Source organism: Pseudomonas parakoreensis (assembly GCF_021602155.1).
Taxonomy (GTDB): Bacteria; Pseudomonadota; Gammaproteobacteria; order Pseudomonadales; family Pseudomonadaceae; genus Aquipseudomonas; species Aquipseudomonas parakoreensis.
On the sequence record NZ_BQHY01000011.1, the window covers coordinates 1 to 115,343 of the forward strand.

The following is a 115,343-nucleotide window of genomic DNA, read 5'->3' on the forward strand; positions in this document are numbered from 1 at the left end:
GAAATTCAAGCATGAAGCTGGCATTGACCGGTGTCCTGTAGGAGCTGCCGCAGGCTGCGATCTTTTGCCTTGGCCTTTGAAGATCAGAATCAAAAGATCGCAGCCTGCGGCAGCTCCTACAGGGATCGGGGTGTTTTTGAGTTTTGTGGACACCACGAAAACCTGTGAGAGCTTGCCTGCAAGCGATGGCGGCGGGTCAGTCACTATCCATGCTAAATGGCAGACCGTATTCGCGAGCAAGCTCGCTCCCACAGTCATCTCGATTGTGATCGGAATTTATGAACGATACAGATCCAGTGTGGGAGCGAGCCTGCTCGCGAAAGCGGTAGATCAGGCAGCAAAAAAAACGGCACCTTACGGTGCCGTTTGCTTTCACACATCAACCATCACTTGCGCGCATCCGCCCACGATTTCAGCAGTTCGTTGTAGCTCACGGTCTCGCCCTTCGGCTTCTCGTTGGCCAGTTTCGGTTTTGGTGCGCCCGGCTGGTCGAACCAGTATTGCGCGTCGCGTTCCGGGTTCATTTTCGGGGCGCACGTGGCTTGCGCCTTGGAGCGTTCGAGGCGGGTCATGATTGCGTCCTGATCCTTGGCCAGGCCATCCAGCGCCTGTTGCGGGGTTTTCTCGCCGCTGGCCGCTTCGGCGATGTGGCTCCACCACAGCTGCGCCAGACGCGGATAGTCAGGCACGTTGGTCCCGGTCGGGGTCCATTGCACGCGGGCCGGGCTGCGGTAGAACTCGACCAGGCCGCCGAGTTTAGGCGCCAGATCGGTCATCGCCTGCGAGTTGATGTCCGACTCGCGAATCGGCGTCAGGCCGACGATGGTTTTCTTCAGCGACACGGTTTTCGAGGTGACGAACTGCGCGTACAGCCACGCCGCCAGCTTCTGTTTCTCAGGCGTGGATTTCATGAACGTCCACGAACCCACATCCTGATAGCCGAGCTTCATGCCCTCTTCCCAATACGGCCCGCGCGGCGACGGCGCCATGCGCCATTTCGGCGTGCCGTCGGCGTTGACCACCGGCAGGCCCGGTTTGGTCATGTCGGCGGTGAACGCGGTGTACCAGAAGATCTGCTGGGCGATATTGCCTTGTGACGGCACCGGGCCGGACTCGGAGAACGTCATGCCCGCCGCTTCCGGTGGCGCGTAGGCCTTGAGCCAGTCGACGTATTTCTGCGTGGCGAACACTGCCGCCGGGCCGTTGGTGTCGCCGCCGCGGGTCACGCTGGAGCCGACCGGATGGCAGTCCTCGACGCGAATTCCCCATTCGTCCACCGGCAGACCGTTGGGCAAGCCTTTGTCGCCGCCACCGGCCATGGAGAACCAGGCATCGGTAAAGCGCCAGCCCAGCGACGGGTCTTTCTTGCCGTAATCCATGTGGCCGTACACACGCTTGCCGTCGATTTCCTTGACGTCTTCGCTGAAGAATTTGGCGATGTCTTCATAGGCCGACCAGTTCACCGGCACGCCCAATTCGTAACCGTACTTTTCCTTGAACTTGGCTTTCAGATCGGCGCGTTCGAACCAGTCGGCGCGGAACCAGTACAGGTTGGCGAACTGCTGGTCGGGCAGTTGATAGATCTTGCCGTCCGGCGCGGTGGTGAACGAGATACCGATGAAGTCCTTGATGTCGAGGGTCGGTGAGGTGAAGTTCTTGCCTTCGTTGGCCATCAGGTCAGTGATCGACTCGGTCTTGCCGTAGCGAAAGTGCGTACCGATCAAATCCGAGTCGTTGACCCAACCGTCGTAGATGTTCTTGTCCGACTGCATCACCGTCTGCATTTTTTCCACCACGTCGCCTTCTTGCAACAGGTCGTGGGTGAGTTTGATCCCGGTGATTTCGCTGAACGCCTTGGCCAGCACCTTGGACTCGTATTCGTGGGTGGTCAGGGTCTCGGAAACCACTTTGATTTCCATGCCGCGGAACGGCTCGGCGGCCTTGATGAACCACTTCAATTCTTCGAGCTGCTGATCCGCCGTCAGGGTCGACGGTTTGAATTCGCTGCCGATCCACTTTTTCGCAGCGTCTTCGTAGGCATCGGCCCAGGCCGAAGCGCTCAAACCGCTGAGTGCGAGCATGGCTGCCAATGAAATGCTATGTCGCAGCTTATTGTTTTTATCGAACATAGAGACCTCCAGTTAGAGTTTCGGAGCACGATTGCCGAGCGACTCGACTAGCCCCAGCGCATCACAACCAACAGCCACACCAGAGACAGCGCGGACGCCACCCAGATGCTCCAGTCGGTGACGCCGATTACCAGCAGATGCAGGTAGGCGCTGCCGAGAAGACCGATGAACAAGCGATCGCCACGGGTGGTGGCAATCGGCAGAAAACCGCGGCGCAGGATGCTCGGCGAGCGCAGTTCCCAAGTGGTCATGCCCACCAGCAACAGGCCGATGGCGATAAAGAACCCCGCCGTGGGGGTGGTCCAGCTCATCCATTCCATCATGCGTTCCTCAGACCCGACCCAGGGCAAAGCCCTTGGCCACGTGGTTGCGAACAAACCAGATCACCAGCATGCCCGGCAGGATGGTCAACACCCCCGCCGCCGCCAGCACGCCCCAGTCGATACCCGAAGCCGAGACCGTGCGGGTCATCACCGCGGCAATCGGCTTGGCATTCACCGAGGTCAGCGTGCGCGCCAGCAGCAGTTCGACCCAGGAAAACATGAAGCAGAAGAACGCCGTGACGCCGATGCCGGAGCCGATCAGCGGGATGAAAATCTTCACGAAGAACTTGGGAAAGCTGTAGCCGTCGATGTACGCGGTTTCGTCGATTTCCTTGGGCACGCCAGACATGAAGCCCTCCAGAATCCACACCGCCAGCGGCACGTTGAACAGGCAATGCGCCAAGGCCACGGCGATGTGCGTGTCGAACAGCCCGATCGACGAATACAACTGAAAGAACGGCAGCAAAAACACCGCCGGCGGCGCCATGCGGTTGGTCAGCAACCAGAAGAACAAGTGCTTGTCGCCGAGGAAGCGATAGCGCGAAAACGCGTACGCCGCCGGCAACGCCACACTCAGCGAGATCACCGTGTTGAGGCTGACGTAATACAGCGAATTGAGATAACCGGTGTACCAGCTCGGGTCGGTGAAAATCACCTTGTAGTTGTGCCAGGTGAAATCCTGCGGAAACAGGGTCAATCCGCCGAGGATTTCGGTGTTGCTCTTGAACGACATGTTCAGCAGCCAGTAGATCGGCACCAGCAGGAACAGGATGTACACCAGCAACGGAATCAGCTTTCTTTTGTGCATGGCCGGGCCCTCAGCGATTGGCGTCGGAATGGGTCATGGCGGTGTAGAACAGCCACGAGACCAGCAGGATGATCAGGAAATACACCAGCGAAAACGCCGCTGCCGGGCCCAGATCGAATTGGCCGACCGCCATCTGCGTCAAGGTCTGACTGAGGAAGGTCGTGGCATTCCCCGGCCCGCCGCCGGTGAGCACGAACGGCTCGGTGTAGATCATGAAACTGTCCATGAAGCGCAGCATTACTGCGATCAGCAGCACGCTTTTCAGCTTGGGCAACTGGATGTGCCTGAACACCGCCCAGGCCGAGGCGCGGTCGATGCGCGCCGCCTGGTAGTACACATCAGGAATCGCCCGCAACCCGGAGAAACACAGCAGCGCCACCAGCGAAGTCCAGTGCCAGACGTCCATCACCAGCACCGTGACCCAGGCGTCCATGGTGTTGGCCGCGTAGTTGTAGCTGATGCCCAGCGCATTCAGGCTCGAGCCGAGCAGACCGATGTCGGCGCGACCGAAGATCTGCCAGATGGTGCCGACCACGTTCCACGGGATCAGCAGCGGAATCGCCAGGATGATCAGCACCACTGACGACCAGCGACCCTTGGTCGGCATGGTCAGGGCGACGGCGATGCCCAGCGGAATTTCAATCAACAGCACGCAGGCCGAGTAGATGAACTGGCGCAGCAACGAGTCATGCAGACGCGGATCGAGCAGCACCTGCTTGTACCAATCGGCACCGACGAAGTAGCGGCTGGACTGATCGAAGATGTCCTGCACCGAGTAGTTGACCACGGTCATCATCGGGATCACCGCACTGAACGCCACCAGCAGGAACACCGGCAACACCAGCCACCAGGCCCTGTTGTTCTGCACCTTGTTCATGGCTGCACCTCGGTAGAGTCGGTGTCTTCAAGAAGAAATTCGTCGGCGTAGACCATCAGCCACTGCGCCGGAAAACTGATGTACGCGGTGCCCTGCGGCACCGGTTTGTCTTCGGCCAGACGCACCTTCAACGGCGCGCCGTCGAGGTCGAGGGTGAGGATCTTGTAGGTGCCCAAGTCTTCGACATGGACCACCCGCGCCTGCATCGCCTCGTCAAACGGCTCGTCCCACACATGAATGAACTCGGGGCGAATGCCGACCTTCAGATTTTTCCACTGGCCGTGTTCGATATGCCGCTGCAAGGCGTCGGACAACGGCAGGTGCGTGGAGGCGAAACCGACCCCGCCCGGCTGCGGCTGCACCTCGATCAGGTTCATCCCCGGGCTGCCGATGAAGTAGCCGACAAAGGTGTGGCTCGGCCGCTCGAACAATTCCCGCGGGGTGCCGAACTGCACGATCTGGCCGCCGTACATCACCGCGATCTTGTCGGCGAAGGTCGAGGCCTCCAGTTGATCGTGGGTGACGTAGACCATGGTGATGTTGAACTGCTCGTGGATCTGCTTGAGCTTGCGTCGCAGCTTCCACTTCAGGTGCGGGTCGATCACCGTCAGCGGCTCGTCGAAGAGGATCGCCGAGACGTCGTCGCGCACCAGGCCACGGCCCATGGAGACTTTCTGCTTTTCGTCGGCGGTGAGGTTGCGGGCCTTCTTGCTCAGCAGGTTTTGCAGGTCGAGGACTTCGGCGATTTCCTGCACCTTGCTGTGCACTTTCGCCTCGGCCATGCCCTGATTTCTCAGGGGAAAGGCCAGGTTATCGAACACGGTCATGGTGTCGTAGACCACCGGGAACTGGAACACCTGGGCGATGTTGCGCTTCTCCGGGGTCAGGTCATTGACCGCTTTGCCATCGAACAACACATGCCCTTGCGAGGGGCTGAGCAGGCCGGAAATGATGTTGAGCAAGGTCGACTTGCCGCAACCCGAAGGGCCGAGCAAGGCATAGGCGCCGCCCTGCTCCCAAATATGGTCCATTTCGCGGATTGCGTAATCGTCAGGCCCGCTCGGCTGCTTGCTGTAGCTGTGGGCCAGGTGCTGCAAACGGATTTCGGCCATCAGGCAACCCTCGCGACACGCCGGCCCGGTGCCTGCACCAGACGGCCCTGCGCATCGAACACGAACAGTTTGTGGGTCGGGATGTAAATGCGGATCGGCGCATCGACGTCGTATTCGTGCACCCCGGGCAGGTGCAGTACCAGCAGGAAATGTTCGTTGCGCACGTGCAGGAAGGTTTCCGAACCGCTGATCTCCGCCACCTCGACGGTAACCGCCAGTTCCAGATCGTCATCGTTGCTCGGCACCAGCGAAATATGGCTGGGGCGCACGCCGAAGCGGAACTCGCCCTCGCCCACCGGCCGTAGATCGACGTTCAACGGGAAGTGCACGAAGTTGGCAAAGCTGACTTCGTTGCCGGCAATGCGCCCGGGCATCAGGTTGATCGGCGGTTCGGAGAACAACTCCGCTGCCAGCACGGTTTGCGGCTGGTGATACACCGAAGTCGACGGGCCGCTCTGGATCACCCGACCTTCGTGAAGAATGGTCGTGGAGCCGCCCAAGGCCAACGCTTCGTTGGGCTCGGTGGTGGCGTAGATCGCGATGGTGTGGCGGGCCTTGAACAGCTCGCGCATCTCTTGGCGCAGTTCTTCGCGCAGCTTGTAGTCGAGGTTGACCAGCGGCTCGTCGAACAGGATCAGTTCAGCATCCTTGACCAGCGCCCGGGCCATCGCCGTGCGCTGCTGCTGACCGCCGGACAGCTCCAGCGGATGGCGCTGCAGGAACTTCTCGATGCGCAGCATCCGTGCGGTTTCCTGCACCTTGCTGTGGATGATGTCCTTGGCGACACCGGCCTGACGCAACGGCGAGGCGATGTTCTCGAACACGGTCATGGTCGGGTAATTGATGAACTGCTGATAGACCATCGACACGTTGCGCAGGCGCACCGGGCGCTGGGTGACGTCGACGCCGTTCATCAGGACGCGGCCGCTGTCGGGCTTGTCCAGACCGGCCATCAAACGCATCAGGCTGGTCTTGCCGGACAGCGTGCGGCCGAGCAGAACGTTGAAGGATCCGGGTTCGAAGGTCAGGCAGGCATCGTCGATCCAGGTCTGGCCCTCGACGGTACGGCTGACGTGCTCCAGGGTGAGTGACATGGCTCGGCCTTTTTTATTATTGGAGTCAAGCGACCTGTGCAGCAGAGCGACATTCGTGCCAGAAATGGCAAGTGGTTGATTTGTCGTGAAAAGTGCCGAAAACGTGGGGAACGGGCGTTCATTGCTGAACACATTTGAACAGTTGGGCGATTGACAATGAACAATTGTGAACAACACTCTATGAACTGTTCACGCACCCCTGTAGGAGCTGCCGAAGGCTGCGATCTTTTGACTTTTGTTTTCAAGAATAAGATCAAAAGATCGCAGCCTGCGGCAGCTCCTACAGGGGAATTGTGTGGGTCATAACAATAATAAAAACGCTGCATCAGAGGCCCACCGCCATGGCCGCACCTGCCCCGCCGCTGTCCCACGACGCGATCGTCCAGACCTCCTGGCAGCGTTGCCGCGCCTTCGGCCTCGACCATCAAAGTGCCCCGGCCTTCGACCAACTGCCTGCCGCCGGCATTGCGCAATTGCTCGACCGTCACCACTCACTGGTGCAAACCACGCATCAGGAAGTCCTGCCGTACTACGAGAACATCCTGAGCAACTCCAACTGCCTGATCATGCTCGCTGACCACCACGGCCAGGTGCTGACATCTTGGGGCACTCAGCGCTTTATCGAGCCGAACCTGGCCCGGGGTTTTCGCGCCGGAGCGAGCTGGATGGAACGCTGCAGCGGCACCAATGCCATCGGCACCGCGCTGGCCTGCGAGCAAGCGGTGCACATCGAGCACGATGAACACTTTCTGAAAGCCAACCGCTTCATGACCGGTTCTGCCGCGCCGATATTCGATGCCGAGCGCAAGATCATCGCCGTGCTCGACGTGTCCAGCGACAGTTACCTGCCGCCCTCGCACACGCTGGGCATGGTCAAGATGATGAGCCAGACCGTGGAGAACCGGTTGATCCTCAACCTGTTCCATGGCCAGCACTTTCAGCTGACCTTCAACACCGGGTTGAACAACCTCGACAGTCAATGGGCCGGTTTGCTGATTTTCGATGAGAGCGGTCAAGTGCTGTCGGCCAATCGCCGCGCGGACAATCTGCTTGGCGTGCGCCTGTCGCGGGTCAGCGTCGAAAGCCTGTTCAACGTGTCGCTGCTGGAGCTGCTGAATCAGCCCGACGGCTTGCCGTTTGCCTTGCAGACCTCGGGGCGCAACCGTTTCCAGTGCCTGTTGAAGCGACCGCAACAGGCGCCGATTCAGCCTCGGGTATTTGCCGAACCGAAAACGGCGCCGATCAAAGCGCCAGGCGTGATCAGCCTCAATTCCCTGCACTTTGGCGACAGCCGCGTCGAGAAAGCCGTGCGCCAGGCCGAACGGCTGCTGGAAAAAGACATCCCGCTGCTGATCCACGGTGAAACCGGAGTCGGCAAGGAAGTCTTCGTCAAAGCGCTGCACCAAGCCAGCTCCCGCAGCAAACAGGCATTCATCGCCGTCAACTGCGCGGCGATCCCCGCCGAACTGGTGGAGTCGGAACTGTTCGGCTACGAAAAAGGCGCGTTCACCGGCGCCAACCAGAAAGGCAGCATCGGCCTGATCCGCAAAGCCGATAAGGGCACGCTGTTCCTCGACGAGATCGGTGACATGCCGCTGCCGACTCAGGCGCGGTTGTTGCGGGTGTTGCAGGAGCGCTGTGTGCAACCGGTGGGCAGCAGCGAGTTGTTCCCGGTGGATCTGCGGATCATCTCGGCGACCAACCGCTCTTTGCGCGAACAAGTGCAATTGGGGCGGTTTCGTGAGGACTTGTACTACCGAATTGGCGGTTTGACACTGGAACTGCCGCCGCTCAGAGAGCGCGGTGATAAAGAGGCGCTGTTCAAACGCCTGTGGGAGCAGCATCGCGAACCGACACAATGGGCCGGGCTCAGCCGCGAAGTGCTGGAGCTGTTCGGCCGGCATCCGTGGCCGGGCAATCTGCGTCAGGTCAGCAGCGTTATGCAAGTGGCGCTGGCGATGGCCGAGGAGCAACCGGTGCGGCCGGAGCATTTGCCGGATGATTTTTTTGTCGATCTGGAGATGGAGCCGGTGGAAACGGCAGCGCCGTTGGGGCTGGACTTGAATGACGCTGAAGCATTGAACCGCGAATTGAAGGCGGCCGGGGGGAATATTTCGCACCTGGCGCGGCGGTTGGGGGTGAGCCGGAATACGCTGTACAAGCGGTTGCGGCAGGCTGAATGACTGGTTGCCTGGGCGGACCCCATCGCTGGCAAGCCAGCTCCCACAGGGTTTCGGGTTGTACGCAACACTCGTGAACAACAAACAACTTGTGGGAGCTGGCTTGCCAGCGATGGCGTCAGCCCGGTAACCACAAGACCCAAAGCCCAAAAAACAAAAACCCGCACAAGGCGGGTTTTGTTTTAACGCGGATCAGGCAATCAGTCAGCCAGACGCCAGGTCGTGCCGCCCTTGCCGTCTTCCAGCACCACGCCCATGGCGGTGAGCTGGTCGCGGATGCGGTCGGATTCGGCCCAGTCCTTGCCGGCGCGTGCCGCCAGACGTGCAGCAATCAGCGCGTCGACTTCAGCGGCATCGACACGCCCTTCGGCACCCGCCTGCAGGAAGTCATCGGCTTCCAGCTGCAACACCCCCAGCACGCTCGCCAGTTCTTTCAGACGGGCCGCCAGACCGGCCGCCGCGTCGAGATCGCTCTCGCGCAGACGGTTGATCTCGCGCACCATCTCGAACAGCACCGCGCAGGCTTCCGGCGTGCCGAAGTCGTCGTTCATCACCGTGGTGAAACGCTCGACGAAGGCTTCGCCGCCGGCCGGAGCAACGCTCGGCAGGCCTTTCAACGCGTGGTAGAAACGCTCGAGTGCGCCCTTGGCGTCCTTGAGGTTGTCTTCCGAGTAGTTGATCGCGCTGCGGTAGTGGCTCGACACCAGCAGGTAACGCACGACTTCCGGGTGGTACTTGTCGAGCACGTCGCGAATGGTGAAGAAGTTGTTCAAGGACTTGGACATCTTCTCGCCATTGATGCGGATCATGCCGCAGTGCATCCACGCATTGGCGTAGGTCTTGCCGGTGGCTGCTTCGCTCTGGGCGATTTCGTTTTCATGGTGCGGGAACTCCAGGTCGCTGCCGCCGCCATGAATGTCGAAGGTCTCACCGAGGCAGCAGGTGGACATTACCGAGCACTCGATGTGCCAGCCCGGACGCCCGGCGCCCCACGGTGATTCCCAGCTCGGCTCGCCCGGCTTGGCGGCCTTCCACAGCACGAAGTCCAGCGGGTCTTCTTTCGACTCGTCGACTTCGATCCGTGCACCGATGCGCAGGTCTTCGATCTTCTTGCGCGACAGCTTGCCGTAGCCCATGAATTTGGCGACGCGGTAATACACGTCGCCATTGCCCGGGGCGTAAGCGAAGCCTTTGTCGATCAGGGTCTGGATCATCGCGTGCATGCCCGGAATGTGATCCGTGGCGCGCGGCTCCATGTCCGGTTTCTTGATGTTCAGGCGTGCTTCGTCTTCGTGCATCGCGGCGATCATGCGTTCGGTCAGCGCTTCGAACGACTCACCGTTCTCGCGGGCACGATTGATGATCTTGTCGTCGATGTCGGTGATGTTGCGCACGTAGGTCAGGTCGTAACCGCTGAACCGCAGCCAGCGGGTCACCAGGTCGAACGCGACCATGCTGCGGCCGTGGCCGAGGTGGCAGTAGTCGTACACGGTCATGCCGCACACGTACATGCGCACCTTGTTGCCATCCAGCGGCTTGAAGACTTCTTTGCTCTTGGTGAGCGTGTTGTAGATCGTCAGCACTTTATATTTCCTTGACGCGAATCACTGGCCCCACGAATCACGCAGGGTCACGGTACGGTTGAATACCGGCTGACCTGGTTCCGAGTCCTTGATGTCGGCAACGAAGTAGCCTTCGCGCTCGAACTGGAAACGGTCCTCCGGCTGTGCGTTGCCAAGCGATGGCTCAGCACGACAACCGGTCAGCACTTGCAGTGAGTCAGGGTTGATGTTGTCGAGGAAACTCGCGCTGTCTTCGGCCTTCTCCGGGTTCGGAGAACGGAACAGGCGATCGTACAGGCGCACTTCGCACTCGATGCTGGCAGCCGCCGGCACCCAGTGGATCACGCCCTTGACCTTGCGGCCTTCAGGGTTCTTGCCGAGGGTGTCCGGGTCGTAAGAGCAACGCAGTTCGACGATGTTGCCGTCGGCGTCCTTGATCGCTTCGTCGGCACGAATCACGTAGCTGCCGCGCAGACGCACTTCGCCGTTCGGCTCCAGGCGCTTGTAGCCCTTTGGCGGTTCTTCCATGAAGTCATCGCGGTCGATGTAGATTTCACGGGCGAACGGCAGCTGGCGCACGCCGAGTTCTTCTTTCTGCGGATGACGCAGCAGTTCGAGGTTTTCGACCTGAGCTTCCGGGTAGTTGGTGATCACGACTTTCAGCGGGCGCAGCACGCACATGGCGCGCGGGGCGTTCGCGTCCAGGTCCTGACGGATGCTGAATTCGAGCATGCCGAAGTCGACCACGCCATCGGAACGGTTGGTGCCGATCATGTCGCAGAAGTTGCGGATCGACGCCGGCGTGTAGCCACGGCGACGGAAGCCCGACAAGGTCGACATGCGCGGGTCGTCCCAGCCATTGACGTGTTTTTCATCGACCAGTTGCTTGAGCTTGCGCTTGCTGGTGATGGTGTAGTTCAGGTTCAGGCGGCTGAACTCGTACTGGCGCGGGTTGGCCGGCACCGGCAGGTTCTCCAGGAACCACTCGTACAGCGGACGATGGCTTTCGAATTCCAGGGTGCAGATCGAGTGGGTGATGCCTTCGATGGCGTCCGACTGACCGTGGGTGAAGTCATAGTTCGGGTAGATGCACCACTTGTCACCGGTCTGATGATGATGGGCGTGACGAATGCGGTACATGATCGGGTCGCGCAGGTTCATGTTCGGCGAGGCCATGTCGATCTTCGCGCGCAACACGCGGGCGCCGTCCGGGAACTCACCGGCACGCATGCGCGCAAACCAGTCGAGGTTCTCTTCCACCGATCGGTCGCGGAACGGGCTGTTCTTGCCCGGCTCGGTCAGGCTGCCGCGGTATTCCTTGGCCTGCTCCGGCGTCAGATCGTCGACGTAGGCCTTGCCGGCCTTGATCAGCTCCACCGCCCAGTCGTGCAACTGGTCGAAATACTGCGAGGCGTAGCGCACTTCGCCGGACCACTCGAAGCCCAGCCACTTGACGTCGGATTCGATCGCGTCGATGTATTCCTGGTCTTCCTTGGCCGGGTTGGTGTCGTCGAAACGCAGGTGCGTGACGCCGCCGAACTCCTGGGCCAGGCCGAAGTTCACGCAGATCGACTTGGCGTGGCCGATGTGCAGGTAGCCGTTGGGCTCAGGCGGAAAACGGGTGACGATCTGGGTGTGCTTGCCCGAGTCCAGGTCTGCCTGGATGATCGGCCGCAGGAAATTGACCGGCACGGCAGGGCCGGACTTGGCATTCGAGGTAGGGTCGACAGTGGGCTTGCTCATAGGATCCTTGACTTACATGTGCGCGGCCACAAACGGGGCCAGACAAAACAAAGCCGCTATCATAGCCGATGCTGTCAAGGGGCTGACAGAGCGCGGCCTATAAAGGCGTGCATTTAATCGACGGGTTTTGGAAAAACAGCCTCGAAATTCGCGCCTGTCACGCTAAACTGCGCACCTTGGCCCATGGGCTGAACCGGTAACGGGCCGAAATGTCCCATTACCCACGAATTCCTTATAAAGAGTAGCGATCATGACTCAAGTCAAACTGACCACCAACTACGGCGACATCGTCATCGAACTGGACGCGGAAAAAGCGCCGATCACCGCTGCCAACTTCATCGAATACGTTAAGAAAGGTCACTACGAGAACGTGGTGTTCCACCGCGTGATCAAGGGCTTCATGATCCAGGGCGGCGGTTTCGAGCCTGGCATGCAGGAAAAGAAAGACAAGAGCCCAAGCATTCAGAACGAAGCTGACAACGGTCTGAAGAACGAGAAGTACACCGTTGCCATGGCCCGCACCATGGACCCGCATTCGGCCTCGGCGCAGTTCTTCATCAACGCCACCAACAACAGCTTCCTCAACCACACCGCCAAGACCGCTCAGGGCTGGGGTTATGCCGTATTCGGTAAAGTGGTTGCCGGTACCGACGTCGTCGACAAGATCGAAGGCGTTGCCACCACTTCCAAGGCCGGTCACCAGGACGTGCCGAAAGACGACGTGATCATCGAGAAAGCCGAGATCATCGAAGCGTGATATTGCTGATTTCAGATTTGCATCTGGAAGAGGAGCGCCCGGACATCACCCGGGCGTTTCTGGATTTGCTCGCCGGACGCGCCCGCTCGGCGAGTGCGTTGTACATCCTCGGCGACTTCTTCGAAGCGTGGATTGGCGACGACGCCATGACGCCCTTCCAGCGTTCCATCTGCCAGGCCCTGCGCCAATTGAGCGACAGCGGCACGGCAATCTTTCTGATGCACGGCAATCGCGACTTCCTGCTCGGCAAGGCTTTCTGCAAAGCAGCCGGCTGTACGCTGTTGAAGGATCCGAGTGTCGTGCAGTTCTACGGCGAACCGGTGTTATTGATGCACGGCGACAGCCTGTGCACCCGCGATGAAGCCTACATGAAGCTGCGGCGCTACCTGCGTAACCCGATCACCCTGTTCATCCTGCGCCACCTGCCACTGAGCACCCGCCACAAACTGGCGCGCAAGCTGCGCAGCGAAAGCCGTGCGCAGACGCGGATGAAGGCCAACGACATTGTCGATGTCACGCCGGACGAAGTTCCGCGGATCATGCAGCAATACGGGGTGAAAACCCTGATTCACGGCCATACCCATCGCCCGGCAATCCACAAGCTGCAGCTCGGCGAGCAGGCGGCGAAGCGGATTGTGCTGGGGGATTGGGATCGTCAGGGTTGGGCGTTGCAGGTGGATGAGTACGGGTTTGCCCTGGCGCCGTTCGACTTTGCCCCGCCGCCGGCCCTGCCTGCTCCCGCAATCTAACAGCCAAGATCAAAAGATCGCAGCCTGCGGCAGCTCCTACATTGGAATGCGTTTCCCTGTAGGAGCTGCCGCAGGCTGCGATCTTTTAGCAATCACCGCACAATCAATGTCCGGACGCGGCCGGCCCTGCTTTTGCGGCAAACGGCGGCTTCGCCAGCCACACAATCAGAATCAGCCCCATGAACCCCCAGCCCAGCAACGTGAAGTAATCCACGGTGGAGAGCATGTACGCCTGGCTGGTGAGGATCTGATCCATCTGCGCGTACGCCGATTGGCTCGCGCCACCTAAATGATTCAACGTCTCGCGGGTCGCCGGTTCGAAGGTACTGATGCTTTCGCTCATGTACGCATGATGCTGATCGGCGCGGCGGATCCAGATCCACGTGGTCAACGATGCCGCAAAGCTGCCGCCCAAGGTGCGCAGGAACGTCGCCAGACCGGCGCCGTCGGCGATCTGGCTCGGCGGCAGGTCGGACATCAGAATGCTCAGGGTCGGCATGAAGAACAGCGCCACGCCAATCCCCATGAACAGCTGCACCAGGGCGATGTGCTGGAAGTCCACCTCGTTGGTGAACTCGGCGCGCATGAAGCAGCTCAAGCCAATCGCGAGGAACGCCAGACCGGCCAGCAGGCGCAGGTCGAACTTGTTCGCGTACTTGCCGACAAACGGCGACAACAGCACCGGCAGAATGCCGATCGGCGCCACCGCCAGACCGGCCCAGGTCGCGGTGTAGCCCATCTGGGTTTGCAGCCACTGCGGCAGGATCAGGTTGATGCCGAAGAACCCGGCGTATCCAAGGACCAGCACCAGCGTACCGATGCGGAAGTTGCGATGGGCGAACAGGCGCAGGTTGACCACCGGGTGCTGGTCGGTCATTTCCCAGATGACGAACACCGCCAGGGCGATCAGCGAAATCGCCGCACCGATGATGATGAAGTTCGATTCGAACCAGTCCAGGTCATTGCCCTTGTCGAGGATGACCTGCAACGCGCCGACGCCGATGATCAGCGTGATCAGACCGACGTAGTCCATCGGCTGCCGACTGGTTTCCACCGGACGCTTGGCCAGCTGCGAACGCACCACCATCACCGCAAAGATGCCGATCGGTACGTTGATGAAGAAGATCCACGGCCAGCTGTAGCTGTCCGTGATCCAGCCACCCAGAATAGGCCCGGCAATCGGCGCGACCACCGTGACCATCGCCAGCAATGCCAGAGCCATGCCGCGCCTCGCAGGCGGATACACGGCAATCAACAGCGTCTGCGTCATCGGGTACAGCGGGCCGGCCACCAGGCCTTGCAGCACGCGAAAGCCGATCAGTTCCGGCATCGAGGTTGAGATACCGCAGAGAAACGAGGCCAGCACGAACAGAATGGTGGCCCAGAGAAACAGCTTCACCTCGCCGAAACGGCGGCTGAGCCAACCGGTCAGCGGCAGCGCGATGGCGTTGCTTACGGCAAACGAGGTGATCACCCAGGTGCCCTGCTCCGAACTCACCCCGAGGTTGCCGGAGATCGTCGGCAGCGCCACGTTGGCGATGGTGGTGTCGAGCACTTGCATGAACGTCGCCAGCGACAGGCCGATGGTGCTGAGCAACAGGCTGGGCGGCGTGAAAGAGGCGTTATTGCTCATTGTGAATCCTATGAAACCGGGTTGACGCTGCGTCTGTTAAAGAAGCAGTTGCCCATAAGGAACAGGCTCTTGTGATGAGGAAGTTCATCTGTGGTGAGGGGATTTATCCCCGATGGGTCGCGAAGCGGCCCGTCCTTAGATTCAGAAAAGCCGGGCCTGCTGCGCAGTCCATCGGGGATAAATCCCCTCACCACAGTAAATCTCATCACCTTGAGAACCTGTTCCCACAGGGGAAAGATTCAGCGTTGCGCGGTTTTGCTGACCGCAGCGCTGTTGTCGTGGATCAGCTGCGCAATCATCGCGTCGGCCTCAGCCAGTTGGCGGTCGTAGACGTTGGTGCTGAACGAGGCCTTTTGCGGCGGTTGCTGGGCCAGCACCGGGCCGCTCTGGTCGTGCAGGTTCACTTCAACGTTGGTCGACAGACCGACGCGCAATGGATGCCTGGCCAGTTCTTCGGCGTTGATATGAATCCGCACCGGCACACGCTGCACGATCTTGATCCAGTTACCAGTGGCGTTCTGCGCCGGCAACAGAGCGAACGCGCTGCCGGTACCGGCGCCGAGGCTGTCGACGGTGCCGCTGTACTTCACGCTGCTGCCATAGATGTCGGACTCGATGTCCACCGGTTGGCCGATGCGCATGTCACGCAGTTGGGTTTCCTTGAAGTTGGCGTCGATCCACAGTTGATCCAGCGGAATCACCGCCATCAGCGCGGTGCCAGGCTGTACGCGCTGACCGAGTTGCACGGTGCGCTTGGCGACGTAACCGGTGACTGGCGCGATCAAGGTGCTGCGGGCGTTGGTCAGGTACGCCTGACGCAGATCGGCAGCGGCCGACATCACGTCCGGGTGCGACGAAACCACGGTGTCATCGACCAGCGCGCTGGTGGTTTTCAGTTGCTGCTTGGCGTTGGCCAGAGCGTTTTGCGCCGAGGTCAGGTCGTCGCGGGCGTGGGACAGTTCTTCCTGGGAAATCGCCCCGCCAGCAGCGAGGTTTTTCCGGCGGTTGTAGTTGTCCTGAGCTTTCTGTACTTCGGCCTGTTGCGCGTTGACCTGGGCTTTCATGCCGTCAACGTTGCTGTACAGGCCGCGCACCTGACGCACGGTGCGCGCGAGTTTTGCCTGGGCACTTTGCAGGCCGACTTCGGCGTCGTTCGGGTCGAAGTTGACCAGCACCTGACCTTCGTGAACCAGATCACCGTCGTCGGCGCCGATGCTGACCACGGTGCCGGTGACCAGCGGCGTGATCTCCACGACGTTGCCGTTGACGTAGGCGTCGTCGGTGCTTTCGTTGAAGCGCCCGATGAATTCGTGATACGCCCAGACGCCGGCACCGGCGAGCAGGACCACGACGGCCAGCACCAGCAGCATGAATTTGCGCTTGCGTGGATTGCCAGTGTCGGGCGTGTTGGCTTGAGTTTGGGTGTTTTCGGCAGTGGCCATGACAAATACCTGAATTAGTTGTGCGACGTGGCTGGGGTGGCGTTGGCTGCGGTCAGGGTGTCGCCCTGAAAGCCGCCGCCCAGCGCTTGCATCAGTTGAATCGACAGGTCGATCTGCTCGGCATTGAGGTTGGCCAGCTGACGCTGGGCCTGCAGCAATTGCTGCTCGATGCTGAGCACGTCCAGGTAGTTGCCGATGCCGGAAACGTAACGCTGGACGACGGTGTTGTAAGAATCCTGGGCAATCTCGGTAGCGTGTTGTTGCGCGCCGATCTGCCGGCCGATGTCACGCAACTGGTTGATCGTGTCGCTGACATCACCGAGGGCTTTCACCAGGCTTTTGTTGTACTGCGCCACCGCCAGATCGTAATCGGCGTCACGCGCATCGAGGTTGGCGCGCAGGCGCCCGCCGTCGAAGATCGGCACCGAAATGGTCGGGGCGATGCTAAAGAAACGACTGGCCGACCCGAACATGGCGTCACCCAACAAGGATTCGGCACCGGCCGAGGCCGTGAGGTTCAAGTTGGGATAGAAGCGGGTTTTCGCCGAGTCGATGTCCTTGCTCGCGGCCTCAACGCGCCAGCGCGCAGCGACCAGATCCGGACGCCGACCGAGCAGTTCCGCCGGCAGCACCGACGGCACCGCCACGGCGCTGGCTTGCAGGACTTTCGGCCGAGCAATCTCATTGCCGCGATCCGGACCTTTGCCGAGCAGCACGGCCAGGGCGATTTTCGCGCTGTTCAAGCGTTTTTCGGCGTCGATCAGGCTGGCTTCGGAGCTGGCCTCAAGGCTTTGGGTTTGCTGGAACTGGTACTGGCTGTCGATACCGGCACTCAAGCGGCGCTGACTCAAATCGAGCATTTGTTTGGTGCGCTTGAGGTCGTCGTTGGCCAGGTCGTAGACAATGTGCGCCTGACCCAGATCGCTGTAGGCCCGGGCCACGTCGGCGGCGAGGGTCAACTGCGCAGCCTGACGATCGACCTCGGCGGCGCGGGCCTGACCGAGTGCAGCTTCCCAGGCATCACGCTGGCCGCCCCACAGGTCGAAGTTGTAGTTGAAGCCGGCGCTGACGTTACGCACCGTCGCGTAGGCATCGCCCTGCCCGCGCGGGTCCTGATCCTTGGCCAGGCGCGAACGGCTGATGCCGGCACTGGCGTCGAGGGTCGGATAGCGTTCGGCATCGGCGGCATACGCGGCGGCGCTGGCCTGATGGGCGCGGGCTTCGGCGATCTGCATGTCCGGGCTGTCGTGCAGGGCTTCGCGGATCAGACCGTCGAGTTGCGGGTCGCCAAGGCTGGTCCACCAGTCGCTTTTCGGCCACGCGGCCGGTGACAGGGTCACGCCGTTGAGGGATTGGCTGGCGTTGAGGCTTTTCGCATCGAGGTTTTGGCCTTGAGTGTCGAGGCCGCTGTAGTTGGCGCAACCGGCGAGGATCATCGCCGACAGCAGCAGGGTCAGGCTGCTGCGCAAGGTTTTACCGCTCATTATGTTCACCTAAGCGCTGGATAGTGATCGGGTCACCGGCTGCCAGCAGGATTTTCTTGAGGATGTATTCCAGGGTTTTCAGCTCTTCGCGAGAGATGGCGCCGGCCAGTTCATTCATCGCATCGGCGCCGATATAGGGCAGGCGATCGGCCAGTTGCTGGCCCTGCTCGGTGAGCTTGAGCTGCACCTGACGGCGATCGCCTTCGCTGCGTTGGCGAACCAGGAAGCCTTTCTGCTCCAGACGATCGAGCATGCGCGTCATCGAACCGCTGTCCAGCGACAGGTGCCGGCACAGCTCGGCCGGCGTGTCGACGCCGTACTGGGCCATGATGATCAACACCTTGAACTGCGCGGCGGTGATGCCGTGGGGTTCCATGTGGGTGTCGATGATCCGGTCCTTGAGCAACGCGGCGCGGCCCAGCAACAGGCCGAGATGGCAATGTTTGAATTCGTCCGGGGTGAAATGCTTCATGTGCTCACCTAATAACTGCCTAGGCAGTGAATGTATGTCGAGATGTTACTGCCTAGGCAGCGAATGTCAACGCAATAGTTAGGTTGCTTTGTAATTAGTTGACCAACGGACTGGGTTTTTGTGTTGCACAGGCGCACGCCTTCGCGAGCAGACTCGCTCCCACAGGATCTCCGCGCGACGCAAATTTTGCGTCTGATGGAAATCCCCTGTGGGAGCGAGCCTGCTCGCGAAGGCCGCGCCTCGGTTCAAATAAACAGGTGCGCTCTAGAAATCGCGCTTGTAGAAAATATCCAGCGAACTCGCCACGCCACTGGCCGCTTCGACATAGACCTTCTTGCTCAGCTTGTAGCGCAGCGCAATGGTGTTGGCCGGCTCGAACACGCCAACGCCATAACGCAGACTGAGTTTCTCGGAGATATTGCCGCTGGCGACCACACTGGTGGTGTTGCCGCTGCCCTGGGTATCGAGCTGAAAATCCTGAATCCCCAGGTCCTTGGCCAGACTGCTGGTGACCCCGGAACTGCCCATCAAGCCCAGACCCAACGCCGCTTGCGCGAGCATGTTGTTGTCTTCGCCGTTGGTGCTCAACGGCCGCCCGAGCACCAGATACGACAACGCCTGTTCCTGGCTCATCGCCGGTTCGGAGAAGATCTGCGTAGTCGGTTGCTCGGCACTGCCGCTCAGGCGAATACCGGCGATCACGTCGTCGGTCTGGCGAATCGCTTCGATGTCCAGATACGGCTGATCGATCGGGCCGGCGAACAGCAGCCGCGCACGGCGCACGTTCAGGCGCTGGCCGTAAGCACGGTAACGGCCGTCGTTGAGCCACAGCTCGCCACGGGTGTCCATGTTGTCGCCGATGTGCACGTGACCTTGCAGGTTGGCGGTCAGGCCGAACCCGGCGAAGCTCAGTTTGTCTTCGCCGACCACCACGTCAATGTCCATTTTCATCGCCAGCGGCGGTTTGCCCTCTTCGGTCTGTGCCCCGACGATGATCGTGTCATCGGAGACTTTCACCGTCGATGGCGGCAGTTCGCGCACAGTGATTTCGCCTCTGGGCACCTGAACCTTGCCGGCAATTTTCAGCTCGTCGCCGGCCATGGAAATCTTCAGGTCCGGCGCCACTTCCAGTTTGGCGTAAGGCTCGACGGTCACCGGCAGTTGCGTGCCCTTGAGCGCGACATCGACCATCAGCGCCTGCCCCCAGGCAACGTTACCGTTCAGGTTGCCCTGCCCGCTTTTGCCGCTTTTCCAGCCACCATCGAGGCGCACCGATTCGCCGGCAATCACCGCTTGCAGTTGCAGGTCCTTGAGTTCCATCGGCAGCTCGGCACCGGACACTTCGCCGTCGCTGAGTTTCACCGTGCCGTTGACCAGCGGCGCCAGCCGACCGCCGGAAATCGTGCCGCTGCCGTTGAGGCGTCCGGTGAGTTTTTCGACCATCGGCACAAACGGCCGCGCCACCGACAGGTCCAGTCCGCTCAGGCGGAAAGAGCCGCTCAACGGTTTGTTTTTCGGCAGCGGATTGAGCTGCGCCTGCACCATCAACTCGCCGAGTTTGCCGCCGACGAAGTTGAGTTCGGTGTCCACCCGCTTGGGTGTGAGTTTGCTGGTGAGCTTCAGGGTCTGGTACGGGAAGTCCAGCCACTGATCCTTTTCTTTCATGCGCAAAGTGCCGCCGCTGGCGTCGATGCTGACCACGCCATTGGGGCCGCTGGCCGGCAGATCCAATTGCAGATCGGCGTTGAGCCTGCCTTGCCAGGCAAAGTCTTTCGGCAACCACTGCGCGAGGCTTTCGATCGGGAACTGCTTGAGGTGGTAACGCAGTTTCGGCTCCGGCAGCAGGCGCTGATCCTCGCCGCACAGGCTGGCATTACCGGACATCCAGCAATGCGCGCCGAAGTTGATCTTGCCGTCGGCGAGGCGTTCGAGTCTGGCCGGGCTCTGCAGTTTCCAGTCCTGGCCGCCGGCCTGAATGTCGCCGCTGGCCAGACGTCCGCGCCAGTTGCCCTGGTCCAGATTGCCGTCCAGACCGAGGGCCAGTTTCAGCTTCGGCCCGAGCAGGTCGAGGTTGAGTTTCTGCTGCTTGATGTCGCCTTGGGCGCTGGCGGTCAACACACCGAGGTTGGTGTCACCGGCTTGCATACCGCTGCCTTTGAGATCGATCTTCGCCCGTTGCGCACTGTCGAGCGTGGCATCGAGATTGAGGCTTTGCAGACGATTGTCCTGAAACGCCAGTTGCGAACCCTGCAAGCCGAGCTTGCCTTGCGGTGCCTTCAGCGTACCGGCGACATTGACCTGACCAGTGATCTGCCCGCGCAGTTGCGGCCAGAGCTGGGCCAGACGCGCCAGCTTGATGTCGATCTGGCCGCTGAGTTTCTGTTGCAGGCTGCCCTTGCCGCTGATGCTGTTGTCGCCGAGGCGGATTTGCAGGGCATTGAGGTTCCACTGTTCACCGGCGCCGTCAGCCTTGGCTTGCAGCACCGCCGGTTGCCCGCGCAGCTTGCCTTTGAGGTCGAGGTCGGCAGTCAGGCTCAGGCGCTCGTTCTTCATCTCGCCTTTACTGTTCAGCGGCCCGGCCAAGGTGCCAGGCAGTTCCGCGACCCAGTACGCCGGGTTCAGCGCCGAGAGCTCCAGCGCGGTGTCCCAGGCGATGCCGTCGGCGAACTGCACGTTCACATGCCCTTCAGCCTTGCCCTGCCCGGCTTCCATCTTCAGTTGCGGCAAGGCGATCTGTTTCAGGCTGCCGCTGAACGGACTGCTCAGGCTGAACGCCCCCGCCGGGCCATCGAGATCGGCGGCGAAGTTACCGAGGTACTGACCGTCGGTGTAGGAGACTTCGCCAGTGAAGCTGCGCAAGGCGACTTGGGGTTCATCGATTTCGTTATAGAGCCGATGCCACGGAAAGTCCTGCCAGTTGATGTTGGCTTGGGCGGTGAGACCTTTGCTCCAGTCGACGCTGCCGGTGAGTTTGAGGCTTTGCTTGTCGTTGGCCGTCAGGTCGAGGCCGGCGATCTGCGCGCCACGGGCGTCAACCTTGCCTTTAAGCAGCAGCGCCACCGGGCCCTTATCGGCGGGCAGCGTGGCGTTGCCGTCTAACAGGTAACCGTTTTTCAGGTCCCCGGCGGCGGTCAATACCAGTTGATTGAATTGCAGGGTGTCCGGCAGATCGGCGCTCGGCTTGAACGCGTCCGAGGTAATCCGCACCTTGGCCGGCGGGTTTTCCGCCAATGGCTGCAACTCGCCGCTCAACTGGCCGTCGAGGTAGCCATGACTGTCGGCGTGCAGGTTGAGGGTTTTCAGCAGATCGCCGTCAACCTTCAGCGCCAGCGTCCAGGGGCCGGTGCCCGGTGACGGCAAGGTCAGGTCGCCGGCAATGTTCAGCGGCCAGTTACCGGTCGGTTGCAGCAGACCGGAAAGGTTCAGGCTCAGGTCGTCGCGCTGCAGTTTCACGCTGTCGATCTGCAGACCCTTGGCGGTCCAGTGCGCCGCCAGTTGCAGGCCCTTGAGCTGTTCGCTGCCGTTGAACAGCAGGCTGCCTACTTGCACGTCGCCCAGTTCGATGGCCACCGGCAATTGCAGATCCGGCAGTTGAATCGGGCCGCTGTCGGTGGTTTCCTCACTCGGCGGGAATTGCAGAATCACCTGATCAGCCTTGAGCTGTTCGATGCACAGGGTCATGCGCGTCAGGCACAGCGGCGACCAGGCGAAAATCGGCTTGCTCAGTTCGACCCGGCTGCTGCCCTGCTGCCACAACAGATGATCGGCGCTCCATTGCCCGCCGAGGCGACCCTGGAAATTCTCCACGCTCAAACCCGGCACCAGGGTCAGCGCCCAACGGCTGCCTGCTTGCGTCCCGAATAGAGTGGCGATGCTCAATACAACCAACAGCACCAGCGCCAACAATGCCAGTGCCGCTATTTTCAAACCACGCTTCACAGCTCAGGCCCCATGGAAAAGTGCAGCCGGATGCCGCCGTCGTCGTCCAGCGCGTGGGCCAGGTCAAGGCGGATCGGCCCCACCGGCGAGACCCAGCGCACACCGATACCGACCCCGGTCTTGAGGTTCGGCAGTTCGAGTTTGTTGAAGGAATTGCCTTGGTCGACGAAGGTCGCGACCCGCCATTTCTCGGCAATTGAATATTGATATTCGACGCTGCCGGCCACCATGTAGCGCCCGCCGATGCGGTCGCCCTTGGCGTTTTCCGGGGACAGACTCTGGTAGTCGTAACCGCGCACGCTCTGATCGCCACCGGCGAAGAAACGTAGTGATGGCGGTACCGAGTTGTAACCGTTGGTGGCGCTGCCACCGACCTGCACCCGACCGAGAAAGCGGTGGTTGTCGAACACCGTGGTCAGGCCTTTGATCAACGCCGTGCCATATAAAAGGTTGTTGTCCGAACCGAGGCCTTCCTTCGCGACCTTGCTTTCAAAGGTCAGGCGATAGCCGTTATGCGGGTCGATGCGGTTGTCGCTTTTCAGGTACGAGTAACTGATGCCGGGCATCAACAGGGTGCTGAGGCCGGAGTCGTCGCCGAGTTCATATTCTTCGCGCTGCCATTTCAGCGAAATCACTCGCTGCCAGCCGCTGGGCAACTTGCTGTGCCATTCCGGGCCGAAGGTCAGCAGCTTGCTCAGGGTGTCGGAGCCGTCGATGTTTTCATATTGATAACCACCGGCCCAGCGCAGTTTGTCGGTCAGCGGCGGGTCGAGCGGGATGTCGTAGAACAGACCGACGTTTTGCCGTGGCGCCGACAGTTCGGCTTCCCAGCCGTAGCTGTCGCCCTGCGGGTTGACCCAGTGGCGGGTCCAGTTGGCCTTGATCCGTGGGCCGACGTCAGTCGAGTATCCGAGGCCCAGGCCCATGGTGCGTGGCTTGCGCGTGTCGAGTTTGACGTCCACCGGAATCACGTCGTTCTTCGCCGCGGTCGGCGCCGCATCGACGCGCACGCCTTCAAAATAGCCGCTCGATTGCAGGTCGCGGTTGAGTTCGGCGATCAACTCGGAGTCATACGGGTCGCCGGCCTTGAACGGCACCATGCGTTGCAGCAGGTCTTCGTCGAACGGCGTGTCGCCCTCGAAACTGACGCTGCCCAGCGCATAACGCGGGCCGCTGTCGTAGATCAATTCAACGTCGGCCACCCCGGCACGCGGGTCGACCAGGAGTTTCTGGCTGGTGAAATGGCCGCTGAAGAAACCGAAACGCGAGGCCTGGTTCTGGATCAGACGTTTGGCGTCTTCATAACGCCCATGGTTGAGCACGGCGCCGGACTTGAGCGTGTCACTGCTCGGCACACGAAAGGATTTGAGCGAGGCCGCGGGCCCGTCGACGCGGATAGTCACGTTGCGCAGACGAATCGGCTCGCCAGGATCGATGTTCAGCACCAGGCGCGGTTTATCACCGCCCTTCACATCGCTGTCGATCTGCGGCTGGTAATAACCCAAGGCTTGCGCGGCTTTGCGCGCCTGCTCCTCGGCCCCGCGACTGAAGCGCAGCAAGGCTTGTTCGTCACGATCGCCGAGGCTGCCGATATAGCCTTCTATATTGGCCTTGAGTTCGTCGTTGGACGGTTTGATCCGCACGTCCAATTCACTTTGCGCCAGCGCCGCGCAGCTGGTTAACAGCAGGAGCACGCCACTGGTAAATCTTCCTGGAAACTTCATAGGCGCGGATGCTATCACGGGCTTGGGAGCGTGATAGAACAGGAAATTTCCGAAGAAGTTCGATTGCTATGCTGTTGCAGTTTGTAACACCTGCGGATTGGCGTGGAAAAAAACGTGTTCACGCACCGGGCCGACGGCCACTTCGCCAATCTCCTCGTAACCCTGACGTTTGTAGAATTCCAGGTAACGCGGGTTGCCAGTGTCGAGCACCACGCCTTGCGAAGTGTCGTCCACCGCGCACCAGTTGTGCACCGCCGTCAGCAACTGCTCACCGAAATGTTTGCCTTGAAACTGCGGGTGGATTCCCAGCAGCGGCAACATGTGCACCGAATCGCTGGGCACGCACGCCGCCACCGCATCGTGATAGGCCAGATAACGCCGGGTGCAACGGAAGCCGGTGCTGAGCACCATGCGCAGGCGCCACGCCCAGCTCTCGGTGATCCCCAGACGCCGTTGCGGCGGCGCGATCAGGGCAATCCCGATCAGGCGGTCGTTGACCAGCAGGCCGATGGCTGGCAGGTCCTGCAGGAAATGCTGCTTGACCAGCTCACGCACCGTGGCCCGTACGCGCTGCTCGTAGCCCGGCCGCTCGGCCTCGAACAAGTAACCGAAGGTCGGTTCGTGGCGGTAGGCCTGATACAGCAGCGATCGGGCTTCGCGCGAGTAACCGCGGTCAAGCATGTGGATGTCGGCGATGGCAGTCTGGGTTTCAGGCATGACGGTGATTCTCCCCCGGGGCGCAGCGCAAATGACTGCGCTCTTGTTGGTACGAACCTGTTGCAGGTGGCGCAGTTCCCCACAGGTATAGACCAACTCGGGATCTTCATCGACCGGGCGGTCCTCTTCGCTGGCAAGCCAGCTCCCACAGTGCCTGCGTCGCACACAAAATATGTGAACACCATTGAACCTGTGGGAGCTGGCTTGCCAGCGATGGGGCCCCTACAGACAGCACACATCTGACAGAACACAGCGAATCTGCTTACCCCACACTGGCCCCCATCCCACATGTCAGCTAGCATCGCCCTTTTGCCAGGACTGCCGACCATGAAGATTGTTTCCTTCAACATCAACGGACTGCGCGCCCGTCCGCATCAGCTGGCAGCGCTGATCGAAAAGCATCAGCCGGACGTGATCGGCCTGCAGGAAACCAAGGTCCACGACGACCAGTTCCCGCTGGAAGAAGTGCGTGCGCTGGGTTATCACGTTTATTTCCACGGCCAGAAAGGCCATTACGGCGTTGCCCTGCTTTCGCGCAGTGAGCCGATCGCGATTCACAAAGGCTTCGCCAGCGATGAAGAAGACGCCCAGCGCCGCTTTATCTGGGGCACTTTCGCCGACGCCAATGGCGTGCCGGTAACCATCATGAACGGCTACTTCCCGCAGGGCGAAAGTCGCGACCACCCGACCAAATTCCCGGCCAAGCAACGCTTCTACAGTGACCTGCAAACCCTGCTGGAAAGCCAGTTCCACAACGAACAGCCGCTGGTGGTGATGGGCGATGTGAACATTTCCCCGGAGGACAGCGACATCGGCATTGGCCCGGACAACATGAAGCGCTGGCTGAAAACCGGCAAATGCAGCTTCCTGCCGGAAGAACGTGAATGGATGGCCCGCCTGAAAAACTGGGGCCTGACTGACAGCTTCCGCCACCTCAACCCGGACGTGACCGACATGTTCAGCTGGTTCGACTACCGCAGCCGCGGATTTGAGGATGAGCCCAAGCGTGGTCTGCGCATCGACGTGATTCTCGCCTCCCATGGCTTGCTGCCACGGGTCAAGGATGCGGGCGTGGACTACGAACTGCGCGGCATGGAGAAGCCGTCGGACCATGCGCCTATCTGGCTTGAGTTGAGCTGATTCACAACGCTTCTCCCTGTAGGAGTGAGCCTGTGGTGAGGGGATTTATCCCCGATGGGCTGCGAAGCAGCCCCAGTCGTCTCTAGTCGATCGAAATGAAGATCTTGGGTCGGCTTCGCCAACCATCGGGGATAAATCCCCTCACCACAGGCTCACTCCTACATTGGATCCCTGTCATGTTTTGGTCATGCGCCTGACTTAATCTCCCCGGCAATCCCCTTGGCCTGATTCGGTGCCGGCATGACCCTGCGTGTTCTGTTCGCTTTTCTGTCGAGTGCATGGCTGACGGTCAGTGCCGCCACCCTGCCCGTCCCCGAAAACGGCCCGGCATTGCGCATTCAGGGTTCCAACACCATCGGCGCCGATCTCGGCCCGGCGCTGGTCGAAGGTTTTCTGCAAGAGCAGGGTCTGCTGAAGATTCACCGTGAAAACCCCGACAACGCCAACGAACAACACATCGTCGCACAGACTGCGCAAGGCCAACGGGTGGTGATTGAAGTCGCCGCCCACGGTTCCAGCACCGGGTTCACCGCACTGAAAACCGCCAGCGCCGACCTCGCCGCCTCCTCACGCCCGATCAAGGACAGCGAACTGCTCAACCTGGAAGCGCTCGGCGACCTGAAAAGCGCTGAGGCCGAGCAAGTGATTGCCATCGATGGTCTGGCGATCATCCTTCACCCCGGCAACCCCCTGCAGCAACTGGACACCGAGCAACTGGCGCGGATCTTCAGCGGTGAGGTGAAAACCTGGGAAGACCTCGGCGGGCACGGCGGATCGATTCATTTATATGCGCGGGATGATCAGTCCGGCACTTACGACACGTTCAAGGAACTGGTGCTGGCTCGGCGCGGGAAACACCTGAGTTCCAGTGCGAAACGCTTCGAATCCAGCGAGCAATTGTCCGATGCGGTGAGCAACGATCCGCAAGGCATCGGTTTCATCGGCCTGCCGTATGTACGCCAGGCCAAAGCCGTGGCCATCGCTGACGGCGCATCGCAATCGATGTTGCCGCTCAACAGCCTGATTGCCACCGAGGACTATCCGCTGTCGCGGCGCCTGTTCTTTTATTTGCCACCCAGCAACCAGAATCCGTGGGCATCGGCATTGGTAGCGTTTGCGCAAAGCCCACAGGGCCAGAAGATTGTCGCGGCCACCGGTTTCATCAGCCAGACCGTGCACGCGATGACCGTCACCCCGAATGCGCTGATGCCCGAGGGCTATCAATCCCTCAGCCGTCACGCCCAGCGTCTGACGGTGAACTTCCGCTTCGAGGAAGGCAGCGCCAGCCTCGACAACAAGGCGCGGCAGGATCTGGCGCGGGTGCTCGACTATATAAAGCGCCACGCCAAGACCGAGCGCGCGGTGACGCTGGTGGGGTTTGGCGACGAGAAAGACGACCCGGCACGGGCCGACCTGCTGTCGAAACTGCGGGCGATGGCGGTGCGTCGCGAACTGGTGAAGAACGGCGTGGTGATGCGCGAAGTTCGTGGGTTTGGCGCGCTGATGCCGGTGGCGGCGAACAGTGCGGATGAAGGCAGGATCAAGAATCGGCGGGTTGAGGTTTGGGTGTACTGAATCTGATGTTGATGTGTTGAACCTGCTTACGTCATCGCTGGCAAGCCAGCTCCCACAGAGATTTCCAGTGAACACAAAGTTTGTGAACACCAAACAAACCTGTGGGAGCTGGCTTGCCAGCGATGAACGATGACGCGGTACTGGATCAGCGCTCGCTACGCAACATTTCCTTCGGCACGTACTTGCCGATCTCGAACTTGCCAATCGCCGCGCGGTGCACTTCGTCCGGGCCGTCGGCCAGGCGCAGGGTGCGTTGCATGGCGTACATGTAGGCCAGCGGGAAATCGTTCGAGACCCCCGCCCCGCCGTGGATCTGGATCGCCCGGTCGATCACCCGCAGCGCGACGTTTGGCGCGACAACCTTGATCTGCGCGATCTCGCTTCTGGCAACCTTGTTACCCACGGTGTCCATCATGTACGCCGCTTTCAGGGTCAGCAGGCGCGCCATGTCGATTTCCATCCGCGAATCGGCGATTTTGTCGACGTTACCGCCCAGACGCGCCAGCGGTTTGCCGAATGCAGTGCGACTCACCGAACGTTTGCACATCAATTCCAGGGCGCGCTCGGCCATGCCGATCGAACGCATGCAGTGGTGAATGCGGCCCGGGCCAAGGCGACCCTGAGCGATTTCGAAGCCTCTTCCCTCACCGAGCAGGACGTTTTCGTACGGCACGCGCACGTTGTCGAACAGCACCTCGGCGTGGCCGTGCGGTGCATCGTCGTAACCGAACACCGGCAGCGGACGGACGATTTTCACCCCGGGGGTGTCGACCGGTACGAGAATCATCGAGTGCTGGGCATGGCGCGGTGCGTCGGGGTTACTCAGGCCCATGAAGATCAGGATCTTGCAACGTGGATCGCAAGCGCCGGAGGTCCACCACTTCTTGCCGTTGATCACCCACTCGTCACCATCACGCACAGCGCGGGCGGCCATGTTGGTGGCGTCGGACGAGGCCACGTCCGGCTCGGTCATGGCGAACGCCGAGCGGATCTCGCCGCGCAGCAGCGGTTCGAGCCAGCGCTGTTTCTGTTCTTCGTTAGCGTAACGCACCAGCACTTCCATGTTGCCGGTGTCCGGCGCCGAGCAGTTGAACGGCTCCGGCCCGAGCAGCGAACGGCCCATGATCTCAGCCAGCGGTGCATATTCCAGGTTGGTCAGCCCGGCGCCAAGTTCCGACTCCGGCAGGAACAGGTTCCACAGACCTTCAGCCTTGGCCTTGGCTTTGAGTTCTTCCATGATCGCGGTCGGCTGCCAGCGATCGCCCTCGGCAACCTGGCGTTCGAACACGGCTTCGGCCGGGTAAACGTAAGTGTCCATGAACGCGGTCACGCGCTCACGCAGTTCTTGCACCTTGGGCGAATAAGCGAAATCCATGAGCAATTACCTTCTATGGGCAGAGGTTGTTCAGATCATGCAATCGATGCTAGAACAGCGCTGATAATTTACCTAGCCTATTCTCGGCGTGTATAAACATTCATCACCGATATATGATCCGCTGATCGTCAGCCCCTAGAACAAGAGAAGCCGCGTAATGAATCTGAGTAAGGTCGACCTCAACCTTTTCATCGTCTTCGACGCGATCTACACCGAAGCCAACCTGACCCGCGCCGGGCAGATTGTCGGCATCACCCAGCCGGCGGTGTCCAACGCGCTGGCGCGGTTGCGCGAAACCTTCAATGACCCGCTGTTCGTGCGCACCGCGCAGGGCATGGTGCCGACGCCGATGGCGCAGAACATCATCGGCCCGGTGCGCAACGCGCTGTCGCTGCTGCGGGTGTCGGTGCAGGAGAGCCGGATTTTCAACCCGGCGCAGGCGGTGAAGACTTACCGCATCAGCATGACCGACCTCACTGAGGCGGTGATTCTGCCGCCGCTGTTCCAGCGTTTGCGGCGTCTGGCGCCGACGGTGATCATCGAGAGCTTCCTGTCCAAACGCCGTGAGACCACCAAGGAACTGGCGGCCGGACGCCTGGATTTTGCCGTCGATGCGCCACTCAATACCGATCCGCAAGTGCGTCACGTCAAACTGATGGAAGACCGTTACGTCTGTGCGATGCGCAAGGGCCATCCGCTGGCGGGCAAGGAAAAACTCAGCCTCGACGATTACCTGTCGCTGACGCATATCCACATCTCCAGCCGCCGCAGCGGTCTGGGCTATGTCGATCTGTCCCTGGGGAAAATGGGCATTCAGCGCAAGATCGCCCTGCGCTCGCAGCATTATTTGATGGCATCGCAGGTCATGCAGCAGACCGATATGGTCATGACCGTGCCTGAGCGTTTTGCCCGGCGCAACGATTTGCATGCGTTCAACCTTCCAGTCAACGACGTGCCGCCGGTGGAGACTCACCTTTACTGGCATGAGAGCACCGACCAGGACCCAGCCAACCGTTGGATGCGCGAGCAGATCATTGAGTTGTGCCAGCAAGTGGCGGCGCAGGAGAAGAAGCTCGATAAGGTGTAAGGCTGGCTACCGCGTTTTCGTTCTTCGCGAGCAGGCTCGCTCCCACAGTTGATCGCGTTCCATCTGAAGAAACACGATCGAATGTGGGAGCGAGCCTGCTCGCGAAGAGGCCAGCACTGGCGCCACACACTTTGAACCTTGACGTAAACGTCAACTCGCCATTAGCTTAGCGCCAAGACCTTCTTTCGAGCGCTTTCATGAGCAGCCAGACCTACAGCATTTCCGACCTCGCCCGCGAGCTGGACATCACCACCCGGGCGATCCGCTTTTATGAAGAGCAAGGCCTGCTCAGCCCTGAGCGCCGTGGCCAGGAACGCATCTATTCACCGCGCGACAAGGTCAGTCTGAAGCTGATCCTGCGTGGCAAGCGCATTGGTTTCTCGCTCGCCGAATGCCGCGAATTGATCGAGCTCTACGACCCCTCCAGCGGTAACACCAAACAACTCAACAGCATGCTGGCGAAAATCAGCGAGCGCCGGGCACAGCTCGAACAGCAGTTACTCGACATCGAACAGATGAAGCTGGAACTCGACACCGCGGAAGAACGCTGCGTGCAGGCGTTGGAACAGACGCTCAAGGGCCAGCAATCAGTTCAGTAATCCAAATAAATCCCTTGTGGGAGCGAGCCTGCTCGCGAATGCACCAGGTCAATCACCAAAGATGTTGAATGACAGATCGCTCGCGAGCAGGCTCGCTCCCACAGGGGCATCTTCGAAGACTTCAGACAATTACAACAGGTCAATCCCATGTCCCTCCCCTCCCAAGTACGCCTGATCGAAGTCGGCCCGCGCGATGGTCTGCAGAACGAAGCCCAACCGATCAGCGTGGCTGACAAGGTACAACTGGTCGACGCCCTGAGCGCCGCCGGCCTCGGCTATATAGAAGTCGGCAGTTTTGTCTCGCCGAAATGGGTGCCGCAAATGGCCGGTTCGGCCGAGGTGTTCGCGCAGATCCAGCGCAAGCCCGGCGTCATCTACGGTGCACTGGCGCCCAATCTGCGCGGTTTTGAAGATGCGCTGGCGGCGGGTGTGAAAGAGGTTGCGGTATTCGCCGCCGCATCCGAGGCGTTCTCGCAGCGCAACATCAATTGCTCGATCAGCGAAAGCCTGGCGCGCTTTGCACCGATCATGGAAGCCGCGAAACAGCATAGCGTTACCGTGCGCGGTTACGTGTCCTGCGTGCTGGGTTGCCCTTATGAAGGCGAGGTCGCGCCGGAACAAGTGGCGATGGTTGCGCGTGAACTGTACGCGATGGGCTGCTACGAAGTGTCCCTCGGCGACACCATTGGCACCGGCACTGCCGGCGCCACGCGGCGGCTGTTCGAAGTGGTCTCGGCGCAAGTCCCACGGGAAAAACTGGCTGGACACTTCCACGACACCTACGGCCAGGCGATGGCCAACATCTATGCCAGCCTGCTGGAAGGCATTGCCGTGTTCGACAGCTCTATTGCCGGTCTCGGCGGCTGCCCGTACGCCAAAGGCGCGAGCGGTAACGTCGCCACCGAAGACGTGGTGTACCTGCTCAACGGCCTGGGTATCAAGACCGGTATCGACCTCGACGCCCTGATTGCGGCGGGTCAGCAGATCAGTGCGGTGCTCGGTCGCCCGAGCGGTTCGCGTGTGGCCAAGGCCCGTAACGCCCAGTGAGGGCGAAGGTGTTACCGCGGTGTCTGAAACGTGGGCATAGTCGAGTAACACGGAAACAAATTGTCTGGTTTTGCCTGAAGGAAAAATCCTTCAAAAATCTCAAGCCATTGATTTAAAAGGGTTTTAAAAAGTTGGCACGGCTTCTGCTATCTCTATGGCATAACAAGAATAAAAAGCAGCAAACCAATAAAAATAAGACGTACCGACTCTGACATAACAAAAACAACACGGCAGAGACGCAGCTAACAGATTTTTTTGGAGAAGGTGTGCTTTTCAGGGTGCTCTCAGGAGTGACCCGCAACCGGGCAGAGAACAATAAAACTACCTTCAGGTAGCGCCCGAATCGGTTGGATCGTTTAACGAGAAAGCAGATCAGCGCTCAAAAAAATACGTTTGCTCTTGACCCCGGATGGGGGTCGCCAAAAACAGCGGTAAAGGGCCACGGTTGCCAAAAACAACAACAGACCGCCCCTCAATAATAAAAAAGAGCACGCGACGACAAAATTAAAGGGGAGCTTCGGCTCCCCTTTGTGCTTTCTGCAATTCCCGAATTCCCGAACATCCCTGTGGGAGCTGGCTTGCCAGCGATAGCGTCAGGTCAGCCAGCATCAATGTTGAATGATCTACCGCAATCGCTGGCAAGCCAGCTCCCACAGGGGTGGTGGTTACCGTTCGATTGTTTTTAACTCCTCGATACTGATCTCACGCATCCGGAATTTCTGGATCTTGCCCGTCACCGTCATCGGAAACTCCTCCACAAACTTGAAATGACGCGGCGTCTTGAAGTGCGCGATGCGCTCCTTGCACCAGGTTTGCAGTTCCAGTTCGGAGGCATGGTGGCCGGGGTGGAATTTGATCCAGGCAACGATCTCCTCACCGTAACGCGAGCACGGGATGCCGATCACCTGTACGTCTGCCACCGCCGGGTGAGTGAAGAAAAACTCTTCCAGCTCACGCGGGTAAATGTTCTCGCCCCCGCGAATAATCATGTCTTTGTTACGCCCCGCGATATTCACGTAACCCTCATCGTTCATGCTCGCCAGGTCGCCGGTGTGCATCCAGCCCGCCTCATCGATGGCTTCGGCGGTGGCTTGCGGGTTGCTCCAGTAACCGAGCATCACGCTGTAACCACGGGTGCAGAGTTCGCCGATGGTGCCGCGCGGAACCAGGTTACCGGCCTCGTCGATGATTTTGCTTTCGAGTTGCGGCTGGGTGCGGCCGACGGTGGTCACGCGCAGTTCCAGTTCGTCCGATGGACCGGTCTGCAGGGAGACAGGGCTGGTTTCGGTCATGCCATAGGCGATCTGCACCTCGCTCATGTGCATTTCACTGATGACCCGGCGCATCACCTCGATCGGGCAAGTGGCGCCGGCCATGATCCCGGTGCGCAGGGTCGACAGATCGAACTCGGCGCGCTGCGGCTGATCAAGCATGGCGATGAACATGGTCGGCACGCCGTACAGCCCGGTGGCCTTTTCTTCGGCGACGGTTTGCAGGGTCAGTAGCGGATCGAACGCGTCATTGGGGTAAATCATCGTACTGGCGTGAGTGATGCAGCCGAGGTTGCCCATGACCATGCCGAAGCAGTGATACAGCGGCACCGGGATCACCAAGCGATCGGCGGCGGTCAGACCGATGCTCTCGCCGACCATGTAACCGTTGTTGAGGATGTTGTAGTGACTGAGGGTCGCGCCCTTGGGGAAACCGGTGGTGCCGGATGTGTACTGGATGTTGACGGGTTGGTCGAAGTGCAGGCTGTCGCTGCGTTCACGCAATTGTTCGGCAGAGACACTGGCGGCCAGATCTGCCAGTTGCGACCACGGGAGAAAACCCGAAGGCGGCTGTGCATCAAGGCTGATCAACCCGCGCAATTCCGGCAGGCGCTCGCTGCGCAGTTCGCCGATGGATTGCTCGGCCAGTTCCGGCAGCAAGCCTTGCAACATGCCGTGATAGTTGGAGCTCTTGAACGCTCCCGCACAGACCAGCCACTGACAACCGGATTGCTTGAGTACGTATTCGAGTTCGGAACTGCGATAAGCCGGATTGATGTTGACCAGGATCACGCCGATCTTCGCGGTGGCGAACTGAGTGATGCACCACTGCGCGCCATTCGGCGCCCAGATGCCGAGCCGGTCACCGGCCTGCAAACCCAACGCCAGCAGCGCTCTGGCATGCACGTTCACCGCGTCGGCCAGTTGCCGCCAGGTGTAACGCAGCTGCTGGTGGCGCACCACCAGCGCCTCGCCGTCCGGGTACTGCGCGACGGTTTCGTCGAACTTCTGCCCGATGGTCATCGCCAGCAAGGCTTTGCTCTGGGAACCACGGGTGTAGCTGCGCTGCGGGTTTGCACTGGGTTGATCCATGACGACCCCTATTGTCTTTATTAGTGGGTTTACTGGAGCTCACTTTTTTGCGGGTGGCCTTTGTGGCGAGGGGATTTATCACCGACGGTGTGCGAAACGCACCCTCAGCTTTTCCTGTCGAACCGCATTCACAGGTTTTGGGTCGGCTTCGCCAACCATCGGGGATGAATCCCCTCGCCACACAAGGTCGCGCCCATAAAAAAGCAGTCCGCTTTCAATCCTGAGGTGCCCCTACTCTCGCTCAAGTTGACGTTAACGTAAAGGGTGATTGACAGCCAACCAGCGCAGGCTTACGTTAACGTAAAGGTGAGAGCCGTTCGACTGCCCTCCCCACCCTACAAAAAAGCCAAAAGGTGACCCATGAGCTACCCATCCCTGAACTTCGCCCTCGGTGAAACCATCGACATGCTGCGCGATCAGGTTCAGTCCTTCGTCGCCGATCAGATCGCGCCACGTGCCGCGCAGATCGACCACGACAACCTGTTCCCGGCCGACCTGTGGCGCAAGTTCGGCGACATGGGCCTGCTGGGTATCACCGTACCGGAAGAGTACGGCGGTGCGGGCCTGGGCTATCTGGCGCACGTGGTGGCGATGGAAGAAATCAGCCGCGGTTCGGCCTCGGTGGCGCTGTCCTACGGCGCGCATTCCAACCTTTGCGTCAACCAGATCAACCGCAACGGCAACCACGAACAAAAAAGCAAATACCTGCCCAAGCTGATCAGCGGCGAACATGTCGGCGCCCTCGCCATGAGCGAGCCGAACGCCGGTTCCGACGTGGTCTCGATGAAACTGCGCGCCGATAAACGCGGCGACCGCTTCGTGCTCAACGGCAGCAAGACCTGGATCACCAACGGCCCCGACGCCAACACCTACGTGATCTACGCCAAGACCGACCTGGAAAAAGGCCCGCACGGCATCACTGCGTTCATCGTCGAACGCGACTGGAAAGGCTTCAGCCGCAGCAACAAGTTCGACAAGCTCGGCATGCGCGGTTCCAACACTTGCGAGCTGTTTTTCGATGACGTCGAAGTGCCGGAAGAAAACATCCTCGGCGTGCTCAACGGCGGCGTGAAAGTGCTGATGAGTGGCCTCGATTACGAGCGCGTCGTGCTGTCCGGCGGCCCGACCGGGATCATGCAGTCGTGCATGGACCTGATCGTGCCGTACATCCACGACCGCAAGCAGTTCGGTCAGAGCATCGGCGAATTCCAACTGATCCAGGGCAAAGTCGCCGACATGTACACCCAGCTCAACGCCAGCCGCGCCTACCTCTACGCCGTGGCCCAGGCCTGCGAGCGCAACGAAACCACGCGCAAGGACGCCGCCGGGGTGATCCTCTACACCGCCGAACGCGCGACGCAAATGGCCCTCGACGCGATCCAGATTCTCGGCGGCAACGGCTACATCAACGAATTCCCGGCCGGGCGCCTGTTGCGTGACGCCAAACTCTACGAAATCGGCGCTGGCACCAGTGAGATCCGGCGCATGCTGATCGGCCGCGAACTGTTCAACGAAACCCGCTAAACGGAGCTGTCCATGGCTATCCTGCATACCCAGCTCAACCCCCGTTCAGCGGAGTTCGCCGCCAACAGCGCGGCGATGCTCGAACAGGTCGACGCCCTGCACACCCTGCTCGCCCATGTGGCGCAGGGTGGCGGCGCGAAAGCCCAAGAACGCCACACCTCGCGCGGTAAACTGCTGCCGCGAGAGCGGATCAATCGCCTGCTGGACCCGGGCTCGCCGTTTCTGGAAATCAGCCAGCTCGCCGCACACGCGGTGTATGGCGAAGACGTTCCCGCCGCCGGCGTGATCGCCGGGATCGGCCGGGTCGAAGGCGTCGAGTGCATGATCGTCGCCAACGACGCGACGGTGAAAGGTGGCTCGTACTACCCGCTGACCGTGAAAAAACACCTGCGCGCGCAGACCATCGCCCAGCAGAACCGCTTGCCGTGCATCTATCTGGTGGACTCGGGCGGCGCCAACCTGCCGCGTCAGGACGAGGTGTTCCCGGATCGCGAGCACTTCGGCCGGATCTTCTTCAACCAGGCCAACATGAGCGCGATGGGCATTCCGCAGATCGCCGTGGTCATGGGCTCGTGCACCGCTGGCGGCGCCTATGTGCCGGCGATGGCGGACGAAGCGATCATGGTACGCAACCAGGCAACCATCTTCCTCGCCGGCCCGCCGCTGGTGAAAGCCGCGACCGGTGAAGTGGTCAGCGCTGAAGACCTCGGCGGTGCCGATGTGCACTGCAAGATTTCCGGGGTTGCCGACCATTACGCCGAGAGCGACGAACACGCCCTCGCCCTCGCTCGCCGCAGCGTCGCCAACCTCAACTGGCGCAAGCTCGGTGAAGTGCAGCAGCGCACGCCGATTGCGCCGCTGTACCCCAGCGATGAGTTGTACGGTGTGGTTTCCGCCGACGCCAAACAGCCGTTCGACGTGCGCGAAGTGATTGCGCGGCTGGTCGACGGCTCGGTGTTCGATGAATTCAAAGCCTTGTTCGGTACCACGCTGGTGTGCGGCTTCGCTCACCTGCACGGCTACCCGATCGCGATCCTCGCCAACAACGGCATTCTCTTTGCCGAAGCCGCGCAGAAAGGCGCGCACTTTATCGAACTGGCCTGCCAGCGCGGCATTCCGCTGCTGTTCCTGCAGAACATCACCGGCTTCATGGTCGGGCAGAAATACGAGGCCGGCGGCATCGCCAAGCACGGCGCGAAGCTGGTGACGGCGGTGGCCTGCGCCAACGTGCCGAAATTCACCGTGATCATCGGCGGCAGTTTCGGTGCCGGTAACTACGGCATGTGCGGGCGCGCTTACGATCCGCGTTTCCTGTGGATGTGGCCGAATGCGCGCATCGGCGTGATGGGTGCCGAGCAGGCCGCGGGCGTGCTGGTGCAGGTCAAACGCGAGCAGGCCGAACGCAGCGGCCAGGCCTTCAGTACGGAACAGGAAGCCGAGATCAAGCAACCGATTCTCGACCAGTACGAAGAGCAGGGTCACCCCTACTATTCCAGCGCACGGCTGTGGGACGACGGCGTCATCGACCCGGCGCAGACTCGTGACGTGCTGGCTCTGGCCTTGTCCGCGTCGCTGAACGCGCCTATCGAACCGAGCCGCTTCGGCGTGTTCCGGATGTGATGCTTTTTTTGTGGGAGCGAGCCTGCTCGCGAAGACGGTCTGTCAGCTCCGGATACTTCGACTGATACACCGCTTTCGCGAGCAGGCTCGCTCCCACAAGAACCGTGGAGACGGAAGAATATGAGCGACTTCAACACCCTCGAACTGCACAACGACCCACGGGGTTTCGCCACCCTGTGGCTCAATCGTGCGGAAAAGAACAACGCGTTCAACGCAGAGATGATCCGCGAACTGATTCTGGCGCTGGACAAGGTCGCCAGCGATGCCAGCCTGCGCTTCCTGCTGGTGCGCGGGCGTGGCAGGCACTTCAGCGCCGGCGCGGATCTGGCGTGGATGCAGCAATCAGCCGAGCTCGATTACCACACCAACCTCGACGACGCCCGCGAGCTGGCGGAACTGATGTACAACCTCGCCAAGCTGAAAATCCCGACCCTGGCCGTGGTGCAAGGGGCGGCGTTCGGCGGCGCGCTGGGTCTGATCAGTTGCTGCGACATGGCGATTGGCAGCGATGACGCGCAGTTCTGTCTGTCGGAAGTGCGCATCGGCCTGGCCCCGGCGGTGATCAGTCCGTTCGTGGTGCAGGCCATCGGCGAACGGGCTGCGCGTCGCTACGCCCTGACCGCTGAACGTTTCGGCGGACAGCGTGCGCGGGAAATCGGTTTGTTGTCCGAGAGCTACCCGGCCGCCGAGCTTGATCAAGCGGTCGAACAATGGATCGACAACCTGCTGCTCAACAGTCCCGCCGCGATGCGCGCCAGCAAGGATCTGCTGCGCGAAGTCGGTAACGGTGCGCTGACCCCGGCGTTGCGCCGTTACACCGAAAACGCCATCGCACGTATCCGCGTCAGCCCTGAAGGCCAGGAAGGCTTGCGCGCCTTTCTGCAAAAACGTCCGCCAAGCTGGCAGGCTGCAACCAACCCCAAGGAGCCGCGTTGATGAGCGCACCTGTTCTCACCACCCTGTTGGTGGCCAACCGTGGCGAAATCGCTTGCCGGGTCATGCGTACCGCCAAGGCGCTGGGCCTGACCACCGTCGCCGTGCATAGCGCCACCGACCGCGAAGCGCGGCACACCCGGGAAGCAGATATCCGCGTTGATCTCGGCGGCAGCAAAGCCGCTGACAGCTATCTGCAAATCGACAAACTGATCGCAGCAGCCAAAGCCAGCGGCGCGCAGGCGATTCATCCGGGTTATGGCTTTCTGTCGGAGAACGCTGGTTTCGCCCGTGCCATTGAACAGGCCGGGCTGATCTTCCTTGGCCCGCCCGCCTCGGCCATCGACGCGATGGGCAGCAAATCGGCGGCCAAGGCGTTGATGGAAACCGCCGGTGTGCCGCTGGTGCCGGGCTATCACGGCGAGGCGCAGGATCTCGATACCTTCCGCGATGCCTGCGCACGTATTGGCTATCCGGTGCTGCTCAAGGCCACGGCCGGTGGCGGTGGCAAAGGCATGAAAGTGGTCGAGGACGTCAGCCAATTGGCCGAAGCCCTGGCCTCGGCGCAGCGTGAGGCGCAGTCGTCATTCGGCGATTCGCGGATGCTGGTGGAGAAATACCTGCTCAAACCACGCCATGTGGAAATTCAGGTGTTCGCCGATCAGCATGGTCATTGCCTGTACCTCAACGAGCGTGATTGCTCGATTCAGCGCCGGCACCAAAAAGTCGTCGAAGAAGCCCCGGCTCCGGGCCTGACCCCGGAGCTGCGCCGCGCCATGGGCGAAGCGGCGGTGCGTTCGGCGCAGGCGATTGGTTACGTCGGCGCGGGGACCGTGGAGTTCCTGCTGGATGCGCGCGGCGAATTCTTCTTCATGGAGATGAACACGCGTTTGCAGGTCGAGCACCCGGTCACCGAAGCGATCACCGGACTCGATCTGGTAGCGTGGCAGATCCGTGTGGCTCGCGGCGAAGCGTTACCGATCACGCAGGATCAAGTGCCGCTCAATGGCCATGCGCTTGAAGTGCGCCTGTATGCCGAAGACCCGTCGAATGATTTCCTGCCCGCCACCGGTCGCCTGGATTTGTATCGTGAATCGGCTGCGGGACCAGGGCGTCGGGTCGATAGCGGTGTTGAGCAAGGCGATGAAATTTCGCCGTTCTACGACCCGATGCTCGGCAAGCTGATCGCCTGGGGCGAAGATCGCGAGCAGGCGCGGTTGCGGCTGTTGAGCATGCTCGACGAGTTCGCGATCGGCGGTTTGAAGACCAACATCAACTTCCTGCGGCGGATCATCGCGCATCCGGCATTTGCTGCTGCGGAGCTGGATACCGGGTTTATTCCGCGGTATCAGGAAACGCTGCTGCCTGCTGCGGGTGAACTGAGCGATGAATTCTGGCAGACCGCAGCACGGGCTTTCGCACAGGGTTTGCCGAGCGCTGTTCGGGAAGATGATCCGGGGTCGCCGTGGGCCTTGAACCGAGGTTTGCGTGCGGGTCTGCCGGCGGAAATCACTCTGCACTTGAGCTGCGAGGGTCAGAATCGGGCACTGACGCTGAATAGCGCCAGCAACGCTACGCTGTCCGATGAAGCGCTGGTGGTCGAGCGCGACGGCGTGCGCCGCACCTTGCGTGCCATTCGCCAGGGCGATTCGCTGTACCTGCAATGGGACGGCGAGTTACGGCGTATTCAGACGTATGACCCGATCAGCGCCGTCGACGCCAGCCACAGCCATCAGGGCGGTCTGACTGCGCCCATGAACGGCAGCATCGTGCGGGTGTTGGTGGAGGCCGGGCAATCGGTCGAGGCCGGCGCGCAACTGGTGGTGCTGGAGGCGATGAAGATGGAGCACAGCATTCGCGCGCCCCATGCTGGCGTGATCAAAGCGCTGTATTGCCAGGAAGGCGAAATGGTCAGTGAAGGCAGCGCTTTGGTTGAACTGGAAGCCGTGTAGCCAGAGGATCGATCCTGCGCCGAGCGAGGATCGATCTGGCTAGAAACGCGCTGTGGCCTGAACCACCACGCCAATGATTCGACACTCATCGGTGAACAAGGCTTTGGGCCAGGTCGGATTGAGCGGTACCAGATAACGCTGGCCGCCCTCTTCGTCCAGCTTGCGAAAGATCGCTTCAGCGCAGCCTTGCCACTGGGCGATCACCAGTTTGCCTGGCAGCGCTTCCACCTCCGGATCAACCAGAATCAGCATGCCCTCGGCAATGCTCTGGCCGGTCGGTGCGGTCATGGAATCCCCCGCCACCGTCAGCCAGAACGCCGCACCACGGGCGTGATAATCCGTCAGTTCGAAGCGCTGCTTGTCCTGCGTCGGAGCATAGGTTGTGGCTGCACTCTCGCGGATTTCGCACGAGGTGGACCAGTCACTGACCGGGTAGCGGAAGTACGGGTTGTACTTCTGTGCCAATGGCATTTCGTCATCCGCCGCTTCCTGCGGTTCACGGATCACCAGCACGACTTCGAGGAAGTCCATGCCCAGCGCCTGCAACACGCGGTTCATTTGGGTGATGCCCGGTTCGCGGCGTTTGTTCAGCCAATGGCCGATGCCGCCTTGGGACATGCCGACGCGCTCTCCGAGCTCTGTTTGAGTGATTTTGAGTTCACTCATCTTGGCCTTGACCAACTCAATCCATTTATCCATGTGCGGCACCTTACTTGCCCCGCCTTCGGCCGGCAAAACACATATTGTAGTATTTAAATTCTGGTCACAACTACGCATCGTACTATCCTGAAAGCACGGACTTTCAATCGAACAAGGAGTGACCCTTCACCATGAATATCAGCAGCAAAGACTTGCCCGATCTGCAAATGGACACCACGTTCACCTCCCCTCAAGGCAACGCGGCAGCGCAGCGAGCGCTGGACTATTACTTGAAACCAGCTGTGTCAGAACCCGAGGTCGATGAGCGTTTTTTTGATGTGAAACGCCATCTCAGCGGCGAGGAGGCGCTGGTGCATGCGTCGGATCTGCTGCGTTGCGCAGCGGCCACCGCCTTCAAGGCAGCCGAAAACCTGCAGGGCGCGAGCCGTGACCTGGCCTTTTCGGTGGTGCATATGGTGGATATGGCGCGAGCGATGGTCGACCATTCGATTGATGGCGAGCAGCTCTGACGAACACGGGAAGTGAGCGGACAGGAAAGAATTTTCCAATCGCGCAGATAAAAACGTTTGACTTGCAAATGATAATGATTATTATTGCAAGCAGCTGATCGCGAGATCAGTCGATGGACCAGAGACCTTAGGTCGGTCTTCTGGACTATCTCCTCATCAGGCTAATCACGGTTTTTGACCCGGCTTTTTGCCGGGTCTTTTTTTGCCCGTTTTTCGGGCTTATGGCTTCAGGCTAATGAAGTCGTTGGGTGCTGCAAATTCGATGGCGCGGATAATATCAAAAGAATATCGCTTGGCAAGCTTGGCCCGGCCAGATTGGCGCAAACCAATGACAATTAGCACTTGAGAATCAATCGCACAGTCTCTAAGCTGCTTGCGCGTCACGGAAGACGCCCCCCTACCGCAAGCCGCAATTTCCCTCGGTCTCAGCTCAGTCTTGCGTGTAAAGTAGCCGCCATAAAAATCATATTCAGGAATCGATTATGACAGTGGCCAAATCTTCGTTCGACATCAGCGCCAACTTCGACAGCGGCAACATCCAAGTCATCGACATCTCCAATCCGCTCAACCCGGTTCTGGCCATCCGCCCGGATACCCGCAGCGCGCATTTTCAGTGGTTCCACTTCAAGGCCAGCGGCCTGCATGTTCACCAAGAGCACTGGTTTCGCCTGGTCAACGCCAGCCAATCCTCCTACAACAAGGCCTGGACCGACTATCAGGCTGTCGCTTCCTACGACCACGTCAACTGGTTCCGCATTCCCACCAGTTTCGAAGGTGACAGCCTGCGCTTTTGCCTTGAAGCCGAACAAACCCACGCCTGGTTCGCCTACTTCGAACCCTACAGCCGCGGTCGTCATGACTGGTTGATCGAGCAGGCGCTGACCAAGGCCGGCACCGAACTGCTGGCCACCGGCAAGAGCGTCGAAGGGCGTGACATTCAGTTGCTGCGCAAGGGCAGCGGCGCCGAGAGCCAGCGCAAAATCTGGATTATCGCGCAACAGCACCCGGGCGAGCACATGGCCGAATGGTTCATGGAAGGCGTGATCGAGCGCCTGGAACGCCACGACGATCCGGTGCTGAACAGATTGCTGGCCAGCGCCGATTTATATCTGGTGCCGAACATGAACCCGGACGGCGCCTTCCACGGTCACCTGCGCACCAACGCCATGGGCCAGGATTTAAATCGCGCCTGGCAGAGCGCCAGTCAGGACGTCAGCCCCGAGGTACTTTTCGTACAACAGCAGATGGAAAAGTATGGCGTCGATCTGTTCCTGGACGTACACGGTGACGAGGAAATCCCCCACGTGTTCACTGCCGGTTGTGAAGGCAACCCGGGTTACAAACCGCGCATCGAGAAGCTCGAAGAGCATTTCCGCACGCACCTCAAGCACACCACCAAGGACTTCCAGACCCAGTACGGCTACACCCGCGACGAACCGGGCCAGGCCAACATGACGTTGGCCTGCAACGCGGTCGGTCAGAAATACGACTGCCTGTCGCTGACCCTGGAAATGCCGTTCAAGGATCACGACGATCATCCGAACAAAGAAACGGGCTGGTCGGGCAAACGCTCGAAACAATTGGGCAAAGACGTGCTGACCACCATCGCCGATATGGTCGACACCCTGCGCTGATCCCTCCCCGCTCCACCCAAAGATCGCAGCATTGTCTGCGATCTTTTTTTTGCGCGATCAAATGCCACGACCGGCAAGGTTGCAAATTAAAACCAGAATGCTTACTTTGATTCTGGTTTTAATTTGAAACCCAAAAAGGAATCAGGGCATGCAACCTCAACCGCTCAAAAGCAGCGTGGTGCTGCTGTTTGCCATTGCCTGTGGTCTGGCCGTGGGCAACGTGTATTACGCGCAACCGCTACTGGACGCCATGGCCGAGGCCTTCGCCATGTCACCGGCAAGCATCGGCATCGTCATTACCCTGACGCAGATCGGTTACGGCATCGGTCTGGTATTGCTGGTTCCCCTCGGCGATCGGCTCAACCGACGCCGACTGATCGTCACCCAGACCCTGCTCTCGGCAGTCGCCCTGCTGATGATTGCGCTGGCACCCAACAGTCTGTGGTTGCTGCTCGGCATGACGTTGACCGGTTTGCTCGCCGTGGTGACGCAAGTGCTGGTGGCCTACGCCGCGACATTGGCCATCCCGGCGCAACGCGGTCGCGTGGTCGGCGTGGTCACCAGCGGCATCGTCGTCGGTATTCTGCTCGCCCGTACCGTGGCCGGTGCCATGGCCGATCTGGCCGGCTGGCGGGCGATTTATCTGTTGTCGGCGGGGCTGACGCTGCTGATGGCCCTTCTACTGTTACGCGTCCTGCCCAGGCATGAGTCCGCGCGACCGTCCAGCGCTTACGGGCCGCTGATCGTCTCGGTGTTCCGCCTGTTCAAACAAGAGCCGGTGCTGCGACAACGGGCAATCCTCGCCCTGCTGACCTTCGCCAGCGCCATGGTCCTGTGGACGCCGATGGTACTGCCGTTGGCCGCCCCGCCGCTGTCGTTGTCCCACAGCGAAATCGGCCTGTTCGGACTGGCCGGCGCCGCCGGGGCACTGGCTGCAGCACGCGCCGGACATCTCGCCGATCGCGGTCTGGGCCAATGGGTCAGTGGTGTGTCGCTGCTGCTGATGCTCGCCTCGTGGCTGCCAATCGCCCTCACCCAGTCCTCGTTATGGGCGCTGTTGCTGGGGGTGATCACTCTGGATCTGGGCTTGCAGGCCGTACACGTCACCAGCCAGAGCATGATCTACAGCGTGCGCCCCGAAGCGCAAAGCCGCCTCACTGCCGGCTACATGCTGTTCTACTCGATTGGCAGCGCCGTGGGTTCAATCCTTTCCACGGCGACATACGCGTGGGCCGGCTGGAGCGGCGTGTGCCTGCTCGGCGCCGCTATCAATGCGCTGGCGCTGGGTTACTGGTGGCTGACCCTGAAAAGTGGCGCGCCGCAGCGGTGCGCCACACAGGCCGGTTAATCGCGCTCGCGACCACGCAACATGCTGTCGAGCACCTCGTCGCGGCGCACCCAACCGTGGAACAGCGCCGCCGCCAGGTGTAACAGCACGGTCAGGAACAACAGGTACGCCAGATAACCATGCGCCTTGCGCAACATGGCAAACACCTGCGCATCGGCCGGCAGGATCGACGGCAATTGCAAGGTATTGCTGAGCATCACCGGCTCCCCCGACGCACTGATCATCGCCCAACCGAGCACCGGTAGCACCAGCATCAAAGCGTACAACAACACATGCGACGCCTTGGCCGCCATCACTTGCCAACCCGGCAGATCCGCTGGCAGCGGGGGCTGTCGGGTGGAAAAGCGTACCAACAGACGTACCACTACCAGCAGCAGAATCGCAATCCCCAGCGGTTTATGCAGGTGAATCAGCCATTCATGCCGCTGTGAAACTGAAGTGACCATGCCGGCGCCAATGAACAACATGGCAATGATCATGACCGCCATCAGCCAGTGCAGGAGCCGCGCCAACAGCGCGAAATGAGTCGGTTGCGTGCTCATGGGCGAGCCTCCTGTTTGGCGGCGGGCAGTTGGCCGACTTCACTGGTACGCCGCAGGTAGGAATCGGCGTAACCGGCGGAACGCGCAGCGAGCAACGGGTCGTCGGAGCCTTCGATACCGGCGGGCAGCACCAGCGGATCATAATTGATGTCACGGCATTCACCGCTGAGCTGCGGCTGGGTCTTCTCCAGTACCAGCGTGCCGGCGTTGATCACCTTGCGGCCGTCGGGCCAGGTTTTGCTTGCATCGTTCACCGGGTCACCGGGATTGGCCAAGGTGATGTTCAACTGCCAGCGCAACGGCCCTTCGGCCAGTCGCTGCACCAAATCCTTTTCCAGAAAATCCGCGCCCTCCGGCGCTGTTGCTCCGGCGGCATCGCGCGCCAGTGGCGTGACGCTCCAGCGCACCGCCTGCTTCTGCCCACTGGCGCTGACCAGATAGAACGCATTCACGCTGTTGTAGGTTTCGGTGGCATAGCTGGCCGAGGGTTTGGCGGTCTTCACCCACGTCAGGAACGGCACGGCTTCCGGGTGCGCGGCGAAGAATGCCGGCACCTTCGACGGGTCCGGTTTGCCCGTGACCGGATCCGGCGACTGCGCCTGCTGCAATTGATAGAACGCCTCAGGCGTGCCGACCGGGAACACCGGCATGCTGTTCATCCCGGTGCGCCATTGCTGACCGTTGGCCTGGCTGAAACGCAGCGCCAGACTGCGGATCGGTACGCTGCTGTCCGGGGCGTAGGGATTGCCCGCCGGCAATGCGAAGCGCCCGACCACCGGAGTCTGCGCCTCGTTGAACACCTGCGCGACAGAAAACGCCCGCGCCTCGCCGCTGCTCTCAAAATGCCCGATCACGCACACGCCTTTGGCGTGGTTGCGACGGAACCCGGGATGCACGCCGTTGTTTTTCTCCAGCACATCGACCAGCGCCTTGGGCGTCAGACGTTGTGGGTCAAGGTTACCGTGGACGTAGGCAAACGCCCCGGCGACAGCCGCGACAACTATCGCGATGCCGCCAAGACGCAGCACCAGGCTTGCGCCACTCAAGGGCGGACGCTGCGGCCCGCCCGGGGGTGAGGTGCGATCAACCATGAAAGACTCCAGGGCCATCGGCCATAGGGAAAGGTGCTATGAGACGTTCGTCTCGCAGGGTTATTCCCTTTGAACTGTAGTTTCTTTCATCTGATCGCGAGCGACGTATTCAAACCACTAGCAGTCCAGTTCAAATCGAGGCGCACGCTTCTCCAGAAATGCCCGCATGCCTTCCCGTTGCCCCGGCGTGGCGAACAAGCCATGGAAGGAACGGCGCTCGAACACAATGCCCTCGCGTAAGCCCGATTCATCAACGCGGTCTACGGCCTCCCGCGCCGCACGCACCGCCGTGCGCGGAAAACCACTGATCTGTTGCGCGACGGCCAATGCTTGCGTCAACACCTCGGCGGAATCGGTCACCCGCGATACCAGACCGGCCTGCTCAGCTTGCGCGGCGCCAAGCGAGCGTCCGGTCAGAATCATGTCCATGGCTTTGGCACGACCAATCAAGCGGGTCAAGCGCTGGGTGCCGCCCATTCCAGGCATGACCCCAAGCCTGATTTCCGGCAATCCGAACTGCGCGGTGTCCGCCGCAATGATCACATCACACATCATGGCAAGCTCGCAGCCACCGCCGAATGCGTAACCGCTAACCGCTGCGACTTTCGGTGTGCGTAGCCGCGAAAAGGCCTCCCAATCGGCGAAATAGTCTTCGCGGATCATGTCAGCACAACTCTTGTCGTACATTTCACGAATATCCGCGCCCGCAGCGAAGTAGTCCTTCGTCCCAGTGATGACGAAACAGCCCACCTGCGGATCGCTGTCCAGCGACTTCAACGTCGCCAGCAACTCCTGCATCAGTGACGTGCTCAGCGCATTTCGGGCTTGGGGGCGGTTCAGTCGAATCAGGGCAACTCGCCCATGTCGTTCAATCAACAGGTTCATGACAATCTCTTCAAACAAGGGAAAATTTCAGTACGTCACAGGCGCGGTCGTCAGGAGTCCCAGAGGGCGCCGTAGGCCGCAATGCCTCGCGCCTCCATTTCCTCGACAACACGTTCAGTCAGTGTCTGATTGGAAATGCAGATCACCGCCTCGGCACCGGTTGCCTGGACGGCCGCGTAGGCCAACGCCACCAGATCCGGCTTACCCGATAGGTCGGTATCCCAGATATGCGCACCGGGTTGCGCCCGAAGAATTTCGTCCACCAGTTCATCGCCATAGGTCTTGCGCGGGCTGCGGGTTGACCAGATCAGGTGGATCGGCACTTGTTGTGCCAGCAGGTGCGGCAACACCGGACCGATGCCACTGCCGGTCGCGACATACACCACCGACTTGAACAGCGTTTCAATGTGGGCAACACCTGCGGTAGTGATGCCCTTGACCCAGACATGAGTCGATGGCTGATCAATCAAGCGCCCCGTCCAGTCGCCCGCGCGGGAAATGATCAAGCGAAAACCAGGCTGGCCCGGCGCAGGAATATTGGCAAATGAATGCCATTCCCACAGCGGATTGAGGCTGATGGCCGTGGACGATCCGGCGAACGGCGTCAGATGCTCGAACCCTGCAATCAGCACATGCGACGACGGCTTTACCTGTGTCATCGGCACCCTGCGCAGGCGCAGCCACGGCAGGACGATGCTGAAAGTCAGTAATAGCAGCATCCAGAACGAGGTCGAGTCGCCGAGCATCTGCAGCAGGCTCGCCTTCGGGTTCTGATCACGGGCGGCGATCAGTGTCATCACCCAGAACAGCCCGAGTGCCGTCCAGCCGCCAAAACGATGGGTTCGTTCAAACGCGTTATGGAACGTCGAGCGAATGCGCGGCAGTGCCATGATCACCATCAACAACAGCACGCCGAGCAGGCTGCCACTGACAGCCAACAGCGTCATCGAGACGGTACCCGGCCCCGCGAATCGATCCTGGAGCATCACCGCCATCAACAGCGCAAACCAGACGATCGCGGCAACCGCACCACCGCTGTGCAGACCACCAAAATGATAAACCTTGGCCAGCGAGCGCCGAATTGCCAGCGGCCAACTCGTCGGGACGCGGGTTGCGAGCCAGAACAGCAGATTGATCAGGTACTGCTGGCGAACCAGAATCGCCAATGACAGATTCGCCGTGACCCAGCCAGACAGCGTCGGCAATGCGAGACTGTCGCCTGTCCACCATTGCCCAGCGGTCAGACCATGGCCCAACGCTGCGACATTGACGATCAGCACCAGCGCAAACAAACGGTTGTAGTGGGAAAACACCGGCAGCGAGCCCAACCGCCGCCAAAGTGCCCGCCGGGGGGGCAAGACCAGGCCCGCATCCAGCCGACTCATTGCCCCGCCTCCTGAGCGTTGCTCTGCTGCAGTTGATGCGCCATGGCCCATTCGAGTAACAGACGCTTGTCGACTTTGCCTCGGGAAGTGAGCGGAATGTTGTCCACCGCCAGAATGAGAGTCGGCACGCAGTAATAGGCCAAGCGCTGTTCGCAGCAATGGCGGGCAGCGACGATGTCCGTGGTGCGCGGATAGACAAACGCCACCAGGTTGCGATTGTCGAGTTTCAACGTAACCGCCCGCTCGCAGCTCGGGGATGCCTCAAGCGCAGTGGAAACCGAGTCAAGTTCCACACGGAAACCGCGAATCTTGACCTGATCATCGATCCGTCCCAGGTGCTCCAACTCACCGTCCTGCGTCCAGCGGCCCAGGTCTCGGGTGCGGAACATCATGCGGCCTTCACCGAGAAAGGGGTCAGCGCGATAGCGTTCAGCGGTCAATTGCGGATTGCCCAGATAACCTGCCGTCACACAATCCCCGCCCGCCCACATTTCGCCCGGCTCACCGGGCGCGCATAACTGCCCTGCCTCATCCAGCACATACACGGTGTTGTTCGGCGTCGGCTTGCCAATGGTCAAGGCGCCTGGTTGCCGGTAGCGCTGCATGGTGTTGACGATGGTGGTTTCGGTCGGCCCGCAGGCGTTATAGAACTGGCAAAACGACGCCCAGCGATCTGCCAGAGGTTGCGGACAAGGCTCACCCGCCAGCGCCACCACCCTCACGCGGGTGCAACGTTCCGGCTCCAGCGTGGCAAGAATCGACGGCGTGGCGATCAGCACATCACACTGCTCGGCTGTCGCGGCGATGTTCTTGCCGCGAATCAGCAACGTTGCGCCATGGGCCAGACACCCGAAAATCTCCCAAGCCGCCATGTCGAAGGCAATGTTGAGGATTTGTCCGACCTTGCATCCCGGCTCTATACCGAGGTTGCCCGGGGCGGTCAGCAGAATATTGCAGACATTACGTTGCGTGACACGTACGCCATTGGGTACGCCGGTCGTGCCCGAGGTGAACAGCACGAAGCACAGCGAATCGGCCGAAATCTGTTGACCGGCGGGGTTGTGCTCATCAGCTTGCGATGACGGCGTCTTGATAAAGGTATCGAGGTGTATGCAGTGCTGCAGTGCCGTCAGCGGGATTGCGCACGCCAGCTCCGAGAGCGTCAGTACGATGCGCGTGCGGGCGACCTTCATGATGTGCTGCAACTGGTGCGTCGGTGTGATCCCCACATGCTGAGGAATGTAGGCAGCGCCGATTTTCAGTGTTGCCAGCATCCCCACCAGCATAGGAATCGAGCGCTCGACAAACAGCGCGACATGATCGCCAGCGGCCACCCCTTGCTCAAGCAGATGCCTGGCGAGGCGATTGGCCTGCCGGTTCAATTCGCCATAGGTGATTGTCTCGCCCCGACAGTGAGCCGCGATGCCCTCGGGCATGCGCACCGCTTGCGCCTCAATGGCGTGGTGAATCAGAGCAAATGCCGGTGTGGCTTTCGGGCCACACCCAAAACGTCGCCATGAACTATCAATTCCCGCACGGGATTGCGGCTGGTTGGAAATTGCGAAAGCTTGCATAAAAAAGGTCCCCCTTGATCTCATCGGGCGACAAAGCGCATTCGGCGAGGTTGCCTGCCTGCGCATGTCGAACCCGTTGAGCCGGGACATGCAACATTATTACGCTGACTACAAAACGCGACGAACTTTCCTACTCAATTAAGAAAAAAAACTTTCACGCAGATTCATGGAATAACCTGCAGCAAGCGGCGTCTTGCTAATCAATACCGCCGTTTCTACTCCAGGCATGCCGCTTTCCATGAACACACTCGACGAACACCTGCGTGAGTTGATTCCCCGTCTGAGGCGCTTCGCCCTGTCTCTGACGCACAATGGCGCCAGCGCCGACGATCTGGTGCAGGCCAGCCTTGAACGGGCCTTGTCCGGCTGGAGCAGCAAACGCGCCGAGGGTGACGTGCGTGCATGGCTGTTCGCAATCCTCTATCGGCAGTTTCTCGACGCCCATCGGCGCTCCCGTCGTTATGCGCGGATGCTCGAATTCTTCACCGGTCGCGATGACGCCGAGCCCTCGACCGAGCGCACGGTGATCGCCCAATCGACCCTGCAAGCCTTCGATCGCCTGCCTGCTGAACAGCGAGCCCTGCTGTTGATGGTTTCGGTGGAAGGCTTGAGCTACAAGGAAGTCGCGCAAATCCTTAACGTCCCCAGCGGCACAGTGATGTCGCGTCTGTCCCGCGCTCGTCAGGCCTTGCGCCAGCTCAGCGAAGGCGAAATCAGCAGCCCTTCCTTGCGGATACTCAAATGATCAGCATGCCCCCCAGCGAACGCGACCTGCACGCGTACGTCGATCATCAACTCAGCGAGGCCGATCGGCGCATCCTCGACACCTGGCTGGCCAATCATCCGGACACCGCCGCACAGGTTCGCGCCTGGCAGCAGGATGCCCAACAATTGCGCGCTGCGCTGGGCGGTGCGTTGCAGCAACCGACGAATCCGCAGTTGGATCCGGCGCAGATTCGCCAGCGTCTCAAGCGTCAATCACGGCGTCATCTGGCCAGCGCGGCAGTGTTGCTGATCGCGGTCGGCCTCGGTGGTTTCAGTGGCTGGCAGGCGCGGGAAATGACCCTCGCGCGCGCCTCTGTGCTGCCAATGACCGATGCCTTGCAGGCCTATCGACTGATTGCACAGCAGGGAATATTGCCGGCGGACTATAAAGTCGACAGTGACGGCGACATGCAGCATTGGCTCGATCGGTATTTCACTCAGGCCAGTCGCTTGCCGGATCTGAAATCCGCCGGCTTCGAACCGGTCAGCGGCCGTCTGCTCAGCACCGACGAAGGTCCGGCGGCGATGGTGATGTATGAGGATCGCAGCGGTCACAAGGTCAGTTTCTACGTGCGGCCACCGGGGCCGAAAAACACCTTCCTGCCACGCGGCAGCCGCAGCGACGGCGATCTGCAGGCCGATTACTGGTCCGGCGGCGGGTACAACTATGCGATGGTCAGCCCGACAGACTCGCCGGCGGCGCAGCAATTGAGACAATCACTGCAATTCTGAGAGCCCACAAATCCCCTGTGGGAGCGAGCTTGCTCGCGAATACGGTGTGCCATTCAACAATCATGGTGGCTGATCTACCGCTTTCGCGAGCAAGCTCGCTCCCACAGGGGGTCATCGCATGGGTCAGAAACCCACGTCCAGCACCACATTGTCCAGATACGTCCCCGCCGGCGGCGTGGTCTGGTCGGTGTAGATTTTCGCGTTGTAATTGAAGATCTGGCTCCCGGTGCCCAGACCATTTCCTGGATTGACCTCGGCGTCAGTGCTCGACCGGCGCGCACTGCCGACACTGCCCCAACGAGTAGTCCCGGCGCTTTTGAAGATGTCGTAGGCCAGATAATTGCTCCCGGAAATCATCCGCCGTCGACCGCCGACACTGACCGGGTTCTGCCCGTCGCTCAAACCGACGGTGTAGGCGCTGCCCTTGGTGCAGGCCAGATTGATCGTCTGCCCGGTCACCGGAGTAAAGGCGCTGATCACCGGCGCGCTGCCAAAGGCAATGTTTGGCGCGGTAATCGTGCAGTCGTTGGACACGGTCAGGTTCACCGTCAACGTCGCCGTACCGCTGTTGATGTCGCGCCCCAGGCAAATACTGCCGGCACCGATCCCGGAGCAGTAATTCCAGTTCCAGAAAATACTCAGGGTTTCCGTGTAGACCCCGGCGGCAACGTTGCTGCCAATGGTCGTGCTCAGGTACAGCGGCACGGTTTTCGGGGTGGTGCCGTTGAGCAGCCCCAAGGCGTCGATGATGCCATTGCGGGCGAAGTCGAAGGCGGTGCCACGGGTCACCGGGTAGCTGGTGCTGTTATTGGCGTAGATCGTGTAGCCGATGACATCGCCGGTTGGCCCGAGCAAGCCGCTCTGGGTCGAGGTAATGGTGGCGTAAAAGTGATCATTGCTGGTCAGCAGGGTCAGCAGCGAACCCGTACAACTCAACCCGGCGTTGAGCGTGGAACTGGGCTGCGTCGTGGTGCGCACGGCAATCGAACTGATCGAACCGAACGCCGCCGCAGTGGTACTGACCACCGAACACAAGGCCTGTGCCGCCCCAGGCAGCAACAGCGCCAGACACAGGCAAATCCGCGCCGCGCTCATTGACACACCAACGGGCCGATCAGCGGCACCTGGCTTTGCTGCATATCCACGTCGAATCGCGTCTTGCAGGTCTTGCCGTCTGCCAGCGTCACCAACAACGAGTTCTGTGCCTGCAGGTTTTCCAGGTAGACCAGGCCATCCCAGCCAACCACCGTGCGCGCCCCGCTTTGCTCGTGCAACACGCCCGCGCCCAATGGCAGTTCACGTTGCTGCGCGTCCACCAGCACGATACTCGCAGCGATCACCCGACTCAGTGGAAACTCCAGCAAATACCCGCTGCCCCGGCGCACGGCGATGCGCTGCTCGACGTTGGGGCTGCGCACGTTGGCGGGCAGGTTCAGCGGATCGATTTCATATTTGCCGCGGTAATAGGCGCTGCTCCAAGGCACCAGCAGATGGCCGTTCTTGTCGGTTTGCCCGACCTGCTGGTTTTCGTAGCGCACTGGAATGTCGGCAAAGCCGTCGGTACTGACCACCACAAACGCATCGTCGATACGATTGGCCGCGAACGCCTGGCGATCCATCCACACCAGCGAGCCACTGGCATCGGCCCAACGGGTTTCGGCGTCTGAAGTGCCGTAGACCCCGGCCTGCAATTGCACCGATTGCAGGCGCCAGGTCAGGTCGGCCTGACGATAATCGGGGCCATCACCCTCGGCGTAGCCCAGATTGAAACCGACCCCGCCCTCGGTCGGCACCGAACGACTGTAATTGACCCGCTGCTGACTCTGCCCGGTCTTGCTGCGCTCGCTGCTGATTGCCAGGCTGCCGCGCAGATCGAACGGAATCACCAGTTGCGCCTGCACCGCCCAGTGGCTGTCGCCGATCTCGCGGTTGGCCGAAAGGTAGAAACTGCTGTTGCGCCACAACGGCTTGCTCCAGCTCAGGTTGAGCAGGCGCGTGCGCGAATCGTCCGCCGCGCGCACGTCGAAATAGCCGGCACCGAGGCTGCCCCAACGGTCGAGGTTGACACTCAGGGTCGCCTGCTCGCTGCGCCGGCTGAGGCTGATGTAAGGCGTGTCGATCACACTCAGGTCGGCGTATTGGTCGCGGCGTTGCAAGCGTTGCCAGGAAAAACTGTAGCGCTGGCTGCTGTACTGATAACCGAGGCTGAACTGGTTGCCCCCCTCACCTTCGAAACGGCTCTGACTGATGGCGCTGTTGAGCACGCCGAAATTGCCCAGGCGCAGGTTGCCGCCGATGCCGCCGAGGGTCAGCGAATCCGCCGCTTCGGCATGGCTTTCCAGGGTAAAGCTGTCACTGACGCCGTAGCGCAGGCTGCCGGAGGTGACACCGGTGCCGTAGCTGAAGTCCTTCAAACCGTAATCGCGGCGCAACGTACCGGCAGCCACGGAAAAATCGCTCAGGCCTTTTTGCAGCAAACTGCTGGTGACATAGAACGGCACCGTCGTCGAGACCTGCCGCCCCAGCGCATCGGTGGTCACCACCACCGCCTCACCGGCGCCGTTGATGAACGGAATGTTGGTCAGGGTATACGGCCCCGGTTGCAGGTCGTTGCTGCTGGACTTGTAGCCGTTGATAAACAGATCTACCGAGGACGGCACCGCCGCTTCCCCAGCGAACTGCGGCAACGGATAGGTCACCAGATCCGGACGCACGGCAAAGTCCCGCGAGAACTGCACACCGCCCAGACGCACCGAGTTGCTCCAGGGCAAGGCGCCGCTGATCACGTCGCCGCCTTCGTAGGTGAGCATTCGCTCGTCATCCGAGTATCGCCAGGTGGTGTCGTAGCGCAGGTAGCCGTTGTCCAGCGTACTGAGCGAATCGCCGGACAAGGTGCGCCGGTACTGCCCGGTGTTGGACAGGGTGCCCCAGCCGTCGAACAGCCGCAGCTCGTTCCAGGCCGCCAGATAGGTGCCGGCGTCGTCGGTGTCATTGAGGTACAGGTCATAATTGAACAGCGCACCGAAACTGCTCAGCGCCGGAGTGCGCGGATAGTTCTCGCGATTGCCAATGAACTGGTCCGGCAGCCACTGCGGCGGAACATCCAGCAGCAGGCGCTGACCGACACTGTCGTACTCGCTGTGCAGTCCCGGCAGGCCGTCAAGATCGACTTCGTCAGCACTACCGTCAGGCAGTTTCATCCCGGTTTCGCGTAATGCGCTGGCCGGCAGAAACAGATGCCCGTCACGCTGCTGTACCGCCACCACCCGCCCGGTGTTCATCTGATTGACCACCAACTCCAGAAACAACTGTGCATCACTGACGGCCTCCATGCCGCTGGGAGGCGGCGGCAATTCGCCGGCCCCGCTGGGTTGCACGACCATCAGGCACCACGCGCCAGTCATCAGCCACAACGGACGCTGAATACGACGAGCCCATCCTGAGCTCATACACGCTTTACGTCCGTCAATGGACTGAGTCCTCCTGATGCCACTATTGCCAAAGCCAGTTATCTTTCTCTGGAATTTTGGCGACACGATGTAATCATTGTGGCGAGGGAGCTTGCTCCCGCTCGGCGGCGCAGCCGTCGTCAGAACTGTTTGAGCGGACTACCTGACACGGCTTGGGGGCTGCTTCGCAACCCAGCGGGAGCAAGCTCCCTCGCCACAAAAGTCCACTCGGCATGGCTCCTTTTTCAGCGCTCCGGCGCAATGCTCTGCACCTGCGCCCCGCCATTGACCCGCACCTGCAGCGCCGACTCGCTCGCCAAGGGGCCCGGTGCCGGCCAGCGCATCACCGCCCCCGGCAGCACGTAACCCAACAGGCCCTCGGCCAACGGCTTGTTTTGCCCGCCCTGTTTGATCGCCACGTCAGTCAGCCGCGCATGCACCGCGCCCTGATTACGCACTTCGACATACGGCCGGCCGCCGACCGCCACCGTGCGCCAGCTCAATTGCGGCAGCCCCACGCCTTTGGGATCGCGCGGCCGCGTGCTGTCCTCCTTGCTCCACAGCCCCGCGCCGTAGGCAAACAACGGCACCGAATAACGCATCTGGAAGCGAATCGCCGCCGCCGTTTTGCCGCCCTCGGCAGCCGGTGGCTGAGCGCCAGGTATTTCGTCGATGATGATCCGGTAAGCCAGTTCCTGTCCCGGCGGCACATCCTTGGTTCGGGTCAGGCGCACCAGTTGTTTCTGGCCCGGTTCGATCTTCGCCACCGGCGGGCTGCCGATCACGTCGCGCTGGTTCTGGTATTGCTCTTCAAAGCCGCTCTGGCTCCAGCCGAACACTCGGATCTGCAGGTTGGCGGTTTCCGTGCCGCGGTTCTCCAGCCACAACGCACTGGCCTGTTGATCGGCCTCCAGCACCGGATCGATCGGCCAGATCAGCACCGAACTGGCGGCCTGCGCATTGCCAGCCCCAAGCATCACCAGCGCCAGCATCACGCGCTGCGCAACCGAATGCCGTGAAGTCACTGCCCCCATGAACCTGCTCCTTGTCGGCCATTCAAACGTCGCCTCACCACGACAGTTGCACCTGCAACACGTCGCTGTACGTCCCCCCAGGCTGATTGCCCGGCAACTGCACCTGCCCGTAAATCGGCAGGCTGATGTTGTTCGCATCGCTGTAAGCCACCGCCACGCTCTGACTGATGCCCAGGCTCTGGCTGTAAGCCGCATCGCGAAACAGCGCGTACGCCACCCGCGCACTGCCGCTGTTGAGCTGCATATGCCGACCACTGCTGTTGTACTGGCCGCCATCGACGCTCATGTTCAGCGTCACGCCCGGTGTGCATTGCAACTGCACGCCACCGGTCAGCGCCACTTGCACCGTGCCGGTGCCCAGAGCCGAACTCGTACCGAAATTCAGCCCACCGTAATTCGAGACACCGCCCACCACCAGGCACCCCGGGGTGATGGTGGCGCTGACCTGAAAGCTCTGACTGGTGGCGGCCCCCAGCGGCAGCGGCACACTGCCCGCACAGAGCAGGAGCAGCGCAGCACAGCCCTGACGGCGCATGGCATCAGAACGTCAGTTCGACAGCGACGGTGTCGGTGTACGTCCCCGCCGGCAACCCGGCCTTGCCCACCGCCTGACCATAAATATTCACCGTCTGCGCCACGCCGGTGCTGGTCGCCAGGTTGATCGTGCCGTCAATCGGCAGCAGCTGCGAATGCCCGGCATCGGTATAGAAATCGTACGGCACGTAGTTGGCGACACCGTCGTACAACGCACGTGCACCGCCCGGCGATTGACCATCGTGGGCACCGGCGCGCACCTTGACCACCGGCGTGGTGCCGCTGGAGCAAAGAATCGACAGCGCCCCGCCGCCACCGCCCAACACCTGCCCGCTGGCAGTGGTAAACAGGCTGTTGGCAGTACCGAAGTTCAGTGCACCGAAGTTCAGCCCGGTGGAGCCACCGGCGCCATTGACCTGACAACTGCTGATCAGGGTCAGGCTGGCGGTGATCTGGCCGGTGACCGTGGTGGCGGCGTGGGCACTGGAAACCAGCGTCAGGCCGAGCAACGACAAACCTATCCTTGATGCAAACGTGCGCATGGTGTCCGTCCTCTACGGGTTACCAGTCGAGCGTCACCGTCAGCGTGTCGGTATAGACACCTGCCGGTACCGCGCGGGTATTCGCCACCACCGTGCCAAAGACCGGAATCGGTATCTGCGCACCGCTGGTGACAGCGAAATTGTGTTGTTGGCCGATGCTGTAGCGTTGGCTGCCGGAGGCATCCAGGAACAGTTGATAAGGCAGGGTCTGGCGTCCGTTGCTCAGGCGGCGGGTGGTGCCGTCGCCGTGGGTACCGCCATCGATGGTGACCGTGAAACCGGTGACCGAGGGATTGCAGGCCACATTCAGCTTGCCGCTGCTGTCGCCGTCGAGACTGGCCTTGATGGGCGAAGTCCAGGTCGGCCCCTGCTGACCGAAATCAAGGGTGCCCAGATTGCTCACCGGGATCGCCGGGGTGGCGCTGTTGGTGACTTCGCACCCGGCGATCAGGATCAGTCGCGCGTTGATCTGCCCACTGATCGCCGCCTGTGCGTCGTCAGCAAGCAACAGCAGCGTACCCGTGGCGATGACCATCCAGTGCTTGCCTGTCATTGCGTCCGTCCCTACTCCTTCAGGATGCTTGCGTCTCCCGCGTTCAGCATTGAACGCCCCTTCCCTGCGCAGCCCGCCTCCAGCGGATTGCCTGAAATCCTGCACTCACCAGGTCACGGTGACCTTCACCAGATCCGAATAACGCCCGACCTGTGGCACCTGGGCCAGACGCTCGATCCGCGCATACAGCGGCAGCTCCACGGTGCCGCTGTCCGGCACCCGACCGCTGACCGGTACGTCCACCACCAACGGCACACGGCGCGCCGCGTCCTGATACAGGTGGTACGGAATAGGCTTGCTCCCGGCCGCTCCCGCCATGTAGCGAACCTCACCGACGCCGCCGTGCAGGCCACCGTCGACACGCAGCTGATAGGGTGTGTCGGGGTTGCACTCCAGGCGTGGCAACCGGTGGTTGGTCAGCGCCGCGCCCAAGGACCCGGCCGGATCATCGAGGCGCGCGGTGCTGCCAAAATCCAGCACGCCCAGTTGTTCGATACCCGCCTCGCGCTGCTGGCCGATCAATTGGCAACCACGCATCACGTCAACGCGGACTTCAACCTGAAGATCCGCCGCATATACCGCGCTCCCAAGTACCCCGAGCAGGCCCACCACCACACGTGCAATCACGGTCCCATTCCTTGGCAGGGAACATTCGGATGACGTTACTGTGTTTCAGGTTAGCAACAGTCGACGAATCCGCCAGTCGATTGGATCCATGGATCTTCCGGGATAAGTTTCGAAAGGTTGGCAATACAACGAATTACACCGCTGCAAATAGCTGTACGTTCCGCACAATGTTGTTCAGTAATCGCCCATTGGCGACAAGCCGCCATGGAGCCTGACGCCGCCTCTGGTTACACTATGGCGCCGCGCTCCCGGGCGCCGGCCTGATGACTACGGAGTGACTGCACTGTGCCCTCTCGAGCGCCCAAACGATCGCCACTGACCCAACGCTGGTCGGCGCTGCGCCGTTGGTTCGCCAAAGGCCGGCCAGCCAGTGCCGGGCATGACGCCACTGCCCGCTCGATCCACGAATACTTCCGGCACAAGGCTCACAGCCAGGGTTACACCCTCAGCCACAGCCAGCAGCGGGTAATCGATTGCATGGCACAACAGGCCAGCCTGTTGTTCGGTGCCAGGCCGCAAACACCGCCGAGCCTGTACCTGCATGGTGCGGTCGGACGCGGCAAGAGCTGGCTGCTCGAAGGCTTTTTTCAGGCCCTGCCCACCACGCAGAAACAGCGCGTGCATTTCCATGAATTCTTCGCCCGATTGCATCAGGGCATGTTCGAGCATCGCGAACAGGACGATGCTCTCGGCGTCACCCTCGATGAACTGTTACACGACTGCCGGGTGCTGTGTTTCGACGAATTTCATGTGCATGACATCGGCGATGCCATGCTCATCACCCGGCTGTTCAAGGCCTTGTTTCAGCGCGGCATTGTGTTGCTGGTGACCTCCAATTATCCGCCGGAGGGCTTGCTGCCTAACCCGCTCTATCACGCGCGTTTCAAACCAGTGATCGACTTGATCAACGCACGCATGCACGTGATGGAGGTCGGCGGCCCCCACGATTACCGCAGTCAGGCGAGCAATCATGCGCACCAGATCTTCACTCAAGGCCATTATGTGTGGCCGGCCACAGCGACCCAGCGCCTGGCGCTGAATCTGCCGCCCGAGGATGCGCCAGCCATGGCTCTGCCGGTGGGCAGCCGCCACATTCAGGCGCGCCTGTGCGAGGCTCGCCGGGTGGCTTTCAGTTTCAACGATTTGTGCGAGCAACCGACGGCGGTGATGGATTACCTGGAACTGTGTCGGCGTTTCGACCAGTGGATCATCGACGACCTGCCGGAACTGGACGAACGCTCGATCGCCGCGCAACAGCGCTTCATCAACCTGATCGACGTGCTCTACGACCAGGACAAACACCTGACCCTGCTCAGCCGCTTGCCGCTGCGCGAGACCCTGAGCGGCAACGCCATCGATCTGGCCCGCACCCGCAGCCGTCTGGGGCAGTTGCAGGAAATCCACTGATCCCATTAATCACCACCGATTACCACTGTGGGAGCGAGCTTGCTCGCGAAAGCGGAGTGTCAGTGACGAATCACTGACTGACAGGACGCCTTCGCGAGCAAGCTCGCTCCCACAGTGGATCAGAGTGTTCTTCAGTGCAAATCCCGGCTTTGCCGTTATCATGTCGCCCATTCCGAGCGCCTGGCGCTTCTTCATTTGATAGTGAACCTGCACATGCACACCCTTGCTCAATTGCGCGCCGGCGAGTTGTCGGGCATTACCCGGCTGGACCTGTCCTGTGGCCTGACCGAGTTCCCCCGGGAAATTTTCGAGCTGGCCGATACGCTGGAGGTGCTCAACCTCAGCGGCAACGCCTTGAGCAGCCTGCCGGACGACCTGCATCGGCTGACCCGCATGCGCATTCTGTTCTGCTCGGACAACCACTTTACCGAGGTGCCGGAGTGCGTCGGCCAGTGTGCAGCGCTGACGATGATCGGCTTCAAGGCCAATCGCATCCGCCACGTGTCGGGCGCTGCATTGCCGCCGCTGCTGCGCTGGTTGATCCTGACCGACAACTGCATCGACACCCTGCCCAGCGAACTGGGCGAGCGCCCGTACCTGCAAAAATTGCTGCTGGCCGGCAATCGCCTGCAAGCGCTGCCGACGTCGATGAGCCAGTGCCACCGTCTGGAGCTGATCCGCATCGCGGCCAACCAGTTGCGTGAACTGCCGCAGTGGCTGCTGACCCTGCCGAGCCTGACCTGGCTGGCGTATGCCGGCAATCCGCTGGAAACCGAAGCCGACGCCGCCGCGCTGGAGGCCACGCCGCTGATCGACTGGTCGACGCTGCGTCTGCAACAGCGTTTGGGCGAAGGCGCTTCCGGGGTTATTTCCCGGGCACAGTGGCAACGTAGCGCAGACTCGTCGGTGCCGGTCGCGGTGAAGCTGTACAAAGGCGAGATGACCAGCGACGGTTCGCCGCTGCACGAGATGAACGCGTGCATCACCGCCGGCCTGCACCCGAACCTGATCCGCGTGGAAGGCCGTGTTCACGGGCACCCTGACGGGCAACACGGGCTGGTGATGCAACTGATCGACCCAAGCTTTCGCAATCTGGCGGCATTGCCGAGCCTGGCGAGCTGCTCGCGGGATGTGTATGCCGAAGATTGCCGCTTCAGTGCCGAAGTGGCGCTGAACATTGCCAAGGGCATCGCTTCGGCGGCCGAGCACTTGCATCAACAGGGCATCACCCACGGCGACCTCTACGGCCACAACATTCTGTTGAACGATCAGGGCGATTGCTTGCTGGGGGATTTTGGCGCGGCATCGTTCCATGCCACCACGGACAATCTGGAAACCCGGGCGCTGCAACGCATCGAAGTGCGGGCGTTCGGGGTTTTGCTGGGGGAATTGCTGGCGCGCATCGACTCAGGGCTGAGTGCCGAGCGGCGCGAGGTGCTGCAAGCGCTGGAACAGCGTTGCTGTCAGCCGGATGTGCTGACGCGGCCGGGGTTTGGCGAAGTGATCGAGGTGCTGGAAAAGCTGTGACTGACACAAATCCTGTGGCGAGGGAGCTTGCTCCCGCTGGACGGCAAAGCCGTCCCAAAAACAACGACTGCTGCGCAGCCGAGCGGGAGCAAGCTCCCTCGCCACAGCTTATCTTTGTAACAAATCAGCCCGCCAGACCGACAAACATGTCCTGCACGTCATCGTGGTTGTCGAGACCTTCCAGGAACGCTTCAACTTCGGCCATCTGCTCGGCGCTCAGGCCGCTGACCGGGTTCTTCGGCTGGTAGCCGAGTTTCGCCGACAACACCGTGAAACCTTGCTCAGGCAGGGCTTTCTGGACGGCATCGAGGTCAGTCGGATCGGTCAGGAACAGGGTCGCGCCCTCTTCACCCGGCTCAAAGTCCTGGGCACCGGCCTCGATCGCGGCCATTTCCGGGTCGGCGTCCGGGGTGTCCGGCGAAGCTTCGATCATGCCGACGTGGTTGAAGTCCCAGGCCACCGAACCGGATGCGCCCAGTTGGCCCTTGCGGAACGCCACGCGGATTTCCGCGACGGTGCGGTTGATGTTGTCGGTCACGCACTCGACGATCAACGGAACCTGATGCGGTGCGAAACCTTCGTACGTCACACGGTGGTATTGCACGGTTTCGCCCAGCAAGCCAGCGCCTTTCTTGATGGCACGGTCCAGGGTTTCCTTGGGCATCGAGGCTTTCTTGGCCTGTTCGACCACCAGACGCAGGTGTGCGTTGGTGGCGGTATCGGCACCGTTGCGGGCAGCGATGGTGATTTCTTTCACCAGTTTGCCGAAGATCTTGCCCTTGGCGTTGGCTGCCGCTTCTTTGTGTTTAACCTTCCACTGTGCGCCCATTACTCACTCTCTTGATCTGTGGCGCCGAGACATCTATTGGCCGACGCGTGGCGCCAAGTTTATACGGCCTAAAGTCGGCAATCGACCAAAAAAATTCTTTGTTGAATCGACATCTTCACCGCGACTTGTAGGGCGATTCTGAAAAGCCCACCAGCCACGACCATTAATGCTCGGGTTTTCGTACCCTCTGCCGTCCGTATTGCCCCACAGAGCCCGTATGAATGCTCAATGACCAGCAAAGCCCGTTTACCCTGACCCTGACCGACGGCCCACTGTGCCTGCCGGTCCTGCGTTTCAGTGGCAAGGAAGCACTCAATCAGCCGTTTCGTTTCGAGATTGAAGTGATCGCCCTGGCCCCGGCCTTGGCGCCGGGCAGCCTGCTGCGGCAACCGGCGTTCCTGTGTCTGGGCGACGCTCACAGCATTCACGGCCTGATCCACAGTGTCAGTTGTGAGCATCGCGCCAGCCACCGCATTGGCTACCGATTGACGCTGGTGCCGCACCTGCAACGTCTGGCACAGTCGCCGCAGCGTCGGGTCTTCGTGCAAGCGAGCGTGCCGGCGATCCTTGCGCAACTGCTCGAAGAGCATGAACTGCCAGCCGACAGTTACCGGATCGAAATGAGCGTCGGCCACTACCCACCACGGGAATTTTGCCTGCAATACGAGGAGAGCGACCTGGCCTTCCTTCACCGTCTGTGTGAGCAGGAAGGCATTCACTATCACTTCGAACATCGCCCGGACGGGCATGTGGTGGTATTTGCCGATGACAACCTGAGCCTGCCGCAAGAACCGCTGGCAGTGCCGTTTGCCGTGACCGACGACACGCCATCACCGCGCATCAGCACGCTGTTACAGCGCCATGACGCGACACCGGTCATGGCCGCGCCCGGCATTCGAAACCGGGGCCAGGCAGTCATCAGCGCCGACGCGGCCAACCACCCCGTACCTGCGCTCACACCGCTCAACCTGTCGAGCGAGCAGCGTCACACCGAACAACGCAGCCGGCGCCATCTGCAGCGTCAGCGCTGCCAGTCGCGCACGATTCGCGGGCGCAGCGATTGCAGCGCACTGCGCAGCGGACATCTGCTGCAGATCAGCGAGCATCCGATCAACGCGTTCAACGAGCAATGGCTGATCACCGAATTGCAGCATCAAGGCCAGCACCCCTCGATCCTCGATCCGACAACGGACGCGCATCGCTATCACAACGATTTCACCGCCCTGCCCTGGTCGACCGATTTTCGCCCGCCCTTGGCGCAGCCGCGCCTGAACATCGGCGGCTATCACCTGGCACGAGTGCTGGGTTCGCCTGGCCAGCCAGCGCCACTGGATGATCGCGGGCGCATCGGCGTCAGCCTGTGGCCGACGCAGACAGCCGAGTCTGCATGCCTGTGGCTGCCGATCGCGCTGACCGGCGCCGGCCGCCTCGCCCCCCACCAACTGCCCCGCGCCGGCAGTGAGGTGTGGGTGAGCTTCCTCGACAGCGACCCTGATCGACCGATCCTCTGCCTCGCCCATCCACGCCCGGCGCCACCGAACGAAACGCCACCCCCGCGCGACGACAGCCTGTTGCTCGACTGGCTGCTCCACGGGGCCGATCCGTAAGCACCGCAGACATTGGAATTGAGTACAGCTGCCGGAAAGTGGTTGGCCGGGAGGTTGCTATCACGAGCAGGCTAACTCCTGCAGTTGGATTGGGTGTGAGCAGTGGGAGGTTGGTCGGCTGTCAGGCCGCCATCGCTGGCAAGCCAGCTCCCACAGGTGGATTGGGTGTGTTCAGTTGGAGATTTGGTCGCTGTCAGGCCGTCTTCGCGAGCAGGCTCGCTCCCACAGTGGGAATGGGTGCTGGCAGCTGGAGACTGGTCGGCTGTCAGGCCGCCATCGCTGGCAAGCCAGCTCCCACAGGTGGATTGGGTGTGTTCAGTTGGAGATTTGGTCGGCTGTCAGGCCGTCTTCGCGAGCAGGCTCGCTCCCACAGTGGGAATGGGGTGTTGGTAGCTGGAGACTGGTTGGCTGTCGGGCCGCCTTCGCTGGCAAGCCAGCTCCCACAGGTGGATTGGGTGCGGTCTGTTGGAAATTGGTCGGCCCATAGGCCGCCTTCGCTGGCAGGCTCGTTTCCACAGAAAAGCAAAGCAGTCCAGGCTGACCGCATGCTTTTCACCACTCAACAGGATGAGCGTTAGCTCGGCTGCAGCGCTTGATCTTGCCGTGCCGGCCCCATCGGCAGGCTGAGTGGAGGGGTTTATCCGGGGGTGGGAGCGCAGCGACCGTTTGGCGTAGCCAAACGCATCGAGAGGAGGTGCAGCGAAGCAAACCGTAGGCGATGCCCCCGGATGAACCCCGTAACGAAGGAACCCGAGCCTAAGCGAGGGCCGCACGCCGGGGCCAAGCCTTTTGCTTACTTTTCGGCGTCTGGAAAAGTGAGTCGCTGTAAGAGCGAAACCATAAGAAGCCGTTACCGCAGAAACGGATATGTACTCGGTAACCCAAAAGAACGCAGCGCTCGCCAGCCCCCAATCACCCCTTGTCAGCCTTCCCCGCCGCCGCCGCAAACTTCGCCAACCGCACATCCAGATGCCGCGGCCGCCGCCCATGGTCCTCAGCCCGCTCCTTGCGCCGAATCGCATTACGCACCATCAACGACCCCAGATACCGAATCGGCTCCGGCGGAAAATACCCCAACGGCCCGTTCACCAAGGGCGAACGGGTCCACGGGTTATCGAGCCCCTGCACCAACGAGGCAAGAATCTGCCCGCCCATGTGACACGGCCCGACGCCACTGCCGGAATAACCAAAGCCATAGAACACATTGCCACTGGCACTCATCTGCCCAAAAAACGGCAACCCGGTCACCGAACGATCCGACGGCCCGTTCCAGGTCGCATCCACCTTGACCTCGGCAAACGCCGGAAAAAACGCCCCAAGGCTGCGCCTGAGCAAATCCGCATAGGGCGATGGCTGATCGAACACCGGCAGCATCCGCCCGCCAAACGCAAACGTGTTGCCACCCTTGCCAAGCATGATCCGGCCATCCGGGGTGTTGTGGTAGTAGTGCACGAAAATCCGCGAGTCGAGCACAGTAACGCCACTGGTCAAACCGATCTCCTGCAGCAGATCCGGGCGCGGTTCGGTGATCAGCATGTCGCTGGAAACGATCGCCACGCTGCGTTCGAATTGTGGGAACGCACGGGCCATCCACGCGTTCATCGCCAGCACCACGCGGTCGGCAATCACGCAACCATGGGCGGTGTGAATGCGTGCCGGGCGGCGCTCTTCCAGACCGGTCATCGCGGTGTTTTCGTGGATCTTCACGCCCAGTTGCAACGCCACCCGGCGCAAGCCGCGCACCAGTTTGCCCGGTTGCACACTGGCGGCTGCCGGCGAGAACCGGCCTTCCAGATGTTGGCTGGAACCGGCCATGCGCTGTACGTCGGCCACGGGACGCTGGGTGAACGAGTTGATGCCGTTACGCTCCAGCGCCGCGATCACGGCGTCGGTCGAACCGACCTGCGCCTTGTTGGTGGCGGTGTACAACGTGCCGTCGAGGCGGTAATCGGCATCGACGCCGTACTGTTCGCAGAATTCGCCGATGGCGTGGATGCTGCGCTCGGATTCCTTGACCAGGCGCACCGCCTCCTCGACACCGAACAGGCGCTCGAGGGTGAAATACTTGGCCGACCACGACAACGCGCAACCACCGTTGCGCCCACTGGCACCGGCGCCGCAGATGTCGGCTTCGATCATCAGCACGTCGAGTTCAGGGTTCTGCTGCTTGAGCATGATCGCCGTCCACAATCCGGTGTAGCCACCGCCAACGATGCACACGTCAGTGCGCACTTCGCCTTGCAGCGGCGGGCACGTCGGGGATGGGTCGGCCTGCAAGGCTTGTTCGAGCCAAAAAGGTCGCATGGGATTCTCCAGTCAGATGGCCACGACACAGCCTGCCGCGAGCACCGCAGCAGGCCGCGAGGCGAGGGTTTTCAGTTACGCAGGGGTTTGATGGTCAGCGGGCAATTGGGCACAGACGCGCGCGGTTCCATCACTCCGACCGGGCGGCTATTCCAGTGCGGAATCAGCACCAGCGCCGAAAACAAGGCGCAGCCGGCGAAGACGATGAACACCGTCACCGAATCGAAGTAACCCGGCAGCAATCCGCCGAGCACCGCGCCAACCGAGCCACAACCGTTGACGAAACCGGCCGCGGTGGCACCGGCCTTGGCCTTGCCGAAGTCAATCGCCGCCGCGCCGCTGATCATCGAATCCGGTCCATACAGGGTCAGGCCCATGACAAACAGCAGCGCCACCACCAACATCACGCTGCCGGTGTGCAACGCGCCCATGAACAACGCCAGGGTCACGGTCAGCGCCAGCAGACTGAGGACACAGGCCGGCATGCGCCGGGCGCCGAACAGCTTGTCCGAGGCCAGGCCGATCATGATCGGCCCGAGCAGACCGGCCAGTTCAAACGAGGTGGGAATGATCGCCGCGCCGACCTTGCCGACACTCGGCATCTGCTCGAAGACAATCACTGGCCCCCACAACAGAATCGCGTAACGCGCCGGTTTCAACATGAAATACGCCAGACCCAGCACCAGCACCGTGCGGTTGCGCAGGATTTCCTTCAACGGCTCCCAGACGCTGAGCTTGCTGTTGGCCTCGGTTTCTTCAGCGCTCAGTTCCGGCTCCGGCTCCACGGCCGGCAGGCCGACGTCTTCCGGTTTGTTGCGCTGAAAAATGAAGAACAGCAGCGCCACCGCCGCGACTACCGCGGCGCTGGATATGAACGCCGCGTGCCAGGTGCCGATCAGCGTATACGCCCACCAGCCGGCAAACGGCGAGGCCACCAGACCGCCAAACGCATAGCAGGAGCTCCACAATCCGAGCACCCGCCCGCGCTGCTGCGCCGGGAAGAAACTGCCGAGGTTCTTGCACAATCCCGACCAGCCGGTGGACTGCGCCAGGCCCTGAATCAGCATGCAAGTGGCGAAGATCGGTAGCGTGGCAAAACTGCCCATCACTAACGCCGCCGCAGCGGAAATCAACAGCCCGCCGAGCACCACGACCCTTGGGCCGAAGCGGTCGGCGAGCATGCCCCAGGTGAATTGGCCGATGGCGTAGGCCGCCAGATAGATCGCATCAAGGTTGGCCATGGCCATCTTGTCGAGCATGAAGGTCGGGTCTTCCGCGATGCCCAGTTTGGCCACGGAAAACGCTTTGCGGGTGAAGTAGAAGGCGGCGTACGCGAGCCAGGTGATAGCGAAAATCTGCATTCGCCAACGCGCAAGGGTGCCGATGTGCTTGTTCATTGTGGTTCTGACCTCAGGGTGTGAGTGTGCCGGCAGAATCGTTAAGTAAACGCCTGTGTTTTTTATTGTTGAGCACTGCGCCAGCGCCCCGTCCCTATGGCGATAGCGGTCAGATGAGTCCTGTTATTGCACGCACAGGCTCATCGCCAGCGTTGCTGCCCGAGCGGGCAGTCAGCGCTGGCGTGAGCGGATCAAAGCAATTACTGTTTAATAAATAAAATCGATTTATCGTATTTCACACATAAGCTCAGCTTGTTGATGGAGGCTATATGTCGGTGTCCCACGCCCAGCTCAAAGCCTTTCACGCCGTGGCTGTACACGGAAGCTTCACTAAAGCGGCCGAACGGCTTTTTCTGACGCAACCGGCGATTTCCGACCAAGTGCGCAAACTGGAAGAGCGCTTCGGTGTGTTGCTGTTTCATCGCAACAAGCGTTCGGTGCGCCTGACCGATCTGGGCGAGCGCCTGCTGGCGATCACCCAGCGGCTGTTCGTGATTGAGGCTGAAGCCCAGGAGCTGCTGCAGGAATCCCAGGCGCTGCAGACCGGCAGCTTGATTCTGGCGGTGGATGCCCCGGTACACGTGCTGCCGCTGATTGCGCGGTTCTGCGAGCGCTACCCGGGGATCAGCGTGAAGATCGAGACCGGCAACACCGATGAGTCGCTGTTTCGCCTGTTCAACTATCAGGCCGATCTGGCGCTGCTCGGGCGTGATGTCAGCGATGAACGTTTGCTGTGCGTGCCGCTGCGCAATGACCCGATGGTGGCGTTCGTTTCGCGCCATCATCCGTGGGCCGAGCGTGAGTCGATCTGCCTGGCGGATCTGGATGACACGCCGCTGGTGCTGCGCGAGCACGGCTCGGTGACCCGGCAGACCCTGGAAGAAGAAATGGCCGGCGCCGGGTTTCGCATCCGTCCGGCGATTCAGGTCGAAGGCCGGGAAGCGGCGCGCGAGGCGGTGGTGGTGGGAATTGGTGTGGGGGTTGTTTCGGCGGCGGAGTTCGGCGCGGATTCGCGGGTGTGTGCGTTGCCGATTACCGACTGCACCCGGCGTTTGACCGAAACCCTGGTGTGCTTGCGCGAGCAGAGTTCGCGGCGGGTGGTGGCAACGTTTCTTGATATGGTGCGCGAGAGCCTTGCTTAGACAGTGACGGCCTCATCGCTGGCAAGCCAGCTCCCACAGGTATGGCGTCGCACACAAATTTGGGGGCCAACACAAATTCTGTGGGAGCTGGCTTGCCAGCGATGAAGACACCACGGGGTATCAGGCCGGCGCCAGAGCGAAGAACGCCTGAATCAGGCGCAACTCCCGCCGCCGCTCCATGCAGCCGATCATGTGCCGGTTCACCAGCCCGTCCCCGACAATCGGAATCGCCATTACCCGCGGGTCATGACTGACCTCCACCGACGACACCACGCCCACCCCCAGTTCCGCCGCCACCGCTTCAGTTACCGCCTCACGGCTGTCGAGTTCCAGCAGCACCCTTGGATTGACCGCCGCCTGCGCACACGCCTGATCGAAGGTGCGCCGGGTGATCGAACTCGGCTCGCGCAACACCATGATCACCTGATCCAGCTCCTTGAGCCGCACCTCGCCGCTACGCTGCGCCCACGCATGCCCGGCGGGCACCAGCGCGCAGATCCGCGATTCGCTCAAGGCTTGCAGATGCAGGCCCTTGCGCGGTTCGACCTCGGTCAGCACCGCCACGTCCGCGTGTTCCGATAACAGCGCGGCGAGGGTTTCCTGGGCATTGCCCAGACGCAGATTCACCGTGATCCCCGGATACCGCGCGCGCAGGCTGGCAAGCATCGGCATGACCATGTGCGGACCGTCCGCCGCCACTTCCAGACGCCCGGTGAGCAACTGACGGTTGGCCTCGAGCAGGGTCTGCGCTTCTTCGGCCAGGCCGAACATGGCGCGAGTAATCGCCGCCAGTTTGGTGCCCTCCTCGGTCAGCTCGACCCGGCGCGCGGTGCGGCGCAACAAGGTGATCTGGTAATGCTCCTCCAGCGCCTTGATGTGCCCGGTCACCGCTGGCTGGCTGATGAACAGGCGCGCGGCGGCGCGGGTGAAGCTGCCTTCCCGGGCCACGGCGTCGAAAGCGCGCAGCTGGAACAGATTCATGGATAACCCTCACTGATGGCTGGCATAACAACAAACAATTTGATTGATGACTCGGCGAATTGCAACGTATGCCCCGTAGCTTCATCCCACAGCGCTATCGCGAGGACACACGAATGAGTACTGCCGCACCCATCCTGCTCACTCCCGGCCCGTTGACCACCTCGGCCCGCACCCGCCAGGCAATGCTGGTCGACTGGGGGTCATGGGATGACCGCTTCAATCAACTGACCGCCAGCCTCTGCGAGCAATTGCTGGCGATCCTCAACGGCGCCGCCACTCACCATTGCGTGCCATTGCAGGGCAGCGGCACCTTTGCCGTCGAAGCCGCCATCGGCACCCTGGTGCCACGTGACGGCAAGGTACTGGTGCTGATCAACGGCGCCTACGGCAAGCGTCTGGCGAAAATCTGCGAAGTGCTCGGCCGCTCGTTCAGCACCTTCGAATCCGCCGAAGACGAACCGACCACCGCAGCCGACGTCGACCGCCTGCTGCGCGCCGATGGCGACATCACCCATGTCGCGCTGATCCACTGCGAAACCAGCACCGGCATCCTCAACCCGCTGCCGGAAATCGCTGACGTCGTGCAGCAGCACGGCAAGCGCCTGATCATCGATGCCATGAGCTCGTTCGGTGCGCTGCCGGTGGACGCGCAAAACGTCCCGTTCGATGCGTTGATCGCCGCTTCTGGCAAGTGCCTGGAAGGCGTGCCGGGGATGGGTTTTGTGTTCGCTCGCAAGGAATCGCTGGCCGCAGCCGCTGGCAACTCGCACTCGCTGGCGATGGACCTGTATGACCAGCACACCTATATGCAGAAGACCGGTCAATGGCGCTTCACCCCGCCGACCCACGTGGTCGCGGCGCTGCACGAAGCGTTGCTGCAATACAACGAAGAAGGTGGCCTGCCCGCTCGCCATGCGCGCTACGCCGCCAACTGTCAGGCACTGATGGACGAGATGGGCAAACTCGGCCTGCGCAGCTTCCTGCCGGCGGCGATCCAGGCGCCGATCATCGCCACCTTCCATGCCCCGCGAGACCCGCGCTACCAGTTCAAGGACTTCTACGAACGGGTCAAGGCCAAGGGTTACATTCTCTACCCCGGCAAACTGACCCAAGTGGAAACCTTCCGCGTCGGCTGCATCGGCCACGTCAGCCCGGATGAAATGCGCCAGGCCGTGGCGGCGGTGGGTGAAGTGCTGCGCGAAATGGAAGTGCTGGAGATCTGAATCACCACGATACCTGTGGGAGCGGGCTTGCCCGCGATAGCGGTCTGACCATCAGCATAGATGTCGACTGAAAGGGCCCCATCGCGGGCAAGCCCGCTCCCACAGGATCGCCGAACCTTTTGAATTGCATTGCCAACACAGGATTCTTATTGCCATGAACTACGTAAACCCAAGCAAGCTGCAAGCCGCGATCCTCGACTGGGCCGGCACCGTGGTCGATTTCGGCTCGTTCGCGCCAACGCAGATCTTCGTCGAAGCCTTCGCCGAGTTCGACGTTCAGGTGTCCATCGACGAAGCCCGTGGCCCGATGGGCATGGGCAAATGGGACCACATCCGCACCCTGTGCGATCAACCGCAGGTCGCCGAGCGCTATCGCAAAGCATTCGGCCGCACCCCGACCGACGATGACGTGACCGCCATCTACAACCGCTTCATGCCGCTGCAGATCGAAAAGATCGCCGAACACTCGGCGCTGATTCCCGGCGCACTGGAAACTATCGCCCACCTGCGTCAGCAAGGGATCAAGATCGGTTCCTGCTCCGGTTACCCGAAACAGGTGATGGACAAGGTCGTGGCGCTGGCCGCCACCAACGGCTACGTTGCCGACCACGTGGTCGCCACCGACGAAGTGCCAAATGGCCGTCCATGGCCGGCTCAGGCGCTGGCCAACGTGATTGCGCTGGGTATCGATGACGTCGCGGCCTGCGTGAAGATCGACGACACCGTGCCGGGCATTCTCGAAGGTCGTCGCGCCGGGATGTGGACTGTCGCGCTGATCTGTTCGGGCAACGCGCTGGGCCTGGACTACGCCGGCTACCGTGCGCTGGGCAGCGACGAACTGGCCAGCGAACGCAAACGCATCCACGCATTGTTCGCTGGTTCCCGTCCGCACTACATGATCGACACCATCAGCGACCTGCCGGAAGTGATTGCCGACATCAACAAGCGCCTGGCCAACGGCGAGATGCCGCAATCGAGCTGATTACGTCTTTTGTCAAAACAACAAAAAACGCCAGGGTCTTCGCGACACTGGCGTTTTTTTTATGGCTGCAGCCTTGAGTCAGCGCTTTGAAACTCCGATCAGCCTCAGGCAAATCCGCCAAAGCGGATTACAGTTAAAGCATGCCGTCGCACAAGAACGGCACGTGGCGACCCTGATCTGTGAGGAAACACCGTATGCCGTGGACAAGTTCCGAATCGCGCTACAGCACCGTGTCCGTGCTGCTGCACTGGCTGATGCTGATCCTGTTGATCCTGGTCTATGCCAGCATGGAATTGCGCGGGATCTTTCCCAAAGGCAGTGGCGGCCGCGCGCTGATTCGCGAAGTGCATTACATGCTCGGCCTGACCGTGTTCGTGCTGGTGTGGTTTCGCCTGGTCGCCCGCAGCATCGGCCCGGCACCGAAAATCTTCCCGGCCTCGCCGCAGTGGCAAACCCTGCTGGCGCGGGTGATGCACTGGCTGTTGTACCTGTTCATGATCAGCATGCCGATCCTCGGCTGGCTGATCACCAGCGCCGAGGGGCACCAGGTGATGTTCTACGGCTTCGATCTGCCGCTGCTGGTCCACGAAGACAAGGCACTGGCCAAACAGGTGGAGCACTGGCACGTACTGATCGGCAACATCGGCTATTGGCTGATCGGCCTGCACGCGCTGGCGGGGCTGTATCACCATTATGTGGTGGGTGATAACACCTTGTTGCGGATGATGCCCAAGCGCGCGCCACGCTGAGGCCCGGTTTTGACCATTGTAGTGAGGGGATTCATCCCCGATGGGCTGCGAAGCGGCCCCAAAACCTGTGCACGCGGTGGATCAGACTCAATGCGTGCTCAATGAGGGGCCGCTGCGCAGCCCATCGGGGATAAATCCCCTCACCACAGGGTTACTCATTCATCCTGTGGTAAATCCTCGCCGCCCTTGCAACCCACCCGTGTGCACGAAGATCAACCGTGTACCTGACGCGAATCCGCCCGCCTCGATCCGCTCCTTGAGCGCCAGCAACGCCTTGCCGGTGTACAGCGGCTCCAGCGCAACGCCGCTACAGCGTTCAATGCTCTCGATGAATGCAAGTAGCTGCGCGTCAACCTTGGCGAAGGCGCCGCGACTGGCGTCGAGCAGCTCGTAGTCGGCAGCAGCAACACCTGCCTCATGCATAATCGCCGCCACCTGCGGCGCCACGCCATGATCCTCGGGCACCGCCAGTGCGCCATACACGGGATGCGCACCGGCCTCGGCGAGCACCAGCCCTGCCAGCGTCGTCCCGGTGCCGCAGGCCAGCCACCAGCCGTGATAATTGCTCCAGCCCAGGTTGCCCAGTTGCGCGATCACCTGCTCCTTCAACACCTTGCAGCCCAATGCGCCCGCCAATCCGCCACCGCCCTCCGGCACCGCCTGAAAATCTGGATATTGCGCCCGCCACGGCTCCCAGAACCCCGGCTCATGCCGCGCCCGATAGCCGCCGTAACCAAGCCAGTGCAGTTGCATGCCGAACGCTTGCAGATCGCTGACCGCCGGCGTTTGCTGTGGATGGCCGCGCAACAGGCCAACCGTTTCGAAGCCAAGACGCTTGCCCGCCGCCGCGAGCGCATGCAGATGATTGGAATGCGCACCACCGAGGCTGATGACGCCCTGCGCGCCAGCGCGGTCGGCGGCCTTGAGATGCTCGACGAGTTTGAACCATTTGTTGCCGCTGATCAGCGGGTCGATCTGGTCCAGACGCAGGATCGCGACCTCGATTCCGGCGCGGGTGAGCCAGTCGAGTTCAAGCAATTCGAGGGAGGCTTGGGGCAGCCAGTGGGCGGGAGGAAGAAGCATGGGCGACTGATCATTCTGAGTAGAGCCGGCATTCTAGTCGCTGATAAGCAGCCATCGCGATCAGGCTCGCGCCTGCATCGGTTCGATGGTGCTCACCGAATCAGTGAACAACACAAACACTGTGGGAGCGAGCTTGCTCGCGAAAGCGGAGTGTCAGCCAATATATATGTCGACTGACACCACGCCTTCGCGAGCAAGCTCGCTCCCACAGGTTAAGCGGCGTAGCTTAGAGCTCAGCGGCCAGACGCGACCCCTGATTGATCGCGCGCTTGGCATCCAGCTCCGCCGCCACGTCGGCGCCGCCGATCAGGTGCACATTCTGCCCCGCCGCGACCAGACCTTCCTGCAGATCGCGCAGTGGATCCTGGCCGGCGCAGATCACGATGTTGTCCACCGCCAGCACTTGCGGCTCGCCGGTTTCGCCGATGCGGATGTGCAGGCCTTCGTCGTCGATCTTCAGGTATTCGACGCTGTTGAGCATCTGCACCTGCTTGTTCTTCAGACCGGTGCGGTGGATCCAGCCGGTGGTTTTACCCAGACCATCACCAACCTTGGATTTCTTGCGCTGCAACAGGAACACTTCACGAGCCGGAGCGTGCGGCGCCGCCTTGATCCCGGCCACGCCACCGCGCGCTTCCAGGTTCGTGTCGATGCCCCACTCTTTCCAGAACGCGGTGCGATCCAGACTGGTGGCCACGCCTTGGTGCACAAGGAATTCCGAGACATCGAAACCGATGCCGCCCGCGCCGATCACCGCCACGCGCTTGCCCACCGGTTTGCGCTCAAGAATCACGTCCAGGTAACTCAGCACCTTGGCGTTGTCGACGCCAGGAATTGCCGGCACACGCGGCGCGATGCCGGTGGCGAGGATGATTTCGTCGTAACCGCCTTCAACCAGTTTCGCCACGTCGACGCGGGTGTTCAGGCACACCTCGACATTCGTCGTCTGCAACTTGCGCTTGAAGTAACGCAGGGTTTCGAAGAACTCTTCCTTGCCCGGCACCCGCTTGGCGATGTTGAACTGGCCGCCAATTTCGCTGGCCGAATCGAACAACGTCACCTGATGTCCGCGCTCGGCGGCCACGGTCGCGGCGGACAGACCGGCAGGGCCGGCACCGACCACAGCGATCTTCTTGATCTGCTGTACCGGCAGATAGTTGAGCTCGGTTTCATGGCAGGCACGCGGGTTGACCAGGCAACTGGTGAGCTTGCCGCCAAAGGTGTGATCGAGGCACGCCTGGTTGCAACCGATGCAGGTGTTGATTTCGTCGGCGCGGCCTTCTGCAGCCTTGTTGACGAAGTCAGGATCGGCGAGGAACGGCCGCGCCATCGAGACCATGTCGGCATCGCCTTCAGCGAGGATCTGCTCGGCGATTTCCGGGGTGTTGATGCGGTTGGTGGTGATCAGCGGAATGTTCACCGACCCGCGCAGTTTGGCGGTGACCTTGCTGAACGCCGCGCGCGGCACCTTGGTGGCGATGGTCGGGATCCGCGCTTCGTGCCAGCCGATGCCGGTGTTGATGAGGGTTGCGCCAGCCTGCTCGATGGCTTTCGCCAGGGTCACGATCTCATCCCAGGTGCTGCCGCCCTCGACCAGATCGAGCATCGACAAACGGAAGATGATGATGAAGTTCGGGCCGACCGCTTCACGCACCCGACGGACGATTTCCACCGGCAGGCGCATACGGTTTTCGTAGCTGCCGCCCCAGCGGTCGGTGCGGTGGTTGGTGTGGGCGGCGAGGAACTGGTTAATGAAGTAACCTTCCGAGCCCATGATTTCCACGCCGTCGTACTCGGCGGTTTGCGCCAGTACCGAGCAGGTGACGAAATCGCTGATCTGTTTCTCGATGCCTTCCTCGTCCAGTTCTTTGGGCTTGAACGGGTTGATCGGCGCCTGAATCGCGCTTGGTGCAACCTGTTTCGGACTGTAGGCATAGCGCCCGGCGTGGAGGATCTGCATGCAGATCTTGCCGCCAGCCTCGTGCACCGCGCGGGTGACGATGCGGTGCTTGAGCGCTTCTTCCTCGGTGGTCAGCTTGGCTGCGCCGGAGTACACGCCACCCTCGTCGTTCGGGCCGATACCGCCGGTGACCATCAGGCCGACGCCGCCACGAGCACGTTCGGCGAAGTACGCCGCCATGCGTTCGAAGCCACCCGGTTTTTCTTCAAGGCCAGTGTGCATCGAGCCCATCAGGGTGCGGTTGCGCAGCGTGGTGAATCCCAGGTCCAACGGGGCCAACAGGTGCGGGTAATGAGCGGCGGTCATCGGTAACTCCACAACGAGCGATCACGGAAATTGCGGGAGCTCTGCGTCCCCCGTCAGTCATGTTCGACAGACTAAGAGTCGCACTGCTGTCACTCAATGACCGAAACTGACAACTTATTGATCCAAATGCGCAGCGCCCCTTGGCAAGCGCAGGCATGCGCCCTACCCTAGTCGCCACACCCTGTATCCGGTTGTTGTTGGTTTTCATGCGCAAACTTCTGTACCTATTTTTCTCCATGGCCATCGTTGCCGCCCTGACCACCTACGCCATGTGGGCGGCGGACCGGCCGGCGGGACATTACCTGTCGGACCTGCGCATCAAACTGGCGGTCGATCAGGGCACGCCCGGCGACCGTGGCAACTTGCTGGGTATCCAGCCGGAACTGTTCCCCACCGACTACCAAAGCCCGGAGCGCCTGCACCGCAAACTCGCGGCCTATCTGCAGCAAGCGCAGGATCAGGGCCTGCTGAATGAAAAAACCGTGGTGGTGCTGCCCGAGCATATCGGTACCTGGCTGATGATCAGCGGCGAGAAAGACGAGCTGTACCAGGCGCCGACCCTGGTCGAAGCGATGAACTGGCTGGCGGCGAGCAATCCGTTGCTGTTCGCCCGCGCCTGGCTTACTGCCAAGGGCGACAATCGCCTCGACGACGCGCACTTGCGGATGAAGTCCAAAGCCATGGCCAAGGATTACCAGGCACTGTTTGGTGGGCTGGCCAAGGAATTCCACGTGACGCTGGTGGCCGGCTCCATCGTCCTGCCCGAACCCAGCATTCGTGATGGCCAGCTCAAGCCCGGTAGCGGCGCGCTGTTCAACAGCAGTGTGGTGTTTGGCCGTGATGGTGTACCGCTGGGCCAGCCCCAGCGGCAAATGCACCCGATCTTCGAACAGCGCGATGTGATCGAGGGCGAAGACGCCCACGCGATCAACGTGGTCGACACGCCGGCCGGACGCCTGGGCGTGCTGATCGGCAGCGACAGCTGGTACCCGGACAACTATCGCCAACTCGACGAACAAGGCGCGCAACTGGTAGCGGTGCCGGCCTTCGTCGTGGGTCACGGTGCGTGGAATCAGCCGTGGGCCGGTTATAAGGGTTCAAGTACACCGGGTTCGGTCAGCCTCAAGCCCGGGGAAATCAGTGAAGGTCAGGCCTGGCATCGCCTGACGCTCACCGCACAGCCGCCGAGCAGCCGTGCGATCGCCGGCATGAGCGTGTTCCTGCGTGGGCAGTTCTGGGACAAGCCCGGCTCGGGGCAAAGTTTCCTCAGCAGCAACGGCCAGCAATTCGCCGATGGCGAAGCCCGCGGCGCGCGTCTGCTGAACATCTGGTTGTAAGCCATGAAACCGCTGCCGATGCGCCTTGGGGATCTGTCGGTAGGTTTCGTGCACAGCCTGGCCGATGCCGTGCGCAGCCATGGCGTCGATCCGCAACCGCTGCTCGAACAATACGGCCTGGACGCGGCGCGACTGGCCGAAGCCGGTGCGCGGCTGTCGATCCCGCGCTACATGCGGCTGGGGCACAGCGCGATTCAGTTGACTGGCGATTCGGCGTTGGGTCTGCGCATGGGCCAGCTCAGCCGCTTGAGTCAGGCCGGGCTCGCCGGGGTCACCGCCGCACAGGCACCGACCGTGCGCGAAGCGGCCCGTTGCCTGATCCGCTTCGAGCCGCTGTACGGTTCCAACTATCGCGGACAGTCGAGCTTTCACGAGGATGCCCATGGCGCGTGGCTGCGCTTCTACTCGATCAGCCCGTACAACGCCTATAACCGCTTTGTGGTGGATTCGATCATCGCCGGCTGGCTGCATCAGCTGTCCAGCGTCAGCCGCGAGCCGTTGCACGCCGAGCGCATCGACATCGAATTTGACGAGCCGGACTATCGCGACGCCTATAGCGTGCTGGGCGATTGCCCGATCCAGTTTGGCGCCGAACGCAATCAACTGCGCTTGAGCCTCGCCAGCCTCGCTCTGCGCAACCCGGAACACTGCCCAAGCACCTGGAAACACTTGCTTGCGTTGTGTGAACGGGAACTGGAGCAATTGACCCGCACCCGCAGCCTGCGCGAACGCATCACTCAGCTGTTGGGGCCATTGCTCAATGGTGGCCGGGAACCCGACCTGGAAGAAGTGGCGGCGCGTCTGAAGCTGCCGACCTGGACCTTGCGGCGCAAACTGGCCGAGGAAGGCACACAGTTTCGCGCCATACTCAACGACACCCGCCGCGACCTGGCAATGACCTACATCCGCGATACCGAACTGGCGTTCGGCGAGATCGCCTATCTGCTGGGCTTTGCTTCAGCCGAGGCGTTTCAACGTGCCTTCAAGCGCTGGAGCGGCCAGACCCCGGGCGAGTTTCGCCGCAGTCACCGCAAAACCGCCTGACGCCTTACAACTCGGTGGCGTCTTCGGCCGGTTCTGGCTGATCGAGTTCATACGCCTGATATTCGAGCAGTTCTTCTTGATAATCGTCCATCGTCTCATCCCCCTACTGCCCGCTAAAAAACAGCCCGGTCAAATGACCAGTGCCTCGAGCGTATCGTGCCCGTATGAAGGGAAAGTGACATCCCGCCTTCATGAATAAAACGTAGCAGGTGGTCAGGAATTTATCGCTGGAATTTTGTCCGGAGAATGTAACGGGATTTGAGTGCGCCACAAAACAAATGTGGGAGCGAGCACCCCCGCTCCCACAGCAGAGCCCCGCGCGGCTCACTGCATCGCCGGAATCGGCTCCGATGGCGGCGGGATATTGGTCGGATTGGCCGGCGGTGTGATCGTTTCGGCAGCCGGTGCAGGATCTGCACTCGGTGCCGGGGTGATCGGCGCGGATTCCGCAGGCGGCACCACGGGTTCGGAACCCGCTGGCGTCGGTGCAACCGTGGCCGGCGCAGGCGTCACTGCAGGAGTGGCCGGCGTCATGGTCTGGGCTGGCTCGACAATGCCGGGTGGCGGTGGCGCTGGCGCTGTCTCGACTGCCGGGGCAGGTGTTGTCGGCGCTACAGCCGCAGGCTTCGGCTCCGGAACACCCAGATCAGTCTTGGGTTTTTCTTCGATGTGTGCGGCTTTCTTCGCATCGGCTGGCAGGAACAGCTCAACCAGGGTGAAGAAACGCTCGTAGAACTTCTGCGACGTCACAGTCTCACTGGCCACCTTGACCATCGAATCATCGGACGAGCCGATCGGCATCGACACCGAACCCAACACGCCGACCCCGAGGCTGGCGGAGTTGTTGGTCTTCTTCAACGCGTAGCGATCCTGCAAGGCATTGGCGAACACCGTGGCATGGTGTTTGGAACTGCCGTCTTCGGTACACACCACGTTGAAGCTGATCTCCATGTGGGTTTCACCGGTTTGCTGGAAGCTTTTGTGGCCACTGATCAGTTTCGGGTCACTGCTGGTGATGATATAGCCCTGGCTGAGCAACGCACGACGGGCCGCCTCGCAGCTCGCGGTGTCAGCCACCGGATAATTGCGCGAGAACGTGCCGGAATCATCGAAGTTCTCATGCTCATAGATCGGCTTGTCCTTCGAACAGCCAGCAACAGCGGTCAACAACAGCGCCAACCCAACGACACGCATGGGAGTTGAAATCAACATTGAACATCCTGAGGGAAAACAGTCCGGGGCGTATTGTGCAACAGAACTTGGCCCTGCGGCGCATGGATTGTGTCTTAAAGCCGTTACAACCTTATTGACCATGGTTTGCCGGAAAAAGTCGCAGCCACTCGCCGCAAGGGCAAAACGGCCAGCCGCCACACCCGAAGCAACGGAACCAGCCAAATCCCAAGCATAAAAAAGCCCCGACCATCAGATCCGGGCTTTCCTGTTACCACTCAGTCAAACATCAATAGCGCTTGATATCCGCCTGACTTTCCAACTGCTTGCGGAACGCCGCGAAATCCTGCTGACCTTCACGCGAAGCAAGGAAGCGACGATACTGCGCCTTCTCTTCATCAGTCGGCGCCACTGCTTCATTCACACCGTCCAGGCGCACGATCATCAGGCTACCGTCCTGCAAGGTCACGCTGCTGAACGTCGGCTTGCCCTTGGCCGCCGGTTTCGGCATACGGAACAACGCCTGCAGCACAGTCGGATCAACCCCTTCCTGAGCGCGAGTGGCCGCCGTGACAACCTTCCAGTTCTGACCCTCGACAGCCTTGTCCAGCGGAGTCTTGCCATCGCGCAGACTGGCGATCAGCTGGTCGGCCTTGGTCTTGGCCGCAGCACTGGCATGCTCTTTGGTCAACTGCGCGCGGATCGCCGTGTTGACGGCTTCCAGAGGCAACTGCTCAGGCTTCAGGTGTTCCTTGGCACGCAGCACGACCACGGTTTCCGGGTCCAGCTCGATGCCGGTGCTGTTGGCGTTTTCTTCCAGCACTTCCTGGCTGAATGCAGCGCTCACCACAGCACGGTTGGCCGCAATGCCTTCGCCACCTTCACGGCCGAACGGCTTGGAAGTGTGCACAGTCAGTTTCAGATCTGCCGCTGGCTGGGCCAGGTCAGACGCTTCGAACGCCGAGTCTTCCAGTTGCTTGGTCGCCTCGACAAAACGCTGCTCGACCTGTTGAGTCTTCAGTTCGCGGGTCAGCTTGTCTTTCAGGCTGGCCAGGGTCGGAACTTCTGGCGCTTCAACACCCAGCAGCTTGATCAGGTGGTAACCGAAGTCGGTACGCACCGGCTCGGACACCTGGTCCTTGTTCAACGCGTACAGGGCTTTTTCGAAGGCTGGGTCATAGACGCCAGGACCGGCGAAACCGAGATCACCGCCATTGTTGGCCGAGCCCGGATCCTGCGAGAACTCCTTGGCCAGCGCTTCGAATTTCTCGCCCTTGGCCAGACGCGCCTGGACTTCTTCGATCTTGGCCTTGGCCTGAGCGTCGGTGGTCTTGTCGTTGACTTCGATCAGGATATGCGCGGCGCGGCGCTGTTCCGACAGGTTGGCGATCTCTTTCTGATACGCCGCCTGCAGGTCTTCGTCCTTGACCGCAACCTGGTCGAAGAACGAAGACTTCTTCAGCTCGACGTAATCGACAACCACCTGCTCTGGGGTCATGAACTCCTTGGCGTGCTCGTCGTAATAAGCCTTGACCTCATCGTCGGTCAGCTTGACCGCGGCCGGGTCGGCCTTGACGTTCAGCGAAGCGAAATCGCGGGTCTGTTTTTCCAGACGGGCGAATGCCAGCACTTCAGCGTCGGTGACGAAACCGCTGCCGGCAACACCGGCACGCAACTGACCGATCAGCATTTCCTGAGCCAGCATCTGGCGGAATTGCATGCGGGTGTAGCCCAGTTGACGGATCACCTGATCAAAGCGCTCGGAGCTGAACTTGCCGTCCACCTGGAATTCAGGGGTCTGCAGGATCACCTGATCCAGTGCACCTTCGGAGAAAGCGAATTTCGATTGTTCTGCGCCTTGCAACAGCAGCTTGCGATCGATCAGACCCTTGAGGGCCGATTCGCGGAGCATTTTTTCGTCAAGCAAGGATGCATCGAAATCCTTGCCCAGCTGTTGCATCAGCTGACGGCGTTGCATGTCAACGGCCTGGCTCAGCTCGTTCTGGCTGATTTCTTCACCATTGACCTTGGCCGCATCGTTGGTGTGCGTCGTGGCCTTGAAAATAGCGTCGAAACCGGTCAGAGCCATCAGTGCAACGATGACCCCGATAATGGTCTTGGCAATCCAGCCTTGTGAATTGTCCCTGATATTCTGCAGCATGCGTCCCCCAGAAACGGTTGAACTTCAAAAATTTGGCAACCGTGGAGCGTGGGTAGAATCCGGATAGAAGAAAGGCGCATCCGAGGATGCGCCTTCTCGTAACTGGCGGAGCGGACAGGGCTCGAACCCTCGATCCCGGCGTTACAGGCAGCTGTCCCAGCGACCTGCTCTACCGCTCCGCTGCCAAGTCAGGCATGACCCCGACCCGGATGGGTAAAAACCTGAAACAAACTAACTTAGTTAACAGCTTCTTTCAGTGCTTTACCGGCTTTGAAACCTGGCTTTTTAGCAGCCGCGATTTGCAGCGTCTTGCCGGTCTGTGGGTTACGACCAACGCGAGCTGGACGATCAGTCACGGAGAAAGTGCCGAAACCAACCAGAACAACGGAGTCGCCGGCCTTCAGAGCGCCAGTGACGGATTCGATAACAGCGTCCAGCGCACGGCCAGCAGCAGCTTTCGGGATATCAGCGGATGCAGCGATAGCATCAATCAGTTCCGACTTGTTCACTCTAAGTCCCCTTATATCTATTTTGAGATGATTCTAAGTTTTTTGGTGAAAGCAAAAACGAGTGCTGAATGGCCTACAGACACTTAAGAGCCGCTTTATAACAAGGGCTCTAAAAAGCTGTCAAGGAAGCCCCCCAGGCAAAAACGTATTAATGCGTGCTAATTCTTTCCTTTGAATCAGACTCACGTTTTTCGTCCTTGGAAACTATCTCCGGAGCCACATCCGGCAAGGGCTCCGGCGCGTATTGCAGCGCAATTTGCAGGACCTCGTCAATCCATTTAACCGGTTTAATCTGCAGATCCTGCTTGATATTGTCAGGAATCTCCTTCAGATCGCGCACGTTCTCTTCCGGAATAATCACGATCTTGATTCCACCGCGGTGAGCGGCAAGCAGTTTTTCCTTCAGACCACCGATTGCCAGCACTTGACCACGCAGGGTGATTTCGCCAGTCATGGCGACATCGGCGCGCACCGGAATCCCGGTCAATGCCGATACCAATGCCGTGCACATGCCGACACCTGCGCTTGGACCGTCTTTCGGCGTCGCGCCTTCCGGCATGTGAATGTGGGTATCGCGCTTCTCATGGAAGTCCAGCGGAATGCCCAGGCTCTTCGCACGGCTGCGCACAACGGTCAGGGCTGCAGTGATCGATTCGACCATTACATCACCCAACGAACCGGTCTTGATCAGTTGACCTTTGCCCGGAACCACAGCCGCTTCGATGGTCAGCAATTCGCCGCCCACCTGCGTCCACGCCAGGCCAGTTACCTGTCCGATCTGATCCTGCTGCTCGGCCAGACCGTAGCGGAATTTACGCACACCCAGGAAATGCTCCAGCAGATCAGCTGTCACTTTTACCGAGAAGCGTTTTTCCAGCGCATGCTCTTTCACAGCCTTGCGGCAGACCTTGGCAATCTGACGCTCGAGGCCACGCACACCGGCTTCCCGGGTGTAGTAACGGATGATGTCGCGGATCGCTTCCTCGTCGAACTCCAGCTCACCCTTCTTCAGACCGTTGGCGGCGATCTGCTTCGGTGACAGGTACTTGACGGCGATGTTGATCTTTTCGTCTTCGGTGTAACCCGGCAGACGAATGACTTCCATTCGATCCAGCAGTGCTGGCGGGATGTTCATCGAGTTCGAGGTGCACAGGAACATCACATCCGACAGGTCGTAATCGACTTCCAGGTAGTGATCGTTGAAGTTGTGGTTCTGCTCCGGATCGAGCACTTCCAGCAATGCCGACGCCGGGTCGCCGCGCATGTCGCTGCCCATCTTGTCGATTTCATCGAGCAGGAACAGCGGGTTGCGCACGCCCACTTTTGTCATCTTTTGAATCAATCTTCCTGGCATCGAACCGATGTAGGTTCGACGGTGACCACGAATTTCCGCCTCGTCACGCACGCCACCCAAGGCCATGCGCACGAATTTGCGGTTGGTGGCGTGAGCAATCGACTCCGCCAGCGAGGTTTTACCCACGCCAGGCGGACCGACCAGGCACAACACCGGGCCACGGATCTTCTTCACACGCTTTTGCACGGCGAGGTATTCAAGGATGCGTTCCTTGACCTCTTCAAGGCCGTAATGATCGGCATCGAGAATGTCTTCCGCACGCGCCAGGTCGAGGCGTACCTTGCTCTGCGCCTTCCACGGCACCTGCACCAGCCAGTCGATGTAGGAGCGCACCACGGTGGCTTCAGCGGACATCGGCGACATCTGCTTGAGCTTGTTCAGCTCGGCAGTGGCTTTGGCCAGGGCATCCTTCGGCAGGCCGGCCGCATCGATGCGCTTTTTCAGCTCTTCGATTTCGTTGTGACCTTCGTCACCGTCACCCAGCTCTTTCTGAATGGCCTTCATCTGCTCATTCAGGTAATACTCGCGCTGGCTGCGTTCCATTTGCTTTTTGACGCGGCCGCGAATGCGTTTTTCGACTTGCAGCAGATCGATCTCGGCATCCAGCAAGGCGAGCACGTGCTCGACGCGGGCCGACAGGTCGATGATTTCGAGGATTTCCTGCTTCTGCTCGATTTTCAGCGCCATGTGCGCGGCCATGGTGTCAACCAGGCGGCCAGGCTCATCAATGCTGTTGAGCGACGACAGGACTTCAGCCGGGACTTTCTTGCCCAACTGCACATATTGTTCGAACTGCGACAGCAGGCTGCGCACGAACACTTCGGATTCGCGCTCGGCGGCGTCGACTTCGTCGATCAGCGAGACTTCGGCGCGGCAATGCCCGTCGACTTCGCTGAAGCGCTCTACAGCGCCGCGCTGCTCACCTTCGACCAGAACCTTGACGGTGCCGTCTGGCAGCTTCAGCAGCTGCAGCACCGTCGCAATCGTACCTACGCGATAGAGAGCGTCTTCACCGGGATCATCATCAGCCGGGTTTCTCTGGGCCAGCAGCAGGATCTGCTTGTCGCCCGTCATCGCGGCCTCGAGGGCTTCGATGGATTTCTCGCGCCCCACGAACAGCGGGATAACCATGTGCGGATAAACCACGACATCACGCAATGGCAGGAGAGGCAATTCGATGGTTGTCTTCATGATTTCGCCTCTACGGCGGCCATATGGCCGTAATCAGATGGAATTAAGCTTGAAACCAAGATGGGGGCTGCCTTGAAAAAAAACAAGCGCAAAGCGGATGTAAAAAACGCCATAAAAAAAAAGAGGCCCGAAGGCCCCTTCTTTGTTCCGGCAGTGTGGACGCTTACGCGTCCGGCGCTGCCTTGGCCGTCGGCTCACTGTTTTCGTAGATATACAGTGGCTTGGACTTGCCTTCAATCACGCTTTCATCGATGACGACTTTGCTCACTTCGGACTGCGAAGGGATTTCGTACATCGTGTCGAGCAGCACACCCTCAAGAATCGACCGCAGGCCACGGGCACCGGTTTTACGCTCCAGAGCTCGCTTGGCAACCGATTTCAGTGCGTCGGTCCGGAACTCCAGATCCACGCCTTCCATCTCGAACAGCTTGGCATACTGCTTGGTCAGAGCATTTTTCGGCTCGGTGAGGATCTGCATCAGCGCAGCCTCGTCGAGTTCGTCCAGTGTCGCCAGAACCGGCAGACGACCGACGAATTCCGGGATCAGACCGAACTTGACCAGATCGTCAGGCTCGACTTCACGCAGGGATTCACCGACTTTCTTGCCTTCTTCCTTGCTGCGCACTTCTGCGTTGAACCCGATGCCGCCCTTGGTGGAACGGTTTTGAATAACCTTTTCCAGACCGGAGAACGCACCACCGCAGATGAACAGGATGTTACGGGTGTCGACCTGCAGGAATTCCTGCTGCGGATGCTTGCGGCCACCTTGCGGCGGGACGGAAGCGACCGTGCCTTCGATCAACTTGAGCAAGGCCTGTTGCACGCCTTCACCGGAAACATCGCGGGTGATCGACGGATTGTCGGACTTGCGGGAAATCTTGTCGATTTCGTCGATGTAGACAATGCCCATCTGGGCCTTTTCCACGTCGTAATCGCACTTTTGCAGCAGTTTCTGAATGATGTTCTCGACATCTTCACCTACGTAGCCAGCCTCGGTGAGGGTGGTGGCGTCGGCGATGGTGAATGGAACGTTCAGCAAGCGGGCCAGTGTTTCGGCCAGCAGGGTTTTACCGGAGCCTGTCGGGCCGATCAGCAGGATGTTGCTCTTGCCGAGTTCGACGTCGTCAGCCTTCTTGTCACGCTGGTTCAGACGCTTGTAGTGGTTGTACACCGCTACGGCCAGAACCTTTTTCGCACGCTCCTGACCGATTACATACTGGTCAAGGATGCCGCTGATTTCTTTAGGCGAAGGCAATTTATGCGCGCTGCTTTCGGCCTGTGCTTCCTGCACCTCCTCGCGGATGATGTCATTGCACAAGTCGACGCACTCGTCGCAGATAAAGACCGAGGGGCCGGCAATCAATTTGCGTACTTCATGCTGGCTTTTGCCACAGAAGGAGCAATAGAGCAGCTTGCCGTTGTCCTCGCCGTTGCGGGTGTCAGTCATTCGTTCGATCCAAATCCGATAGGCTTGCAACACAAGATGAAGGCTATTGCGGGCTTTTTCAAGCCCGCTGGTGGTCGGACCTGCCGACCCACCTTATTTTGAGCTGCTTATTTTACGCAGGACGCTGGTTGATGACTTCGTCGATCAGACCGTATTCCTTCGCAGCTTCTGCACTCATGAAGTTGTCGCGGTTGGTATCGCGCTCGATTTCTTCAAGCGTACGACCGCTGTGCTTGGCCATCAGCGTGTTCAGACGCTCGCGGATGAAGAGGATTTCCTTGGCATGGATTTCGATATCCGAGGCCTGACCCTGGAAACCGCCCAGCGGCTGGTGAATCATCACACGCGAGTTCGGCAGGCAGAAACGCTTGCCTGGAGCACCGGCCGTCAGCAGGAATGCACCCATGCTGCACGCCTGACCAATGCACGTCGTCGATACGTTTGGCTTGATGAACTGCATGGTGTCGTAGATCGACATGCCCGCTGTCACCGAACCGCCCGGGGAGTTGATATAGAGATGGATGTCCTTGTCCGGGTTTTCCGCTTCAAGGAACAGCAATTGCGCACAGATCAGGTTGGCCATGTAGTCCTCTACAGGACCCACCAGAAAGATTACGCGCTCCTTCAGAAGGCGCGAGTAGATGTCATAGGCGCGCTCGCCACGAGCAGATTGCTCGACAACCATCGGGACCAGGCCGCCGGCGGCCTGGATATCAGAGTTCTGCTGAATATACGAATTACGGAACATGCTCTGCAGTCACTCCCAAATAGTTATGTCTTGAATACGCATAAGCCAGCTCGAAGGCTGGCTTATGTGTGTACTTCCTAACGCAAAAACAATCAGTCGGCTTTTGGAGCTTCTACCGGCTTGACCGCTTCTTCGTAAGAGACCGATTTGTCGGTCACGCTAGCTTTCTGCAGAACAGTATCCACAACTTGTTCTTCCAGCACAACCGAACGGACTTCGTTCAGTTGCTGCTCGTTCTTGTAGTACCAGGACACGACCTGCTCAGGTTCCTGGTAAGCCGAAGCCATTTCCTGAATCATTTCACGAACGCGGGCTTCGTCAGGCTTCAGGTCGAACTGCTTGACCACTTCAGCCACGATCAGACCCAGCACTACACGGCGCTTGGCTTGCTCTTCGAACAGCTCGGCCGGCAGTTGATCAGGCTTGATGTTGCCGCCGAACTGCTGAACAGCCTGCACGCGCAGACGGTCAACTTCGTTGGACAGCAGAGCCTTTGGCACTTCGATCGGGTTGGTGGCCAGCAGACCGTCCATGACCTGATTTTTTACCTTGGACTTGATGGCCTGACGCAGCTCACGCTCCATGTTCTTGCGAACTTCGGTGCGGAAGCCTTCCAGACCGGTTTCCTTGATGCCGAATTGAGCGAAGAATTCTTCGTTCAGCTCTGGCAGTTTCGGCTCGGAAACGGTGTTGACGGTCACGGTGAACTCGGCGGTTTTGCCAGCCAGGTCCAGGTTCTGATAGTCCTCAGGGAAGGTCAGGTTCAGAACGCGCTCTTCGCCTGCCTTCGCGCCAACCAGGCCTTCTTCGAAGCCCGGAATCATGCGACCGGAACCCAGCACCAGCTGAGTGCCTTTGGCGGAGCCGCCGGCGAATGCTTCGCCGTCAACCTTGCCAACGAAATCGATGTTCAGCTGGTCTTCGTTCTGGGCAGCGCGGTCGGCCACTTCAAAACGGGTGTTCTGCTTGCGCAGGATGTCCAGCATCTTGTCCAGATCAGCGTCAGCCACGTCAGCGCTCAGGCGCTCGACAGTGATGCCGTCGAAACCGGCAACGGTGAACTCAGGGAACACTTCGAATACGGCAACGTATTCCAGGTCCTTGCCAGCTTCCAGCGACTTCGGCTCGATCGAAGGCGAACCGGCAGGGTTCAGCTTCTGCTCAACCACGGCTTCATAGAAGGAGGACTGGATGACATCACCAACAGCTTCCTGACGAGCGTCAGCACCGAAACGGCGCTTGATTTCGCTCATTGGCACTTTGCCTGGACGGAAGCCAGCAATCTTGGCCTTTTGGGCAGTCTGCTGCAGACGCTTGTTGACCTGGCTCTCAATGCGCTCAGCCGGCACGGTGACGCTCATGCGGCGCTCAAGAGCAGTAGTATTTTCAACAGAAACTTGCATGGATATTCCTCGTTGCACAGACGTTAGCCGGCCGTTTCCGACCCCAGAATCAAGGGCATGCATTCTAGTGGGTCAAACTCAAGAAGTCACCCTACTGAAAACGGGTAAAAAAACAGCAGGCCATTTATAGGTGGGAATGCAGCAATGCATTCCACCCCGAAGACGAATAAAGACCATCACGCCAGGGCTCTGCCTCAACCGCCTCTATATATAGAAGAGACTGCGAGCCATCTCCCTGACGGCCGATCCGGCGAACATGGCCGGTGGTCGACACGCAGGCTGCAAGCCCGCAAACACGACGAAACGCCCTGCCCTTCGACCTGAAACCCGGCGCAATAAACCACAAACCGTAAAACAAAAAAGGCGCCAGACTGTTAAATCTGGCGCCTTTTCGAAATATGGGGTGGACGATGGGGATCGAACCCACGACAACGGGAGTCACAATCCCGTGCTCTACCAACTGAGCTACGCCCACCATATTGCGTCACAAAAAAGCCATTCAACTTCTTTGCTGAACTTCATCAGGCCTGCGGCAAGAATGAAGCTTTAATTGGTGCGGATGAAGAGACTCGAACTCTTACGCCTCGCGGCGCTGGAACCTAAATCCAGTGTGTCTACCAATTCCACCACATCCGCAGATGAAGCTTTTAAAGCAAAGGCGCCAGACTGTTACATCTGGCGCCTTTCGAAATATGGGGTGGACGATGGGGATCGAACCCACGACAACGGGAGTCACAATCCCGTGCTCTACCAACTGAGCTACGCCCACCATATCGCGCTACTTGTGCCAAAGCTGCCTAATGGCGCACCCGGCAGGACTCGAACCTGCGACCATCCGCTTAGAAGGCGGATGCTCTATCCAGCTGAGCTACGGGCGCCTTATTAATCTGTAACCTTGGAGGACTACAAACTAAATGCTTTCCAGCTTCGCAGAACGCTAATTCCGCTCAACCTTCTTAACCAGTGCTAGGCTGTGCCCGACAAGTGCGACGAATAGTATAGAGCGCTCCCAAGGTCGTCAAATCCTTTTTGAAAAAAATTCATTTAATTAAAGGAGTTAGGGGAATTTGCTGACCAAGCGCCTTTGCCCTCACCGTCTGACATGCGAGAATGCGTTCTCTTTTTTTCCCCTCTCGATGGTTAATCACGCGCAATGACTGCACAACTAATCGACGGCAAATCGATCGCCGCCAGCCTGCGCCAGCAGATCGCCCAACGAGTTGCCGAGCGTCGCCAGCAAGGTCTGCGCACTCCCGGCCTCGCGGTGATCCTGGTCGGCAGCGATCCTGCCTCTCAGGTTTATGTCTCGCACAAGCGTAAAGACTGTGAAGAGGTAGGCTTCCTCTCTCAAGCCTACGACCTGCCCTCCGACACCACTCAAGAAGCGCTGACCGATCTGATCGATCGCCTCAACGACGACCCGGCCATCGACGGCGTGCTGCTGCAACTGCCCCTGCCCGAGCACCTGGACGCCTCCAAACTGCTGGAGCGCATCCGCCCGGACAAAGACGTCGATGGCTTTCATCCTTATAACGTCGGTCGCCTGGCACAGCGCATCCCGCTGCTGCGTCCGTGCACGCCAAAAGGCATCATGACCTTGCTGGAAAGTACTGGCGTGGACCTTTATGGCCTCGACGCGGTAGTGGTGGGCGCCTCCAACATCGTCGGTCGCCCGATGGCAATGGAACTGCTGCTGGCCGGTTGCACCGTGACCGTCACCCACCGCTTTACCAAGGATCTGGCCGGCCACGTCGGTCGCGCCGATCTGGTGGTGGTCGCCGCCGGCAAGCCGGGCCTGGTCAAGGGCGAGTGGATCAAGGAAGGCGCGATCGTGATCGACGTCGGCATCAACCGCCAGGACGATGGCAAGCTGGTCGGTGACGTGGTGTACGAAACCGCTCTGCCCCGCGCCGGCTGGATCACTCCGGTGCCGGGCGGTGTTGGCCCGATGACCCGCGCCTGCCTGCTGGAAAACACCCTCTACGCGGCAGAAACCCTGCACGCCTGAGAGGTTTTTCCGCAATAAAAGAACCCCGCTTTGTGCGGGGTTTTTTGTATCTGAGAAAAAACACTAACCGTTCGCCGGAAACCCCTCTTTTTACAGGCCTTTTCACGAGATTTTCAGGTCATTCAAACAACCATCGACAGATCTTCAGCCATACTCCTAGAATGCGACGCTTTGAAGAAATAACCCGTTACAAACTAACGGAATATCCAACCTTTATGAGTTCGCCCGCGTGAAAATTCGTCTTTCGATCCTGAGCCTGGTTTTTGCTTTTTCAGGCACATTCGTCACGCCAACCGTCAACGCCGCTGAAACCACTGCTGCGCCACGCGATGCTTCGCAACTGAAGATCGCCTCCGGCAGCGCCCTGCTCATGGATTTGCAGACCAATAAAGTCATCTATTCGAGCAACCCGGATGTGATCGTACCCATCGCGTCGGTCAGCAAGCTGATGACCGGGCTGGTGGTCGTTGAAGCGCACCAGAACATGGACGAATGGATCGACGTCGACATCAGCCACACGCCAGAAATGAAAGGCGTGTTCTCCCGAGTCAAACTGAAGAGCGAACTGCCGCGCCGGGAAATGTTGCTGATTGCCCTGATGTCCTCGGAAAACCGTGCAGCCGCCAGCCTTGCGCATCACTACCCGGGCGGTTATGCAGCATTCATCGCGGCGATGAATGCCAAGGCCAAGGCACTGGGCATGACCAACACCCACTATGTCGAACCGACCGGCTTGTCGGAACGTAACGTTTCCACCGCCCGCGATCTGAGCAAACTGTTGGTGGCCGCGAGCAAGCACCCGATCCTCACTGAACTGACGACCACCAAGGAAAAAACGGTGTCATTCCGCAAACCCAACTACACCTTGGGCTTCCGCAACACCGATCACTTGGTGAACAAGGCCGACTGGGACATCAAAATCACTAAAACCGGCTTCACCAACCCGGCGGGTCATTGTCTGGTGCTGGTGACACGGATGAGCAACCGCCCGGTTGCCCTGGTGATTCTCGATGCATTCGGCAAGTACACACACTTCGCCGATGCCAGCCGTATCCGCAGCTGGATGGAAACCGGACGCAGCACCAACGTTCCGGCAGTGGCCCAACAATACAAGGCCGAAAAGAACCTCAAGGCGCGCCAGAGCGGCGTGGTCGAAGCCTCCAAGTAACCGGAAAGACCAACTGTGGCGAGGGCGCTTGCTCCCGCTGGGGCGCGTAGCGGACCTTCTTTTTTAATAAGAAAAGGCCTGCTGCGCAGTCCAGCGGGAGCAAGCTCCCTCGCCACAGAGTTATTCAGCCAGTGGTTAAATACCCGTTATTCAATCATTGGGTAACGGCATTTTGTCGTCGTCCGGAATGCCATCGCCAGCGCTCGGATCTGGCGTCAGCACATTAGGCCGGGCCAACGGATCACGCAGCGGACTGTCCGGATCCAGCACGGGATCCACGTCATCCTCAGGCGTGGTCGGCACGCTGTCCGGTTTTTTATCATCAAAGCTGGAATCGGTACTCATACGCACCTCACTTAGGGTTTCAGGTCAGCCAACGGATCGTAAGGCTTGGCCGGACGCTTGCTGTCTTCGCCGGTTTCCACATCCTTCGGCGCCTTGGCAGGGCCGACCGGATCAACCTGCGGGTCGTCGAGATCCGGGGAATCCGGATCGAAACCCAGATCATGACCGGACGAATGCTCGCTTGAGTGTGGGCCTTTCGGGGATGGGGAATCTGCCATGCTCGCCTCCTGATTCACCCGCACATTCGGGCTCTATCGTTAAGAGGCGTGCCGGGCGTGAGGGTGCCCGGCAAATGACGAACGGAGGCTTAATGTGCAGCCAGTGCCTTTTTGGCTTGCTCCGCTTCACGTTCCTGCCCGGCCTGCGCCAACTCATCGGCGGCCTTCAGCCAGCGCTGACGATCAACCTCGGCAGGAATCTGCGACGGCTTCTGGATCAGCACGGCCCAACCGCCCGACTTTTCGAACGCCGACTCGAAGGAACTGAAACTCATGAGTTCGCGGCGATTCATTCCGGCGCGCAACAGTACTTTCTGTTTCAAGCGGTCGTAACCGGAAAGAATGGCGTAACGCGGTTCAGCCCAGAACGCCGAGCCTTCACTGAAACGCACCATTACCGGATAACCGGCCGCCACCTGGGTCAACAAGGCTGGCAGGTTCTTGTCCAGCGGATAAACCACCATGCCGTAATCCCGGGCCAGGTTCTGCAGATTCTGCTGCAACTGATCCTGTGCCCCCGGCAGATGCAACGGTTTTTCCAGCAGCCCCGGCGTGATCATGATGCCCTGCTGCGACAACAGGCTGGCCAGCACCTGCGGACCACTCTGATTGGCTTCACCGCGATAGAATGTACCGCTGAGTTCGACCCGCTCCGGCAGGCGCTTGACCTGCGGCGCGACAGTGCCCGCACACCCCGCCAATACAGCCGCGCAACCGGCCACCAGCAACGCCCCTCGCAATCGAGTCAATACCTGCACCATTGTCACTCTCTGATCAGACGCCGGTCATCGTGTTCCGGCAACGCCTGTGATCATAGGGCGACGCACGGCTGCGGTATAGCCTTAACCCGCAGACCGATCGATTGCATAGAGCGAACTGATTGGTCATCACCGACCTTTGGTCAATAGTCTGAAACACCCCATTGTCTAGACTGTCACTGAAACAGAGCGAATTGAAAAAGTGTGTGCCCGATGCAGGGCAAAGAGGAGGCACTGATGAGCCTGACCATGACCATCGTAATGTTGATAGCCGGCTGGCTGGCCGTTGCCAGCGCCATGTTGTGGGGCGTGCTGCGCATTGCGCGGCGGCATCACCACCCGGTCGAATCCGCCTCGGCTCACAAGCCTGAAAAGCACCGTACCCGCCACGCGACCGCGCACTGACCGGTCAGTTGATGTAAGACCTCTGTAGGAGCTGCCGAAGGCTGCGATCTTTTGACTTTGAAGATCAAAAGATCGCAGCCTTCGGCAGCTCCTACATAAGGCACAAGCCGTACGGCATGAGGCATAAGCAAAAAGGCCGGCTGAACTCGACGAGTCCAGCCGGCCTTTTGGTTTGCTGCAGGTTAAGCCTGCTGAGCCAGCTTCTTCTGCTTCGCCCGGCGCGACATCATGTTCAGCACTTCAATCGCTGCCGAGAAGGCCATGGCCGCGTACACATAACCTTTCGGTACATGGGCACCGAAGCCTTCGGCGATCAGCGTCATGCCGATCATGATCAGGAAGCCCAGGGCCAGCATCACCACCGTCGGGTTGTCGTTGATGAACTTGGCCAGCGGCTCAGCTGCGAACAGCATCACCATCACCGAGACCACCACCGCGATCACCATGATCGGCAAGTGTTCAGTCATGCCCACCGCAGTAATGATGCTGTCGATGGAGAACACCATGTCCAGCATCAGGATCTGACCGATTGCGGCAGCGAAGCCCAGGGTCACGGTCGAAGTCGCAGTTTTCGGGTCTTCCGGGGCCGGGTCCATGCTGTGATGGATCTCGGTCGTGGCTTTCCACACCAGGAACAGACCACCGGCAATCAGGATCATGTCTTTCCAGGAGAACGCCTGGCCCATGATTTCGATTACAGGTTCGGTCAACTGCACGATGAAAGCGATGGTGCTCAACAGGGCCAGACGCAGGATCAGCGCCATGCCGATACCGATGCGGCGCGCCTTCTGCCGATGCTGCACAGGCAACTTGTTGGTCAGGATCGAAATAAAGATCAGGTTATCGATGCCGAGCACGATTTCCATCACCACCAGTGTGGCCAAAGCAACCCAGGCGGCGGGGCTGGCGGCGAGTTCTAACAGATATTCCATGGGTCAGTCCTGACTCTTATATGACGGTTTAGAGGGTCTTGGAGGAAGATTCGGATTGTTCCGTATCTTTTTCCGGCGCTTCTTTTTTCTCGATCAAGCCGCCGGTGGCGTCGCTGAGCGCTTGTTCAGCAGCTTTGTGCGTATCGTCGATCGCCTGTTTGGCGCTTTCGGCCGCCTTGCCCATCAACTGCTGGGCACTTTTCTCGGCCTGATCGCAACCGGCCATGAGCAGTAAAGACGTAAACATCAATGCAGGGATTGTGTATTTCATGAGACTTCCTTCGAATGAACAGACAGGGTCACAGACCACCCGTCGATGGCTGGGCATTCTAGGGAGACAAACACTTCAGGAAAATTCGTATTTTTAGCGGCTATACTTCGGCTTTAACGAACTATGACCATCAGTGCAGGAGCTGTCGAAGGCTGCGATCTTTTGATTTTTTTAGCAAGATCAAAAGATCGCAGCCTGCGGCAGCTCCTACAGGGAGGGGGAACCTTAGAGTGCTCAATTACCGACAACTGCATTACTTCTGGGTGGTCGCCAAGACCGGCAGCATCGTGCGTGCCTGCGAGCAACTCAACCTCACTCCGCAAACCATCAGCGGGCAGATTTCGCTGCTCGAACAAACCTACGGTATCGAACTGTTTCAACGGGTCGGCCGCCAGCTGGAGCTGACCGAAGCCGGACGCCAGGCCCTGCCCTACGCTGAGCAGATGTTCCAGTTGGGCGGCGAACTGGAGTTGATGCTGCGTGCCCAGCCCAACGAACAGCAGATCCTGTTTCGCGTCGGTGTGGCCGACGTGGTGCCCAAGTCCATCGTCTATCGGCTGATCGCGCCGACCATGGAGTTGCACGAACCGCTGCGCATCACCTGCCGCGAAGACAAGCTCGAACGCCTGTTGGCGGACCTGGCCATCCAGCGTCTGGACCTGGTGATTTCCGACAGCCCGATGCCGTCGCACCTCGACATCAAGGGCTACAGCCAGAAACTCGGCGAATGCGGGATCAGTTTTTTCGCCACCGCGCATTTGGCGGCGCAATATGGGCAAGACTTTCCGCGCAGCATCAACGGCGCACCGCTGCTGATTCCCGGCGCGGAAACCGTGGTGCGCAGCCGTTTGCAGCGCTGGTTCGCCGAGCAGCAGATCCAGCCGCGAATCGTCGGGGAGTTCGATGACAGCGCCCTGATGCAAGCCTTCGGCCAATCGGGCAGCGGGATTTTCATCGGTCCGAGCGTGATTGCCGATGAAGTCAAACGCCAGTACGGCGTTGAGGTGATTGGCCAGACCGACGCGGTGACCGAGTCGTTCTATGCCATTTCCGTGGAACGCAAGGTCAAGCACCCCGGCATCGTGGCGATTACCGAAGGTGCCCGACGCGAGCTGTTTACCGCGTTATGACGTCTGGGCGCACTCTTCGCGCGGCTTGAGCGTCATCAGGACCATGGCGAGGAATACCGACAACAGAATGAACCCGGCAGCGGCGAAGCCGAGAAAGCTCAGGCCAGCACTGTCGATCACCCGCCCGCCGATCATCGCGCCCAGGCCGATACCGAGGTTGGCGCCGGCGATGTTCAGCGACGCGGCAAACGCGGGCGCTTGCGGCGCGGCTTTCATCAGGCGCACATGGCTGACCAGAAACAGCGCCGCCTGGGTGATTCCCCAGATGCCCATGGCCACCGCCAGGCCCAGCGTCGAGTGGATATTCGGCACCAGCGAGACCATGCCGGCAATCATGAACGCGCAGAACAGCACGGACGCCCCCAACGGATGACGATCCACTGCACGCCCGCCCAGCGAGTTGCCGATCAGCCCGACCGCACCGAAGCCCATCAGGCACCAGCCAACCACGGTGCCGTTAAAACCCGCCAGACGCTCGAGAATGTCGGCCAGATAGGTGTAGGCGGTGAACATGCCGCTGAACACCAGGATCGACAACAGCACATGGCCGAGCATCAGCGGGCTGCGCAGGATCTTGAACTGCGAGCTGAAGCTGACCTGGTGCTGATGCAGGCTGGTTTTCGGCAGATAAACAAACAGCAGCAAAGCCTTGGCAAAAGCGATCACCGCCAGAATCGCGAATGCACTGCGCCAGCCGAACGCATCGGAAATCAACGTGCCCACCGGGATGCCGAATACCGTGGCGCAGACGATGCCGAAGCCGATCTTGGCAATCGCACGGCCGGCGTGATCCGGGCCGACGATGTCCACCGCTGTCTCGCTGGCCAAGGCCCAGAACACCGGCAGGCCGAGGGCCGGGATCAAGCGCGCTATGGCCATGACCCAGATGTTCGGCGCCAGCGCGGCAACGGTGTTGGCCAGGCCGAACATGATCAAAATGGTGATGAATAACTTGCGTCGCTCGAAGCGGGCGAAATAGGCGGTCAAAAACGGGCCGAACATCGCCACCGTGAAAGCGAACAGCGTCACCAGCAGACCCGCCTGCGGAATGGTTACCGCCAGGTCTCGGGCAATGGCCGGCAACAGGCCGACGATGACGAATTCCGTGGTCAGCACCGTGAATCCGGCAGCAGACAACAGAAGAATGGGCAACAGCATGAGCAACTCCAGCAAAACGACGACACCAGCGATGACCGGAAGGCCCGCTGGCAATGATTAAAATGAGGATGGCGAATCTTAACAGAGTGTTTCAGCAGTGACTTGCATAAACCTGCCGACTTGGCGATCAATCCGGTGGCAGATCGTCACAGGCCTGAAGGATAACGCCTACGCTGTGATAAAGTCCGCGCCCTGAAAAACGTACACCCTGTTCAGCGCCCGTTTAACAGCGTTGATCGCGCGTCAGCCCTTTCGGTTCGTGCCGGTGACCTGCCCCTTTGATGTATCACCGGTTTCACGCAACCTTGCACCCTATAAAAAATCAGAGATGCCGTTATGACCGCTTCATCCCCTTCTCTATTGCAACGCCTGAAAAACCTCAGTCTGGTCACGCAGATCCTGATCGGCCTGCTCGCCGGTATCGCTCTGGCGTTGTTCGCCCCGGAAGCGGCAAAAGGCTCGGCGTTCATCGGCAAAGTATTTGTCTCGGCGCTGAAAGCCGTGGCACCGATTCTGGTGTTCGTGCTGGTAATGGCGTCGATTGCCAACCACAAGCACGGTCAGGAAACCCACATCAGGCCCATCCTGTTCCTGTACCTGCTCGGTACTTTCGCCGCAGCCGTGGTCGCGGTGATTGCCAGCATGGCGTTTCCCTCGCATCTGGTGCTGTCCACCGACAACGTGTCGGTCACCGCGCCGGGCGGCATTGCCGAAGTGCTGCAAAGCTTGTTGTTGAGCGTGGTCGACAACCCGGTCAGCGCGCTGATGAATGCCAACTTCATCGGCATTCTGGCCTGGGCGATCGGCATGGGCGTCGCGATTCGCCATGCCGGCGACACCACACGCGAGGTGCTGGGCGACCTGTCCAACGGCGTGACCGTGATCGTGCGTGTAGTGATTCGTTTCGCCCCGCTGGGTATTTTTGGTCTGGTGGCATCTACCCTTGCCACCTCGGGCTTCGGCGCGTTGATCGGTTATGCGCACCTGCTGGCCGTGCTGCTGGGCTGCATGCTGTTTGTGGCGCTGGTAATGAACCCGCTGATTGTGTTCTGGAAGCTGCGCCGCAACCCGTACCCGCTGACCCTCAAGTGCCTGCGCGAAAGCGGCATCACTGCCTTCTTCACCCGCAGCTCGGCAGCGAACATTCCGGTCAACCTGGAACTGAGCAAGCGCCTGGGCCTGCATGAAGACACCTACTCGGTATCGATCCCGCTGGGCGCCACCATCAACATGGCCGGCGCAGCGATCACCATCACCGTGCTGAGCCTGGCTGCCGTGCACACGCTGGGGATTGCCGTGGACATTCCGACCGCGATCCTGCTCAGCGTCGTCGCGGCGATCTGTGCCTGTGGCGCCTCGGGCGTGGCCGGTGGCTCGCTGCTGCTGATTCCGCTGGCGTGCAGCCTGTTCGGCATTCCCAGCGAGATTGCCATGCAGGTGGTGGCGGTGGGTTTCATCATTGGTGTGCTGCAGGACTCGGCGGAAACAGCGCTGAATTCGTCCACCGATGTGCTGTTCACCGCGGCGGCTTGCCTCGGTGAAGAGGCGAAAATTCAGCGTTCAGTCTGAAGATCAAAAGATCGCAGCCTGCGGCAGCTCCTACATTAGGAATGCATTTCCCTGTAGGAGCTGCCGCAGGCTGCGATCTTTTGCGTTATCCAATAAAAAGCCCGCCAAGGCGTGAACCTTGGCGGGCTTTTTTGTTACGGGGTGTTTTAGTACGCGCCCATGTAATCGCGCTTACCCACTTCAACACCGTTGTGGCGCAGCAGCGCATAGGCAGTGGTGACGTGGAAGAAGAACTGCGGCAGACCGTAGCTCAGCAGGTAAGCCTGACCGCTGAAGCGCTTCTCTTTCGGCGTGCCCGGACGGGTCACGATCTCGATGCCTTCCTTGCCGTTGATCTGCTCCGGCTTGATCTCGCCGATGTAGGCCAGCACCTTGGCGATCAGCGCCTGCAGTTCGGCGAAGGTGGTTTCAGTGTCGTCATACTTCGGGATTTCGACTTCGGCCAGACGCGAGGAAACGCCCTTGGCGAAGTCAACCGCGATCTGCACCTGACGCACCAGCGGGAACATGTCCGGGTACAGGCGCGCTTGCAGGAAGGCGTTCGGGTCGATGTTTTTCTCGGTGGCGTGGGCTTCAGCCTTTTTCAGGACATCGCTCAGGGCGTTGAGCATTTGTTGAAAAACCGGGACGGATGCGGCGTACAGGGAAATGGTCATGGCAGTCTCGTGTGGTGGCTGGGTGGAACGTGGAGGCGATTATAGCCATGCTTGATGACCACACGGCTTGCCTTTTGTTAGCCAAGGATTAGGCTAGGCGCCTTCGACTGCTGAGGGAACGCGCGATGACCACCGAACTTGCAACCACCACCAACGAACCACGGCTCAACGCCACAGAAATCCGCATTCTGGGTTCGTTGATCGAAAAACAGGCCACCAGCCCGGAAACCTATCCGTTGACCCTCAATGCATTGGTGCTGGCCTGCAATCAGAAGACCAGCCGCGAGCCGGTGATGAACCTGACTCAGGGCCAGGTCGGCCAAAGTCTGCGGGCGCTGGAAAGCCACGGTTACACCAAACTGGTCATGGGCAGTCGCGCTGATCGCTGGGAGCATAAGCTGGACAAGGCGTGGGAGCTGGTGCCGGCCCAGGTGATTCTCACCGGTTTGATGTTCTTGCGTGGCCCGCAGACAGTGAATGAGTTGCTGACCCGCAGCGGCCGCATGCACGATTTCGAAGATGCCGAGCAGGTGGTGCATCAGCTTGAGCGCCTGATCGCCCGTGGGCTGGCGGTGTTGATCCCGCGTCAGGCCGGGCAACGCGAAGACCGCTACACCCATGCGCTGGGCGATCCGGCGGACATCGAGGCGATCCTGGCGGCGCGGCAGAATCCTGGGGAGCGCGCGACCAGCGGCGTTTCGGTCGAGCGCATCGAAGAGCTGGAAGCACGGATTGCCGCGCTGGAAGAGCGCCTGGCGCGCCTCGAATAACCCCGGAAATCCTACTGTGGGAGCGAGCTTGCTCGCGAATGCAGTGTGTCATTTAACAATGATGTGAATGACACATTGCATTCGCGAGCAAGCTCGCTCCCACTGGGGCTGCACCACGCCGAAGGTCTCTATTTACTCACCATCCCAGTAATCCACCCCGTCCGCCTGCCGCGCCACGGCGACAAAACCTGACGCATTGCCCTCGGCATCAACCTTGAAGTTGTCCATCACCGCGTATTTGTTGGAGTCCGGGTATTCGCAGATATCCGGTTGCTGCTGGGTGCTGACCGCCAGGTAACGCAGTTCCGCGTCGCTGGTATTGATGATCTGATGCGCCGTCTCCGGGCCGCCCGGCGGGCAGGCGATCACGTCGCCCGCGCGGATCGGAAAGCGTTCGGCACCCAAGCGCACTTCGCCCTCCCCGGCCACCACATAGAACATCTCTTCATTGACCCGGTGGCTGTGAAACGGACTGCCGCGCATGCCCGGCGGCAAGGCGTACAACCGATAGCCAAGTTTTTGCGCACCGAGTTGCTGGCCGATGCGCGCCATGCTTTGCTGGTAGCGACCCGCGGTTTCACCTTCCGGGGCAAGGGCTTCAGGCAGGGGTTCGAGTTCGACCTGGTGCAGGTTGAGGATGGGTGGGTGCATGGGGTGCCTCGATCAGGTTTTTATGAGGGACAAGTCTTGGCTTGCTGAGGCCGCAGTATAGGCAACCCGATAAACCGAGTTGAATTCATCGCTGGCAAGCCAGCTTCCACAGGATTTGTGGTTGCTAACCTAGTTGTGTTGCAACCTGACACCTGTGGGAGCTGGCTTGCCAGCGATGGGGCCAACTCATCCGACACATAATCCAGAACATCAGCTGCGGGCGAAATTTACCGCCGCCGCAAACTGCTCTTCACTCGGCCGCACCCCGGTGTACAGCACAAACTGCTCCAGCGCCTGGATCGCAATCACTTCCAGCCCGGTGATCACCTTCTTGCCCTCAGCCCGCCCACGCACGATCAGCGGTGTTTCCGACGGAATCGCTACCACATCGAACACGATCCCGGCTGCCTGGATCACTTCAGGCTCGAACGCCAGTTGCCCCGCCTCCGGCCCGCCGTCCATGCCCACCGGGGTGACGTTGATCAGCATCTGCGGACGTTCTTCACCCAACTCGGCCCGCCAGCGGTAACCCAGCGAGTCCGCCAGCGCCTGCCCGGCGCGCTCGTTACGCGCAACGATCAAGCCATTTTTGTAACCACCATCGCGCAAGGCGCTGGCCACCGCTTTGGCCATGCCGCCGCTGCCGCGCAGGGCGAACGTCGTATCCTTTGGCACCGCGTGGGTTTCCAGCAGCTGGGCGATAGCGATGTAATCGGTGTTATAGGCCTTGAGATGACCGTTGGTGTTGACGATGGTGTTGATCGACTGGATCGCCGCCGCCGACGCATCCAGCTCATCGACCAGTGCGATGCACGCTTCCTTGAACGGCATCGACACGCCGCAACCGCGAATCCCCAGCGCACGAATCCCGCCGACAGCCCCCGGCAGATCCTGACTGCTGAACGCCTTGTAATAGAAGTTCAGGCCCAACTGCTCGTACAAATGGTTATGAAAACGCAGACCGAAATTCCCCGGGCGCCCGGACAGGGACATGCACAGCTGGGTGTCTTTGTTGGGATTCATCTGCATGAAACTTCTCCTTCAAACGGACTTTCGGATGGACGGAGTTAGCCATTCCATCGGGTTCTGAACGATCATAAGCGCCTGTCTGCAACGGGCCGCGTGCCCCTTTGACCCACCGGTAAAGAAGCCGGTACAGACCTTACACAAAATTTACCCAGCGGCAGTGCTGATTTTCAGAATTTCGCTGTCATAGAAGTATCCCCGCGACAACGTTGGGCCTGGTGCAGGCCCGGACGCCGGGTCGAAGAACCGAGGAATTATCATGATTCGTAAACTCCCCATCGTGGCCTTGTTGATTGGTGCATTCGCGATCACAGGTCAGGCAGAAGCCCACGGCGGTGGCTGGCAGGGTCCGGCCGTGTTTGGTGCGATCGTCGGCTCGGCCATCATCGGCTCGGCGCTGATCAACCAGGACCGGCCAGTCTACGTACAACAGCCTGTTTACGCTCAACCGGCACCGGTTTATGTGCAACAACCGCCGCCACCGGTCTATTACCAGCCGGCCCCGGTTTACGTGCAACAACCGGTCTACGTGCCTGGCCCGGTCTACTACGGCCCACCACGCGGCTATTACGGCCGGCCACACGGCTACTACGGTGGCCCGCGCTGGTAATCGCCAACAAACAGCCCTGCTTTATAGCGGGGCTTTTTTATGACCGTCGGTCGGGCAACGTCTGAAAAAATCTTGCCAAGGTCGCTGTGAGGACAGTTCCAGCGGCTAAAGTCGGCATGATGGACTTGACCGTTGGGGACAAAACACAGAACGGTCATCGATTTGTCATGACGGAACCGCAATCTGAATCCGTCCGTAAACAACAGGTTGATAACAACAAGGACGACCCATGCCTACTCAGAATCCGCACCGCATCGTCGGCCTGTGCACTTCAAGCAAGGTGTACAGCGCGCTGACCGAACTCAAACACCTGGAGGGCCACCGCTGCGCCAAGTTCCTTTCGCTGCTGGCGGAGAACCTGGTGCACAAGGGCTTGCTCAACGAGCGCGAAGTGGTGCACATGCTCGACCAGGTTGTCGACTGAACCCGTCCTCACTGTTATCAATGACCACTATCGAGAGCGTTGATTGTCCCTGAGCACAGCGAATCCCTAAGGTAGCTCCACAGATTGATGGAGGTACTGGTCATGGCTCAGGTTCAAATCATGTCGGTCATCGGCAGCGCTGTTCCCGCATCGCTCAGAGCGTCGGGATTGCTCGCCTGCTGGTATCTGGTGCGCGACGGTGAGCCCATCAGCGGCCCGCTGACTTCGCTCCCGGCAGCGCAGGCACTGTCGCAGAAAATCGTCAGCGCGCCGTTCCACGCTTAAGGCAACTGGACTTTCGGTTTGGTCTCGATAAACAGCGCCCAGCTCGACATGAACAGCGCCGCGATCAACGGCCCGATCACGAAACCGTTGAGGCCGAACACTGCGAGGCCGCCGAGGGTCGAGATCAGGATCATGTAGTCGGGCATGCGCGTGTCTTTGCCGACCAGAATCGGGCGCAGCACGTTGTCCACCAGACCGATCACAAATACCCCGAACAGCGCCAACACCACGCCCTGCCAGATCATCCCGCTGAGCAGGAAGTACACCGCCACTGGCGCCCAGACGATTCCCGCGCCCACCGCCGGCAACAGCGACAGAAAGCCCATCAGCACCGCCCAGAGCAACGCGCTGGGGATGTCGAGAAACCAGAAAATCGCCCCGCCCAATGCGCCCTGAGTGACCGCCACCACCAGGTTGCCCTTCACCGTCGCCCGTACCACCCGGTTGAACTTCAACTGCAAACGGCGTTTGTGGGTCTCTTCCAGCGGCACTGCGGTGCGTACCTTGCGTACCAGTTCGGCGCCATCGCGCAGAAAGAAAAACAGCAGGTACAGCATGATGCCGAAGCTGACCACAAACTCGAATGTGCCCTGGCCGAAACTGAAGGCCTGACTGGCCAGCACCTGACTGCCCTGCATCGACGCCTTGACGATTTTCTCGCGCAGACCGTTGAGTTCGCCCATGCCGAAGCGATCGAGCAAATGCTGAAAGTAAGGGGGCAAGCTGTGTTTGAACTGTGCCAGGTAAGCACCGATGTCCAGTTGACCGCTTTCGATGTTGTTGTACACCGTCGCGCCTTCCTGCACCAACAGGATGCTGAGAATGATCACCGGGAGAATCGCGATCACCAGACAAATGCCCAGCGTGCAAAGCGCGGTCAGGTTGCGCTGCCAGCCGAATTTGAGCTGTAACTTGCGCTGCATCGGCGCAAACAGAATGCCGAGAATCACCGCCCAGAACACCGCACCGTAGAACGGCAGCAGGATCCAGATGAAGGCGACCGTCACCAACAGCAACAGCACGGTGAGGGATTTGAATTGCAGCGTTTTTTCGTTCATGTCCGATCCATGTCAGTCAGGCGTCACGCACGCCTCGAACCTTAGTCCACCGGGGCGTGCACGAGTGCCATCTTTGTTCATGGAGCATAGATCGCCTGGTAGAAGCAGCTCGCTGCACCTGATGCAGCGGGACCTTGTCATGGTGCCGGCGCGGCACAGATCAGCGGCACCCGCGCAAAGATAGATCCAGATCAATAAACCGCAGTTGCCGCTGCACTACCCTGCCGCGCTTTTGCGACCGATGCCGCCATGATCCCTGACCTCCCCCTCGCCGCCCCGGAGCTGCTGGCCCCCGCCGGCACCCTGAAGAACATGCGTTATGCCTTCGCCTACGGCGCCGATGCGGTCTACGCCGGCCAGCCGCGCTACAGTCTGCGGGTGCGTAACAACGAGTTCGACCACGCCAACCTCGCCCTCGGTATTCGCGAAGCGCAGGCCCAGGGCAAGCGCTTCTACGTGGTGGTCAACATCGCCCCGCACAATGCCAAGCTGAAGACCTTCCTCAAGGACCTGGCGCCGGTGATCGAGATGGCGCCGGATGCCCTGATCATGTCTGACCCGGGCCTGATCATGCTGGTGCGCCGGCATTTTGCGCAGATGCCGATCCACCTTTCGGTGCAGGCCAACACGGTGAACTGGGCGAGCGTCGAGTTCTGGCAGCAACAAGGCCTGAGCCGGATCATCCTGTCGCGGGAATTGTCACTGGAGGAAATCGCTGAAATCCGCGAACAGGTGCCGGGCATGGAACTGGAAGTGTTCGTCCACGGCGCGCTGTGCATGGCTTACTCCGGGCGCTGCCTGTTGTCGGGCTATATGAACAAGCGCGACGCCAACCAAGGCACCTGCACCAACGCCTGCCGCTGGAAATATTCGGCACAGGAGGCCACGGAAAACCAGCTCGGCGAGATCGTGCAGAGCTTCCAGCCCGAGCCGACCCTGGGCATTGGCGCGCCGACCGATCAGGTGTTCCTGCTGCAGGAAGCCAATCGTCCCGATGAATTGATGCCGGCGTTTGAAGACGAGCACGGCACCTACATCATGAACGCCAAGGATCTGCGCGCGGTGCAGCACGTCGAACGCTTGACGCGCATGGGCGTGCATTCGCTGAAGATCGAGGGTCGCACCAAGTCGCACTTCTATTGCGCACGTACTACCCAGGTTTATCGCCGGGCAATCGACGATGCCGTAGCCGGACGCGAGTTCGATCGCAGCCTGATGACCGACCTCGAATCACTGGCCCAGCGCGGCTACACCGAAGGTTTCCTGCGCCGGCATGTGCATGACGAATACCAGAATTATCAGAACGGCAGCTCGGTGTCGGAACGTCAGCAATTCGTCGGCGAACTCACCGGTGAGCGCCGTGACCGGTTGGCCGAGGTCAAGGTGAAAAACCGGTTTGCACTGGGCGACCACCTGGAACTGATGACGCCCAAAGGCAATTTCCACTTTGATCTGCACCAGTTGCAGAGTGCCAAGGGTGAGGCGATCGAGGTGGCACCAGGAGATGGGCACACGGTGTATCTGCCGATTCCGGATGCGGTGGATTTGCGCTTTGGGTTGCTGATGCGGGATGTAGCTGCCAATCCGGTATGAGGATACGCAACACCTTGCAGGCGTCACTGATCTTCAGCGACATTGCGGCCGCCATCGCTGGCAAGCCAGCTCCCACAGGGGTTGTGTTGAACACAAAATCCCATGCCACCAACAACCACTGTGGGAGCAGGCTTGCCCGCCAAGAGGCCGGCATGAACAAAACACCCCGCCACTGACCGACCAAAAAAACCCGGCACCAGAGCCGGGTTTTTCACTACCGGCGATCATCCGACAACGGCGTCGGCTCATCCGCCGGCGGCACATCATCGTCTGCCGCCGGGTCCTTCCAGTCTTCCGGCCGATCGGCATCACTCAACGGATCGCGCCCGGGACTCATGCCCGGTGGCGCATCGTGATCGGCCAGTGTCGGCTCATCCGTGCCGGGCACCGGACGGGTCGGATCGGTCGGCAGCACACCACCCTGAAACAGCAAATCATTCGCCATGACACACCTCACCAAGGAGGTCCGGAAAACCCGGGCCATACCGCTTGGAAGCAGGCCTGCGCAGGCCGTGCCATCAAGCAGACCAACGGCAATCAGCCCTGCGCACCGAAGCGGTCGCGGCTGTTGGTCAGGTGCAACCACATTGCCGCGCGCGCTGCGTCCGGGTCCTGGCGCTTGATCGCATTCAGGATCGCTTCGTGCTCCAGATGCGCCAACTGCCCCAGCTTGCTCAAATCCGCCGCCCCACGCTCGGCCGCGTTGAGCCGCTGACGCGGAATCATCGCGCTGCCCAGATGCTGCATGATTTCGCTGAAGCAGACGTTGCCGGTGGCTTCGGCGATCAGCAGATGAAAACGTCGATCCGCCTCGACGCAACTGTCGTTGCTGTCCAGCAGACGCTGATAGTCATCCAGCGCCTGGCGCATGTGCAGCAATTGTTGTTCGCTGCGCCGTTGTGCGGCCAATGCGGCGGCCTGAGTTTCCAGGCCCATGCGCAATTCAAGAATGCTGCGCACGCCGAGCGCGGTGTCGACATTCAGGCGCAAACCCTGCTCGGCGGCGCGTTCGATGACAAAAGTGCCAATGCCGTGCCGCGTCTCCACCAGCCCTGACGCCTGCAACTTGGAAATCGCCTCGCGCACCACCGTGCGACTGACGCCGTGCTCCTGAACGATGGCGTTCTCCGACGGCAGCTTGTCGCCGGGCGACATCTGACCAAGCAGGATGCTCTGGGTGAGTTTCTCCACCAGATCATGGGCGAGGTTATGCGCACGTTTGGGCGCGGGAGCGTCAAGATTTTCTTGCATGATCGATTCCGGTCATCGGGGCTTGCGGATCGTAGCACTGCACGGTGGCTGACAAGATTGATTTTAGTCCTGGAAAAAGCGTCGACTTGTATGACAACACTCAAGAAAACCGGAAATACGGGATTCGCGACAGACCCAGGAACAATGGCGAATAGCAGTTTCCTTAACACCGACAACCAGCTAAACCTCCATACAATCCCAATAAACAGGGATGAATTGACAAAAAAGCAATAAAAAACCAGCCCGCCAGAAAAAATTAATCACCGCACCCCACTTGTAGGACAAAAAATCCAAGTTGTATGATGTCTATCAACAACGCAGCACCAGCCCTACCCCCGCATAAAAATAATCAGTGGGAGAAAACCAAGTGAAAACCTCCGTCTCCGGGATCAACGAGGGCGTCGATTCGACACTCGCGTCCGCCATCTCGAAAGTGAAACGCCACGTCCTGCCGCTCTTCGTGATCATGTTCATCGTCAATTACATTGACCGGGTGAACATCGGTTTCGTCCGCACTCACATGGAACATGACCTGGGCATCGGGGCGGCCGCCTACGGCTTCGGCGCCGGTCTGTTCTTCATCGGGTACGCGCTATTCGAAGTGCCGTCCAACATGCTCCTGCAGAAAGTCGGCGCACGTATCTGGCTGACCCGCATCATGCTCACCTGGGGCCTGGTCGCCGCCGGCATGGCATTCATCCAGAACGAAACGCACTTTTACATCCTGCGCTTTCTGCTTGGCGTGGCCGAGGCCGGATTCTTTCCCGGGGTGATCTACTACTTCACTCGCTGGCTACCCGGCGCCGAACGCGGCAAGGCCATCGCGATTTTCCTCAGTGGTTCGGCGGTGGCCTCGCTGATCTCCGGCCCATTGTCCGGCCTGCTGTTGCAGATCAACGGCCTGGGCATGCACGGCTGGCAATGGATGTACTTCATCGAGGGGATGTTCTCGGTCGGGCTGTGCGTGTTCGTCTGGTTCTGGCTCGACGCCAAACCTCACGACGCGAAATGGCTGACCCGCGCCGAACAGGACGCACTGGTCAGCGCCATCGATGACGAACAGAAGGCTCGCGAAGCGGCGACGCCGATCCGACCTTCAATGGCCAAACTGCTCAAGGACCGACAGATCATCCTGTTCTGCCTGATCTACTTTTTTATCCAGCTGACCATCTACGCCGCGACGTTCTGGTTGCCAAGCATCATCAAGAAAATGGGCGAGATGAGCGATTTCCAGGTCGGGCTGTTCAACTCGATTCCGTGGCTGCTGTCGATCATCGGCATGTACGCCTTCGCTGCCTTCTCAGCCAAGTGGAAGCATCAGCAGGCCTGGGTCGCCACCGCGTTGTTGATCGCCGCGGCGGGGATGTTCATGTCCACCACTGGCGGGCCGATTTTTGCCTTTGTCGCGATCTGTTTTGCCGCGCTCGGCTTCAAGTCCGCCTCCTCGTTGTTCTGGCCGATTCCGCAGGCGTATCTGGATGCGCGAATCGCCGCAGCGGTGATTGCGCTGATCAACTCGGTGGGCAACCTCGGCGGCTTCGTCGCGCCCACCACCTTCGGCCTGCTGGAACAACACACTGGCTCGATTCAGGGCGGCCTCTACGGTCTGGCCGCGACCTCGATCATCGCCGCGATCATCGTCTTCGCGGCCCGCACCACACCGAAACCGGCTGCTGACCTTGCCGTGGCCGAAGCCGCGCCGAAGCACGCCTGAACTCTGTCTGATTAGGATCAAAACCATGACTGCACACGACACCGCCAAAGCGCCGATCATCACCGCCATGCAAGTGATTCCAGTGGCCGGCCACGATGGCATGTTGCTCAACTTGAGTGGCGCCCACGGGCCGTTTTTTACCCGCAACATCGTTATTCTCAAGGACAACGCCGGGCACACCGGCGTCGGTGAAGTGCCCGGTGGCGAGCGCATCCGCCAGACGCTGGAGGATGCTCGCAGCCTGGTGCTCGGCAACCCGATCGGCAACTATCAGAAAATCCTCAATCAGGTGCGCCAGACCTTCGCCGAGCGTGACGCCGGCGGCCGTGGCCTGCAGACGTTCGACCTGCGCATCACCATTCACGCAGTGACCGGACTCGAAGCCGCCCTGCTCGACTTGCTCGGCCAGCACCTCGAAGTGCCGGTCGCGGCGCTGCTCGGCGAAGGCCAGCAGCGCGACCAAGTGAAGATGCTCGGCTATCTGTTTTACGTCGGTGACCAGCGCGAAACCAGCCTCGCCTACCGCAGCGAACCGGACGCCGATAACGACTGGTTCCGCGTCCGTCACGAGAAGGCCATGAGCGCCGAAGCGGTGGTGCGTCTGGCCGAAGCGGCCCACGCAAAATACGGTTTCCAGGATTTCAAACTCAAGGGCGGCGTGCTCAGCGGTGATGCGGAAATCGAAGCCGTGACGGCACTGGCCGAACGCTTTCCCGAGGCGCGTATCACCCTCGATCCGAACGGTGCGTGGTCACTGAAGGAAGCGATCCGCTTGTGCCGCGATCAGCATCACGTGCTGGCTTATGCCGAAGACCCTTGCGGTGCGGAAAACGGTTACTCCGGGCGTGAAGTCATGGCCGAATTTCGCCGCGCCACCGGATTGAAGACGGCGACCAACATGATCGCCACCGACTGGCGTGAAATGGGCCACGCCATTCAGTTGCAGTCGGTGGACATCCCATTGGCCGACCCGCACTTCTGGACCATGCAAGGCTCGGTGCGTGTCGCGCAACTGTGCCACGAGTGGGGCCTGACCTGGGGCTCGCACTCCAACAACCACTTCGATATCTCTTTGGCGATGTTCACCCATGTCGCGGCCGCAGCACCGGGTGACATCACCGCCATCGACACGCACTGGATCTGGCAGGACGGCCAGCGCCTGACCCAGGCGCCGCTGCAAATTGTCGACGGTTGCGTGCAAGTGCCGCAGAAACCGGGGCTGGGCGTGGAGCTGGACATGGACCAAGTGGCCAAGGCTCATGAGCTGTATAAAGGCATGGGCCTCGGTGCGCGAGATGACAGCGTGGCGATGCAGTTTTTGATTCCGGGGTGGACGTTCGATAACAAGCGGCCGTGCCTGGTGCGTTGACATTTGCCCTGTAGGAGCTGCCGCAGGCTGCGATCTTTTGGTCTTGATCTTCAAAAATCAAAGTCAAGCGATCGCAGCCTGCGGCAGCTCCTGCAAAGGATTTGTGTCAGGCAGAGATTTGCAGCAACCAGTTTTTGAACGCACTCATCGCCACCGTCTCCGGCCGCGACTGCAAACGCGTCAGCCAATAACTGCCGGTGGTGATTTCAATCGCAAACGGCTGACGAATCACATCCGCCGCCAATTGCCGGGCAAACATCAGCGGCGGTGCCAGCGCTACGCCGCTGCCCTGCAGCGCGGCCTCCATCATCGCCAGCGACGAGTCGAACACGATGCTCTGCGGCGGCGCGGCGTGGGTCGCCAGACCGGCGGCGTGAAACCACTGTGGCCATTCATCGGTGCGATACGAGCGCAGCAAACGCTGCTGCAACAGGTCACCCGGGGATTGCAACTGCCGGGCAATTTCCGGCACGCACAACACCGACAGTGGCGCATCGAGCAAGCGCGTGGCCTCGATGCCATGCCAAGCCCCGGCACCGAAACGAATCGCGTAATCCAGGCCTTCGGCGGCGACATCGACCCGGTTGTTGTGAGTCGACAGTCGCAAATCTATGAGCGGATGTTTCGCCTGGAAGTCTGCCAGCCGTGGCAGCAGCCAACCGACCGCAAAGGTTCCCACGGCACCCACGGTCAACATTTCCCGATACTGACCGCCCGCCAGCCGCTCGAGCATTTGCGCGATGTGATCGAACGACGTGGTCAGAACGGGCAACAGGGTCTCGCCTTCACTGGTCAGCATCAGCCCACGGGGCAGGCGTTTGAACAGGGTGACGCTGAGTTGCGCTTCGAGGCTTTTGACCTGATGGCTCACCGCCGCCTGGGTCACGCATAACTCCACCGCGGCGCGGGTGAAGCTCAAATGACGCGCAGAAGCTTCGAAAGCGCGCAGTGCATTGAGCGGCAATTGAGGTCGAATCATGCCCAGTCCCGAATTTTTCTAATGGCTCGTCCGAGTTTTCATCGTTTGTCGATCGCCGCCGGACTGCCTAAATTGACGGCACTGATCAGTCGCCCAACAAGAAAATCGCCCGCAGTGTAGCGGGATATCACCCTCAACACTCATGGAGAGTGGGTCACACATGTCGTTCATCAATCCGAGCAAAGTCAACATCTGCAGCGCATTTGGCGTGATTTTCGCTGCTACCACGTGCATGGCCGCCACACCCAGCGACGAGCAATTGCAAGCCTTGGTAAATAAAGCCGTCACCCCGGTGATGCAGCAACAACAGGTTCCGGGCCTGGCCGTGGCTGTCACCGTCCACGGCCAACCGCATTACTTTAATTACGGCGTCGCCGCCAAGGATACCGGGCAGAAAGTCAGCGAAAACACCCTGTTCGAAATCGGCTCGGTGAGTAAAACCTTTGCCGCGACCCTGGCGGGCTACGCGCAGGCGACCGGCAAACTGGACCTGTCGACCAAAGCCAGCCAGCTCTGGCCGGAACTGAAAGGCAGCGCTTTCGACAACATCAGCGTACTGCAACTGGGCACCTACAGCGCTGGTGGCCTGCCGCTGCAATTCCCTGACCAGTGGGATTCGGCGGACAAGATGCTCGACTATTACCAACAGTGGAAACCGAGCTTCCCGGCCGGTAGCCAGCGTCTTTACTCCAACCCGAGCCTGGGCCTGTTCGGCTATCTGGCCGCCAAGACTCTTGGCCAGCCCTATGATCAGGCAATGAGTGAAACCCTGCTGCCGAAACTCGGCCTGCAACACACCTACCTGCAAGTGCCGAAAGCGCAAATGAACCTGTACGCGCAGGGCTACGACAAGAACAACCAACCGGTGCGCGTCACCCCGGGCGCGATGGATGCGCAAGCCTATGGCGTGAAAACCAGCGCCGCCGACATGCTGCGTTACGTTCAGGCCAACCTGAAACCGACAAGCCTGGAAGCCCCACTGCAACAAGCCATCGCCAACACCCACACCGGTTACTACACCGTCGGCGACATGACCCAAGGCCTGGGTTGGGAAATGTACCGTTACCCGATCAGCCTCGACCGCTTGCTGGCCGGTAACAGTACAGAAATGGCCATGCAGCCGCACAAGGTGAAGTGGCTCAACCCGCCGCAACCGCAGGCGGATAATGTGCTGCTGAACAAAACCGGGTCTACGGGTGGCTTTGGCAGTTACGTGGCGTTTGTGCCGTCGAAGGATGTCGGCGTGGTGATTCTGGCGAACAAGAACTTTCCGATTCCGGAGCGGGTGAAGATTGCTCACACGATCCTCAGCGTTTTGACCAACTGAAAATCAAATGATCGCCGCCTGCGGCAGCTCCTGCACCGGCCCCATGCAGGAACTGCCGCAGGCTGCGATCTTATTGGCGGGCAATAAAAATGGGCGACCTGTAGAGGTCGCCCATTTTTTTGATTCAGACCATGCCGTCAATCATCCGGCATTTCCGGTGGTTTGCTTGGTTTCGCCGGTTTGCTCGCCTTGGCGCCCTTCTCGCCTTTCTTGGCTGCCGGTTCGGCGGCGGTGGCCTTGGTTTCAGCGACCGTCGGTGCGCTGATTTCCTTTTCGCTGGCCGGCAGTGCATCGACGGTCTCGAAGATTTTCTTCAGGTCCACCGACTTCGCTTCATCGCCCGAGGCCGAGAGTTTGGTCTCGCCGTCCTTGCCCAGCAGGAACACTTTCGGGTACGCCCCGGCGCCCAGCTTCAGCGAGCGCAACAGGGCCATGGTGTCCTGCTGGCCGAGATCCTTGCCGTCGAGCTGACCGGCCATATTGAGGATGGTGTAGACCTTGATGTTGCGGTCGGTCACACCTTTCTTGTTCGCCGGATCTTCCAGCGACTTTTTCAACCCTACCCACACGGGGTCGACGGTGCTTTGTGCGATCACGATCAACGGTCGGGCCCGTCCCATATCCCCGGCTATGGGCGAATCGTTGTCAGCGGCGAACAAGGGGCCGGCAATCGCCAGCAAGAGTGTCAGGGTCAGTGACCTGATGAGCATGCGCATCTCCTTTTGATATCCACGCTCTAATGATTGCGCATCGCGGCGATTGTTCCGGACCTGTGCCCGGCAAATATGTTTCGCCTTGTCAGAAGCTTAGGTCAGCCGCGTCATTGCGCAACCGCATCGGCGTAATCGTGACGCGGATTTGATTACCTTTTATGAGCGCATTAGGCTGGCTGTTCCGCCCATGAAAAGGAGTTCAGCCCATGCACATCGACTACCTGTGCGATCACCCGCATTTGATTGAGGAACTGGCCGAACTCAATTTCAAGGAATGGGGCGAATTCCGCGACGGCGATACCCTTGAGGCTCGTACCGAACGGATGCGCGCCGCCTGCGGCAAGGGTGCGGTTCCCAGCGTGGTGGTGGCCATTGAAGACGGCCGATTGCTCGGTGGCGCGCTGCTGATCGACAGCGACATGAAGATCCGCCCGCAACTGACGCCGTGGCTGGCGGGGGTTTATGTGAAGGCCGAGGAGCGTGGACGCGGGATTGCTTCGCAACTGGTCAACAGGATCGTCGCCGAGGCGGCGACGCTGGGAGTGACTGAGTTGTATCTGTACACCGACGCTGCGCAATCGCTGTATGCGGGGTTGGATTGGGAGGTGGTCGAGGATCTGGTCTACGAGGATTTGCCGGTGACCGTCATGAAATTCAACATCCTTCATACCCCAGTGTAGGAGCTGCCGCAGGCTGCGATCTTTTGATCTTGATCGTAAAAACGAAGATCAAAAGATCGCAGCCTTCGGCAGCTCCTACATCAGAACGCCAGTTTATAGCCGATCAACAGCAACATGGTCGCCAGACACGGGCGCAGCAATTCATCGGAAATGCGCCCAGTCAGGTGGCTGCCCAGCCAGATGCCCGGCAGCGAACCCATCAGCAGGAAACCCAGCACGCCCCAATCCATGTTGCCCATGCTCGCGTGGCCAAGACCCGCAACCAGGGTCAGCGGTACGGCATGGGCAATTTCGGTGCCGACCAGACGGCGGGTTGGCAGCAGCGGATAAAGAATGAACAACGCGACCGTGCCGAGGGCGCCGGCGCCGATCGAGGTCAGGGCGACCATGGTGCCGAGGATCAGACCGGTGACCACGGTCATTACGTTCAGGCGCGCGCCGCTCGGGTTGTAGTTGCCGCCCGCGCGGTTATGGGCGAATTCGAGCAGGCGCTTCTTGAACAGAATCGCCAGCGCGGTGGCGAACAACACCCAGCCCAAGGCTTGCTTGATGATCGCGTTCATCGCCTCGGGCGCGGTGTGCAGACTGCTGAGAAACCACAAGGTCAGGGCGACTGCCGGCACGCTGCCAAGGGTCAGCCAACCGGTGATCGCCCAATCGATGTTGTTGTTCTTCTTGTGAACCAGTACGCCACTGGATTTGGTGATGGCCGCGTACAATAGGTCAGTGCCCACCGCGGTTGCCGGGTTGATACCGAACCACAGCAGGATCGGCGTCATCAACGAACCGCCGCCGACACCGGTCATGCCGACAATAAAACCCACCACCAGCCCGGCGATGACCAGGCCGAAATTTGCCAATTCCATTAAGACGTCCAGAAAAACGACAGGAAAAATCTGGCCCGCAGCATAGCGATTTTTCATATAACCACATATATCGATGCGGTCTATCGTTATGCCCGATTCCTACATCTAACACTGTAGGAGCTGCCGGAGGCTTCGATCTTTTGATCTTGATTAAAAGACAAAATCAAAAGATCGCAGCCTCCGGCAGCTCCTACACTGGAGGTGTGGTTCAGTGCACGCGCCGGCCCGGCTTGAAACTGTGATGCCGGTTGATCCACACCGTTGCCAGCGCAATCAGCGACAGGATCAACAGCGCCCACGGAAACGACATTGCCCCCGCCTGATCCAGCAGCAACCCGCCAAACAGGCCGCCGCCGGCAATTGCCACGTTCCAGGACGTGGTGAGCATCGCCTGCACCACGTCCACATGCTCGCCAGCCGAATCCGCCGCAGCCGTCAGCAGCAACGTTGCCGAGCCGCCAAATGACAGGCCCCACACGGCCGTGCAGGTGTAGATCAGCCACGGCGACGCAGACATCAGCGCCAGCACCAGTGCAGTCACGGCAAATGCCGCGAGGCTGATCAGGGTCAGCCAGCGCAGCCAGCGATCCACCAGCAAACCGATAATCCAGATCCCGACCAGCGAACACAGGCCGAACACCAGCAGCACCAGATCGACGCGCTCGGCCAATCCGGCTTGCATCAGGAAAGGCGCAATGTAGGTGTAGAGAATGTTGTGCCCGAGCATCCAGGTCAGCACCACGAACAGCACCGGCCGCACGCCCGGCAGGCGCAATGACTGCAGCAACGGCAGGCGCTCGGCGCTGGCCTGGCCCGGACGATCAGGCACCGCCAGCACAATCCACGCCGCCAGCACCAATGCCAGCGCCGACATGATCCCGAACGACGCACGCCAGCCGATCAGGTTACCCAGCCACGTCCCCGCCGGGGTACCCAGCGACAGCGCCACCGGGGTACCCAGCATCGCGATTGCCAGCGCCCGCCCCTGCTGGTGCACCGGCACGATCCCGCGGGCGTACCCGGCCATGATGCCCCACGACAGTCCTGCGGCCATCCCGGCGAGAAAGCGCGACGCGAGGGTCAGGCCGTAATGGCTGGAGAACGTGGTCACAGTGTTGAACAGCAGGAAACCACCGACCGTCATCAGCAGCACCCGGCGCCGTGGCCAGCCCCGGGTGGCCACGGTCAACGGAATCGCCGCGACAATCGAACCCAGCGCATACAGCGTCACCAGTTGCCCGGCGAGCACTTCACTGACTCCGAGCCCGGCGCCGATCTGCGGCAGCAGCCCGGCCGGCAGAGTTTCGGTGAGGATGGCGATGAAGCCGGTCATGGCGAACGCCAGTAACGCGGCGTACGGCAGTTTTTCTGTACGGGCGACGCGGTCGATGCGGTTGAAGTCGGTGCTTGCGGAGTCGGTCATGACAGGTGCAGCTCCCTTTTGAGCTAATTTTTATTTGAAACTGTATACAACTTACACCACCAACCCCTGTAGGAGCTGCCGCAGGCTGGAATCTTTTGACTTGGTTTTTTAAGATCCAGGTCAAAAGATCGCAGCCTGCGGCAGCTCCTACAGGGTTCACTGCACCGGGAGGAAATTCAGGAACAGCAGGCTCTGCGCGTAATTCAGGCCAATACGCCGGTAACGCTCATCGAGCATCTGCGTCAGCAAGTCGAGTCGCGCGACGATCTTGCCGAATTCGGTGGCGAAGCTCAGGTTGCTG

Annotated in this window: 101 protein-coding genes and 4 tRNA genes (1 of these 105 running past the window's edge); 40 read left to right on the forward strand and 65 right to left on the reverse strand. The window is 60.4% G+C overall.

Annotated features, from left to right (window positions below):
• Positions 1–386 precede the first annotated feature (386 nt).
• Genes L6D63_RS18155 through L6D63_RS18180 form a run of 6 tightly spaced genes read right to left on the reverse strand, consistent with a single transcriptional unit; the run spans position 387 to position 6,343 of the window.
• The gene (locus L6D63_RS18155; protein ID WP_047291695.1) at positions 387–2,129 is read right to left on the reverse strand and encodes an ABC transporter substrate-binding protein; all 1,743 of its coding nucleotides are present in this window, start codon (positions 2,127–2,129) and stop codon (positions 387–389) included.
• A gap of 47 nt (positions 2,130–2,176) precedes the next feature.
• Positions 2,177–2,449 carry a DUF2160 domain-containing protein gene (locus L6D63_RS18160; RefSeq protein WP_027614647.1) on the reverse strand — a complete coding sequence of 91 codons (273 nt, stop codon included), beginning with the start codon at positions 2,447–2,449 and terminating at the stop codon, positions 2,177–2,179.
• A gap of 10 nt (positions 2,450–2,459) precedes the next feature.
• Entirely contained in the window at positions 2,460–3,260 is an 801-nt protein-coding gene (locus L6D63_RS18165; RefSeq protein ID WP_041073277.1) for a carbohydrate ABC transporter permease, read from the reverse strand.
• A 10-nt stretch (positions 3,261–3,270) separates the two neighbouring features.
• Positions 3,271–4,137 carry a carbohydrate ABC transporter permease gene (locus L6D63_RS18170; RefSeq protein WP_047291693.1) on the reverse strand — a complete coding sequence of 289 codons (867 nt, stop codon included), beginning with the start codon at positions 4,135–4,137 and terminating at the stop codon, positions 3,271–3,273.
• Positions 4,134–5,249, reverse strand: a complete 1,116-nt coding sequence (locus tag L6D63_RS18175; RefSeq protein ID WP_041073275.1) for an ABC transporter ATP-binding protein — start codon at positions 5,247–5,249, stop codon at positions 4,134–4,136. Before L6D63_RS18175 ends, L6D63_RS18170 begins: the two co-directional genes overlap by 4 nt.
• Positions 5,249–6,343, reverse strand: coding sequence for an ABC transporter ATP-binding protein (locus L6D63_RS18180; protein ID WP_131670141.1), 1,095 nt, complete (start codon positions 6,341–6,343; stop codon positions 5,249–5,251). Before L6D63_RS18180 ends, L6D63_RS18175 begins: the two co-directional genes overlap by 1 nt.
• A gap of 341 nt (positions 6,344–6,684) precedes the next feature.
• Between L6D63_RS18180 and L6D63_RS18185 the strand changes: the two genes are divergently transcribed.
• Complete coding sequence (locus L6D63_RS18185) at positions 6,685–8,526, forward strand: sigma-54-dependent Fis family transcriptional regulator (RefSeq protein WP_131670140.1); 1,842 nt, start codon at positions 6,685–6,687, stop codon at positions 8,524–8,526.
• A 197-nt stretch (positions 8,527–8,723) separates the two neighbouring features.
• Here the strand turns inward: L6D63_RS18185 and cysS are convergent, their stop codons facing one another.
• Together cysS and L6D63_RS18195 are read right to left on the reverse strand one after the other, a co-directional pair.
• On the reverse strand, positions 8,724–10,106 hold the full coding sequence (gene cysS, locus L6D63_RS18190) for a cysteine--tRNA ligase (RefSeq protein ID WP_047291685.1): 1,383 nt from the start codon (positions 10,104–10,106) through the stop codon (positions 8,724–8,726).
• Positions 10,107–10,127: 21 nt separating this feature from the next.
• Positions 10,128–11,828 carry a glutamine--tRNA ligase/YqeY domain fusion protein gene (locus L6D63_RS18195; protein WP_131670139.1) on the reverse strand — a complete coding sequence of 567 codons (1,701 nt, stop codon included), beginning with the start codon at positions 11,826–11,828 and terminating at the stop codon, positions 10,128–10,130.
• Positions 11,829–12,078: 250 nt separating this feature from the next.
• Here L6D63_RS18195 and L6D63_RS18200 point away from each other — a divergent pair, with 250 nt between their 5' ends.
• Both L6D63_RS18200 and lpxH read left to right on the forward strand, forming a co-directional pair.
• Positions 12,079–12,585 carry a peptidylprolyl isomerase gene (locus tag L6D63_RS18200; RefSeq protein WP_027614639.1) on the forward strand — a complete coding sequence of 169 codons (507 nt, stop codon included), beginning with the start codon at positions 12,079–12,081 and terminating at the stop codon, positions 12,583–12,585.
• Positions 12,582–13,334 (forward strand): UDP-2,3-diacylglucosamine diphosphatase, encoded by a 753-nt coding sequence (gene lpxH, locus L6D63_RS18205; protein ID WP_131670138.1) that lies wholly within the window; start codon positions 12,582–12,584, stop codon positions 13,332–13,334. Before L6D63_RS18200 ends, lpxH begins: the two co-directional genes overlap by 4 nt.
• Positions 13,335–13,437: 103 nt before the next feature.
• On the opposite strand, the gene L6D63_RS18210 is transcribed toward lpxH, so the two are convergent.
• The 7 genes from L6D63_RS18210 to L6D63_RS18240 all read right to left on the reverse strand — a co-directional run bounded on the left by L6D63_RS18210 (position 13,438) and on the right by L6D63_RS18240 (position 24,745).
• On the reverse strand, positions 13,438–14,967 hold the full coding sequence (locus L6D63_RS18210) for a DHA2 family efflux MFS transporter permease subunit (RefSeq protein WP_131670137.1): 1,530 nt from the start codon (positions 14,965–14,967) through the stop codon (positions 13,438–13,440).
• A 239-nt stretch (positions 14,968–15,206) separates the two neighbouring features.
• Complete coding sequence (locus tag L6D63_RS18215; protein ID WP_131670136.1) at positions 15,207–16,409, reverse strand: HlyD/EmrA/EmrK family protein; 1,203 nt, start codon at positions 16,407–16,409, stop codon at positions 15,207–15,209.
• 14 nt (positions 16,410–16,423) lie between these two features.
• Positions 16,424–17,893 (reverse strand): efflux transporter outer membrane subunit, encoded by a 1,470-nt coding sequence (locus tag L6D63_RS18220; RefSeq protein ID WP_131670135.1) that lies wholly within the window; start codon positions 17,891–17,893, stop codon positions 16,424–16,426.
• Positions 17,883–18,365 carry a MarR family winged helix-turn-helix transcriptional regulator gene (locus L6D63_RS18225; RefSeq protein WP_041073261.1) on the reverse strand — a complete coding sequence of 161 codons (483 nt, stop codon included), beginning with the start codon at positions 18,363–18,365 and terminating at the stop codon, positions 17,883–17,885. Before L6D63_RS18225 ends, L6D63_RS18220 begins: the two co-directional genes overlap by 11 nt.
• Before the next feature lie 264 nt (positions 18,366–18,629).
• The gene (locus tag L6D63_RS18230; RefSeq protein WP_236170367.1) at positions 18,630–22,304 is read right to left on the reverse strand and encodes a translocation/assembly module TamB domain-containing protein; all 3,675 of its coding nucleotides are present in this window, start codon (positions 22,302–22,304) and stop codon (positions 18,630–18,632) included.
• Entirely contained in the window at positions 22,301–24,028 is a 1,728-nt protein-coding gene (locus L6D63_RS18235; RefSeq protein WP_047291673.1) for an autotransporter assembly complex protein TamA, read from the reverse strand. The genes L6D63_RS18230 and L6D63_RS18235 overlap by 4 nt, the downstream gene beginning before the upstream one ends.
• A gap of 66 nt (positions 24,029–24,094) precedes the next feature.
• On the reverse strand, positions 24,095–24,745 hold the full coding sequence (locus tag L6D63_RS18240; RefSeq protein WP_131670133.1) for a GNAT family N-acetyltransferase: 651 nt from the start codon (positions 24,743–24,745) through the stop codon (positions 24,095–24,097).
• Between the two features lie 327 nt (positions 24,746–25,072).
• Between L6D63_RS18240 and xthA the strand changes: the two genes are divergently transcribed.
• The gene (gene xthA / locus L6D63_RS18245) at positions 25,073–25,885 is read left to right on the forward strand and encodes an exodeoxyribonuclease III (RefSeq protein WP_131670132.1); all 813 of its coding nucleotides are present in this window, start codon (positions 25,073–25,075) and stop codon (positions 25,883–25,885) included.
• Positions 25,886–26,125: 240 nt separating this feature from the next.
• Positions 26,126–27,460 (forward strand): substrate-binding domain-containing protein, encoded by a 1,335-nt coding sequence (locus L6D63_RS18250; protein WP_095666962.1) that lies wholly within the window; start codon positions 26,126–26,128, stop codon positions 27,458–27,460.
• Between the two features lie 145 nt (positions 27,461–27,605).
• Here L6D63_RS18250 and L6D63_RS18255 read toward each other — a convergent pair whose 3' ends face one another.
• Positions 27,606–28,835: an acyl-CoA dehydrogenase gene (locus L6D63_RS18255; protein ID WP_121184754.1), complete on the reverse strand. Its 1,230-nt coding sequence runs from the start codon at positions 28,833–28,835 to the stop codon at positions 27,606–27,608.
• Positions 28,836–28,992: 157 nt separating this feature from the next.
• Between L6D63_RS18255 and L6D63_RS18260 the strand changes: the two genes are divergently transcribed.
• From L6D63_RS18260 to L6D63_RS18270, 3 genes are all read left to right on the forward strand, one after another.
• A complete protein-coding gene (locus L6D63_RS18260; RefSeq protein ID WP_041075049.1) occupies positions 28,993–29,922 on the forward strand; it encodes a LysR family transcriptional regulator in 930 nt (309 codons plus the stop codon).
• Positions 29,923–30,119: 197 nt separating this feature from the next.
• Complete coding sequence (locus L6D63_RS18265) at positions 30,120–30,521, forward strand: MerR family transcriptional regulator (RefSeq protein WP_047291666.1); 402 nt, start codon at positions 30,120–30,122, stop codon at positions 30,519–30,521.
• Between the two features lie 147 nt (positions 30,522–30,668).
• Positions 30,669–31,568 (forward strand): hydroxymethylglutaryl-CoA lyase, encoded by a 900-nt coding sequence (locus tag L6D63_RS18270; protein ID WP_131670131.1) that lies wholly within the window; start codon positions 30,669–30,671, stop codon positions 31,566–31,568.
• A 665-nt stretch (positions 31,569–32,233) separates the two neighbouring features.
• Here the strand turns inward: L6D63_RS18270 and L6D63_RS18275 are convergent.
• Positions 32,234–33,931, reverse strand: coding sequence for an AMP-binding protein (locus tag L6D63_RS18275; protein WP_131670130.1), 1,698 nt, complete (start codon positions 33,929–33,931; stop codon positions 32,234–32,236).
• A gap of 360 nt (positions 33,932–34,291) precedes the next feature.
• Here L6D63_RS18275 and L6D63_RS18280 point away from each other — a divergent pair, with 360 nt between their 5' ends.
• From L6D63_RS18280 to L6D63_RS18295, 4 genes are all read left to right on the forward strand, one after another.
• Positions 34,292–35,455: an isovaleryl-CoA dehydrogenase gene (locus tag L6D63_RS18280; protein WP_047291661.1), complete on the forward strand. Its 1,164-nt coding sequence runs from the start codon at positions 34,292–34,294 to the stop codon at positions 35,453–35,455.
• Between the two features lie 12 nt (positions 35,456–35,467).
• On the forward strand, positions 35,468–37,075 hold the full coding sequence (locus tag L6D63_RS18285) for a carboxyl transferase domain-containing protein (RefSeq protein ID WP_095666966.1): 1,608 nt from the start codon (positions 35,468–35,470) through the stop codon (positions 37,073–37,075).
• 120 nt (positions 37,076–37,195) lie between these two features.
• Positions 37,196–38,011 (forward strand): gamma-carboxygeranoyl-CoA hydratase, encoded by an 816-nt coding sequence (locus L6D63_RS18290; RefSeq protein WP_121184747.1) that lies wholly within the window; start codon positions 37,196–37,198, stop codon positions 38,009–38,011.
• Positions 38,011–39,960: an acetyl/propionyl/methylcrotonyl-CoA carboxylase subunit alpha gene (locus tag L6D63_RS18295; RefSeq protein WP_047291655.1), complete on the forward strand. Its 1,950-nt coding sequence runs from the start codon at positions 38,011–38,013 to the stop codon at positions 39,958–39,960. The genes L6D63_RS18290 and L6D63_RS18295 overlap by 1 nt, the downstream gene beginning before the upstream one ends.
• A gap of 39 nt (positions 39,961–39,999) precedes the next feature.
• Here the strand turns inward: L6D63_RS18295 and L6D63_RS18300 are convergent, their stop codons facing one another.
• Positions 40,000–40,659: a LexA family protein gene (locus tag L6D63_RS18300; protein ID WP_047291652.1), complete on the reverse strand. Its 660-nt coding sequence runs from the start codon at positions 40,657–40,659 to the stop codon at positions 40,000–40,002.
• Between the two features lie 131 nt (positions 40,660–40,790).
• Between L6D63_RS18300 and L6D63_RS18305 the strand changes: the two genes are divergently transcribed.
• Positions 40,791–41,129, forward strand: coding sequence for a DUF6124 family protein (locus L6D63_RS18305; RefSeq protein ID WP_003223691.1), 339 nt, complete (start codon positions 40,791–40,793; stop codon positions 41,127–41,129).
• A gap of 219 nt (positions 41,130–41,348) precedes the next feature.
• Here the strand turns inward: L6D63_RS18305 and L6D63_RS18310 are convergent, their stop codons facing one another.
• On the reverse strand, positions 41,349–41,513 hold the full coding sequence (locus L6D63_RS18310; RefSeq protein ID WP_155416795.1) for a hypothetical protein: 165 nt from the start codon (positions 41,511–41,513) through the stop codon (positions 41,349–41,351).
• A gap of 98 nt (positions 41,514–41,611) precedes the next feature.
• Here L6D63_RS18310 and L6D63_RS18315 point away from each other — a divergent pair, with 98 nt between their 5' ends.
• Both L6D63_RS18315 and L6D63_RS18320 read left to right on the forward strand, forming a co-directional pair.
• Positions 41,612–42,763 (forward strand): M14 family metallopeptidase, encoded by a 1,152-nt coding sequence (locus tag L6D63_RS18315; protein ID WP_131670129.1) that lies wholly within the window; start codon positions 41,612–41,614, stop codon positions 42,761–42,763.
• 148 nt (positions 42,764–42,911) lie between these two features.
• Entirely contained in the window at positions 42,912–44,111 is a 1,200-nt protein-coding gene (locus L6D63_RS18320; protein WP_131670128.1) for an MFS transporter, read from the forward strand.
• Here L6D63_RS18320 and L6D63_RS18325 read toward each other — a convergent pair.
• From L6D63_RS18325 to L6D63_RS18345, 5 genes are all read right to left on the reverse strand, one after another.
• Entirely contained in the window at positions 44,108–44,653 is a 546-nt protein-coding gene (locus tag L6D63_RS18325) for a cytochrome b (RefSeq protein WP_047291646.1), read from the reverse strand. The genes L6D63_RS18320 and L6D63_RS18325 overlap by 4 nt on opposite strands.
• Positions 44,650–45,744, reverse strand: coding sequence for a catalase family peroxidase (locus tag L6D63_RS18330; protein ID WP_131670127.1), 1,095 nt, complete (start codon positions 45,742–45,744; stop codon positions 44,650–44,652). Before L6D63_RS18330 ends, L6D63_RS18325 begins: the two co-directional genes overlap by 4 nt.
• 117 nt (positions 45,745–45,861) lie before the next feature.
• Positions 45,862–46,629, reverse strand: a complete 768-nt coding sequence (locus L6D63_RS18335; protein ID WP_131670126.1) for an enoyl-CoA hydratase-related protein — start codon at positions 46,627–46,629, stop codon at positions 45,862–45,864.
• Positions 46,630–46,679: 50 nt separating this feature from the next.
• On the reverse strand, positions 46,680–48,014 hold the full coding sequence (locus tag L6D63_RS18340) for a ferredoxin reductase domain-containing protein (RefSeq protein WP_047291640.1): 1,335 nt from the start codon (positions 48,012–48,014) through the stop codon (positions 46,680–46,682).
• A complete protein-coding gene (locus tag L6D63_RS18345; RefSeq protein WP_131670125.1) occupies positions 48,011–49,588 on the reverse strand; it encodes an amino acid adenylation domain-containing protein in 1,578 nt (525 codons plus the stop codon). The genes L6D63_RS18340 and L6D63_RS18345 overlap by 4 nt, the downstream gene beginning before the upstream one ends.
• 238 nt (positions 49,589–49,826) lie before the next feature.
• Here L6D63_RS18345 and L6D63_RS18350 point away from each other — a divergent pair, with 238 nt between their 5' ends.
• Together L6D63_RS18350 and L6D63_RS18355 are read left to right on the forward strand one after the other, a co-directional pair.
• Positions 49,827–50,333 carry an RNA polymerase sigma factor gene (locus tag L6D63_RS18350; RefSeq protein ID WP_047291635.1) on the forward strand — a complete coding sequence of 169 codons (507 nt, stop codon included), beginning with the start codon at positions 49,827–49,829 and terminating at the stop codon, positions 50,331–50,333.
• Positions 50,330–51,085, forward strand: a complete 756-nt coding sequence (locus tag L6D63_RS18355) for an anti-sigma factor family protein (RefSeq protein WP_047291633.1) — start codon at positions 50,330–50,332, stop codon at positions 51,083–51,085. The genes L6D63_RS18350 and L6D63_RS18355 overlap by 4 nt, the downstream gene beginning before the upstream one ends.
• Before the next feature lie 123 nt (positions 51,086–51,208).
• On the opposite strand, the gene L6D63_RS18360 is transcribed toward L6D63_RS18355, so the two are convergent.
• The 7 genes from L6D63_RS18360 to L6D63_RS18390 all read right to left on the reverse strand — a co-directional run bounded on the left by L6D63_RS18360 (position 51,209) and on the right by L6D63_RS18390 (position 57,824).
• Positions 51,209–52,180 (reverse strand): Csu type fimbrial protein, encoded by a 972-nt coding sequence (locus tag L6D63_RS18360; protein ID WP_108182290.1) that lies wholly within the window; start codon positions 52,178–52,180, stop codon positions 51,209–51,211.
• On the reverse strand, positions 52,177–54,534 hold the full coding sequence (locus L6D63_RS18365; protein WP_131670514.1) for a fimbria/pilus outer membrane usher protein: 2,358 nt from the start codon (positions 54,532–54,534) through the stop codon (positions 52,177–52,179). The genes L6D63_RS18360 and L6D63_RS18365 overlap by 4 nt, the downstream gene beginning before the upstream one ends.
• 245 nt (positions 54,535–54,779) lie before the next feature.
• Complete coding sequence (locus L6D63_RS18370) at positions 54,780–55,568, reverse strand: fimbrial biogenesis chaperone (RefSeq protein ID WP_131670124.1); 789 nt, start codon at positions 55,566–55,568, stop codon at positions 54,780–54,782.
• 34 nt (positions 55,569–55,602) lie between these two features.
• The gene (locus tag L6D63_RS18375; RefSeq protein ID WP_041068749.1) at positions 55,603–56,103 is read right to left on the reverse strand and encodes a Csu type fimbrial protein; all 501 of its coding nucleotides are present in this window, start codon (positions 56,101–56,103) and stop codon (positions 55,603–55,605) included.
• A 4-nt stretch (positions 56,104–56,107) separates the two neighbouring features.
• A complete protein-coding gene (locus L6D63_RS18380; protein ID WP_007961145.1) occupies positions 56,108–56,644 on the reverse strand; it encodes a Csu type fimbrial protein in 537 nt (178 codons plus the stop codon).
• A gap of 19 nt (positions 56,645–56,663) precedes the next feature.
• Positions 56,664–57,197 (reverse strand): Csu type fimbrial protein, encoded by a 534-nt coding sequence (locus L6D63_RS18385; protein ID WP_041068745.1) that lies wholly within the window; start codon positions 57,195–57,197, stop codon positions 56,664–56,666.
• A gap of 105 nt (positions 57,198–57,302) precedes the next feature.
• Positions 57,303–57,824, reverse strand: coding sequence for a Csu type fimbrial protein (locus tag L6D63_RS18390; RefSeq protein ID WP_131670123.1), 522 nt, complete (start codon positions 57,822–57,824; stop codon positions 57,303–57,305).
• A 285-nt stretch (positions 57,825–58,109) separates the two neighbouring features.
• Here L6D63_RS18390 and zapE point away from each other — a divergent pair, with 285 nt between their 5' ends.
• Together zapE and L6D63_RS18400 are read left to right on the forward strand one after the other, a co-directional pair.
• Positions 58,110–59,231: a cell division protein ZapE gene (gene zapE, locus L6D63_RS18395; RefSeq protein WP_131670122.1), complete on the forward strand. Its 1,122-nt coding sequence runs from the start codon at positions 58,110–58,112 to the stop codon at positions 59,229–59,231.
• A gap of 213 nt (positions 59,232–59,444) precedes the next feature.
• Complete coding sequence (locus tag L6D63_RS18400; RefSeq protein ID WP_131670121.1) at positions 59,445–60,758, forward strand: leucine-rich repeat-containing protein kinase family protein; 1,314 nt, start codon at positions 59,445–59,447, stop codon at positions 60,756–60,758.
• Between the two features lie 124 nt (positions 60,759–60,882).
• Here the strand turns inward: L6D63_RS18400 and L6D63_RS18405 are convergent, their stop codons facing one another.
• Positions 60,883–61,587 (reverse strand): YebC/PmpR family DNA-binding transcriptional regulator, encoded by a 705-nt coding sequence (locus L6D63_RS18405; RefSeq protein ID WP_027614601.1) that lies wholly within the window; start codon positions 61,585–61,587, stop codon positions 60,883–60,885.
• Between the two features lie 221 nt (positions 61,588–61,808).
• On the opposite strand from L6D63_RS18405, the gene L6D63_RS18410 reads away from it, so the two are divergent.
• Positions 61,809–63,194 carry a type VI secretion system Vgr family protein gene (locus L6D63_RS18410; protein WP_131670120.1) on the forward strand — a complete coding sequence of 462 codons (1,386 nt, stop codon included), beginning with the start codon at positions 61,809–61,811 and terminating at the stop codon, positions 63,192–63,194.
• Between the two features lie 912 nt (positions 63,195–64,106).
• Here L6D63_RS18410 and L6D63_RS18415 read toward each other — a convergent pair.
• Both L6D63_RS18415 and L6D63_RS18420 read right to left on the reverse strand, forming a co-directional pair.
• Positions 64,107–65,498 carry an FAD-dependent oxidoreductase gene (locus L6D63_RS18415; protein ID WP_131670118.1) on the reverse strand — a complete coding sequence of 464 codons (1,392 nt, stop codon included), beginning with the start codon at positions 65,496–65,498 and terminating at the stop codon, positions 64,107–64,109.
• 71 nt (positions 65,499–65,569) lie between these two features.
• A complete protein-coding gene (locus tag L6D63_RS18420; protein ID WP_047291611.1) occupies positions 65,570–66,895 on the reverse strand; it encodes an MFS transporter in 1,326 nt (441 codons plus the stop codon).
• Positions 66,896–67,164: 269 nt separating this feature from the next.
• Here L6D63_RS18420 and L6D63_RS18425 point away from each other — a divergent pair, with 269 nt between their 5' ends.
• Positions 67,165–68,037, forward strand: a complete 873-nt coding sequence (locus L6D63_RS18425; protein ID WP_041073893.1) for a LysR family transcriptional regulator — start codon at positions 67,165–67,167, stop codon at positions 68,035–68,037.
• A gap of 120 nt (positions 68,038–68,157) precedes the next feature.
• On the opposite strand, the gene L6D63_RS18430 is transcribed toward L6D63_RS18425, so the two are convergent.
• Entirely contained in the window at positions 68,158–69,018 is an 861-nt protein-coding gene (locus tag L6D63_RS18430) for a LysR substrate-binding domain-containing protein (RefSeq protein WP_131670117.1), read from the reverse strand.
• Positions 69,019–69,131: 113 nt separating this feature from the next.
• Here L6D63_RS18430 and L6D63_RS18435 point away from each other — a divergent pair, with 113 nt between their 5' ends.
• The 3 genes from L6D63_RS18435 (at position 69,132) to L6D63_RS18445 (ending at position 71,972) form a co-directional block, all read left to right on the forward strand.
• Positions 69,132–70,241: a 2-aminoethylphosphonate--pyruvate transaminase gene (locus tag L6D63_RS18435; protein WP_047291604.1), complete on the forward strand. Its 1,110-nt coding sequence runs from the start codon at positions 69,132–69,134 to the stop codon at positions 70,239–70,241.
• A gap of 154 nt (positions 70,242–70,395) precedes the next feature.
• Complete coding sequence (phnX, locus tag L6D63_RS18440; protein WP_047291602.1) at positions 70,396–71,223, forward strand: phosphonoacetaldehyde hydrolase; 828 nt, start codon at positions 70,396–70,398, stop codon at positions 71,221–71,223.
• A 194-nt stretch (positions 71,224–71,417) separates the two neighbouring features.
• Positions 71,418–71,972 (forward strand): cytochrome b, encoded by a 555-nt coding sequence (locus L6D63_RS18445; protein ID WP_047291600.1) that lies wholly within the window; start codon positions 71,418–71,420, stop codon positions 71,970–71,972.
• A gap of 159 nt (positions 71,973–72,131) precedes the next feature.
• Here L6D63_RS18445 and L6D63_RS18450 read toward each other — a convergent pair whose 3' ends face one another.
• A complete protein-coding gene (locus L6D63_RS18450) occupies positions 72,132–73,055 on the reverse strand; it encodes a 1-aminocyclopropane-1-carboxylate deaminase/D-cysteine desulfhydrase (protein ID WP_131670116.1) in 924 nt (307 codons plus the stop codon).
• Between the two features lie 226 nt (positions 73,056–73,281).
• Positions 73,282–75,321 (reverse strand): oxidoreductase, encoded by a 2,040-nt coding sequence (locus L6D63_RS18455; protein WP_131670115.1) that lies wholly within the window; start codon positions 75,319–75,321, stop codon positions 73,282–73,284.
• A 206-nt stretch (positions 75,322–75,527) separates the two neighbouring features.
• On the opposite strand from L6D63_RS18455, the gene L6D63_RS18460 reads away from it, so the two are divergent.
• Positions 75,528–76,658: a nitrilase-related carbon-nitrogen hydrolase gene (locus L6D63_RS18460; protein ID WP_095669230.1), complete on the forward strand. Its 1,131-nt coding sequence runs from the start codon at positions 75,528–75,530 to the stop codon at positions 76,656–76,658.
• Positions 76,659–76,661: 3 nt separating this feature from the next.
• Complete coding sequence (locus L6D63_RS18465; protein ID WP_131670114.1) at positions 76,662–77,702, forward strand: AraC family transcriptional regulator; 1,041 nt, start codon at positions 76,662–76,664, stop codon at positions 77,700–77,702.
• A 324-nt stretch (positions 77,703–78,026) separates the two neighbouring features.
• Here L6D63_RS18465 and L6D63_RS18470 read toward each other — a convergent pair whose 3' ends face one another.
• The 11 genes from L6D63_RS18470 to L6D63_RS18520 form a co-directional block, all read right to left on the reverse strand.
• Positions 78,027–78,914, reverse strand: coding sequence for a DUF2242 domain-containing protein (locus tag L6D63_RS18470; RefSeq protein WP_047291590.1), 888 nt, complete (start codon positions 78,912–78,914; stop codon positions 78,027–78,029).
• Between the two features lie 247 nt (positions 78,915–79,161).
• Positions 79,162–81,033 (reverse strand): SurA N-terminal domain-containing protein, encoded by a 1,872-nt coding sequence (locus tag L6D63_RS18475; protein ID WP_047291588.1) that lies wholly within the window; start codon positions 81,031–81,033, stop codon positions 79,162–79,164.
• Positions 81,034–81,269: 236 nt separating this feature from the next.
• Positions 81,270–81,542 (reverse strand): HU family DNA-binding protein, encoded by a 273-nt coding sequence (locus L6D63_RS18480; RefSeq protein ID WP_008077714.1) that lies wholly within the window; start codon positions 81,540–81,542, stop codon positions 81,270–81,272.
• 148 nt (positions 81,543–81,690) lie between these two features.
• The gene (gene lon / locus L6D63_RS18485) at positions 81,691–84,087 is read right to left on the reverse strand and encodes an endopeptidase La (RefSeq protein ID WP_003223634.1); all 2,397 of its coding nucleotides are present in this window, start codon (positions 84,085–84,087) and stop codon (positions 81,691–81,693) included.
• 163 nt (positions 84,088–84,250) lie between these two features.
• Positions 84,251–85,534 carry an ATP-dependent Clp protease ATP-binding subunit ClpX gene (clpX, locus tag L6D63_RS18490; RefSeq protein WP_003223632.1) on the reverse strand — a complete coding sequence of 428 codons (1,284 nt, stop codon included), beginning with the start codon at positions 85,532–85,534 and terminating at the stop codon, positions 84,251–84,253.
• A gap of 112 nt (positions 85,535–85,646) precedes the next feature.
• Positions 85,647–86,282: an ATP-dependent Clp endopeptidase proteolytic subunit ClpP gene (gene clpP, locus L6D63_RS18495; protein WP_007951559.1), complete on the reverse strand. Its 636-nt coding sequence runs from the start codon at positions 86,280–86,282 to the stop codon at positions 85,647–85,649.
• Between the two features lie 92 nt (positions 86,283–86,374).
• A complete protein-coding gene (gene tig / locus L6D63_RS18500; RefSeq protein WP_041073914.1) occupies positions 86,375–87,685 on the reverse strand; it encodes a trigger factor in 1,311 nt (436 codons plus the stop codon).
• 399 nt (positions 87,686–88,084) lie between these two features.
• A tRNA-His gene (locus L6D63_RS18505) sits at positions 88,085–88,160 on the reverse strand.
• Between the two features lie 76 nt (positions 88,161–88,236).
• Positions 88,237–88,321 (reverse strand) — tRNA-Leu (locus L6D63_RS18510).
• Positions 88,322–88,378: 57 nt separating this feature from the next.
• A tRNA-His gene (locus L6D63_RS18515) sits at positions 88,379–88,454 on the reverse strand.
• A 32-nt stretch (positions 88,455–88,486) separates the two neighbouring features.
• Positions 88,487–88,563, reverse strand: a tRNA-Arg gene (locus L6D63_RS18520).
• A gap of 275 nt (positions 88,564–88,838) precedes the next feature.
• Here L6D63_RS18520 and folD point away from each other — a divergent pair.
• On the forward strand, positions 88,839–89,693 hold the full coding sequence (folD, locus tag L6D63_RS18525) for a bifunctional methylenetetrahydrofolate dehydrogenase/methenyltetrahydrofolate cyclohydrolase FolD (RefSeq protein ID WP_041074114.1): 855 nt from the start codon (positions 88,839–88,841) through the stop codon (positions 89,691–89,693).
• A gap of 229 nt (positions 89,694–89,922) precedes the next feature.
• Positions 89,923–90,861 carry a D-alanyl-D-alanine endopeptidase gene (gene pbpG / locus L6D63_RS18530; protein WP_041074112.1) on the forward strand — a complete coding sequence of 313 codons (939 nt, stop codon included), beginning with the start codon at positions 89,923–89,925 and terminating at the stop codon, positions 90,859–90,861.
• Positions 90,862–91,011: 150 nt separating this feature from the next.
• Here pbpG and L6D63_RS18535 read toward each other — a convergent pair whose 3' ends face one another.
• The 3 genes from L6D63_RS18535 to L6D63_RS18545 form a co-directional block, all read right to left on the reverse strand.
• Complete coding sequence (locus L6D63_RS18535) at positions 91,012–91,206, reverse strand: hypothetical protein (protein WP_047291581.1); 195 nt, start codon at positions 91,204–91,206, stop codon at positions 91,012–91,014.
• Between the two features lie 11 nt (positions 91,207–91,217).
• Positions 91,218–91,424: a DUF6021 family protein gene (locus L6D63_RS18540; protein ID WP_041074110.1), complete on the reverse strand. Its 207-nt coding sequence runs from the start codon at positions 91,422–91,424 to the stop codon at positions 91,218–91,220.
• 89 nt (positions 91,425–91,513) lie between these two features.
• Positions 91,514–92,185: a lipoprotein gene (locus tag L6D63_RS18545; RefSeq protein WP_047291579.1), complete on the reverse strand. Its 672-nt coding sequence runs from the start codon at positions 92,183–92,185 to the stop codon at positions 91,514–91,516.
• 234 nt (positions 92,186–92,419) lie between these two features.
• Here L6D63_RS18545 and L6D63_RS18550 point away from each other — a divergent pair, with 234 nt between their 5' ends.
• A complete protein-coding gene (locus tag L6D63_RS18550; RefSeq protein WP_177440021.1) occupies positions 92,420–92,587 on the forward strand; it encodes a hypothetical protein in 168 nt (55 codons plus the stop codon).
• Between the two features lie 182 nt (positions 92,588–92,769).
• Here L6D63_RS18550 and L6D63_RS18555 read toward each other — a convergent pair whose 3' ends face one another.
• Together L6D63_RS18555 and L6D63_RS18560 are read right to left on the reverse strand one after the other, a co-directional pair.
• Complete coding sequence (locus L6D63_RS18555; RefSeq protein WP_041074106.1) at positions 92,770–93,519, reverse strand: TerC family protein; 750 nt, start codon at positions 93,517–93,519, stop codon at positions 92,770–92,772.
• Between the two features lie 28 nt (positions 93,520–93,547).
• Complete coding sequence (locus L6D63_RS18560; protein ID WP_131670113.1) at positions 93,548–93,790, reverse strand: hypothetical protein; 243 nt, start codon at positions 93,788–93,790, stop codon at positions 93,548–93,550.
• A 230-nt stretch (positions 93,791–94,020) separates the two neighbouring features.
• On the opposite strand from L6D63_RS18560, the gene nhaR reads away from it, so the two are divergent.
• Positions 94,021–94,920: a transcriptional activator NhaR gene (gene nhaR, locus L6D63_RS18565; RefSeq protein WP_131670112.1), complete on the forward strand. Its 900-nt coding sequence runs from the start codon at positions 94,021–94,023 to the stop codon at positions 94,918–94,920.
• Here the strand turns inward: nhaR and L6D63_RS18570 are convergent.
• The gene (locus L6D63_RS18570; RefSeq protein ID WP_047291568.1) at positions 94,915–96,078 is read right to left on the reverse strand and encodes an MFS transporter; all 1,164 of its coding nucleotides are present in this window, start codon (positions 96,076–96,078) and stop codon (positions 94,915–94,917) included. The genes nhaR and L6D63_RS18570 overlap by 6 nt on opposite strands.
• Positions 96,079–96,414: 336 nt before the next feature.
• Here L6D63_RS18570 and sstT point away from each other — a divergent pair, with 336 nt between their 5' ends.
• Positions 96,415–97,647: a serine/threonine transporter SstT gene (gene sstT / locus L6D63_RS18575; protein WP_131670111.1), complete on the forward strand. Its 1,233-nt coding sequence runs from the start codon at positions 96,415–96,417 to the stop codon at positions 97,645–97,647.
• Positions 97,648–97,793: 146 nt separating this feature from the next.
• On the opposite strand, the gene L6D63_RS18580 is transcribed toward sstT, so the two are convergent.
• The gene (locus L6D63_RS18580) at positions 97,794–98,303 is read right to left on the reverse strand and encodes a DUF1993 domain-containing protein (RefSeq protein WP_047291564.1); all 510 of its coding nucleotides are present in this window, start codon (positions 98,301–98,303) and stop codon (positions 97,794–97,796) included.
• Positions 98,304–98,428: 125 nt separating this feature from the next.
• Between L6D63_RS18580 and L6D63_RS18585 the strand changes: the two genes are divergently transcribed.
• Entirely contained in the window at positions 98,429–99,073 is a 645-nt protein-coding gene (locus L6D63_RS18585; protein WP_131670110.1) for a YceH family protein, read from the forward strand.
• 132 nt (positions 99,074–99,205) lie between these two features.
• On the opposite strand, the gene L6D63_RS18590 is transcribed toward L6D63_RS18585, so the two are convergent.
• Together L6D63_RS18590 and L6D63_RS18595 are read right to left on the reverse strand one after the other, a co-directional pair.
• On the reverse strand, positions 99,206–99,724 hold the full coding sequence (locus L6D63_RS18590) for a cupin domain-containing protein (RefSeq protein WP_047291559.1): 519 nt from the start codon (positions 99,722–99,724) through the stop codon (positions 99,206–99,208).
• Between the two features lie 210 nt (positions 99,725–99,934).
• Positions 99,935–100,753, reverse strand: a complete 819-nt coding sequence (locus L6D63_RS18595) for a shikimate 5-dehydrogenase (RefSeq protein ID WP_095666990.1) — start codon at positions 100,751–100,753, stop codon at positions 99,935–99,937.
• 256 nt (positions 100,754–101,009) lie between these two features.
• On the opposite strand from L6D63_RS18595, the gene L6D63_RS18600 reads away from it, so the two are divergent.
• The 3 genes from L6D63_RS18600 to L6D63_RS18610 all read left to right on the forward strand — a co-directional run bounded on the left by L6D63_RS18600 (position 101,010) and on the right by L6D63_RS18610 (position 102,069).
• Positions 101,010–101,360, forward strand: coding sequence for a hypothetical protein (locus L6D63_RS18600; protein WP_007965394.1), 351 nt, complete (start codon positions 101,010–101,012; stop codon positions 101,358–101,360).
• 229 nt (positions 101,361–101,589) lie between these two features.
• The gene (locus L6D63_RS18605) at positions 101,590–101,784 is read left to right on the forward strand and encodes a hypothetical protein (RefSeq protein WP_025108897.1); all 195 of its coding nucleotides are present in this window, start codon (positions 101,590–101,592) and stop codon (positions 101,782–101,784) included.
• Between the two features lie 102 nt (positions 101,785–101,886).
• The gene (locus tag L6D63_RS18610) at positions 101,887–102,069 is read left to right on the forward strand and encodes a hypothetical protein (RefSeq protein WP_041074091.1); all 183 of its coding nucleotides are present in this window, start codon (positions 101,887–101,889) and stop codon (positions 102,067–102,069) included.
• Here the strand turns inward: L6D63_RS18610 and L6D63_RS18615 are convergent.
• Positions 102,066–103,127, reverse strand: coding sequence for an AI-2E family transporter (locus L6D63_RS18615; protein WP_121184694.1), 1,062 nt, complete (start codon positions 103,125–103,127; stop codon positions 102,066–102,068). The two genes, L6D63_RS18610 and L6D63_RS18615, sit on opposite strands and share 4 nt — an antisense overlap.
• Positions 103,128–103,376: 249 nt before the next feature.
• Here L6D63_RS18615 and trhP point away from each other — a divergent pair, with 249 nt between their 5' ends.
• Complete coding sequence (gene trhP, locus L6D63_RS18620) at positions 103,377–104,720, forward strand: prephenate-dependent tRNA uridine(34) hydroxylase TrhP (protein WP_131670109.1); 1,344 nt, start codon at positions 103,377–103,379, stop codon at positions 104,718–104,720.
• A 214-nt stretch (positions 104,721–104,934) separates the two neighbouring features.
• Here the strand turns inward: trhP and L6D63_RS18625 are convergent, their stop codons facing one another.
• On the reverse strand, positions 104,935–105,165 hold the full coding sequence (locus L6D63_RS18625) for a hypothetical protein (protein WP_007965409.1): 231 nt from the start codon (positions 105,163–105,165) through the stop codon (positions 104,935–104,937).
• A 92-nt stretch (positions 105,166–105,257) separates the two neighbouring features.
• Positions 105,258–105,971: a FadR/GntR family transcriptional regulator gene (locus L6D63_RS18630; RefSeq protein ID WP_095666993.1), complete on the reverse strand. Its 714-nt coding sequence runs from the start codon at positions 105,969–105,971 to the stop codon at positions 105,258–105,260.
• Between the two features lie 367 nt (positions 105,972–106,338).
• On the opposite strand from L6D63_RS18630, the gene L6D63_RS18635 reads away from it, so the two are divergent.
• The gene (locus tag L6D63_RS18635; protein ID WP_121184685.1) at positions 106,339–107,685 is read left to right on the forward strand and encodes an MFS transporter; all 1,347 of its coding nucleotides are present in this window, start codon (positions 106,339–106,341) and stop codon (positions 107,683–107,685) included.
• 25 nt (positions 107,686–107,710) lie between these two features.
• A complete protein-coding gene (gudD, locus tag L6D63_RS18640; RefSeq protein ID WP_131670108.1) occupies positions 107,711–109,054 on the forward strand; it encodes a glucarate dehydratase in 1,344 nt (447 codons plus the stop codon).
• Between the two features lie 106 nt (positions 109,055–109,160).
• On the opposite strand, the gene L6D63_RS18645 is transcribed toward gudD, so the two are convergent.
• Positions 109,161–110,033: a LysR family transcriptional regulator gene (locus tag L6D63_RS18645; RefSeq protein ID WP_131670107.1), complete on the reverse strand. Its 873-nt coding sequence runs from the start codon at positions 110,031–110,033 to the stop codon at positions 109,161–109,163.
• Positions 110,034–110,193: 160 nt separating this feature from the next.
• Between L6D63_RS18645 and ampC the strand changes: the two genes are divergently transcribed.
• On the forward strand, positions 110,194–111,360 hold the full coding sequence (gene ampC, locus L6D63_RS18650) for a class C beta-lactamase (RefSeq protein ID WP_131670106.1): 1,167 nt from the start codon (positions 110,194–110,196) through the stop codon (positions 111,358–111,360).
• A gap of 137 nt (positions 111,361–111,497) precedes the next feature.
• Here ampC and L6D63_RS18655 read toward each other — a convergent pair whose 3' ends face one another.
• Complete coding sequence (locus L6D63_RS18655; RefSeq protein WP_131670105.1) at positions 111,498–112,070, reverse strand: DUF4174 domain-containing protein; 573 nt, start codon at positions 112,068–112,070, stop codon at positions 111,498–111,500.
• Between the two features lie 209 nt (positions 112,071–112,279).
• On the opposite strand from L6D63_RS18655, the gene L6D63_RS18660 reads away from it, so the two are divergent.
• The gene (locus L6D63_RS18660; protein ID WP_131670104.1) at positions 112,280–112,753 is read left to right on the forward strand and encodes a GNAT family N-acetyltransferase; all 474 of its coding nucleotides are present in this window, start codon (positions 112,280–112,282) and stop codon (positions 112,751–112,753) included.
• 80 nt (positions 112,754–112,833) lie between these two features.
• On the opposite strand, the gene L6D63_RS18665 is transcribed toward L6D63_RS18660, so the two are convergent.
• The 3 genes from L6D63_RS18665 to L6D63_RS18675 all read right to left on the reverse strand — a co-directional run.
• On the reverse strand, positions 112,834–113,619 hold the full coding sequence (locus L6D63_RS18665; RefSeq protein WP_047291532.1) for a sulfite exporter TauE/SafE family protein: 786 nt from the start codon (positions 113,617–113,619) through the stop codon (positions 112,834–112,836).
• 208 nt (positions 113,620–113,827) lie between these two features.
• The gene (locus tag L6D63_RS18670) at positions 113,828–115,042 is read right to left on the reverse strand and encodes an MFS transporter (RefSeq protein WP_047291530.1); all 1,215 of its coding nucleotides are present in this window, start codon (positions 115,040–115,042) and stop codon (positions 113,828–113,830) included.
• Positions 115,043–115,198: 156 nt separating this feature from the next.
• Positions 115,199–115,343, reverse strand: the end of a protein-coding gene (locus tag L6D63_RS18675; RefSeq protein ID WP_047291528.1) for a hypothetical protein. 605 nt of this gene lie beyond the right edge of the window; 145 of the gene's 750 nt are visible here — the last part of the coding sequence; its start codon lies off the right edge, out of view; the stop codon is at positions 115,199–115,201.

Coding starts and splice junctions, on each gene's coding strand:
- L6D63_RS18155 (WP_047291695.1), bottom strand. CDS start 2,129: ATGTTCGATAAAAACAATAAGCTGCGACATAGCATTTCATTGGCAGCC.
- L6D63_RS18160 (WP_027614647.1), bottom strand. CDS start 2,449: ATGGAATGGATGAGCTGGACCACCCCCACGGCGGGGTTCTTTATCGCC.
- L6D63_RS18165 (WP_041073277.1), bottom strand. CDS start 3,260: ATGCACAAAAGAAAGCTGATTCCGTTGCTGGTGTACATCCTGTTCCTG.
- L6D63_RS18170 (WP_047291693.1), bottom strand. CDS start 4,137: ATGAACAAGGTGCAGAACAACAGGGCCTGGTGGCTGGTGTTGCCGGTG.
- L6D63_RS18175 (WP_041073275.1), bottom strand. CDS start 5,249: ATGGCCGAAATCCGTTTGCAGCACCTGGCCCACAGCTACAGCAAGCAG.
- L6D63_RS18180 (WP_131670141.1), bottom strand. CDS start 6,343: ATGTCACTCACCCTGGAGCACGTCAGCCGTACCGTCGAGGGCCAGACC.
- L6D63_RS18185 (WP_131670140.1), top strand. CDS start 6,685: ATGGCCGCACCTGCCCCGCCGCTGTCCCACGACGCGATCGTCCAGACC.
- L6D63_RS18195 (WP_131670139.1), bottom strand. CDS start 11,828: ATGAGCAAGCCCACTGTCGACCCTACCTCGAATGCCAAGTCCGGCCCT.
- L6D63_RS18200 (WP_027614639.1), top strand. CDS start 12,079: ATGACTCAAGTCAAACTGACCACCAACTACGGCGACATCGTCATCGAA.
- L6D63_RS18210 (WP_131670137.1), bottom strand. CDS start 14,967: ATGAGCAATAACGCCTCTTTCACGCCGCCCAGCCTGTTGCTCAGCACC.
- L6D63_RS18215 (WP_131670136.1), bottom strand. CDS start 16,409: ATGGCCACTGCCGAAAACACCCAAACTCAAGCCAACACGCCCGACACT.
- L6D63_RS18220 (WP_131670135.1), bottom strand. CDS start 17,893: ATGAGCGGTAAAACCTTGCGCAGCAGCCTGACCCTGCTGCTGTCGGCG.
- L6D63_RS18225 (WP_041073261.1), bottom strand. CDS start 18,365: ATGAAGCATTTCACCCCGGACGAATTCAAACATTGCCATCTCGGCCTG.
- L6D63_RS18235 (WP_047291673.1), bottom strand. CDS start 24,028: ATGAAGTTTCCAGGAAGATTTACCAGTGGCGTGCTCCTGCTGTTAACC.
- L6D63_RS18240 (WP_131670133.1), bottom strand. CDS start 24,745: ATGCCTGAAACCCAGACTGCCATCGCCGACATCCACATGCTTGACCGC.
- xthA (WP_131670132.1), top strand. CDS start 25,073: ATGAAGATTGTTTCCTTCAACATCAACGGACTGCGCGCCCGTCCGCAT.
- L6D63_RS18250 (WP_095666962.1), top strand. CDS start 26,126: ATGACCCTGCGTGTTCTGTTCGCTTTTCTGTCGAGTGCATGGCTGACG.
- L6D63_RS18255 (WP_121184754.1), bottom strand. CDS start 28,835: ATGGATTTCGCTTATTCGCCCAAGGTGCAAGAACTGCGTGAGCGCGTG.
- L6D63_RS18260 (WP_041075049.1), top strand. CDS start 28,993: ATGAATCTGAGTAAGGTCGACCTCAACCTTTTCATCGTCTTCGACGCG.
- L6D63_RS18265 (WP_047291666.1), top strand. CDS start 30,120: ATGAGCAGCCAGACCTACAGCATTTCCGACCTCGCCCGCGAGCTGGAC.
- L6D63_RS18270 (WP_131670131.1), top strand. CDS start 30,669: ATGTCCCTCCCCTCCCAAGTACGCCTGATCGAAGTCGGCCCGCGCGAT.
- L6D63_RS18275 (WP_131670130.1), bottom strand. CDS start 33,931: ATGGATCAACCCAGTGCAAACCCGCAGCGCAGCTACACCCGTGGTTCC.
- L6D63_RS18280 (WP_047291661.1), top strand. CDS start 34,292: ATGAGCTACCCATCCCTGAACTTCGCCCTCGGTGAAACCATCGACATG.
- L6D63_RS18285 (WP_095666966.1), top strand. CDS start 35,468: ATGGCTATCCTGCATACCCAGCTCAACCCCCGTTCAGCGGAGTTCGCC.
- L6D63_RS18290 (WP_121184747.1), top strand. CDS start 37,196: ATGAGCGACTTCAACACCCTCGAACTGCACAACGACCCACGGGGTTTC.
- L6D63_RS18295 (WP_047291655.1), top strand. CDS start 38,011: ATGAGCGCACCTGTTCTCACCACCCTGTTGGTGGCCAACCGTGGCGAA.
- L6D63_RS18300 (WP_047291652.1), bottom strand. CDS start 40,659: ATGGATAAATGGATTGAGTTGGTCAAGGCCAAGATGAGTGAACTCAAA.
- L6D63_RS18305 (WP_003223691.1), top strand. CDS start 40,791: ATGAATATCAGCAGCAAAGACTTGCCCGATCTGCAAATGGACACCACG.
- L6D63_RS18315 (WP_131670129.1), top strand. CDS start 41,612: ATGACAGTGGCCAAATCTTCGTTCGACATCAGCGCCAACTTCGACAGC.
- L6D63_RS18320 (WP_131670128.1), top strand. CDS start 42,912: ATGCAACCTCAACCGCTCAAAAGCAGCGTGGTGCTGCTGTTTGCCATT.
- L6D63_RS18325 (WP_047291646.1), bottom strand. CDS start 44,653: ATGAGCACGCAACCGACTCATTTCGCGCTGTTGGCGCGGCTCCTGCAC.
- L6D63_RS18330 (WP_131670127.1), bottom strand. CDS start 45,744: ATGGTTGATCGCACCTCACCCCCGGGCGGGCCGCAGCGTCCGCCCTTG.
- L6D63_RS18335 (WP_131670126.1), bottom strand. CDS start 46,629: ATGAACCTGTTGATTGAACGACATGGGCGAGTTGCCCTGATTCGACTG.
- L6D63_RS18340 (WP_047291640.1), bottom strand. CDS start 48,014: ATGAGTCGGCTGGATGCGGGCCTGGTCTTGCCCCCCCGGCGGGCACTT.
- L6D63_RS18345 (WP_131670125.1), bottom strand. CDS start 49,588: ATGCAAGCTTTCGCAATTTCCAACCAGCCGCAATCCCGTGCGGGAATT.
- L6D63_RS18350 (WP_047291635.1), top strand. CDS start 49,827: ATGAACACACTCGACGAACACCTGCGTGAGTTGATTCCCCGTCTGAGG.
- L6D63_RS18355 (WP_047291633.1), top strand. CDS start 50,330: ATGATCAGCATGCCCCCCAGCGAACGCGACCTGCACGCGTACGTCGAT.
- L6D63_RS18360 (WP_108182290.1), bottom strand. CDS start 52,180: ATGAGCGCGGCGCGGATTTGCCTGTGTCTGGCGCTGTTGCTGCCTGGG.
- L6D63_RS18365 (WP_131670514.1), bottom strand. CDS start 54,534: ATGAGCTCAGGATGGGCTCGTCGTATTCAGCGTCCGTTGTGGCTGATG.
- L6D63_RS18370 (WP_131670124.1), bottom strand. CDS start 55,568: ATGGGGGCAGTGACTTCACGGCATTCGGTTGCGCAGCGCGTGATGCTG.
- L6D63_RS18375 (WP_041068749.1), bottom strand. CDS start 56,103: ATGCGCCGTCAGGGCTGTGCTGCGCTGCTCCTGCTCTGTGCGGGCAGT.
- L6D63_RS18380 (WP_007961145.1), bottom strand. CDS start 56,644: ATGCGCACGTTTGCATCAAGGATAGGTTTGTCGTTGCTCGGCCTGACG.
- L6D63_RS18385 (WP_041068745.1), bottom strand. CDS start 57,197: ATGACAGGCAAGCACTGGATGGTCATCGCCACGGGTACGCTGCTGTTG.
- L6D63_RS18400 (WP_131670121.1), top strand. CDS start 59,445: ATGCACACCCTTGCTCAATTGCGCGCCGGCGAGTTGTCGGGCATTACC.
- L6D63_RS18405 (WP_027614601.1), bottom strand. CDS start 61,587: ATGGGCGCACAGTGGAAGGTTAAACACAAAGAAGCGGCAGCCAACGCC.
- L6D63_RS18410 (WP_131670120.1), top strand. CDS start 61,809: ATGCTCAATGACCAGCAAAGCCCGTTTACCCTGACCCTGACCGACGGC.
- L6D63_RS18415 (WP_131670118.1), bottom strand. CDS start 65,498: ATGCGACCTTTTTGGCTCGAACAAGCCTTGCAGGCCGACCCATCCCCG.
- L6D63_RS18420 (WP_047291611.1), bottom strand. CDS start 66,895: ATGAACAAGCACATCGGCACCCTTGCGCGTTGGCGAATGCAGATTTTC.
- L6D63_RS18425 (WP_041073893.1), top strand. CDS start 67,165: ATGTCGGTGTCCCACGCCCAGCTCAAAGCCTTTCACGCCGTGGCTGTA.
- L6D63_RS18430 (WP_131670117.1), bottom strand. CDS start 69,018: ATGAATCTGTTCCAGCTGCGCGCTTTCGACGCCGTGGCCCGGGAAGGC.
- L6D63_RS18435 (WP_047291604.1), top strand. CDS start 69,132: ATGAGTACTGCCGCACCCATCCTGCTCACTCCCGGCCCGTTGACCACC.
- phnX (WP_047291602.1), top strand. CDS start 70,396: ATGAACTACGTAAACCCAAGCAAGCTGCAAGCCGCGATCCTCGACTGG.
- L6D63_RS18445 (WP_047291600.1), top strand. CDS start 71,418: ATGCCGTGGACAAGTTCCGAATCGCGCTACAGCACCGTGTCCGTGCTG.
- L6D63_RS18450 (WP_131670116.1), bottom strand. CDS start 73,055: ATGCTTCTTCCTCCCGCCCACTGGCTGCCCCAAGCCTCCCTCGAATTG.
- L6D63_RS18455 (WP_131670115.1), bottom strand. CDS start 75,321: ATGACCGCCGCTCATTACCCGCACCTGTTGGCCCCGTTGGACCTGGGA.
- L6D63_RS18460 (WP_095669230.1), top strand. CDS start 75,528: ATGCGCAAACTTCTGTACCTATTTTTCTCCATGGCCATCGTTGCCGCC.
- L6D63_RS18465 (WP_131670114.1), top strand. CDS start 76,662: ATGAAACCGCTGCCGATGCGCCTTGGGGATCTGTCGGTAGGTTTCGTG.
- L6D63_RS18470 (WP_047291590.1), bottom strand. CDS start 78,914: ATGTTGATTTCAACTCCCATGCGTGTCGTTGGGTTGGCGCTGTTGTTG.
- L6D63_RS18475 (WP_047291588.1), bottom strand. CDS start 81,033: ATGCTGCAGAATATCAGGGACAATTCACAAGGCTGGATTGCCAAGACC.
- lon (WP_003223634.1), bottom strand. CDS start 84,087: ATGAAGACAACCATCGAATTGCCTCTCCTGCCATTGCGTGATGTCGTG.
- clpX (WP_003223632.1), bottom strand. CDS start 85,534: ATGACTGACACCCGCAACGGCGAGGACAACGGCAAGCTGCTCTATTGC.
- clpP (WP_007951559.1), bottom strand. CDS start 86,282: ATGTTCCGTAATTCGTATATTCAGCAGAACTCTGATATCCAGGCCGCC.
- tig (WP_041073914.1), bottom strand. CDS start 87,685: ATGCAAGTTTCTGTTGAAAATACTACTGCTCTTGAGCGCCGCATGAGC.
- folD (WP_041074114.1), top strand. CDS start 88,839: ATGACTGCACAACTAATCGACGGCAAATCGATCGCCGCCAGCCTGCGC.
- L6D63_RS18535 (WP_047291581.1), bottom strand. CDS start 91,206: ATGAGTACCGATTCCAGCTTTGATGATAAAAAACCGGACAGCGTGCCG.
- L6D63_RS18540 (WP_041074110.1), bottom strand. CDS start 91,424: ATGGCAGATTCCCCATCCCCGAAAGGCCCACACTCAAGCGAGCATTCG.
- L6D63_RS18545 (WP_047291579.1), bottom strand. CDS start 92,185: ATGGTGCAGGTATTGACTCGATTGCGAGGGGCGTTGCTGGTGGCCGGT.
- L6D63_RS18550 (WP_177440021.1), top strand. CDS start 92,420: ATGAGCCTGACCATGACCATCGTAATGTTGATAGCCGGCTGGCTGGCC.
- L6D63_RS18555 (WP_041074106.1), bottom strand. CDS start 93,519: ATGGAATATCTGTTAGAACTCGCCGCCAGCCCCGCCGCCTGGGTTGCT.
- L6D63_RS18560 (WP_131670113.1), bottom strand. CDS start 93,790: ATGAAATACACAATCCCTGCATTGATGTTTACGTCTTTACTGCTCATG.
- L6D63_RS18570 (WP_047291568.1), bottom strand. CDS start 96,078: ATGCTGTTGCCCATTCTTCTGTTGTCTGCTGCCGGATTCACGGTGCTG.
- sstT (WP_131670111.1), top strand. CDS start 96,415: ATGACCGCTTCATCCCCTTCTCTATTGCAACGCCTGAAAAACCTCAGT.
- L6D63_RS18580 (WP_047291564.1), bottom strand. CDS start 98,303: ATGACCATTTCCCTGTACGCCGCATCCGTCCCGGTTTTTCAACAAATG.
- L6D63_RS18585 (WP_131670110.1), top strand. CDS start 98,429: ATGACCACCGAACTTGCAACCACCACCAACGAACCACGGCTCAACGCC.
- L6D63_RS18590 (WP_047291559.1), bottom strand. CDS start 99,724: ATGCACCCACCCATCCTCAACCTGCACCAGGTCGAACTCGAACCCCTG.
- L6D63_RS18595 (WP_095666990.1), bottom strand. CDS start 100,753: ATGCAGATGAATCCCAACAAAGACACCCAGCTGTGCATGTCCCTGTCC.
- L6D63_RS18600 (WP_007965394.1), top strand. CDS start 101,010: ATGATTCGTAAACTCCCCATCGTGGCCTTGTTGATTGGTGCATTCGCG.
- L6D63_RS18605 (WP_025108897.1), top strand. CDS start 101,590: ATGCCTACTCAGAATCCGCACCGCATCGTCGGCCTGTGCACTTCAAGC.
- L6D63_RS18610 (WP_041074091.1), top strand. CDS start 101,887: ATGGCTCAGGTTCAAATCATGTCGGTCATCGGCAGCGCTGTTCCCGCA.
- L6D63_RS18615 (WP_121184694.1), bottom strand. CDS start 103,127: ATGAACGAAAAAACGCTGCAATTCAAATCCCTCACCGTGCTGTTGCTG.
- trhP (WP_131670109.1), top strand. CDS start 103,377: ATGATCCCTGACCTCCCCCTCGCCGCCCCGGAGCTGCTGGCCCCCGCC.
- L6D63_RS18625 (WP_007965409.1), bottom strand. CDS start 105,165: ATGGCGAATGATTTGCTGTTTCAGGGTGGTGTGCTGCCGACCGATCCG.
- L6D63_RS18630 (WP_095666993.1), bottom strand. CDS start 105,971: ATGCAAGAAAATCTTGACGCTCCCGCGCCCAAACGTGCGCATAACCTC.
- gudD (WP_131670108.1), top strand. CDS start 107,711: ATGACTGCACACGACACCGCCAAAGCGCCGATCATCACCGCCATGCAA.
- L6D63_RS18645 (WP_131670107.1), bottom strand. CDS start 110,033: ATGATTCGACCTCAATTGCCGCTCAATGCACTGCGCGCTTTCGAAGCT.
- ampC (WP_131670106.1), top strand. CDS start 110,194: ATGTCGTTCATCAATCCGAGCAAAGTCAACATCTGCAGCGCATTTGGC.
- L6D63_RS18655 (WP_131670105.1), bottom strand. CDS start 112,070: ATGCTCATCAGGTCACTGACCCTGACACTCTTGCTGGCGATTGCCGGC.
- L6D63_RS18660 (WP_131670104.1), top strand. CDS start 112,280: ATGCACATCGACTACCTGTGCGATCACCCGCATTTGATTGAGGAACTG.
- L6D63_RS18665 (WP_047291532.1), bottom strand. CDS start 113,619: ATGGAATTGGCAAATTTCGGCCTGGTCATCGCCGGGCTGGTGGTGGGT.
- L6D63_RS18670 (WP_047291530.1), bottom strand. CDS start 115,042: ATGACCGACTCCGCAAGCACCGACTTCAACCGCATCGACCGCGTCGCC.